Genomic DNA, 88750 nt, shown 5'->3' on the forward strand with positions numbered 1-88750 from the left:
TGTTGTCGCGAGGGGAGAACACGTTGCGGACCTGATGTTGGGCTGCGGTGGCCGGCATGAGCTGCATGAGGCCGAGCGCGCCCGCACGGGACACCGCGTGCCGGTTGAAGCCCGACTCGGCCTTGATGATCGCCTTCACGAGCGCATACTCGACGTCGTAGGCGTCGGCAATCGTACGGATCAGGCCGTCGTAGGTCGTCGGACCCTGCGGCGCGCGTGCGGCGGCGCCGAGAAGCGGCAACGGGCGAATGGGCCGGGCCTTCGGCGCTTCCTTCAGGAGCACTTCCGACGTCCCGGTGGCTGGGGCGTTCGTGATGTGCAGCACGCCGCGGTCGTCGCGGAACGAGTAGATGTCCGCGCTCGCCGCCCCGACGAGCCCTCCCAGAAGCACCCCCGTGGTCGCCGCGACGGCGATCCCCACCACCAACCGCATCCGGCGCCGAGAATAGGAGCGTACCCCGCAAAGGTCAAACCGTACCTCCTCCCCTTGACCCGCCCGGGAGGGCGCGGGAATGGTGGCCGACCAAGGCATGGACGCGGACTATCTCGTCGTCGGCAGCGGGATCGCCGGCCTCACGTGCGCGCTGGCGTGCGCCCGGCATGGGCGGGTGCTGCTGGTGACGAAGGATCGTCTGCCCGAGAGCTCCAGCCAGTACGCCCAGGGCGGCATCGCTTCCGTCTGGAGCCCCGAGGATAGCTTCGAGTCCCACATCGCCGACACGATCGGCGCCGGAGCCGACGTCGGGCACCGGGACGTGATCGAAACCGTGGTCCGCGAGGGACCGGATCGGGTCCGGGAGCTCATCGCGCGCGGCGTCAACTTCGACGTGCGCGGCGACCCCGACGACCGCGAGTACGACCTCGGTCAGGAAGGGGGTCACTCGAAGCGGCGCATCCTCCACGCCACCGACGCCACCGGCCACGAGATCATCCGCGCCCTCGGCGAAGCCGTCCGCGCGACGCCGGCCATCGACGTGCGCGAGAACCTCCTCGCCGTCGACCTCTGCCTGGACCGGAGCCAGGACCCGCCCGTGTGCTGGGGCGCCTACGTGCTCGACCGCGAGACCCGCGCGGTGCACCGCCTGCTCGCGCGCGCGACGTTCCTCTGCACGGGCGGCCTCGGGAAGGTCTACCTCTACACCTCGAATCCCGACGTCGCGACCGGCGACGGCGTCGCGATGGCGTTCCGCGCCGGCGCCGCCGTCGCGAACATGGAGTTCGTCCAGTTCCACCCGACCTGCCTCTTCCACCCGCAGGCGAAGTCGTTCCTCCTGACGGAGGCGCTACGCGGCGAAGGCGCGCTGCTGCGACGCCCCGACGGCGAACGTTTCATGCCGCGCTACGATCCGCGTGCGGAGCTGGCGCCGCGCGACATCGTCGCGCGCGCCATCGACAACGAGATGAAGGTGCACGGCTACGAGTGCGTGTACCTCGACATCAGCCATCGCGAGCGCGAGTGGATCAGGACGCGCTTCCCCACGGTCTACGCCGGCTGCGCGCGCTTCGGCATCGATCTCGCGGGCGGGCCGGTACCGGTCGTGCCGGCGGCGCACTACGCTTGCGGCGGCGTCCTCACCGACCTCGACGCCCGCACCGATCTGCCGCGCCTCTACGCCTGCGGCGAGGTCGCGTGCACCGGCCTCCATGGTGCCAACCGCCTCGCGTCCAATTCCCTGCTCGAGGCCCTCGTCTTCGCCGACCGCGCCGCGCGCCACGCCGTCGCCCTCGTGACCGCCGACCAGACGCCGGTGCCCGCGATCCCCGCCTGGGATCCGGGGCGCGCGACGGACAGCGACGAGTCGGTGGTCGTCACCCAGAACTGGGACGAGATCCGGCGCTTCATGTGGAACTACGTCGGCATCGTCCGCAGCGATCGGCGACTCCAGCGGGCACTGACCCGCATCGAGCTCCTGCAGGAGGAGATCCGCGCCTACTACTGGGACTTCCTCCTCACCAGCGACCTCGTCGAGCTGCGCAACATCGCGACGGTGGCCGAGCTCATCATCGCCTGCGCCCTCGCCCGTCCGGAGAGCCGCGGGTTGCACTACACGATCGACCACCCGCACGCGGACCCGAACTGGCTGCACGACACGGTGGTGCGCCGCGGACCCCATGGGCGTCCGGTCGCAGTCCCGCCCCGCCGCCAGCGCAACGCCGGCTGACGCGTGTCCCGCGTCCGATCCCGCCCGATCCGGAACGAGCTTCGGACTCGGGACACTAGCGTGCGTGCGCGCGCTCGCGCGCCTCGAACAGGTGCAGCTGGCGTGCGCGCAGCTCGCCGGAGAGCGGCACGGGATAGCGCCCGGTGAAGCAGGCATCGCAGAACCGCTCGCCGTTGCCGCCGTTGAAGGCGAAGAGGCCGGGGAGGCTCAGGTACGCCAGCGAGTCGGCGCCGAGAAACGCGCGCGTGTCCTCGAGGCTGTGCGACGACGCGATCAGCTCCTGCCGGGTCGGCGTGTCGATGCCGTAGTAGCAGGGATTCGTCGTCGGCGGGGAGCTGATGCGCATGTGCACCTCGCGCGCGCCCGCGGCACGCACCATGTGCACGAGCTTGCGGCTCGTGGTGCCGCGCACGATCGAGTCGTCGACCACGACGACTCGCTTGCCTTCGAGCACCTCGCGCAGGGCGTTCAGCTTCACCTTGACGCCGAAGTGGCGGATCGAGCTGGTGGGCTCGATGAACGTGCGCCCGACGTAGTGGTTGCGGATGAGGCCCATTTCGAACGGGATACCCGCCTCTTCGGAGTAGCCGATGGCGGCGGGCACGCCGGAGTCCGGCACGGGGATCACGATGTCGGCCGGGACGGCGCTCTCGCGCGCCAGCTGGCGGCCGAGCTCCTTGCGTACCTCGTAGACGTTGCGCCCGTACACGTTGCTGTCGGGGCGTGCGAAGTAGACGTACTCGAACACGCAGTGGTGCGGCGGCGCCGGTGGAAACGGCTGGTACGAGGTGACGCCGCGCTCGTCGAGCACGACGACCTCCCCCGGGCGCACCTCGCGTACGTACGTCGCATCGACGAGGTCGAGCGCGCAGGTCTCGGACGTGACCACCCATGCGTCGCCGATGCGGCCGAGCACGAGCGGGCGAAAGCCGCCGGGATCGCGCGCTGCGATCACCTGCCGCTCGGTGAGGAACACCAGGGAATAGGCGCCGCGCACCTGCGTGAGCGCGTCGACGATGCGCGCCAGGACGCCGTCGGCCCCCGACTGCGCGATCAGGTGGATGATGACCTCGGTGTCCGACGTGGACTGGAAGATCGACCCGCGCGCCTCGAGCTCGCCGCGCAGGCGGTCGGCGTTCACGAGGTTGCCGTTGTGCGCGATGGCGAGTGCGCCGTGCGCCCACTCGACGACGAACGGCTGACAGTTCTTGAGCAGCGTCGAGCCGGTCGTCGAGTAGCGGTTGTGGCCGATCGCGAGACGTCCTTCGAGCGTCGCGAGGATGTCCTCGGTGAAGATGTCGGCCACGAGGCCCATGCCGCGGTGGCTGATGAGCGCGTCACCGTCGGAGGCGACGATGCCCGCGGACTCCTGGCCGCGATGCTGGAGAGCATAGAGCCCGAGATAGGCGAGTGTCGCGGCCTCCGGATGGCCGTACACGCCCACGACGCCGCATTCCTCGTGGAATTTGTCCGTCATGTCTCCCAACCCGGGCAGTGTAGCCCGTGCGTCGCGGGGAGTACACGGCGCCGTCATGCGCCGAGTCGCTTCTCCAGCGTGCGGCGCCAGCGCTCGCGCGCGGCTTCCACGGACACGTTGAGCACGTCGCCGATGACGAGATTGTGTCCCCGCACCTCGCCCAGCACCTCCAGCGGTACGTCCTCGCGGCGCGCCAGCTCGCGCAGGCGGTTCAGATGCCGCCGCCGCAGCGAGACGAGCATGCGGGACTGGCTCTCGCCGAAGAGGACGGCGTCGGTCCGCATGCCGCCCTCGAGCGTGACGCGGACGCCGAGACGACCCCCGCCGAACGAGCACTCGGCGAGCGCCACCGCGAGGCCGCCCTCGGCGAGGTCGTGTGCCGAACGCAGCAGCCGCTCCTGCGCGGCGGCGAGCACCAGCGCGTGCAGGCGTTTCTCGGCGTCGAGATCGATCCACGGCGGCGTGCCGCGCGTCATGCCGTGGATCACCGCGAGATACTCGGAACCGCCCAGCTCCTCGCGCGTCCGGCCGAACAGCACCACGACGTCGCCCTCGGCCTTCCACCATGGGGTCAACACGTCGTCGACGTCGTCGACGAGGCCGACCATCGCGATGATCGGCGTCGGCGCGATGCTGCGGCCGTCGGTCTCGTTGTAGAAGCTGACGTTGCCGCTCACGACGGGCGTACCGAGCGCGACGCAGGCGTCGCGGATGCCGGCGATCCCCTGCTGGAACTCCCACATGACGTCGGGCCGCTCGGGGTTGCCGTAGTTGAGGCAGTCGCTCAGCGCGAGCGGGCGCGCGCCCACGGCGACGCAGTTGCGCGCCGACTCGACCACCGCGAGCATCGCCCCGAGGTAAGGGTCGAGGCGACCGTAGCGGCTGTTGCAATCGGTCGTCAGGGCCAGCGCGCGGCGGGTGCCTTCGATGCGCACCACGGCAGCGTCGCCGCCCGGGCGGACGAGGGTGTTGCCGCCGACGTACTGGTCGTACTGGCGGTAGACCCATTCGCGCGAGCACAGGTTCGGGCTCTCGAGCAGGGTCAGCAGCGCCGCGCCGAAGTCCTTCGGCTCGCCGATCGTCCCGAGGTCGAGCCGCTGCATCTCCTCGAGCCGCGCCGGCTCCTCGGCCGGGCGGCGATAGAAGGGCGCCCGCTCGGTGAGCGGCGCGACCGGCAAGGTCACGACCTCCTCGCCGTGCCAGCGCGCGCGGTAGATGCCGTCGTCGGTGATGTGGCCGACGACCACCGCCTCGAGATCCCACTTCTCGAAGATCGCCTTGACGGCGTCCTCGCTGCCCTGATGCGCGACGAGCAGCATGCGCTCCTGCGATTCCGAGAGCAGGATCTCGTAGGGCGACATCCCGGCCTCGCGCAGCGGCACGCGGTCGAGGTCGAGGACGATGCCCGCGCCACCCCGCCCCGCCATCTCGAACGAGCTGGACGTCAGCCCGGCGGCCCCCATGTCCTGGATGGCGACGATGTGGTCGGTCCGCATCAGCTCGAGGCACGCCTCGAGGAGGAGCTTCTCCGCGAACGGATCGCCGACCTGCACGGCCGGGCGCTTCTCGGACGCGAGCGCGTCGAGGGCCGCCGACGCGAGCAGGCTCGCGCCGTGGATGCCGTCGCGCCCGGTACGCGAGCCCACGTAGATGACGGGATTGCCCGGCCCGGCCGCGCTGGCACGGAAGAGCCGGTCGGCGGGCGCGATGCCGATCGTGAACGCGTTCACGAGGATGTTGTGGTCGTAGCCGGCGTCGAAGTAGACCTCGCCGCCCACCGTCGGCACGCCGAAGCAGTTGCCGTAGTGCCCCACGCCCCCCACCACGCCGCGCACGAGGAACGGCGTGCGCGGATGGTCGAGCGAGCCGAAGCGCAGCGAGTCGAGAATCGCGATCGGCCGCGCGCCCATGGTGAAGACGTCGCGCAGGATCCCGCCGACCCCGGTCGTCGCACCCTGGAACGGCTCCACGAACGACGGGTGGTTGTGGCTCTCGATCTTGAAGACGGCGGCCAGCCCGTCGCCGATGTCGACCGCGCCGGCGTTCTCGCCGGGCCCCTGGAGAACCTGCGGTCCCGTCGTCGGCAGCTGGCGCAACCACGCCCGCGAGCTCTTGTAGGAGCAATGCTCCGACCACATGACGCCGAACACCGCGATCTCCTCGAACCGCGGCTCGCGGCCGAGGATGTCGAGGATGCGCTGGTACTCGTCGGGGGTGAGCCCCTGCTCGGCCGCGACCTCGGCGGCGGTGGGTGCACCCATGCCTCAGGGTCCCGGAACGACGGTGGGCTCGCGCCGTCCTGCGGCCCCGCCGCGGCCGAGCCAGGCCTGGGCGGAGCGGAACAGCGTGAGGCCATCCTCCCCGCCGGTGAGGCGGTCGGTGGCGTGCTCGGGGTGCGGCATGAGGCCGACGACGTTGCGGGCCGCGTTGGTGACGCCGGCGACGTTGCCGATCGAGCCGTTCGGGTTCGCCTCTGCCACCGTGCGTCCGGCGCGATCGACGTAGCGGAAGACGATGCGTCCCTCCGCCTCGAGCGCCGCACAGGTCGCCTCGTCGGCGACCCAGCAGCCCTCGCCGTGCTTCACGGGCAGCGCGAGCAGGTCGCCGGGACGGCACCCGTACGTGAACGGCGTGTCCGCCGTCTCGACGCGCACCGTGACGACGTCGCAGACGAAGCGCAGCGAGCGGTTGCGCACGAGCGCGCCCGGCAGCAACCCGGCCTCGCACAGGATCTGGAAGCCGTTGCAGATGCCGAGCACGAGGCCGCCCGCCCGTGCGTGCTCGCCGACGGCGTCCATCACCGGCGAGAACCGCGCCATCGCGCCGCATCGCAGGTAGTCGCCGTACGAGAACCCGCCGGGCAGCACCACGCAGTCGACGCCGCGCACGGTGCGATCCTTGTGCCACAGCGGGATCGCCTCGTCGCCGAGGATGCGCTCCGCCACCCGCAGCGTGTCGCGGTCGTCGTTGGAGCCCGGGAAGGTGACGACGCCCCAGCGCACGTCTACGCGGTCCCCTCGTCGATCTCGAAGCGGAAATCCTCGATCACGCCGTTGGCGAGCAGCTGCTCGCACATGCCGCGCACCCGCACCGCCGCCGCCTCGCGCGTGAGGTCGCGCAGGCGCAGCTCGACGTACCGTCCGACGTGAACCTCGCCCACCTCCGGAAAGCCGAGCGCGTGCAACGAGTGCTGGACGGCCTTCCCCTGCGGATCGAGGATGCCGCGCTTCGGCGTCACGACCACACGTGCGACGAGCGCCGGCATCAGGCGGCCGTCCCGCAGATGCGGCGCGCCGCTTCCTGGTACGCGTCCTCGATGTTGCCGAGGTCTCGGCGGAAGCGATCCTTGTCGAGCTTCTGGCCGGTGTGCTTGTCCCAGAAGCGGCAGGTGTCGGGACAGATCTCGTCGGCGACGAGCATCCGCCCCTGGTGGCGGCCGAACTCGAGCTTCATGTCCACCAGCACCAGGTCGCGGGCATCGAGGTACGGACGCAGCACGGCGTTCACCTCGAGCGCGGTGGCGTTGATCGTGGCGAGCTCCGCCGACGTGGCGAGCTTCAGCACGCGGATGTGCCAGTCGTTGAGGAGCGGATCGCCCAGGGCGTCGTCCTTGAAGTAGTGCTCGAGGATGGGCTCGGGCAGCAGCTCGCCTTCCGGGCGGCCGAGGCGCTGCGCCAGGCTGCCCGCGACCACGTTGCGGACGACCACCTCGATCTTCACGATCTCGCAGGCGCGAATCAGCATCTCGCGCTCGGACAGCCGGCGTACGAAGTGGGTCGCGATGCCGTTGTCCTCGAGGAGGCGGAACAGCACCTCGGAGATGCGGTTGTTGACGACGCCCTTCGCGGCGATCGTGCCGCGCTTCTGCGCATTGAATGCGGTCGCGTCGTCCTTGAAGTACTGGACGAGGGTGTCCGGGTCGGCGGTCCGGTAGACCTGCTTGGCCTTGCCTTCGTAGAGAAGCTCACGCCGCTCCATCACCGTCCTCGAGCGCCCGCAGAAGGAGTGCGTCCACATGCCGCAGGTGGTGGGTGATGTCAAAGAGACCATCCAGCTCTGCGGGCGGCAGATGGCGCGTGATCTCCGGGTCGGCGGCGAGGGCCGCCCGCAGGTCGCCGCCGGCGAGCGCATGGCGCTGCACCAGGCGATAGGCGTCGTCGCGACGCAGCCCACGCCGGACGAGGGTCAGCAGCACCTGCTCGGAGAACGGTGCGCCGCCGAGGCGCGCGAGGTTCGCGGCCATCGCGTCCGGGCGCACGTCGAGGCCGTCGACGACGCGGGTCAGGCGCGCCAGCATGAAGTCGAGGGCGATCGTCGCGTCGGGACCGATGACGCGCTCGACCGACGAGTGGCTGATGTCCCGCTCGTGCCACAGGGCCATGTTCTCGAGCGAGGACATGGCGTAGCCGCGCAGCAGGCGCGCGATGCCGCAGAGATTCTCCGTGAGGATGGGGTTGCGCTTGTGCGGCATCGCCGAGCTGCCCTTCTGCTTGGCGCCGAAGGGCTCCAGCGCTTCGCTCACCTCGGTGCGCTGGAGGTGGCGGATCTCGGTCGCGATGCGCTCGCAGGTGCCGCCGACGATCGCGCACACGGCGAAGAAGCGCGCGTGCCGGTCGCGCGGGATGATCTGCGTCGCGATCGGCTCCGGGCGCAGGCCGAGCCGTGCCATGACCGACGCCTCGACCTCGGGCGGGTTGTTCGCGAACGTGCCGACGGCGCCGGAGAGCTTGCCGTGAGCGATCGCCGTGCGGGCCGCGGCCAGCTGCGCCCGCCCGCGCGACAGCTCGGCGTACCAGCTCGCGCACTTGAGCCCGAAGGTGATCGGCTCGGCGTGGATGCCGTGCGTGCGGCCGATCATCGGCGTGTATCGATGCCGCTCGGCCTGCCGGCGAACGGCGGCGCGGAGCGCATCGACGCCGACCAGCAGGAGATCGGCGGCGTCGCGAAGCTGGAGCGCGAAGGCGGTGTCGACGACGTCGCTCGAGGTGAGACCGAGGTGGAGCCAGCGGCTCTCGTCGCCGAGCTTCTCGGTGACGGAGGAGACGAAGGCGATCACGTCGTGGTGTACCTCGGCCTCGATCTCCTGCATGCGTGCGACGTCGATGCGGGCGTCGCGCCGCAGCACGCGCGCCGCCTCGGCCGGCACCTCGCCGCGCTCGGCCAATGCGTCGACGAGCGCGAGCTCGACGTCGAGCCAGCGCTGGAGCCGCGACTCCTCCGACCAGAGGCGCCCCATCTCCGGGCGGGTGTAGCGTGGGATCATGCGCGTTCTCCGCTTCCGGTGCTGCCGAAGCCCCCGCTGCCGCGCGCGCTGTCGTCGAGGCGCGCGACCTCGTTCCAGGTGATGCGAGTGACCGGCGCGACGACGAGCTGCGCGATGCGCTCGCCCCGGGCGAGCGTGACCGGCGCCGTGCCGAAGTTCACCAGGATGACCTGGATCTCGCCCCGGTAGTCCGCATCGATCGTGCCTGGGGCGTTCAGCACGGTGACGCCATGGCGCAGCGCCAGCCCGCTGCGCGGCCGCACCTGCGCCTCGTAGCCCGCCGGCAGCGCGATGGCGATGCCGGTCGGGACGAGCGCGCGCCCGCCGGGCGGAAGCTCGACGGGCTCGATGCAATCGGCGTGCAGGTCGAGCCCGGCCGCAGCCGGCGTCATGTAGCGGGGCAGCGGCAGCGCCTCCGGACCGCCCCGGAGCCGCGTCACCGCGACGGCGATCGGAGCGGCCGTCACCCCGGGGTCACCGCGCCGTCGAGCGTGGCTCCCCGCAGGTCGCCGAGCACCGTGATCCCGACGTCCCCGGTTCCGAACAGGCGGCCGGCGACACGTACGACGGCGTCGTTGTCGACGGCGTCGATCGCGTGTGCCACCTCGTCGAGCGGCACGTCGCGCCCGTAGTAGAGCGCGTTGCGGGCGATGCGGCTCATGCGGCTGTCGCTCGTCTCGAGCGCCAGCAGCATGTTGCCCTTCATCTGCGTGCGCGCGCGGTCGAGCTCCTCGGCGCGCAGCCCCTCGCGCGGGAGGGCGCCGAACTCCCGGCGCACGAGGTCGATCACCTCCTGCGTCGCATCGGGGCTCGTGCCGACGTAGACGCCGGTGTAGCCGGCGTCGGCGTAGCTCGAGAGGAAGGAGTACACCGTGTACGCCTTACCGCGCCGCTCCCGGATCTCCTGGAACAGGCGCGAGCTCATGCCGCCCCCGAGCGCGACGTTGAGGACGTGGGCGGCGTAGCGATCCGGGTCGCTCTGCGGGATGCCCGGCGTCCCGAGGCAGACGTGGACCTGCTCGAGCGGCTTCGCATGGACTCGCACCGCGGCGCGCGCGGCAGGAGACGGCTGCGGCACGGGCGGCGTCGTGCCCCCGAGGGAGCCGAAGTGGCGCGCGACGACGTCGACGAGCGCCGCGTGCGTCAGGTTGCCGGCCGCCGCGACGAGGATACGGTCGGGCCGGTACCGCGCCTCGAGGAAGCCGAGGAAGTCGTCGCGCCGAAGTGCACCGACCGTCGTCGCCGTGCCGGCGATGGGACGCGCGAGGGGATGCTCGCCCCACCAGCTCTGCGCGAACAGATCGTGGACCCAGTCGTCGGGTGTGTCCTCGACCTGCGATATCTCCTGGACGATGACGGTGCGCTCGCGGTCGATCTCCTCCGCGGCGAAGCGGGAGTGGAGGAAGATGTCGGCGAGGAGGTCGAGCGCCATCGGCAGGTGCTCGGCCAGCACCTTCGCGTAGTAGCAGGTGTGTTCCTTGCCCGTGAACGCGTTGAGCACGCCGCCGACGGCGTCGATCGTCTCCGCGATCTGCGCCGCCGTGCGGGTGTCCGTGCCCTTGAAGAACAGGTGCTCGAGGAAGTGCGAGATCCCCGCCTGCTCGGAGCGCTCCCAGCGCGAGCCGTTCTCGACCCAGATGCCGATCGTGACCGACCCGAGCTGGGGCAGCTCCTCGGACAGGACGCGGATCCCGTTCGGGAGGCGCGAGGCCTGCATCCGCTAGCGGGCCGCCTCTCCGCGCCCCTCGGACTCCTTGAGCGCTTCCTTGCGGGACAGGCGGATCTTGCCGGACTTGTCGATCTCGAGAACCTTCACGTCGATGACGTCGCCTTCCTTGAGGACGTCCGAGACCGCGCGCACGCGCTCGTTGGCGAGCTGCGAGATGTGCACGAGGCCGTCGGTGCCGGGCATGATTTCGACGAAGGCGCCGAAGTCGACGATGCGACGCACGGTGCCGCGGTATATCTTCCCGATCTCGGCCTCGGCCGTGAGCGAGCGGATCCATTCGAGGGCGCGCTGCATCGCCTCGCCGTCGGCCGACGCCACGAGCACGGTGCCGTCGTCCTGGACGTCGATCTTGCAGCCGGTCTCCTCGACGATGCTGCGGATGACCTTCCCGCCCGGACCGATGAGGTCGCGGATGCGATCCTGCTTGATCTTGATCGTGACGATGCGCGGGGCGTGGATCGACAGCTCGGGCGCGTGCGTCTTCAGCGACGCATCCATGATGTCGAGGATGTGCAGGCGCGAGGCGCGAGCCTGCTCGAGCGCCTGCTGCATGACGGCACGGGTGACGCCGCCGATCTTGTTGTCCATCTGCAGCGCGGTGACGCCGTCCCGCGTGCCGGCGACCTTGAAGTCCATGTCGCCGAGATGGTCCTCGTCGCCGAGGATGTCCGACAGGACGGCGACGTCGTCGCCCTCCTTGATGAGGCCCATCGCGACGCCGGCGACGGCGGCCTTGATGGGCACGCCGGCCTGCATCAGCGACAGCGAGCCGCCGCACACGCTCGCCATGGACGAGGAGCCGTTCGATTCGAGAACCTCGGACACGATGCGGATCGTGTATGGGAAGTCGCCCTCGGCGGGCACCACCGGCGCGAGCGCGCGCTCGGCGAGCGCGCCGTGGCCGATCTCGCGCCGTCCTGGCCCGCGCAGGAACTTCACCTCGCCGGTGCTGTACGGCGGGAAGTTGTAGTGCAGCATGAAGCGCTTGTAGTACTCGCCGGTCAGCGCATCGATCTTCTGCTCGTCCGACGACGTGCCGAGCGTGGTGACCGCGAGCGCCTGCGTCTCGCCGCGCGTGAAGACCGCCGAGCCGTGCGTGCGCGGCAGGACGCCGACCTCGCATGTGATCGGCCGCACGTCGGCGAGACCGCGCCCGTCGATGCGCTTGTGCGTCTTCAGGATCGCCTGGCGGACGAACTCCTTCTTCACCTTGTCGACGAGGAAGCCCACCGCCTTGCGACGATCCGCCTGGTCGCCGCCCAGAGCCTGCACGACCTCGGCATGCACGGCGTCGGTCGCGGCGTAGCGCTCCTGCTTCACCGTCTTCGCGAGCGCCTCGCGCAGCTTCACGGCCGCCATCTCGCGGACGCTCGCCTCGAGCGCCGGGTCGCTGGCCGCCGCGGCCAGGATGCGCTTCGGCCTACCTGCCACCTTGCGCAGCTCCTCCTGCAACGCGATGAGCGGCTGGAGCGCCTCGTGGGCGGTGAACAGCGCCTCGAGCATGAGCGCGTCGGGCAGCACCTGCGCCCCGCCCTCGACCATGAGGATGGCGTCGCGCGAGCCGGCGACGACGAGGTTGAGCGTCGTCTCCGGGAGCTGCTCTTGTGTGAGGTTGACGACGAACTCGTCGCCGATGCGCCCGAGCCGGACGGCCGCGATCGGCTCCTTGAACGGGATGTCGGAGAGCGTGAGCGCCGCGGACGCCCCGAGGATCGAGATCATGTCGGGGTCGTTCTCGCGGTCGTGCGAGAGGACGGTGGCGATGACCTGCGTCTCGCACACGAAGCCCTTCGGGAAGAGGGGCCGGATGGGACGGTCGATCAGGCGTGAGGTGAGGATCTCCTTCTCCGCCTGGCGTCCCTCGCGCTTGAAGAAGCCGCCCGGGATCTTGCCGGCGGCGAAGGTCTTCTCGACGTAGTCACAGGTGAGCGGAAAGAAGTCGATGCCTTCCCGCGCACTCTGGCTGGCGGTGGCCGTCACCAGGACGACGGTCTCACCGTACTGAACAAGCGCCGATCCACCGGCCTGCTTGGCCAGACGGCCGGTCTCGATCGACAGGCGCCGACCGTGGAAGTCGGCTTCTACCTTGTGCATGAATTCTCCCCTGCGGCGCGGAGCGCCGCGCTGGCGTGTTGCGAGCGTCGACGGGGAGAAGAAGGGGGGTGCAGCGGTGGCGGCTACTTCCGGATGCCGAGCCGCTCGATGAGGCCCTTGTACCGGCCGAAGTCGCGCCGCTTCAGGTAGTCGAGAAGCCGTCGGCGCTGGCCGACGAGCTTGAGAAGCCCGCGACGGGAATGGTGATCCTTCCGATGCACTTTGAAGTGCTCGGTCAGATACGTGATCCGTTGAGTCAGGAGCGCGACCTGCACTTCGGGCGACCCGGTGTCGGTATCGTGCCGACGATGGGTCGTCACCAGCTCTTGCGTGCGCTCCTTGAGCACTGCCATCCCGCCCTCTCCGTTTCCGTTCTTTCTCGCTTGTGTTTAACTGCCGGCACCTAACACGCGGTCCGGACGTTGTCCAGCTGCGTAGAGGCCTTCGCGCTTCATGCACCCACCAGACGGGCCAACCGCCAGCCGTCCGTCCCGATCGTTTCGACGACGGCGACGACCATGCCGGTCCCGTCCACCACGAGCGCGGTCTCATCCGCGGCGTGCGGCGCCGGCAGCGACGCGAGCACGCCCTGCTGACCGTGCCGCAGGCGAACCACTTCTGTGTCCGAGAGCGGCAGCGGACGCAAGCCCGCGAGCGCTTCCCGGATGGGAATCAGCGGCAGCGGTCCCGCATGCGCGGCCAGCGCCTCCGGCGTCTGCGCATCCGCGATGCGGAACGCACCCACCTCGGTCCGACGCAGACGGCTCAGATGCGCGAGCGTGCCGATCGCCGCCCCCAGATCGGCCGCCAGCACTCGGACGTAGGTTCCCTTGGAGCAGGCGACGTCGAACTCGAGGGTGCCGCCCTCGCCCGCCTCCAGGCGCAGCGCGTGTATCTCGATCGGACGCGGCGCTCGGTCCACCTCGATGCCCTGACGGGCGAGTCGATAGAGCGGGACACCGTCGCGCTTCAGCGCCGAGTACATCGGCGGCGTCTGCGTGGTCGGTCCGACGAAGCGGCGGGAGAGCTCGTGGAGCTGCGTGGCCGTCACCGGCGGCACGGGCGCAGTCGCCGTCACGGTCCCGGTGCGATCGAGCGTGTCCGTACTCGTCCCGAGCTGGATGGTGCCCTCGTAGCGCTTGCGCTCGAGCAGGAGCCAGCGCGCGACTTTGGTCGCCTCCCCGATGCACAGCGGCAGGAGCCCGCTCGCGAATGGGTCGAGCGTCCCGAGATGCCCCACCTTGGCCGCGCCCAGCCGGCCCTTGAGCGCCCGGATCACTCCCGCCGAGCTCACGCCTTCCGGCTTGTCGACGAGGAGGATGCCGTTCACGGCTTGCCGCCCCCTCCCGGCGACCTGGTCGCAGCGAGGAGCGCGTCCATGCGGCGGGCGGTGTCGGGAAGGGTATCGTACTCGAAGCGCAGCGTCGGCGTGGTGCGCATGGCGAGGGCTTCGCCGAGGCGGCGCCGCAAGAAGGTCGTCGCGCGCACGAGTCCCTGCGCCGTTGCGGCGCGCTCGGTCTCGTCGTCGCCGAGGGTGCGCCAGAAGACGCGGGCCTGCTTCAGATCGGCCGTCAGGCGGACGGCGGTGATGGTGACGGCGCGCAGGCGCGGGTCGGCAACCTCACGCACCAGCAGCTCGGCGAGCTCCACCTGGAGCCGGTGGGCGACGCGTTCCCGGCGATGTTCCGGCATGCCTTCGGAGTCAGTAGTGGAGGAACTCGACGCGTTCCTCTCCGAGCTGCGCCAGCGCGAGCTCGTCGATGAAGTTCACCACCTGGCGGAGGCACGCATCGACGTGGGGCTGCTCGCTCCCGACCTGGCTCACGCCGAGGACGGCGCGTTGCCAATGATCGTGCTCGTCGCACTCGGCGATCGACACGTTGAACTTGTTCTGCACCCGCTGCTTGATCGCGCGCAGCACGCTGCGTTTGCCCTTCAGGGATCGATTGTCGGGCAGCAGGATCTCGAGCCGCAGGACCCCGACCACCATCGGCCGGCTCCGGTGCTCAGGCGGGACGCTCGGCCGCCTGCGCACCCTTCCCGGCGCCCGGCGTGAGACGCCGCGCCACCTCTTCGACGTCGTAGGTCTCGACGATGTCGCCGACCTTCACGTCGTTGAAGTTCTCGATCCCGATGCCGCACTCGTAGCCGGCGAGCACCTCGCGGGCGTCTTCCTTGAAGCGCTTGAGGCTGCCGATCCGGCCGTCGTGGACGACGATGTTGTCGCGCAGGAGCCGTGCGCGGCTGTTGCGCGTGATCTTGCCGTCCTGCACCGACGAGCCGGCGATCGTGCCAATGCCGGAGACCACGAACGTCTGGCGCACCTCGGCGCGGCCGGTGACCTTCTCCTGGTAGGTCGGCTCGAGGAGACCCTCGAGCGCGTCGCGGATGTCGTTCAGCGCCTCGTAGATGACGCTGTAGAGCCGGATGTCGACGCCCTCGCGCTCGGCGAGCGCGGCCGCCTTGGGCTCCGGCCGAACGTTGAACCCGATGATGATGGCGTTCGACGCCGAGGCGAGCAGCACGTCCGACTCCGTCACGCCGCCGACCGAGCCGTGGATGACGTTGAGGCGCACGTCGTCCGTCGACAGCCGCCGCAACGCCTCGCTGACGGCCTCCAGCGAGCCCTGGACGTCGGTCTTGGCGACGACCTTCAGCTCGCGGACCTCGCCGCTCTGAACCTGGGCGTAGAGCTCGTCGAGCGAAACCTTGGCGGTCTTCGCCATCTCCGCCTCGCGCTGCTTCGCGCGGCGATGCTCGGCGACCTGTCGGGCCTTGGCGTCGTCCTGGACGGCGACGAAGACGTCGCCAGCCTCGGGCACCCCGCCGAGACCGAGGATCTCGACCGGCATCGACGGCCCGGCGGATTCGACCCGATGCCCCTTGTCGTCGACCATGGCGCGGATGCGGCCGTGCTCGGTGCCGCAGACGAAGGCGTCGCCGACCTTGAGCGTGCCCTGCTGCACCAGCACGGTGGCCACGGGCCCGCGGCCGCGGTCGAGCCGGGCCTCGACGATGGTGCCCTTCGCCAGACGATTCGGATTGGCGCGCAGCTCGAGGATGTCCGCCTGGAGGAGCAGCATCTCGAGGAGCTGCGGGATGCCCTCCCGCGTCTTCGCGGACACCGGAACGACGATCGTGTCGCCGCCCCAGTCCTCCGGGGCGAGACCGTAGTTGCCGAGCTCCTGCTTCACCCGTTCGGGATTCGCGTCGGGCTTGTCGATCTTGTTGAGCGCGACGATGATCGGCACCTCGGCGGCGCGGGCATGGTTAATTGCCTCCACCGTCTGCGGCATGATGCCGTCGTCGGCGGCGACGACCAGGACGACCATGTCGGTCACCTTGGCGCCGCGGGCGCGCATGGCGGTGAACGCCTCGTGGCCCGGCGTATCGAGGAACGTGACCTGCCGCGCGTGGACGTCGACCGTGTAGGCGCCGATGTGCTGCGTGATGCCGCCCGCCTCACCGGCGGCGACGTCGGCCGCACGGATGGCGTCGAGCAGCGAAGTCTTACCGTGGTCGACGTGGCCCATCATCGTGACCACGGGCGCGCGGGGGACGAGGTCGGCCGCCGAGACCTCCTGCTCCGACTCGAGCGCCTGCTCGGCGTCGAAGGCCACGTTCTCGACCTGATAGTCGAACTCGCCCGCCAGGAGCACGGCGGTGTCGTGATCGAGCATCTGGTTGATGGTGGCCATCATCCCCATGTCGATCAGCTTCTTCAGGACCTCGCCGGCCTTAACGCCCATGGCGCGGGCGAGGTCGCCGACGGTGATCATCTCCGAGATGCGCACGATACGCTTCGAGGCGCGCGGCACGGTGATCTCGGTCTTGCGGATCTCCTTGCCGGGCAGCGCCTTTCGCTTCTGCGGGCGCTTGCCGCCGCGATAGAAGTCGCGCTCCATCACCGCGCCCATGTCGGGCTTGGAGATGACCTTCTTGCCCTTCTTCTTCTTGGGCGCTTCGCCGGTGCCCGACGGCGCGCCGCCCTCGGGCGACGGTCCCCGTGCACCCGGGCCGGGCGGCGGCGCGGTGGCCTTGCGGAGATCGATCTTCCCGAGGACCTTGACGCCGCGCATCTCCTCGAACCCCGGAGGCGGCGGCGTACCCGGCGCCGCCGCCGTGCGGACCGCGGTGACGGGTCCCGCGGCCGGCCGGCCCGTAGACGCGGCGCTGGCCGAGGCCGGCGCGGGCGCGCCCTGGGCCGGGGTGGTCCGCAGCGCGGGAGCCGGGGGCGGAGGAGGCGGCGGGGTCGGCTGGGGCTGCACCTGCGGCTCCTCGGCCGGTGCGACTTCGACGACGGGCGGCGTCTCGACGACCGGCTCGGGCTGCACCTCGGCTTCCGTCGGCAGAGGGGGGGCTTCTTCCAGCGACACCGACGGCTCGGCCGCCATCGGCGGGGGCTCGGGGATGTCGACGACCGGCGGCGGGATGTCGCTGCTCGGCGGCGGCAACACGTCCGATTCTTCGAAGTCGAGCGACGGCGGCACGTCGGCCGGCGCCATGTCGGCCGGCAACTGCGGCGGCGCCTCCTCGCGCTTCACCACCTCGCGGGCAGTGCGGCGACGAATGACGTTGGAGCGCAGGCGCGTCTCGGTCGTCTGCTCGATCGCCGTGACGATCTGATCGCCGCCCGTCTCGCGCTGCGTGACGACGCGCTCGGACACGACGCGCTCGTGGCCGAGAGCCACCTGCGGGCGCGGACCGAGGCCGAGCCCATCCTTCAGACGCGCTTCCTCCTCCTCGGTGATCGAGCTCTGCGAACGCTTGCCCCGCACCCCAAGCCGCTCGGCGGCCGCGATGAGATCCTTCGGGGTCGTTCCCCACTCCTTGGCGAGCTCGTGAATGCGCTTCGACATGAACTCCTCAGGCCTCGGCCTCGGTCGGGGCGGTGAGCGCTCCGACGAGGGCCTCGCGGGCGGCCCGCGCCGGATTGCATCGTAGCGAACGCACGGGCCCACGCCGGGCGATGAACGACTGGGCACAGCTGGCATCGCGATGCAGATACGCACCACGGCCCGGGCGACGCCGACGCGGATCGAGCACCAGCGCCCCGGCGACGGCGACGAAGCGGACGAGCGCCTGCTGCGGGGCACGCGCTCCGCAGCCCGCGCACGAGCGAACCGGTCCAGCGATGTCGGGTCGGCGCGTCACTCGGCCTCTGACCTCTCTCCCGACTCCGGGTCGACGGCGACGTCCGACGGAGGCGGCACGTCGAGGTCGGCGGGCGGCGGCGGGACCTCGTTCTCGATCGCTTCGGCTGCCGCGGCTTCGAGCGCCGCGACGTGCTCGCGGGCGCTCTCCAGAAGACGGGCCGCCCGCTCGGGCGTGATGCCGTCGAGGTCGGCGAGATCGGACTCCTCGGCGACCGCGACCTCCTCGGCCGACTTGTAGCCACCCTGGTACAGCAGCTCCGCCTCGACGCCCATCATGCCGGGAATCGCCCCCAGCGACGCGCGCGCCCGGCGCGCCTCGTCCTCGGCTTCGGACTCGCTGCGGACGTCGAGCTTCCAGCCGGTCAGCCGCGAGGCGAGCCGCACGTTCTGGCCCTTCTTGCCGATCGCCAGGGAGAGCTGATCGTCGGGGACGATCACCTCCATCGCGTGCTCGTCCTCGTCGAGGATGATCTTCGAGACCTTCGCCGGCGCGAGCGCGCGGCAGACGTACTCCGCCTGGTCCGGCACCCACTCGACGATGTCGATCTTCTCGTTGCGCAGCTCCTGCACGACGGCCTGCACGCGCGTGCCGCGCATGCCGACGCAGGCGCCGACCGGATCGACGTCGGAGTCGTGGGAGGTGACCGCGAACTTCGCACGGCCGCCGGGCTCGCGCGCGGCGCCCTTCACCTCGACGATGCCTTCGTAGATCTCCGGCACCTCCTGCTCGAACAGCTTGATCAGCAGGCCCGGGTGCGTGCGCGACAGCACGATCTGCGGGCCGCGGCTCGACAGCTCGACGTCGACGATGAAGGCGCGGATGCGGTCGCCCTGGCGATAGCGCTCGCGCGGGATCTGCTCCTTCTCCGGCAGGATCGCGTCGGTGCGGCCGAGGTTGACGATGATGTTCTTCTTCTCGAACCGCTGCACGATGCCGGTGGCGAGCTCGCCCTTGCGGCCCTTGAACTCGTTGAAGATGGAGTCGCGCTCGGCGTCGCGAACCTTCTGGATGATGTTCTGCTTCGCCGCCTGGGCGGCGATCCGGCCGAACTTCTCCGACGGGAGCTTGCGCAGGAGCTCGTCGCCGACCTCGCACTCGGGGTCGAGCGTGCGGCGCGCCTCGTCGAGCGTGATCTCGTTCTCGACGTCCTGCACGACGTCGACGACCGTCAGGATCTCGAAGAGCTCGACCTCGCCGAGGGTCGGGTCGTACTGGGCCTCGATCTTCTTCTCGGGGCCATACGTCCGCCGGGCGGCGGACAGCATCGCCTCCTTCAAGGCGTCGACGATGATGTCACGATCGATGCCCTTCTCCTTGCTGACTTGCTCGATGACGCGATTCAGATCCGGCAACATCGGAACCTCCTCCCCTCACGCATGCGCGTGCGGTGGGCCCGCAGGCCGGGCGAAGTCGTACTCCACGTTGGCCTTGTCGATGCCGGCGAGTGCGAGGCGCACGTCGCCGACCTGGGTGTCTCGGACGGTGACGGTCTCGCCGTCGACGTCGACCAGCTCGCCGCGGAACTGCCGGCGGTCTCCGACCATGTCACGCATGCGGATCGCCACCTTCTTGCCGCGCGCACGCTCGAAGTGGGCCGGACGCACCAACGGGCGGTTCAGCCCCGGCGACGAGCACTCGAGCGTGTACTTGCCGCGCACGGCGTCGTGCGCGTCGATGACGTCGCCCAGCTCGCGCGAGACCCGGCTGAGCTCGTCGATGGTGACGCCGCCCTCGGGTCGGTCGAGCAGGACCCGCAGCACGAGGCGCCCCCGCTCCGGGACGTACTGGACGTCCACGAGCTCGAGCCCGGCGGCGAGCGCCAGGGGCTCAGCGAGCTCCGACACGCAGCGGATGACCGCGGCACGGTCCATCGAACGTCTGTCCTCCAAAAAGAAAAAAGTGGGCGGGAGGCCCACTTGGGATGGGTCTTCAGGCCGGGGAACCCTGGCGGTATAACATGGCGTATTCAGGCCCGCAATGTTGGCATTCGGTCAACGCACGCCGTCCGGGGCCAGGCGCGTGCCCGTACTGGCGCAGGGCACGGGGAGTCGCTAAGACGCGGGCCGCCCGCCCGTTGGCGGACGACGAGGTGTGCCGTGGCAGAGCTCCGCCGAGACCCGATCCTGCGCCGCTGGGTGATCATGGCCCCGGAACGCCCGGGAGACCTGGGACCCGCTCGTATCCCGAGCGCCGATCCGGCTCCCGCCGGCCCCTGCCCGTTCTGTCCCGGGAGCGAGCACCTGAATCCGGTCGAGATCGCGCGCCGGGACGGTCCCGGCGGCTGGAGCGTCCGCGTCACCCCGGACCGCCAGCCGCTGCTGCGCATCGAAGGCGAGCCGGGTGCGCGCGGGGTCGGGATGTTCGACCGCATGAACGCGGTGGGGGCCCACGAGCTGGTCACCGACACGCCCGATCACGTCGCCGGCTGGGCCGACTTCACGCCCATCGAGATGCAGCGGCTCCTGTCGGTCTATCGCGAGCGGGCCCGCGATCTCGCACGTGACCCTCGCTTCCGGCACGTCCTCGTCCTGAAGAACCGCGGCACGCCGCGGAGCCGCTACCGCCACGCACACTCGCACGTGCTCGCCACGCCCTTCGTGCCGCGGCGCCTCGAGGACGAGCAGTCGGGCGCCCGCGCCTACTTCGCACGCAAGGAGCGCTGCGTGTTCTGCGACCTGCTCGCCGAGGTCGAGGGGCGGGGCAACCTGCTGGTGGCCCAGGAGGGCGACTTCGTGGCGTTCACGCCCTTCGCGTCGGCGTACCCGTTCGAGGTGTGGGTCATGCCGCGGACCCACCTCGCCCAGTACGGCGAACAGGCCGACGACGACCTCTACGCACTCGCGGCGCTGCTCGTCGACGTCCTCGCGCGCATCCGCCGGGTGTGCGACGACCCGGCCTACAGCATCGCCCTCCACACCGGGGCGCTGGATGGCAGCGACGCCGACGTCTTCCACTGGCACATCGAAATCGTGCCCCAGCTCGGACACGAGCGCGGGATGGAGTGGGCGACGGGGATACTCTCGAATCCCGTCCCGCCCGAGACGGCCGCCGCCGCGTTGCGCGACGAGGTCTAGCTCGACTCGCGCGCGGCCTGGAGCTGGTGGTACGTCACCAGGGCCAGGATCTGGTACGTGCGCCGCCCGCTCGGCGTGTGGACGGTGACCTCGTCACCCTCCGCCTTGCGCATGAGCGCCTGGCCGATCGGCGACGAGAGCGAGATGAAGCCCTTCGCCGCGTCGACCTCCTCCGGGAACACGATCTGGTAGATGATCGGTGCGGGGTCGTCGGCGTCGACGTCGGCGACGGTGACGCGGCTGCCGTAGCCGACCACGCCCTCGGGGATCGAGCCGACCGTGTACATCGACAGCTCGCGGATGCGGGCCTCGATCTGACGTATCCGCGAGCGCACGAACTCCTGGCGGTTCTTCGCGGCGTCGTACTCGGCGTTCTCGGAGAGATCGCCGTGCGCGGCCGCGGTCGCGAGATCCTTCGGGATGTCGAAGGTGAGCTCGTGCTTGAGGTCGGCGTGCTCCTTCTTCAGCTTGGCGAGGATCGGCAGGTCCATGGCGTGTCGACTCAGGTCGTGGGACCGCCGCTCAGCCGGCGACGGACGATCTCGCTCGCAAGCTTGCCGTCGTATTGCCCGGCATGCCGCTCGCGCAGCGCGGCCATCACCGCGCCGAGGTTGGTCGCCCCGGCCGCGATCACTTCGGCGACGACCATCTCGAGGCGCTCGGCGTCGAGCATCGCGGGCACGTAGCGCTCCAGGATGGCACGCTCTTCGCGGTTCTGGTCGACGAGGTCGGCGCGGCCCGCCTTGGCGGCGAACGATTCCGCCTCGTCACGCTTCTTCAGCTCGCGGCGCACGAGCTGGACGAGGTCGCTCTCGGCGAGCTCGGCACCGCGCCGCTCCACCTTCAGGTTCTTCGCGGCCGCGACCACGCCGCGCAGGACGGAAACGCGCTGCGCCTCGCGCGCCTTCATCGCCTGAGCGAGGTCGTCGGCGAGCTGCTGCTCGGTCAGCGGCACGGCGACGCAGCGTAGGCGGATGGTCCGGAGATGTAAAGGGTCGCGTCGTCAGCGGTCCCGCGATTCGGCGGGAGGCCGCGAGGCGTTCGTCCACACGTCGCGCACGGCGTCGACGAACGGGGTCACGCCCTGGAGGTAGAGGTACATGGTGATGGCGCCGACGAGGGCGCCCCAGAAGAAGTTGCTCATCCGCGTGTTCCTCCCGCAGCGATGGCGCGTGGCGGACGTCCGAGGCAGCGTCCCCTGGTGTGGCGGCCGTTCGCCTGGCTCCTCGACGTCGCGCTGCCGCGTGCGTGCGCCGGCTGCGAGTCACCCTTCGCGGCAGCCCAGCACGGCGTCCTCTGCGCGCGCTGTCTCGCCTCGTTCGCGCCGGACGGGACGCCACGCTGCGGGCGCTGCGCGGCGCCGGTCCCGCGTCCGATGCCTGCGTGCTCGACCTGCATCCGTCGTCCCCCGGCCTTCGCCTCCGCCGCTTCGCTCGGATTGTACCGGCCGACCGCGGCCGGGCTCAATCCGCTCGCCACCATGGTCGTGGCGCTCAAGTATCGCGGGCGGCGTCTGCTGGCGCGCGAGCTGGGGCGCATGCTGGTGGGAGCGCTCGACGCACGCGGCGCGGAGCTGGTCGTTCCCGTGCCCCTGCACGTCCGCCGCCTGCGGGCGCGCGGCTACAACCAATCGGCGTTGCTCGCCCGGTGCGTTGCACGCCGCCTCCGTCGCCCGCTCCTCTGCGATGCGCTCCGTCAGCTGCGCCCGACACCGGACCTCGTCGGCCTCGGCGCCGCCGCCCGCCGCGCGGCACTCGCGGACGTCTTCCGCGTGGCCGCGCGCCGACGCCCCGCCGTGAACGGCCGCATCGTCCTCCTCGTCGACGACGTGCTCACGACCGGGACGACGGCGGATGCGGCGGCGCGCGCCCTGCGTGCCGCCGGGGCGCGCGCAGTGCACGTGTGGACGGTCGGACGGACGCCGCCTGCCGGCATCCTTGAGCCCGACCCGCCACGAGAGTAAGCCAGCGCCGTGGTCACGGCCGGCGTGCTCGTCTCGGGCTCGGGGACGAACCTCCAGGCGATTCTCGAGCGCATCGCCGCCGGCCGGCTCGCGTGTCGGATCGCGGTGGTGATCTCGAATCGGCCGGGCGCGAAGGCCCTCGAGCGCGCCGCCGCGGCCGGCGTCCCCACCGAGGTCGTCGACCATCGCGCCTTCATGGGGCGCGAGCCGTTCGAGCGGCGCGTGATCGAGGTGCTGCGCGCCCGCGGCGTCGAGCTGGTCGTGCTCGCCGGGTTCGATCGCCTGGTCACGCCCGTGCTGCTCGGCGCCTTTCCCGGACGGGTGATGAACATCCACCCCGCGCTGCTGCCGGCCTTCAAGGGGCTGCACGCCCAGCGGCAGGCGGCAGAGTACGGCGTGCGCATCGCCGGCGCGACGGTGCACTTCGTCGACGAGGAGGTCGATCACGGACCGATCATCCTCCAGGGCGCGGTCGCGATCGGCCCGGACGACGACGCCGCGACGGTCGCCCGGCGCATCCTCGCGGTCGAGCACGAGCTCTATCCGCAGGCGATCCAGCTCTACGCGGAGGGTCGCCTCGTGCTCGACGGCCGCCGCGTCCGTATCCGCGACGCCCGCACGCCACCCCCGTCGCTCGTACCGGAGTGGTGATGCCCGCGAAAAGGCGGCGTTTCCGTTGAAAGCTTCGGAACTCGCTGTTACACGGAGGCCGGGTACGGCGTAGCACCAGGGGAGGTCGGGTCGGCATCGTCGGGGAGGGCGACGCCGGGGTACCGACGAACGCATGAGGCTGGGGGCGGACGTGGAGGGGACCCGAGATGCGTGACATGGACGCGATCCTGTCGGAGGTCAGATCGTTGGCCCTCCGGGGAGAACATCACCTCATCGTCGCTCGCTACGGCGCCGTCGACGATACCCCGGAGGAAGAGACCTGGAACTCGACCGAGCTCCTCTACGAGATCGGCCGGGCGTTCGGCATGCTCGGCAACGAGGACAAGGTCGAGCGCTATCTCCTGCGCTGCGCCGAGCTCGCCCCGCGGCGGGCGGCCGTCTTCCACTGCGCGATCGGCTGGTACTTCCAGCGCAAGAAGAAGTGGACCAAGGCGCTGCGCTGGTACGACCGCGCGTTGCAGTCGTTCCCCACCTATCATCTCTGTCTGTTCCGCCGCGGCTACTGCCTCGAGAAGCTCCATCGGCCGCGCGAGGCCGTCGAGGCGCTCGCCCGGGCACGCACCGTCTGGGAGCAGGCCGGGGCCGAGCAGCGCCAGCGTGGACGCGGCGTCCAGGTCCAGGTGCTGTTCCATCTCTCGCGCGTGCTGCGCGACCTCGGCGAATTCGATCACGCCGAGGACGCCCTCACCGGCTGTCGCGACCTCGACGCCGAGACGGATCCGCCGGCCATCCGACCGGAGCACCTCCTTGCCTGCCAGGGCGAGCTGGAGCTGCGCCGCGGCGATCTCCCCGGCGCCCTCACGCTGTTCCGCGAGGCCCGCGACCTCGATCCCACCTCGAGCTACGTCTGGGAGCGCATCGGGCGTGTGCTCGAGCTCCAGAACGACGTGCCCGGCGCCGAAGCCGCCTATCAGCACGCCGTCGAGCTGCCGCGTGGCGCGTTCGCGCACCTCGCGCTCGGGCGACTGTACGCACAGACGGTGCGCGACCTGCCGCGGGCGGCGCGCGCCCTCGCCGAGGCCCTGCGCCAGCTCCCCAGCGCCGAGCCGCTCGTCCGCCTCGAGCTCGCCCGCCTGCACCTCGCGTGTGGGCGGCCGCGCGCCGCGGCCCTCCAGGTGGAGCAGGCGCTCGCCTGTCGGCGCGAGGGCGGCTTCGCCGACGGGCTGCGGCTCGCGGCCGAGCTGGCGGAGCAGCTCGGACGCCCGGTCGAAGCCGCGAGCTATCTCCGTCAGCTCGCCCGCCTCGTGGTCGAGGACGACGCGCTCATCAAGCGCGCCGCGGCGCTCGAGCTGCGCGCGGCCGACGCGCTCCCGGCCGTGCCCGACGACGCCACCCTGCCCGACGAGCTCGCCATTCTCGCCGATGCCGCGCTTGAGACCACGGGACGGACACGCGTCTCGGGCATCGTCGATCGCTTCTTCGCCGACAAGGGATTCGGCTTCGTACGCTACGGCGAAGGGCAGACGCTCTTCTTCCACGTCACCCAGTGTCAGGACGGCGGCACCGGCATCGAGCCGGGCGCGGCCGTGTCCTTCATCGTCGGCCACAACCCGAAGAAGGGAAAGCCCCAGGCCGAGGCGGTGCGCCGCCACGATCTCGTCGACGACGAGCGGGCCCTGCCCTAGCCTAGTCGAAGCCTAGTCGGCCGGCAGCGTCGCCAACGCCGCCGCCGTGGCCGGGAGGGCCACGGCGCCCGCGGCGAGGAGCGCGCGCAGGCCACGCAGCCCTGCCGCGTCGTCGACGTCGAACGTGCGCGGCAGCCGAGCGACGCGGAGCCCAGCGCGCGCCGCGTTGGCCTCCGTGGTGGCGAGCACCGCCCCGGTGCCCCAGGCCACGCCCGTGAAGAGCTCCCGCGGTGGCACCGTGGTGCCGACGCACCAGTAACCGCCGTCGTCGGCCGGGCCGAGAACGACGTCGCAATCCCGTCCGAGCGCCGCCGCGGCAGCGCGCAGGGTCATCGGGTCGAGGTGTGGGCTGTCCGTCCCCACCGTGACGACGGGCCCGCCGTGGACGGCATGTACCGCGGCCATCGCGTGCGCCATGCGTGTTCCGAGATCGTCGCCTTCTTGCACGAGACGCCGATCCGCCGCCACCGCGATCCCGAGGTCGCCGTCCGGCGGCGTGACGGCCCAGTGGATCGGGAGTCCGGCCGCCGGCAGGCGGCTGGCGAGGTCGGCGATGAAGGCGCGCTGGAGGCGGCAGGCCGCTTCGGGGCCGATGTGGGCGGCAAGCCGCGTCTTCACCGTACCGGGGCGCGGCGCCTTCGCCATCACGAGGATGGCGGCGGTCAGGCCTTGCCCACCATCGACGCCAGCTCGCCGCGCCCGTCGAGCGCCGCGAGCTCGTCGTAGCCCCCGATGCTGGCCCCGTCGATGAAGATCTGCGGGACGGTGCGACGCCCGGAGCGGCGCATGACGTCGGCGCGCAGAGCGTCGTCGCCGCTGAGGTCGATCTCCTCGTACGCGATGCCGCGCTCGCTGAGCAGGCGCTTCGCGCGGACGCAGTAGGGGCAGCTCGGCGTGGTGAACACCTCGACGCGGGCCATGCATCCTCGGTAACGCGCGTCCTGCGCGGAGGCAAGGTCGCGTCACGCGTTGACTCGCGCCCGGACCGCCGCTAGCCGAGCCCACCATGGCCGATCCCGCTGCCGTCGCCGCCCTCGCCCGCCTCGTCGACATCATGCACCGGCTGCGCGCGCCGGGCGGGTGTCCGTGGGATCGCGAGCAGACGCCCGAGACGTTGCGTCCCTACCTCGTCGAGGAGACCTACGAGGTCCTCGACGCGCTCGATGCGGGTGATCCGGGCGCCGTCCGCGACGAGCTCGGGGACCTGCTCCTCCAGGTCGTCTTCCACGCGGAGATCGCGGCCGAGCACGGGGAGTTCACGATCGCAGACGTCGCCGCCGCGATCGCCGACAAGCTGGTGCGCCGCCATCCCCACGTCTTCGCCGACGTGCAGGCCGAGGACGCGGAGGCGGTGATCGCGAACTGGCGACGGATCAAGGCCGCAGAGCGGGCCGCGAAGGGCGAGGTGGGCGTCCTCGCCGGCGTCGCCCGCGCGCTGCCGGCGCTGGCACGTGCGCAGCAGGTCGGGGACAAGCTCGCCCAGGTCGGATTCGACTGGCCGGATGCGGCCGCCGTGCTCGCGAAGGTCGACGAGGAGCGCACCGAGCTGGGCGCCGCCCTCGCCGCCGGCGACGCCGCCCAGGCAGGGCGCGAGCTCGGCGACCTGCTCCTGACGCTCGCATCCCTCGCCCGTCACCTCGGCGTCCAGGCGGAGATGGCCCTGCGCGATGCGACCGCTCGGCTGATGGCCCGCGTGGGCCACGTCGAGCAGGCGGCGAACGGGTCGCTGGCGGATCTCGACGCTGCCCAGCGCGATCGGCTCTGGAGCGCCGCGAAGGCCGCGGAATGAGACCGAGCCCGGGGCACAACGTGGTTTGACCCGCTGGGAGGCGCGTGGTACCTGCGCCAGCCGTGGCGAATCACAAGTCGGCGCTGAAGCGCCACCGTCAGTCGGTCACCCGTCAGGCCCGCAATCAGGCGATCCGTACCCGCCTCCGTCACCTCGTGCGCGCCGTCCGCGCCGCGGTCGCACAGAGCGACGCGAACGCGGCCTCCGAGTCGCTCGCGCAGGCCAGCCGGGCGCTCGACAAGGCGGTGACCAAGGGCGTCGTGCACCGCAACAGCGCGTCGCGCCGCATCGCGCGCCTGTCGCACGCCGTCTACGCGCTCAAGACGTCCGCGCAGTAGCCGCGCCCGGGTCGCCCTTCCCGGCCAGCGCGAAGAGCGCGGCCTCGAAGACCGCCGGCGCCGGGCGCGAGGTCTTCAGCTCCAGATCGAGCCGCCGCAGGGCGTGCAGTGCCCGGTCGAGGTGCGCTGCCGAGCCGCGTCCCTGGCTCCGCCGCACCAGCCAGGGCGGGACGCCGAGCCGCTGGGCGATGGCCTCCTGTCCGAGACCCTGCTCCGCCAGCTCGGCCACGTGCAGCGCGCGGCGGACGCTCGCCGCCAGGAACGCCGCCACCTTGATCGGCGGCTCGCCGGCGCCGAGCAGCCCGCGAAGCGCCCGCACGGCGCCGCCGAGATCGCGGCGCGCCAGCCGGTCGGTGAGCTCCTCGATGGCCTGGGCCCGATCCCCGGCGACGGTCGCCGCGACGTGCGCCGCCTCCACCCGCTGTCCCGCACCGGCGAAGAGCGACGCCTTCTCGATCTCACTCGCCAGCACGCCGAGGTCGAAGCCGGTCCGCTGCACCAGCAGGTCGGCGGCGTCGGCGGCGAGATCGCGACCGAGGTCGCGCGCCAGGCAGGCGACCCAGCGGCGGGCGGTGGCGTCGTCGGTCACCGGCGCCAGGGCCACCGAAGCGCCGGCGCGCGCGACCGCACCCGGGAGCTTGCGCCGGGCGTCCAGGGTCCGCGCGACGAGGATCAGGCGGGCCTGGCCCTGGAGGTGCGGGAGCACCGACAGGACGGCCTCCTCGCGGACCCCGTCGAGGGCCTCCGCACGCCGTATGACCAGCGCGGCGACGCCACCGAACAGCATCGGCGCCCCGAGATCGTCGATCGCGCCGACCAGCGCCGCCGCATCCTCGTCCGCCCAGAGCGTGCGCCATGTGCTCGGACCGGCCTCGGCGTCGGAGCGTCGTCGCAGCAGGTGGAGCGCCCGGTCGGTGAGGAACGGATCCTCGCCGTGGAGGAGGTAGCATGGCCGCAGCGGAGCGCGGGTGAGGGTCGCGAGCGTCGCCTCGGCGTCCGGCGCCGGCGGCCCGCCGCGCCGTGCGGCGCTCAGAAGCCCTCCATCGCCTGCAGGTAGACGTCGCGGGCGACGATGTCGAGGAGCTCGACGAGCGCCTCGCGGCGGCGCGTCTCGCCGATCTGCACGTTGGTGAAGTTGATGAGGTCGCGCGCGTCGATGGTGCCGCGCTGGAATCGGGGCGAGGTCGTGATCACGACTCCCGACACCGCGCCGAAGTCGAGGGACTCCTGCACCAGTGCGTTCTGGTAGAGGACCCGGCCCGTGCTGCGCTCGGTCACCTTCATGCTGAGCTGGAGCAGCCCGCGGAACTGCACCGCCTCGTCGGTCGCACCGAACGCGACGGGGGTGCTCGAGAAGCGGCGGATCGTGCCGCTCAGCACGACGTCGCCGTCGTCGCGCACGACCTCGAGCGGCCCGCGGCGCCGGAACTCCTCTTCGAGCGCGCGCTGGAGCGACACCTCGAGGCCGCGCTCGCGCGTGCGGTTGCGGAACGCCTTGATGGTGATGCTGCGCGCCGAGGGCGGGACGATGTCCCCGGCTGCGCCGGTGAGATGATAGCCGCAGCCAGACGCGAAGAGCCCCGCGGCGAACACGGCCGTGAGGAGCGCGGCGACCGACCTCATACGACGAGGCTCACCATACGCCCGGGCACCACCACCTGTTTGCGCAGCGCCCGCCCGCCGACCTGCTGCTGGACACGCGGATCGGCGAGCGCCGCCGCGAGCACGTCGGCCTCGGCCGCGTCGGACGGCACCACCACCCGCGCCCGCACCTTCCCGTTCACCTGGACCGGCATCTCGACGGTGGCACGCTCGAGCGCCGCGGGATCGGCGACCGGCCAGCGGGCCGCGTCGATCGCCCCCCCATGCCCGGTGCGCTCCCACAGCTCGCTCGCGAGGTGTGGGACGAAGGGCTCGAGGCAGACGAGCACGACGTCGACCGCCTCGCGCAGCACGGCAGGATCGGCGGTGTCTGCCGCCGCACCGAGATCGCGCACCAGCTCCATGATCGCCGCGATCGCGGTGTTGAACTGGAGGCGCTGGACGACGTCCTGCGTGACCCGCTCGACGGTGCGGTGCACGGCCCGGCGCAGCGTCCGGTCGGCCTCGTCCAGCTCCGCGGGTACCGGCGTCCCGGGGGCGGCCAGGCGCGGCGCGATCGCGAGCGTCAGCCGCCAGAGCCGATGCAGGAAGCGCGACATCCCTTCGATGCCCTGATCGGACCAGTCGAGGTCGCGCTCGGGCGGCGAGGCGAAGAGGCAGAACAGGCGCGCGCTGTCGGCCCCGTAGCGCTCGATGAGATAGTCGGGGTCGACCACGTTGCCTTTCGACTTGCTCATCTTGGCGCCGTCCTTGATCACCATCCCCTGCGTGAGGAGGTTGCGGAACGGCTCGTCGAGCTGGAGCCAGCCGAGATCGCGCAGCACCTTGGTGAAGAAGCGGGCGTAGAGCAGGTGCAGGACCGCATGCTCGATGCCGCCGATGTACTGATCCACGCCCCGGGTCCCGAGCCAGTACGCCAGCTCGGTCGGGTCGAAGGCCGCGGTGTCGGTGTGCGGCGAGGTGTAGCGCGCGAAGTACCACGACGACTCGACGAACGTGTCCATCGTGTCGGTCTCGCGGCGCGCGGGGCCCTGGCATCGGGGGCACGAGGTGTGGACGAAGGCCGCGTGCTCCGCCAGCGGCGACCCCGTGCCGGTGAGCGCGACGTCCTCCGGCAGCGTCACCGGCAGCTCCGACTCCGGCACCGGCACCATCCCGCAGCCGTCGCAGTAGACGACCGGGATCGGCGCGCCCCAGTAGCGCTGGCGCGAGATGCCCCAGTCGCGCAAGCGGTAGCTGACGGTCGCCCGTCCGCGCCCGGCGGCGTCGAGCGCCGCGGTGATCCGCGCCTTCGCCTCCTCCGAGGCGAGGCCGGTGAACGCCTCCGACGCGACCAGCGTGCCCGCCCCGTCCCACGCCTCCGTCATCGCCGCCGGGTCGAGCGCCTCGCCCTCCGGCTGGACGACGACGCGGACCGGCAGGTCGTGGGCGCGCGCGAACTCGAAGTCGCGCTGGTCGTGCGCCGGCACCGCCATCACCGCGCCCGTGCCGTAGTCCATGAGGACGAAGTTCGCGACCCAGATCGGAATGCGCACGCCGGTCAGCGGATGACGGCACCACGCGCCGGTGAAGACGCCTTCTTTCCCCGCCGAGCGCTCGATGCGCGCCGTCGCCCGCGTGCGCTGCACGAACGCCTCGACCGCCGCTTCCTGCGACGTGCCCGCCGCGAGCCGGGCCACGAGCGGATGCTCCGCCGCGAGGCTCACGAACGTGACCCCGAAGAGCGTATCCGGCCGCGTGGTGAAGACGACGACCTCGCCGTCACCCCCGTCGAGCGGAAAGCGCACCTCGGCACCCGCGCTGCGGCCGATCCAGTTGCGCTGCATGGTGACGACGCGCTCGGGCCAACCGCCGAGGCGATCGAGATCGCGCAGCAGCTCGTCGGCGTAGGCGGTGATGCGCAAGCACCACTGCTCCAGCTCGCGGTCGGTGACCGGGCCGTCGCAGCGCCAGCAGCGCCCGTCGATGACCTGCTCGTTGGCGAGCACGGTCGAGCACGTCACGCACCAGTTGACGATGCCGCGCCGTTTGTACGCGAGGTCGCGCTCGAGCATGCGCAGGAAGGCGAGCTGCTCCCAGCGGTAGTACGACGGATCGCAGGTGGCGAGCTCGCGGTCCCAGTCGAACGAGAAGCCCAGCCGCTTCAGCTGCGCGCGCATGTGCGCGATGTTCGAGTACGTCCACTCCGCCGGGTGCGCGCCGTGCTGGATCGCGGCGTTCTCGGCCGGCAGACCGAACGCGTCCCAGCCGATCGGATGCAGCACGCGATTGCCGGCGAGCCGGCGCTGGCGCGCGATGACGTCGCCGATGGAGTAGTTGCGCGCGTGCCCCATGTGGATGCGTCCCGATGGGTACGGGAACATCTCGAGCACGTAGTAGGGCGCGGCGCCGGGATCGACGCGGGCCGCATGCGTGCGCTCGGCCTCCCAGCGTGCCTGCCACTTCGCCTCGACGACGGCCGGCTCGTAGGCGTCAGCGACGGGCGTGCTCATTCCGCTCCACCACCACCCGGCCCCTCGCTGCTGGCCGCGCGCCGCGCCGCGAGCTGCTGCGCCACCTGGTCGAGGACGCCGTTCACGAACGCCGGCGACTCCTCGCTGCCGAAGCGGCGCGCGATCTCCACCGCCTCGTTGATCGTCACCGGCGTCGGGATCTCCGGCCGGCCGATCATCTCCCAGGTGGCGAGCCGCAGGAGGTTGAGATCGACCTTCGAGAGCCGCGGCAGCTTCCAGTGCTCGCTGCTCGCGGCGACCAGCGCGTCGACCTCGGCCAGGTGCTCGCGCACGCCTTCGACCAGCTCGCGCGCGAAACGCTGGACCTCCGCGTTCTCGTGCTCGAAGTGCCGCCAGAAGAGCGACAGGGCTCGCCCCGACTGAGCGTCGTCGCCCAGCATGTCCTCCTGGTAGAGGGCCTGGAGGGCGAGCTCGCGGGCGGCGCGGCGCGAGCCCACGTCAGAACCTCTGGACCATGCGCAGGAGGTGCACCATCTCGAGCGCGGTGATCGCGGCCTCGTAGCCCTTGTTGCTGTGGTCGCCGCCGGCCCGGGCGAGCGCCTGCTCCATCGTGTCGGTGGTGAGCACGCCGAAGGCGATGGGAAGGTCGTAGCGCCGTGACACCTCGCCGATGCCGGTCGCGGCCGCGCCGGCGACGTAGTCGAAGTGCGGCGTCTCGCCGCGCACGACCGCGCCGAGCGCGACGATGGCGTCGTAGCGGCCGGTGAGCGCGAGCCGCTGGGCGCAGAGCGGCAGCTCGAAGCAGCCGGGGACCGTCGCGACGTCGATGGCGTCTTCGGCGACCTTGAGCTCGACCAGCGCTTCGAGGGCGCCGGCGAGCAGCTTGTCGGTGACCGCGCGGTTGAACCGCGCGAGGGCGATGCCCACGCGCAGGCCCTCTCCAGCGGGCTCGGCATTCCAGTGACGGGGCACGACGGGCTCTCAGCGCGGACCGGGCAGGCCGGAGAGGAGGTGCCCCAGCTTGGCCTGCTTGGTCCGCAGATACTGGAGGTTGCCGGGGCGGGGCTCGATCTCGAGCGCCTGGCGCGACGTGACCGTCACGCCGTAGGCCTCGAGGCCGGCGATCTTGCGGGGATTGTTGGTGAGCAGCCGGGCGCGACGCACGCCGAGGTCGCGCAGGATCTGCGCCCCGATGCCGTAGTCGCGCAGGTCCTCGTGGAAGCCGAGCTCGAGGTTGGCCTCGACCGTGTCGCGTCCCTGGTCCTGGAGGGCGTAGGCGCGGATCTTGTTGGCGAGGCCGATGCCGCGTCCCTCCTGATGGAGGTAGACGAGGACGCCCTGCCCCGCTTCCGCGATGAGCGCGATGGCGCGGTCGAGCTGCTCGCCGCAGTCGCAGCGCTCGGAGGCGAAGACGTCGCCGGTCAGGCACTCGGAGTGGAGGCGGACGAGCACCTCGGCGTCGCCGCGGACGTCGCCCATGACCAGCGCCACGTGCTGCTGCTGGTCGACGCTGTTGTCGTAGACGATGGCGCGGAAGGTCGCACCGCTCGCGAGCGGCACGACCGCTTCGGTACGACGCCGCACGAGCGTGTCCGAGCGCAGGCGCATCTGGATCACGTCGGTGACGGTGAGCGTCGGCAGGGCGTGGTCACGCGCGAGCGCGGCCAGCTCGTCGGCGTTGGCGAGGTTGCCGTCGCGGCCGAGCACGTCGCAGAAGACGGCCTCGAACCCCAGCCCGGCGAGCCGCACGAGGTCGCTCGCCGCCTCCGGCAGCGCGGCCCGGATGAGGCTGCCCCCCTGGGCGAGCTGCACCGGCGTGACGTGGCCGGGCATGACGACGTCGGCCGCCGTGGCGTCGGGTGCGACCGCGGCGAGGATGGTGGTGGCTCGGTCGCCGGCGCTGATCCCGGTGGAGACGCCGTGCCGGGCCTCGATGCTCGCGGCATAGGCGCGCTGCCCCGGGGGCGGCTGCATGGCGAGCAGCGGGATGCCGAGGCGGCGCATGCGGTCGCGCGTGAGGCCGAGACAGACGAGCCCGCGGGCGTGCGTCGCCATGCAGTTGATCGCCGCCGGCGTGGTGCGGGACGCGGCGCAGGCGAGCACCGCCTCGGGTGGGTCCGTCGCGCTGTCGACCAGCAGCACGAGGTCGCCCCGTCGCAGGCGCTCGGCGACGTCGCGCTCACTCCCAGCCATTGCGGGAACCTACCGTGCGCGATCCGGGGAGGCAACGAGACGGCGGCGGGCACGCGCGCGCGGCGCCACGGCGGTGTCGATGACGAGATCGTCGCCGGCGCGCGCCACCGTCAGCGCCCCGGTGCGGAGCCCATCGCGCACGCGCCGGACGCCGAGCGGCCCGACCGCCGGCACGCCGTCGCCGCCGAGGAGCAGCGGCGCGACGAAGAGCACGAGGCGATCGACGACCCCGGCCCGCAGGGCGGCGGCCGCCACCCCCGCACCGCCCTCGACGAGGACCGAGGTGAGCCCGCGTGCCGCGAGGACACGCAGGGCGGCCGGTATGGACACCCGCCCTCCCCGCCCGGGGACGAGGAGCACCTCCGCGCCCCGGCGCTGCCAGGTCGCCGCCCGCGCCGCCGCGGTGCCGCGCGGGGCCACGATCCAGGTGGGTGGGCCGCTGCGGGCGAAGATCGCCGCCCGCGGCGGCAGCGCCGAGGTCGTACCGGCAAGGACGACGCGAATCGGATCCCGACCGCCGGGGATGCGGCAGCTGAGCCGCGGGTCGTCCGTGCGCACGGTGCCCGCGCCGACGAGCACCGCGTCGCACGTGTCGCGCAGCCCGTGCGCGATGCGCCGCGCGGCCTCACCGGTGATCCAGCGCGCATCGCCGCCGGCGGCCGCGATGCGGCCGTCCAGGCTGGTCGCGAGCTTCAGGACGACGAGCGGGCGCCGGAGCAGCATGCGGGTGCGGAAGGGCGCGATCAGCGTCCGCGCCTCGTCCTCACCCACCCCGACCACGACGGGGATGCCGGCGCGGCGGAGCTTGGCGATGCCGCGTCCCTGGACGCGCGGGTTCGGATCGCAGGTGGCCACGACCACACGCGCGAGACCGAGCGCCAGCAGCGCGTCGGCGCACGGCGGCGTCCGCCCGTGCACCGTGCACGGCTCGAGCGTCACGTACAGCGTTGCCCCCCCCGCGCGCCCCCCTGCTGCGCGCAGCGCCTCGATCTCCGCATGCGGCCCGCCCGCGCGGGCGTGGAAACCTTCGCCGAGGACGCGGCCGCCCCGCACCAGCACGGCGCCGACCGGCGGATTCGGGAACGTGCGGCCGACGCCGCGGGCGGCCAGCTCGAGCGCGCGCGCCATGAAGCGCCGGTCGCGCCCGTCGGCGCCGCCCGCGTCGGGCCGCCGGCGCGCGCCGCTGCTCACCGCCGCGACCGCTCGCGACGAGCCCCGGTGCGCGGCGGCTTGCGTGCCGTGCCGGCGCGGTCGGCGTCACGGCGCTGCGCGATCAGCTCCTCGAGCTCGTGCATGAACTCGTGCACGTCGCGGAACGAGCGGTAGACCGAGGCGAAGCGCACGTAGGCGACCCCGTCGAGCGCGTGCAGCTCGCGCATGAGCGCCTCGCCGATCTCGCTGCTGCGCACCTCGCGCTCGCCGCGCTCCTGCAGCCAGCGCTCGATGCGGTCGGCGACGGCGAGGATGGCGTCGACCGACACGGGCCGCTTCTCCACCGCGCGCTGCAGCCCGCTGACGATCTTGCTGCGGTCGAAGGGCTCGCGGCGGTCGTCCTTCTTCACGACCATCGGCAGCAGCACCTCGACCCGCTCGTAGGTCGTGAACCGGCGCCCGCACGCGTCGCAATGCCGCCGGCGGCGGATGACGTCGCCGTCCTTCGCGAGCCGGGAGTCCACGACCCGACTCTCCGGCGCACGGCAGTACGGGCACTGCATGGCCCGGGCGCCTAGACGCGCTGCGACCCGGGGAGCGGGAAGCGGGCGCAGAGGTCGTGCACCTCGCCGCCGACGCGGCGCAGGGCGGCCTCGTCGCCGACGTGCTGCAGCGCCCGGTGGATGAGGTCGGCGACGACCTCCATCTCCGGCTCCCGCATCCCGCGCGTGGTGACGGCCGGGGTGCCGATGCGGACGCCGCTGGTCACGAAGGGCGGGCGCGGGTCGAACGGGACGCCGTTCTTGTTGACCGTGATGCGGGCGGCGTCGAGCGTCTCCTGCGCGACCTTGCCCGACAGCTCGGTGCCGCGGAGGTCGACCAGCATGAGGTGGTTGTCGGTCCCGCCCGACGAGAGCCGCAGGCCGCGCCGCATGAGGCCGTCGGCGAGCGCGCGGGCGTTGGCGACGATCTGACGTGCGTACGCCTTGAACGCCGGCTGCATCGCCTCCTTCAGGGCCACCGCCTTGCCGGCGATGACGTGCATGAGCGGGCCGCCCTGGTTGCCGGGGAAGACGGAGGAGTTGATCGCCTTCTCGTGCGCCGTACGGGTGAGGATCATGCCCCCGCGGGGGCCGCGCAACGTCTTGTGCGTGGTGGTGGTGACGAAGTCGCAGTGGGGGATCGGCGACGGGTGCTCGCCGGCCGCGACCAGGCCCGCGAAGTGCGCCATGTCGGCCATGAGCAGCGCGCCCGTCTCGTCGGCAATGGCGCGGAACGCCGCGAAGTCGAGCTGGCGCGGATAGGCGGAATGCCCGGCGACGATCATCTTCGGGCGCTCGCGACGGGCCAGGTCGCGGACCTGATCCATGTCGAGGCGGCCGTCCGACTCGCGCACGCCATAGGGAACGATCTCGAAGAACTTGCCGGAGAAATTGACCGGGCTGCCGTGGGTCAGATGTCCGCCGTGCGACAGGTTCATGGCGAGGATCGTGTCGCCGGGCTCGAGCGTCGAGAAGTAGACGCACATGTTCGCCTGCGAGCCCGAGTGCGGCTGGACGTTCGCGACCTCGGCGCCGAAGAGCGCCTTCGCGCGATCGATGGCCAGCTGCTCGACGACGTCGACCCACTCGCAGCCGCCGTAGTAGCGCTTGCCCGGGTAGCCCTCGGCGTACTTGTTCGTGAGGATGGAGCCCTGGGCCTCGAGCACGGCGGGACTGACGTAGTTCTCCGACGCGATCAGCTCGAGGTTGAACTCCTGCCGCTCGGCTTCGCGCCGGATGGCTTCGAGCACCTCCGGGTCGGTGCTGGCGAGCGGCGTGGTCATCGGCTCCTCGTCACTTGTGGCTTTCGATGTACTGGACGACGTCCTGGACGGTGCGGATCTTCTCCGCCTCCTCGTCCGAGATCTCCATGTCGTATTCTTCCTCGAGCGCCATCACGAGCTCGACGATGTCGAGCGAGTCGGCCCCGAGATCCTCGATGAACGAGGCCTGCGGCGTCACCTGATCCTCGCTCACTCCGAGCTGCTCACAGATGATCTCTCTCACGCGCTGTTCGACGCTGGCTGCCATCTCCCCTCCTTGCCGTTCACATCCAGAGCCCGCCGTTCACGTGCAGGACGTGGCCGGTGACGTAGCCTGCCGCGGGGCTGGCGAGAAAGGCCACGGCGGCAGCGACGTCGTCGGGTGTCCCCATGCGTCCGACGGGAATCAGGCCCGTGTACGCGGCGCGCTGGCCCGCGTCCAGTGCGGCGGTCATCTCGGTATCGACGAAGCCCGGCGCCACCGCATTGACGGTGATCCCCCGACTCGCGACCTCGCGCGCCAGCGAGCGCGTGAAGCCCTCGACGCCGGCCTTCGCCGCCGCGTAGGCCGTCTGGCCCGCGTTGCCCATGCCGGCCACGACGGAGGTGACGCTGACGATCCGCCCGTAGCGATTGCGGACCATGGTGCGCAACGCCGCGCGGGCACAATGGAACACCCCTGTCAGGTTGGTCTGCAGGACCCTGTTCCAGTCGTCGTCGGAGAAGCGCAGCACGAGGCCGTCGATCGAGACCCCGGCGTTGGCGACGAAGATATCGATTCTGCCCTGCCGGTCAACGATATCCTTCAGGGCGTCGCGGGTTGCGGTCGGGTCGCCGACGTCGAAGCCGGCGGCGTGGGCGGAGCCGCCGGCGGCGGTGATCGCGTCGACCACGGCAGCCGCCGAGTCCGCGTTGCTGACGTAGTTGACCACCACGTGCGCCCCGCGCGCCGCGAGCATGGCCGCGATGCCGCGACCGATGCCGCGCGAGGCCCCGGTGACGACCGCCGTCTGTCCCGCCAGCTCAGCGCTCATGCCAGCACCTCCCGGGCCCGCGCGACGCCGGCGGGATCGCCGGTCGGCTGCGTCGGCAACCCCGGCACGATCCGCCGCATGAGGCCGGCGAGAACCCGGCCCGGCCCGACCTCGAGCGCGACGGCCGCGCCCATGGCACCCACCGCCCGGGCGGTGTCCTCCCAGCGGACCGGCGCCGTCACCTGACGGACGAGCAGCGCGCGCACGTCGTCGGCGCCACCTACCGGGCGCGCCTCGACGCTGGTGACGACCGGCAGCGCAGGGGCCGCGAGCGGCACGTCCGCGAGCCAGGCGGCGAGGCCCTCGGCTGCGGGTGCCATCAGCGCGCAATGGAAGGGGGCGCTCACCGCGAGCCGCGTGGCGCGCGCACGCCGGGCCCCCGCCAGCGCGATCAGGCGCTCGACCGCGGCGGCGTGCCCCGCCACGACCACCTGTCCGCCCCCGTTCAGGTTGGCCGGCGTGCAGACGCCGTCGCCCGCGGCCTCGCGGCAGAGCGTCTCGACCTCGCCCGGGTCGAGCCCGAGCACCGCTGCCATCGCGCCTTCACCCACCGGCACCGCCGCCTGCATGAGCCGTCCGCGCTCGCGCACGCCGCGCACGGCATCGCCGAACGCGATCGCGCCGGCGACCACGAGCGCACTCCACTCGCCGAGGCTGTGGCCGGCGAGCGCGAGCGGGCGAACGCCGGTCTCGTCGGCGAGGACGCGCCAGGCCGCCACGCTGACGGCGAGGATCGCCGGCTGCGCGTGCGCGGTGAGCGCCAGCTCCTCCGCCGGCCCCGCGAAGCACAGGCGCGAGAGCGCGAAGCCGAGCGCCGCGTCGGCCTCGGCCAGCGTGGCGCGCGCGCGCGGGAAATCGCTCGCGAGCTCCCGGCCCATGCCGGGATGCTGCGAGCCCTGCCCCGGGAAGACGCAGACCGCGGCGACGGGCAGGTCAGGCGTCCTTCGCTTCCTTCACCTGGCGCCCGCGGTAGGTGCCGCAATGCGGGCAGGCCCGATGCAGCAACGTGCGCTCGCCGCACTGCGGGCAGGCGATCGCGTGCGGCGCCGCGAGAGCGTCGTGGGCGCGACGCTTGTCGCGCTTGGTGGACGACGTGCGTCGCTTCGGCAGTCCCATGGTGGAATCCTCCTCGAACTCGAATTGATCGGGCGGTCCGTCAGCTGCGGCGGACCAGCGTGCGGAGCGCCCCGAGCGGCCCGTCGCCGGGCTCGGTGTCGCAGGTGCAGACCGTGGTGTTGCGGTTGACGCCGCAGCGCGGACAGAGCCCGCGGCAGCTCTCGCTGCACAGCGCCCGGCTCGGCAGCGCGAGCAGGGTCTGCTCGCGCACCAGCGCCGTGACGTCGATCTCCTCGCCCTCGTAGAACGAGAGCCCGAGGTCGCCGTCGCCGAGCTCGCCGCCCTCGAGGTCGGCCGCGTTGCGCGGCGTCAGGACCACCGAGACCGGCACGTCGAGCGGCACCGCGAACTCGTCGAGGCAGCGGGCGCAGTGGCCGCGGGCGGCGCCGTGGACACGGCCGCCGAAGTACACGTCGAGGCCGGCACGGTAGTAGTCGAGATCGACGGCGAGGGCCTGCGGGACGTCGTAGTCGCCGGCCCCCTTGCGCAGCTCGGCGTTCAAGGGGTCCGCGTCCTCGAGGTAGTGGAGCGCCTTCGGGGTCTCCACGATCTGGTCGATCGCGATCTTCATGCTCGGCGATACGGCCGGGGCCGATCGCGCACTATAGCGGGCCGGCCGCGGCTGGCGAAAGGGGCCGGCCTAGTCGGTCTCGGTTCCGGGTCCGTCGGCACCCAGCGCGCGCTCGAGTCGGCGGACCCGGCGGAGCAGCTCGGGCAGGCGCATGACGGCGCTCGTCACCCGCCGCCACAGACGCACGTCCATCGCCGGGTAGCCGCCCCAGACCGTGCCCGCCGGGATGTCCGAGTGGATGCCGCTCTGGGCCGCGACCTGGGCGCCGTCGCCGATGGTGAGATGCCCGCTCGCCCCCACCTGGCCGCCGAGCATCACCCCGGCCCCCAGGCGCGTACCGCCCGCGAGCCCGGTCTGCGCGGCGAGGAGGCAGCTCGGGCCGATCCGGCAACCGTGCGCGATCATGACCAGATTGTCGATCTTGGTGCCGCGGCCGACGTGAGTCGTGCCGAGGGCCGCGCGGTCGATCGTGCTGTTGGCGCCGATCTCGACGTCGTCCTCGATCGTGACCGTACCGACCTGGGGTATCTTCCGCGCCCCGGTGGGCGTGGGCAGATAGCCGAAGCCGTCGCTGCCGACGACGGCGCCGGCGTGCAGCGTGACGCGATCCCCGATCACCACGGCCTCGCGCACGATCGCACCGGCGTGGGCGGTGAAGTCGTCGCCGATGCTGGCCCCGGGGTAGATCGTCACGCGCGCGTGCAGCACGGCGTCGCGGCCGAGGCGTGCGCCGGCGCCCACGACGACGTGGGGCCCGATCGCGGCGCCCGGACCGATCTCCGCCGCCGGGTCGACGACCGCCGTCGGGTGCACGCCCGCCGGGGGGCGCACGGCCGGGTGGAACAGCTCGATCACCCGCACGAAGGCGAGATACGGCTGCGGGACGCGGATCACCGGCACGGAGACCGCGGGCGCCTGCGGCGCCAGGACCAGTGCCGATGCCCGCGTACCCGCGAGGTGTCCCTCGAGCCGGCGGTCGGCGAGGAACGAGATGGTGCCCGGGGTGGCGTCCTCGAGGGCGGCGACGCCGCGGATATCGACCTCGCCATCCCCCTCGACCTCGGCGTCCAGCGCGCGGGCGATGTCGGCGAGCCGCATCGCGCTCCCTTAGCCGACGCGCCGTGCGACCGCCACGGCTGCGGGTCGCTTTGCCCGGGGTCGCGTGGTAGGGGGCGCCGGATCATGAACGTCCTTCAGCTGGGCATCCCGAAGGGCAGCCTCGAAGCCGCGACCGTGGAGCTCTTCCGGCGCTCCGGCTGGAAGATCGGCATCGACTCGCGCAGCTACTTCCCGACCGTCGACGATCCGGGCCTGCGCTGCCTCCTCGTGCGCGCCCAGGAGATGGCCCGCTACGTCGAGAGCGGCACGCTCGACGCCGGCATCACCGGCCGCGACTGGGTCCTCGAGTACGACGCCAAGGTCGTCAGCGCCAAGGAGCTCGTGTACTCGAAGACGAGCCTCCGCCCCACGCGCTGGGTGCTGGTCGTGAGCCGCGACTCGCCGGTCCAGAAGCCCGAGGACCTCCGCGGCGCGCGCATCGCGACCGAGCTGGTCGGCTACACGAAGCGCTGGTTCACGGAGCGCAAGATCGACGTCCAGATCGAGTTCTCGTGGGGCGCGACGGAGGCCAAGGTGGCCGAGGGTCTGGTCGACGCGATCGTCGAGGTGACCGAGACCGGCTCGACGATCCGCGCCCACGGCCTGCGCATCGTCTGCGAGCTGTTCGAGTCGGTGCCGCAGCTGATCGTCAACCCGACCGCCTGGGACACGCCGTGGAAGCGCGAGAAGATCGAGCAGATCTCGATGCTCCTCCAGGGCGCGCTGCGGGCCGAGGCGCAGGTCGGGCTCAAGATGAACGTGCCGGCGGCGCAGCTCCCGGAGGTGGTCGCCCTGCTGCCGTCGATCACGGCGCCGACGGTCTCGAATCTCTATGGGACGGACTGGCTCGCGGTCGAGAGCGTCATCGCCGAGGCCACGGTGCGCGACCTCATCCCCCGGCTGATGCGCGCCGGCGCGGTGGGCATCATCGAGTACCCGCTCAACAAGATCTGCGGCTGATGCGGCTTGCGGCGGGCGCGGCGTTCGGGATACGGGATCGCGACTCCGCGCCGCAGAAGGCGTCCTGATGCGAGGGCCCAGGGTTTTTCATTGGTGCGAGCCCCCCGAGGCGACGATACGGGTGCGATGGATCGCGCTCCGCTCCCCGACGTGCCGGACGCGGCGCCTGCGGGGACGGCCGCAGTGACTCCCGCGACCCTGCCCCTCGGTGCCACCGCCGCGTGGCGGCGCGTCGCCGACTACGTCGAGCTGACGAAGCCGCGCGTGGTGATGATGGTGCTGGTCACCACGGTCGTCGGCTACTACCTCGGCTCCGCCGGCACCTCCGACCTCGTGCGCCTGGTCCACACGCTCGTCGGGACGGCGCTCGCCGCCGGAGGCACGCTGGCGCTGAACCAGTGGATGGAGCGCGACGTCGACGCGCGCATGGAGCGCACCCGGCGCCGGCCGCTGCCCGAAGGACGCGTCCTGCCGATCGAGGCGTTCGTACTCGGCAGCGCCCTCGTCGTCGCCGGACTCGCCTGGCTCCTCGTCACGGTCAACGTGCTCTGCGCGGCGGTGACGGCGGTCGTGGTGGTGACGTATCTCGGCCTCTACACCCCGCTCAAGCAGGTGACGTCGGCCTGCTCGCTGGTCGGGGCGGTGCCGGGCGCCCTGCCGCCGGTCGCCGGCTTCGCGGCCGCGTGCGATCGTCTCGACCCGCTCGCGTGGGTGCTCTTCGCGATCCTGTTCTTCTGGCAGATTCCACACACGCTCGCGATCGGGCAGCTCTACCGCGACGACTACGCGCGCGGCGGCATCCGCGTCCTCCCGGTCGTCGACCGCGACGGGCCCAGCACCGCCACGCATGCGGTGACGAACTGCCTCGCGTTGCTGCCCGTCGCGCTGCTGCCGACGTTCCTCGGCGTCGTAGGCACGGCCTACTTCTTCGTCGCGCTCGTCGCCGGACTCGGATTCCTCTGGGCGGCGATCGGCCTCGCGCGCCGCGGCGGCGCGGCCGACGCCCGGCGGCTCCTCGTGGCCTCGCTCGTCTACCTGCCCGTGCTGCTGGCGGCGATGGCCTTCGACAAGCTGCCCCTGATGCCGTGAGCGCGGCGCGCGTGCGCCGCGCGGCCACCGCGCTCGCCCTGCTCGTTCTCGTCGCGGGCTGCGGGCGCGAGGAGCTGCCGGTCCTCGGCACGTTGCCGCCCTTCACGCTCACCGAGCGCACCGGCAGCCCGGTCGGCTCCGACGCGCTCGCCGGACACGTGTGGATCGCCGACTTCGTCTTCACCCGCTGCCCCGGCGTCTGTCCGGTCCTGAGCCAGCGCATGGCCGACCTGCGGCCCAAGCTGCCGAAGGGCGACGACGGCGTGCGGCTGGTGTCGATCACCGTCGATCCGGTGCACGACACGCCCGAGGTGCTGCAACCGTATGCGGAGCGCTTCGGCGCCGGCCGCGAGTGGCTCTTCCTCACCGGCTCGCGCGACGGCGTCGGCCGGCTCCTGCGCGACGGCTTCAAGGTCGGCTTCGCGGACGACGGCCCCGCGGAAGCGCCGATCACGCACAGCGAGCGGTTCGTGCTCGTCGACCGCGCTCTCCAGATCCGCGGCTATTACGTGGGCACCGATCCCGCGGACCTGGCGCGCCTGGTCGCCGACGCCATCGCGCTCACCCGTCGGCCCGGCTGAGCGCGCGCGCCTACAGCGTCGCGCTGCGACGCGCGACGGCGACGGCCGCGGCCAGGGTCGCGAGCCCGAACACGGTGCTGACGACGAGCCCCGTCGCCGGCGACGGCAGCGCGCCGGTCGGCACCGTCTGGCCGAGCCACATCGCCTGCCGCAGCAGCGCGACGCCGTAGGTGAGCGGGTCGAGCCGCATGATCCACACCAGGGCGTCCGGCAGCCCCTCGGGCGGGAAGAAGGCGCCCGACAGGAACCAGATCGGCAGCAGGATCAGGTTCATCACCGCATGGAACCCCTGGGTCGAGTCCATGCGCCACGCGATCACCAGCCCGAGGTTCGTGAGGCCGAAGCCGACCAGCGCCATTGCACCGAGCGTCGCGAGCACGCGCTCGGGCGTGAGCACGACGCCCGCGAACGGGGCCAGCACGAGGAAGAGCGCACCCTGGAGCACGGCGAGGCTCGTCGCGCCGAGGGATTGCCCGAGCACGATCGCGGCCCGCGGTACGGGCGCCACCAGCACGCCCTGGAGGAAACCCGCGCGGCGGTCCTCGACCACGGCGATGGTCGAGAAGATCGCCGTGAACAGGAGCACGAGCGCGAGCACACCGGGATAGAAGTACTGGAGGTAGTCGCTGCCCGCGGCGGCGCCTGCCGGGCGGAACGACGCCGACAGACCGCCGCCGAGGAGCAGCCAGAACACGATCGGCTGTGCGAGCGCCCCGACGATGCGGCTACGCTGGCGCAGGAAGCGCACGACCTCGCGTTGCCACAGCGTCGCGATCGCGAGCGTCATCGTGCGCCCTCCGGCGCCTCGGCTCCGGCGTCGAAGAACGTCCGCCCGGTGAGGCGCACGAAGACGTCCTCGAGCGTCGGCCGCCCGACGCTGACGCTGTGGACGTCGTCGCCCAGCGCCTCGACGACCTCGCGCACCAGCTCATGGCCGCGCGGATGCTCGAGACGCAAGGTGCCGTCGACGAGACGCGTCTCCAGCCGCAGCCGCTCGCGCAGCCGGGCCTGGAGGCGTGCGGGGTCGCGCCCCTGGATGACGACGACGTCGCCGCCGACGGCGGCCTTCAGCGTGCCGGGTGCGTCGAGCGCGACCAGGCGGCCGCGATCGAGGACGGCGACCCGGTCGCAGCGCTCGGCCTCGTCCATGTGGTGCGTCGTGAGGAGCACCGTCGTGCCTTCCTGCGCGCGCACCTCGGCGAGGTGGCCGAGCAGATCGCGGCGCGCACCCGGATCGAGCCCGGTGCTCGGCTCGTCGAGCAGGAGGACGGACGGCTGCGGCAGCAGGCCCTTCGCCAGCTCCACACGGCGCGCGAGTCCGCCCGAGAGCTTCTCGACCAGATCGCGACGCCGGTCGCCGAGCCCGAAGCGGCCCAGCTGCCGCTCGATACGCTCCCGCAGATCGGCGCCGCGCAGGCCGTGGAGGCGGCCGTGGTGGCGGAGGTTCTCCTCCACGGTGAGCTTGCCGTCGACGCTCGGGTGCTGGAACACGATGCCGATGCGGCGGCGCACGCCGGCGGGATCGGCCACCACGTCGTGCCCCTCGATACGCGCCGCGCCCCCGGTCGGCCGCTGGAGCGTGGCGAGGATGCGGAAGAGCGTGCTCTTGCCGCCGCCGTTCGGCCCGAGCAGGCCGAAGAGCTCCCCGGGGGCGACGGCGAACGAGATGCCGCCCAGCGCCGTGCGATCGCCGTAGCGCTGCACGAGGGCGTCGACGGCGATGGCGGGCGTGGCGGTCACGGAAGTGGGCGCCGCGTCGGTCGCGGCGAGGCGGGCGGTGGACACGCGGCCCGCCCATAGCGGATGCGCCCCGGCGGGACCAGCGCGCGCCCCGCACCGCTCATCGCGACGACGCCGCCGGCCGCGTCGCGCCGGCGGCGGGGGCGTCCGCGCTGCCGTCGGACACGAGCAGGGCGACGACGCGGCGGGCGTTGCGCCGCTGGTCGTGCTGCCGCTCGACGAGCGCCCGCCCCTGCCGCCCGAGGAAGGCCCGCCGCTCGGGCGCAGTCGCCAGGTCGGCGATGGCGTCGGCGAGCGCGAGGGTGTCGTTCGGCGGCACGATGACGCCGGTCTCGCCGTCGCGCACCAGCTCCGGGATGCCGGACACGGCGCAGCTGACGACCGGGCGTCCCGTCGCCATCGCCTCCATGAAGACGGTCGGGATGCCGTCCATGTCGCCGTTGTGGTCGCGGCGGCACGGCATGACGAAGAGGTGGCAGGCACGCATCTCGCGTGCGACCTCCTCCTGCGGGATCGGCTGGCCGATCAGCACGTGGTCGCCGAGCGCGTGGCGCGCGACCTGCGCCTCGAGCGCCGGGCGCAGCGGGCCGTCGCCGAACACGCGCAGGCTGAACGCGCACCCGCGCTCCCGCAGCACCGCGCAGGCGTCGATCAGCGTGTCGATGCCCTTCTTCTCCTGGAAGCGCGCGACGCACAGCAGGCGCAGCCTGCCGTCGTCGGGCGCGGGCGGCTCGGCGTGGAACAGCTCGGTCGGGATACCGACGTACACCGTCTGCACGCGCGCGCGCTCCGCCGCCGGCAGCATCGCGCGCAGGAGATCGCGCGCATAGTCGTTCACCGTGAACGCGCGCGCGGCGCGGCGCAGCTTCCAGCCGAGCGTCGCGTTCCGCCAGCGCGGATGCGTGGAGTAGATGTCGTAGGCGTGCGCCGTGAACGAGAACGGGACGCCCGCGACGGCGCCCGCGATGGCGGCCGTATCGGCCGTCTGCATGGCGAAGTGGGCGTGGAGGTGCTCGACGCCGAGCGCGCGCAATCGGTGCGCCGCGGCGAGCGCTTTCGGCGTCACCGCCAGCAGGCGCACGTGCGCCCAGGGGCTGGCGCCGGCGGCACGATGCGCGCCCGCGAGCGTGCGCAGCACGCGCCACGGCCGCGTGACGAGCACGCGCAGGGCGAGCCCGAGCGTGGCGCCGTCGACGAGCGGCGCCGGCAGGACGCTCGCCGGCCGCAGGCGCGCGAACGTCCCGTGCCGCACGCCGCCGGCCTCGCCCGGGTACAGGGGCAGCACGACGAGGGCGTGGCCCGCGTCCTGCACCTCGACCATCTCGTTGACGACGAACGGCTGCGAGCCGAGCGGCGGCCAGGCCGGGATGACGTAGGCGATGCGCATCGAGCGTCAGGCGGCCGCAGCGCCCGGCTCGAAGCCGCGCGCCCGCAGATGGTCCAGGTAGACGGCGGTCGTGCGTCGCACCATGGCCTCGAGGGAGAACTCGTCCTCGATGCGCCGGCGCGCCGCGAGCCGCAGGCGCTCGGTGCGCCCGGGGTCGCGCAGCAGCGCGGTGATCGCGTCGGCCACCGCCTCGGGCTGTCGCGCAGGGACCAGCACCCCCGTCTCTCCGTCGACGACCAGCTCGCGGCAGCCGCCGACGTCGGTCGCGACGGCCACGGCGCCGGTCGCCATCGCCTCGATGACGACGTTCGGCAGGCCCTCGTAGAGCGACGTCAGGGCGAGGACGTCCACGCCGGCGAGCACCGCGGGGACGTCGTGGCGCAGGCCGGTGAAGTGCACGCGCTCGGCGATCCCGAGCGACGTCGCGAGCGCGACCAGCTCCTCGCGCAGCCCGCCCTCGCCGACGACGAGGAAGTCGACGTCGGCACACGCCGGCGCCAGGCGGGCCGCTGCGCGCAGGTAGGTGGGATAGTCCTTCTGCTCGGCGAGGCGTCCGACCTGCGCCACGAGACGCCGCTGCGGGGCGAAGCCCGCGGCGGCGCGGGCCGCGGCGCGCGCGGGCTCGAAGCGCGGCAGGCGCGCGAGGTCGATGCCGTTCGGGATGACGCACATCTTGTCGGCCGCGAGGCCCTGGCGCTCGACGAGGCCGTCGGCGATCGCCCGGCAGTTGAGGAGGTACGTATCGGTGAGGCGATCGAGCACGCGCTCGACGGCGATCTGCCAGCCCGGGCGCGCGATCACGTTGCGCTCCGCGGTGAGCACGATCGGGATGCCGAGCCCGGTCGCGGCGAGACGCCCGTAGGAGTTCCCCGACCAGAGCACGGTGTGCAGCAGGCGCGGCGCGAAGGCGCGCAGCGCCCGGCGCAGCCGCAGGAGCCGGCCGGCGTCGGCCGAGCCGCGGGCCGCGAGCTCGTGGACCGGCACACCGAGCTCGCGCAGCGGTCCCGCCCAGTAGCCGCCCGCGGCGAGCGCGAACACCGCGGGCTCGAAGCGGGCACGGTCGAGCCCGCGCAGCAGCTCGTAGAGCTGGTACTCGGCGCCGCCCTTCCCGAGCTCGCCGATGACGTACGCGATGCGATGGCGCGAGGATCCGGGCATGCGGGGCCGCACGGTCAGGTATGCCGGGCCGTCCCGCGAAGGTCGAGCGCGCTACGCCGGCGGCGGCCCCAGCCGGGCCATCAGGTCCTTCAGGCTGCGCAGGGCCTGGAGGTTCGAGTCCATGCGGACCAGCTGGTCGATGAGACGCTGGGTCTGCTCGACGGCCCAGGCGATCTCCTGGGGGCTGACCGCGTCGAGGGCCCGGCGGAGCTGGTCGTGGAGCGCCAGGAGGTCGGGGACGTCGCGGACGCCGTTCTGGGCGAGCCGGCGCCCGAGCTCGCCGTAGTAGCGCGCGAGCTCGTCCGCCTCGCGATGGATGTCGACCCCCATGTGAAAATCCCTCTGCGCAGCCGGCCCGGCGGGGCGCACGGCGTGGTCCTACCTCCGGCCGCCGCACACGCGCAACGAAAAAGCGCGCGGGGTTGGCCGCTTGCGCCACGCGCCCGGACGCACAGCCTGTGTCGCCCGCGCATTGCCGCCCGCCCGGACCGGTGTTAGCAGGGACGCGGTGCCGGGCCAGCTTCGCGTCGCATTCCTCGCGGTGCTCCTCGGCCTGCCCGCCTCCGTTCGCGCCGCGACGCTCGACGTGGCGCTGCCGCTGGTCGAGACCGCCGGCGTCGCGCGCCGCGACGCACCCGCCGCCGTCAGCGTGCCGCTCCCGCCCGGCGCCGTGCGCGACGCCGCCGCGCTGCGCGTGCGTCGCCGGGGATCGCCCGGTCCCGACGCAACCCCACAGTGCTCGAACGCTGGCCCGACGGCTCGGTGCGCTGGCGCTCCTCCTCGACGTGCTCGCGAGCGTCTGCGCCGCCGAAGGCCGCACGACCCTGGCGCTGCCGGGCACGCCAGCGCGCGCCGCCAGCCCCGGCGACCCGCCGCGCCGACGGCGCCGCCCAGCAGCTCGACACCGGCCCCCTGACGCTCACCGTGCCCGGCGACGGCGCCGCGCTCGCCACCACGCTGCGCACGGGCGGCACGACGTTGCTGGCGCGCCTTCCCCTGCCCGCGCTGACGCTCGCCGACGGCGCCGCCGTGCCACCCGTGCCGGCCGGGCCGCCGAGCGTGGAGACCGACGGTCCCGTACGCACCGAGCTGCTGCTGCGCGGGCGCTACGGCACCGAGCTCGCCTACGAGGCGCGCATCGCCGTCTTCGCGGGCCAGCCGGTCGTGCGCCTCCAGCTGACCCTGACCCACCTGGGGGCGTCCCACGACGTGGCGATCCGCAGCCTCGCGCTCGACGTCGCCGGCTCGTTCGACGAGGGCGCCATGGGCGTCGACGGCGCGGTGAAGCGCTTCCGCACCCTGGTCGACCCGCACGCGCTGCGCCAGCTCGACGGCGAGCGCATGCGGCTCGACGACGCCGAGTCGGAGGGCAGCGGCGACGGCTGGGTGCGCGCGCGCGGCGACACCGCCGCGGTCACGCTGGTCGCGCGCTGGTTCCGCGAGGAGTGGCCGAAGGCGCTCGTCCTCTCCGACGAGCACGTGCAGCTCGACCTGCTCGGCGGCGGCGAGGCGCCCGTCGCGCTCGGCCGCGGCGCGGCGAAGACGTTCGAGGCCTGGGTGGTGGTCGAGCCGGCGACCAGGGCGACGCCCGCGCCGGAGCGGGCCGCCGCGCTGCTGGCCCCGCTCGTGGGCATGCCGCCCGCGCCCTGGATCGTGGCGTCCGGGGCGTTGCCGCAGTCGCTCGCGCCCGCCGCGGCGGGCGCTCCGCCGTTCCTCGCGCGTCTCGCGACCGCCTACCGCCGCTACCGCGCGCGCGGCAACGCCGAGCGTTGGGATGACGGGCCGCCGGTCCCGTGCGAGCAGCGGACCGAGGCCCATCAGCGCACCGGCTTCACCGGCGCGCTCAACTGGGGCGACTGGAACTTTCCCGGCTTCCGCGATCGCAGCAAGGGCTGCGACGCCTGGGGCAACCTCGAGTACGATCTGCCGCAGGTCCTCGGCCTCGGCTGGGCGGCCACCGCCGAGCGCCCCTGGTACGACGGCTTCGTCGCGGCGGCGCGCCACTACCGCGACGTCGACGTGATCCACCATGATCCGGACAACCCGGATCGCGTCGGCCTGAATCACCCGCACAAGATGGGTCACTTCGCCCCCGAGGCGACGCAGAACGTCGACCTCGGGCACACGTGGGTGGAGGGTCTCATCACGCACTGGCGGGTCACCGGCGAGGTGCGCTCGCGCGAGGCGGCGCTGGCCATGGGCGACGCCCTCGCCCGCCGCGTCTCGAAGGCGTCGAATCCGCGCCAGTTCGGCTGGCCGATGGTCGCGCTCGGCGCGCTCGCCGCGGCGACGAACGAGGCGCGCTATCGCGACGCAGCCGCCGCGTTCGCGACCCAGGCGCTCGGCGCCTTCCCGCCGACACCGGCGGCCGCCGACTGGAAGATCGGCATCCTGGCCGACGGGCTGGCGTACGTCGAGGCCGTCGCGCCCGACGCGAAGCGGGCCGAATGGCTGCAGCGCTATGCCGACGCCTACGTCGCCGAGCCGGACCGCTGGACCGACGCGCGCTACGCCCTGCCGCTCGGCTGGCTCGGCGTGCAGCGCGACGACGCGCGCTACCGCGGCGCCGCGCTCGCCGTCGCGGACACGCTCGAGGTGGGCGACTGGGGCAAGACGCTGGCGCTGAACGGCCGCACCGGCTTCCGCCTGCTCGGTCCGCTCGCGGCGGCCGGCGTGAAGGCGCGGCCGAAGGCGGTCACGTCCGGCCGCGACGCTCCTCGTCCGGCGTCGGCGGGCGCACCGCGATCACCGTCACCGTCGCCTTCAGCCCCTGCCCGGCCCCCGGCGGATTGAAGTCCGCGCGCACGCTCGCGCCGCCGATCTCGAGCAGGCGGAAGCGCAGCGTCTTCCCGTCCGGGCTCTTCAGCGAGTACTCGTCGCCGACGGTGAGATCGAGATCCGGCGGCAGCCGGTCGCGCGGCATCTCGCGCACGAGGTCCTCGCGCCACGGCCCGTATGCCTCCTCGGCCGGGATGTGCAGCTCGCGCGTCTCGCCCGCCTGCATGCCGACGATGCGATCCTCGAGCGCGGGGAAGAGCTGCCCCGAGCCCTGCATCACGGCGATGGGCCCGCAGTGTCCCGTCGAGTCGAGGAGGCGTCCGTTGGCGAAGTGGACCGTGTACTCGAGCACGACGACGCGTCCGTCGGCGACCTCCATCTCCTACCCTCCTTTGCCGCGCCCGAGCTGGCGCACCAGCGTGGCGAGCAGGTCCGGCGGCCCCGAGGAGCCGCCCTTGGTGACCAGCGCCAGGCCCGCGAACGGACCGGCGCCGATGCGCGCGCGCACCACCAGCGGCGCGAGCCGCGCCTCGAGCCACAGCGCCGGGTGGCCGAGGCCGTCGAGCACGTGGAACGCGGTCTCGCCGCCGACGAGCACCAGCCCGCGCGGTCGCCCGCGTCCGAGCGCGGCCAGGGCCGCGGTCCGCATCATAGCGAGGACGCCGTCGCTCGTCGGCGCGCGCACCACGGGCGGGACCAGTGCGACCGCATGCCCGTCGCGCACCAGCCGCGCGGCGCCGTCGCCGGCCTGCTCGGCCGCGCCGGCGGACACCGCGAGCGTGCGCAGGACGCCGCGCTCGACCGCCAGGCCACCTGAGCGTGCGCGGTCGGATGCGCGCTGCCCATGACGCAGAGCACGCCGGCGCCGGCGGGGGCGGGGCCGGTCGCACGCGGCTGGCCGACGGGCTCCTGGCCGAGCACCCGGCGCAGCGCCCGGGCGAGCCCGATGGAGCCGGCCAGCAGCAGCGGGCGCGGCCGCCCGAGCAGGACGCGCACCGTACGCTCGAGGTCGCCCTCGGTCTGGGCGTCGCAGACGATCACTACCGCGCCGTCCGCACGCAGCCCTGCGATCGCCGCCGCCGGGCCTTCGGGCGCACGCACCGCCGCGAGGTCCAGGACCGCCGCTGCTCGCCGGCTGGTCGCGGCGAGGACCGCGCAGACGCTCGCGTCGTGGATCGGGTTCTGTGGGTCGCGCGCAAAGGGCGTCTCGTGCACGGGCACGCCCGCGATCATCTGTCGGCCGCCCTCGGTGGTGCGACCGACCTCCGGGATGGCCGGCAGCACGAACGCCTCCCCCGCACCGAGCGCGTCCATCGCCGCGTCCAGCTCGGCACCGAGCACGCCGCGCAGGCCGGTGTCGATCTTCTTGAGGACGATGCCGCCGAAGCCGCCGGCGGGCGCCAGCGCGGCGTGCACGCGTGCCGCCGCGAGCGCGGGGGCGAGCGTGCGGCTCTGCGTGTTGCGCACCGCGAGCGCCTGCGGCGGCGGGGTCCCGCCGCCCTCCCCGGCCCAGACGACGGCCACGCCACCGCGCCAGGGCAGCAGCTCGGCGCCGACGTCGCAGGCGCCGGTCAGGTCGTCGGCGAGGACGCGGAGCGCGTCCATCGCAGGCCCTCCGTCACTCGTCCAGCAGGATGGCGCGTGCCGGCGCCCCATCCAGCTCGGGAAACTTGAGCGGCAGACAGACGAGCGTGTAGCGCCGCCCCGGCGCCACCTGGCGCAGATCGAGGCCCTCGATCACGAAGACGCCGGCGCCGAGCAGCGTCTGATGGACGACGAACTCCGACGTCCCGAACGCCTCGATCGACAGGTAGTCCATGCCGACCGCCTTCACCCCGCGCTGGACCAGGACGTCGGCCGCGTCGCGCATGAGATAGGTGAAGTCGGTCTGGAACGACGGCGCCGCCCACTTCGCCGAGTTGTCGGTGAGGCAGAGCAGGATGTCGCCGTCGCGCAGGGACACGTCGCGCAGCGCCGCGGCGTCGATCGCGGCGCGGCCGCGCAGGTCGGCGACGAGACATTCGCCGACCATGCGGTCCAGCGGCACCTCGCCGAGGCGCGGGCCGTCGGCGAGGAAGTGGAACGGCGCGTCGACGTGCGTACCGGTGTGGCTGCCCATCGTGAGCAGCGACAGGTTGCAGACGTCGCCGCTGGCGAGCCGCCGCACGGCGTCGATGCGCGGCTCCGGATCGCCGGGATAGACGTGCTGGCCCGGGCCGTTCGGCACCGAGATGTCGAGGACCCGCCGCATCGCCTACGCCGCCCGGCCGAACGCCGCGGCGAGCCCGCGGTCCGTGTGCCCCTGCTTGCCGCGCGCGACCTCGGCGGCGACGCGGATCGCCTCCAGCAGGTTCACGTGGTCCGCGATGTTCCGGCCCGCGATGTCGAACGCCGTGCCGTGCCCCGTCGAGGTACGGATCAGCGGCAGCCCGATCAGCAGCGTGACCACGCGGCCGAAGCCGACCAGCTTCACCGCCATGAGCCCCTGGTCGTGATAGAGCGCGATCGTCATGTCGTAGACGCCGTCGCGCGCCTTCAGGAACACGGTGTCGGCCGGGAACGGGCCCTGCGCGTCGATGCCCTCGGCGCGCGCGGCCTCGATCGCGGGGATGATCTGGTCGAGCTCCTCGCGGCCGAAGAGGCCGTTCTCGCCGGCATGCGGGTTCAGCCCCGCGACCGCGATCTTCGGCTTCGCGATGCCCATGTCGCGCAGCGCCGCGTCGGCGAGACGGATGCGCGCCAGCATGCGGTCCCTGGTCACGTAGTCGCACACGGCACGCAGCGCCATGTGGTTCGTGAAGAGCATGAGCCGCATCTTGTCGATGACCATGACCATCGCCGGCTTGCTCTGCGTGAGCTCGCCGAGGATCTCGGTCTGGCCCTCGTAGTTGTGGCCGGCGACGTGCATCGCCTCCTTGTTGAGCGGGGCGGAGACGAGGCCGTCGATCTCGCCCGAGGCGGCCATGTGCCCGGCGGCCTTCGTCCACGCCACGGCGGCGTCGCCGTAGGCCGACACGATCCTGCCCCACGCGTGCGTCGCCATGTCGATGCAGGCCGAGTCGATGATCTCCACCGTGCCGGGTGTGCCCACGGCCTCGGCGGGCGTCTGGATGCGACGGATCGGCAGACGCACGCCGACGGCGTCCATCGCCTTCTCCATCACGGCGGCGTCGCCGAGGACGAGGGGGATGCACCACTCGGTCGCGCGCGGGTCGGCGAGCGACTTCACGGTGATCTCGGGGCCGATGCCGGCGGCGTCGCCCATGGTGATCGCGATGCGGGGTCGATACGTCATGTCGTCACTCCGTGGCCGTCACCGGTACGAGCGCGGGCCCGGCGCCCGCCACGACGGTGCGGTAGATCGATTCGATGCGGTCGAGCACGTGCTCCCACGCCTCGGGGCCCTCGACCGCGTGCCGGGCGGCCGTGCCGAGCCGGGCGCGGCCGGCGGGATCGCGCAGCAGCTCGACGACGACGGCGGCGAACGCCGCGGAGTCGCCGTCGGGCACGACACGCCCGGAGACGCCGTCGGCGAGACCCTTGGCGGAGCCGGCGCAGGCGACGATGGCCTTGCCGGCCGCCATGTAGTTCAGCAGCTTCATGGGAAAGCCGGAGCGTTCGGCGCGCGGCAGGACGGCGACGTCCGCCCCCGCCAGGAGGCTCCGGACCTCATCGTAGGACCTCGCCTGCTCGATCTCCACCCCCGGCCCCAGGAGGTCACCCTCGCGCAGGCGACGGGCTTCGGCGCGGGCGTCGTGGTGGGTCAGGAGGAGCAGGCGGGCCCGGGGCTCGGCCGCCCGGATCGCGCGGAAGGTCTCCAGCAGGAACGCGAGGTTCTGGTAACCGTCGAGGTTGCCCGCGTAGCACACGAGCCCGCGCCCGGACTCCGGGCGCGGGACGGGCACCGTCTTGCGGACCTCGGCCGGCACCGAGGTCGGCTCGATGCAGGCGAGCGCCCGCTGCGCCACCCCGCCGCGGCGAAGATGCTCGCCCAGCTCGGGCGTCACCGCGATACAGTAGTCGGCCCGGCGCGGCACCTGGGTGTCGAGGAGATGGCCGAGCCGCCCGAGGAGCCGGCGCGTGCGGCGGCCGGAGACGTACGTCGGCAGCTCCTCCGCCATGGCGCTGTGGCCGTGGTAGACGACCGGCGTCCCCGTGAGCCGTCCGACGATGAGCCCGGCGATCGCCGCCTCGTAGTTGTGCGCGTGGATCACGTCGATCGCGCGCCGGCGGACGTGACGCCACAGGCGCGCCACCAGGATCGCGTCGAGGACGACACGTCCCGGGCGCAGGCCGGGGCGGCGTCCGCGCCGCGCGCCGTAGGTGACCAGCGACACCTCGTGCCCGCGCTCCCGCAGGCCGAGCGCGAGATGCCCCACCAGCACCTGCGAGCCGCGCAGCGCGGGGTACGGCCCCGCCACGACGAGCGCGACCCGCATCAGGAGCCGGGCTCCAGATAGCCGAGCGCGGCGAGCCGCTCGGTGAGGATGCGTGTCTCCTCGGGCCCGAAGACGAGCGGCGTCGACGCCGGCGCCGGCACGCGATCGGCCTCCTCACGCGCGGCCACGGCGAGGGCGGCGCGGATGGGCCGACCGTCGAGTCCCCCCGGCACGGGCAGCCCGACGAGGGGCAGGAGCGTCGGCAGGACGTCCACGACGTCGGCGGCGGCGAGGCGCCCCCGCCCGTTCACACCGGGTCCGGCGAGCGCGAAGAGACCCTCGCGGCGATGCGTCCCGCTCGTCCCCGCGTCCTTGCCGGCGCCGTATTCGGCCGGGCTCAGCCGGCGCAGCGCGGGGCCCGGTCCCGCGCTGCGCAGGCAGGACGGGCGATAGCCGCGGTGCCAGGCCGGCTCGAGCAGGAGGTCGGGCGCACGCTCGGTCGCCGGCCCGTCGTAGATCTCCTCGCGGCGCCACACGCGCGCGACCACCGGGGCGCCGGCGGCGTCGCGCCAGTCGAGCAGCGCGGCGACGACCTGCGCGCGGACGCGCTCGTAGTCGGCCGGAGCGACGACGCCCTCGGGGTCGCGGTCGGCGCGGTTGATCCACACGCTCGGATGATAGTCGAGCTCCTCGGAGTACGCCTGCGTCCCGGGCCAGGCGATCTGGCCGAGCCGTGCCATGCCCTCGAGACGTCCGGCGGTCTCCGGAGCCCGCCGCAGGATCGCGCCCTGGAGGCCGGTCGGTATCGCCCGCAGCGCGAGTCGCCGGGCGAGGCGCGCCGCGCCGCCGCCTGCCGTCCGGAACGCCAGCAACCCGCATTCGGCGAGGCGCCGGTTGAGGTGCAGGACGCGGTCGCTGGCGCCGCCGCTGCCGTGGTCGGAGACGACGGCGACGACCGCGTCGGGTCCGGCGGCGGCGACCAGGCGGCCGACGGCGGCGTCGAGCGCCGCGTACACGCGGCGGATCGCGTCGCCGTGCGGGCTCGCGGCGTGGCGCGGCGAGGCGGCGTCGTGGAAGCGCCAGAAATGGTGCGAGACGGTGTCGGACTCGCCGTAGACGACGACCAGCGCATCGAGGTCGCCGCGGGCGAGCAGCGCCTCGGCCAGGCGCGTCCGCCGATCCACGCCGTCGAGCAGGCTCGCGAGCGCGCGCGCGTGCCACCCTGCCCCGGTGCGCACTTCCTGGAAGTCGGCGAACGGGAGCGTGCCGACGAGCCGGCGCACCTCGTCGTGGAACGCCGGCGGGTGCACGAAGGAGGCGTCGATGCGGGTCGTGAGCGGCGTGTCCCAGCCGCTCACCATGATCCCGTCGATCGGCTCCGGCGGATAGGTCGCGGGGACGGTGAGGACGGCGCAACGCCGCCCGGCGGCCGAGAGCCGGTTCCACAGGGCGGGCACGCGCCGGTGGCTCCCGTTCACGAAGCGCATGCGGTACGTGCCCGGGACGCGCTCCAGGAAGTCGAGCACGCCGTGGCGGCCCGGGTTGACCCCGGTCAGCAGCGACGTCCAGGCCGGGAAGGTCGCGGCCGGGATCGTCGAGCGCAGCGGGCCGAACGCACCGCGGGCGAGCAGCGCCCGCAGCGCCGGCAGGCGCCCCTCCGCCGCCCACGGCTCGACGAGGTCGAGGCCGGCCCCGTCGAGGCCGATGACGAGCAGAGGGGCCGCCACGCGATCAGTCGAGGTAGCCGAGCGCGCGCAGCCGCTCCTTGGTGGCGGCGTCGACGTCGACCTGCCCGCCCGCGCCCTTGTGCTCGGACGCGACGAGATAGGCCTTGCCCAGGGCGGCGCGCATCTTCTCGACCTCGACCGGCTCGGCCTCCGCGAGGTCCTTCTGCTCGCCGGGGTCGGTGGCGACGTCGTACAGCTCCGTCTCTCTGAGTCCGCGCGGGTTGCCCTTGTTGGCGGTGATGAGCTTCGTCGTCTTCGAGCGAATCGCCTGCAGCGAGTTGCCCTCGAGGTCCTCCTCGGAGAAGACGTTCTCGCGCGCCGGCGCCGCGGCGCCGTTGAGCGGCAGCGCATGGCCCTGCATCACGGGCGGGATCGGCAGGCCGGCGCTCGCGAGCATGGTCGGCGCGATGTCGAGGCTGGTCGCGAGCTCGTCGATGACGCTGCCGCGCGCGCCGCCGGCAGCGGGCTTCATGACGAGCGGCACGTGCGTCTGCTCGTCGTAGAGCGTGGTGCCGTGCCACCAGCCGCCGTGCTCGTGGAACTCCTCGCCGTGGTCGGCGGTGAGCACGATGAGCGTGTCGTCGTAGAGGCCGCGCTGCTTGAGGTCGTCGATGAGGCGGCCGACCTGGCCGTCGAGATAGGCGATCTCGCCGTCGTAGAGGTCGCTGTACTTCTGGGCGACGTCCGCCGGCGGGTTCGGGTTGGCTACGCGCGCATAGCCCTCGCCGTCGTACGGGTGCACGAAGTACGGATCGTGCGGATCCATGAAGTGCAGATAGAGGAAGAACGGGCCCTTCTTCGCGTTCGGGCCGCCGAGCCACTCGATGGCGCGATCCACCACCACCTGCGCGGGTTGGTAGTAGTTGTAGACGATGACCTGGCGCGCGAAGAAACGCTCGCGAACGAGACGCAGGCCGTTGTAGATCGTCAGCTTCGCCGCCGGCTCGTCGGCCCAGAAGAAGAGGTCGGGCGCCAGGTAGTGGAACTCGTCGAAGCCCTGCTGGAAGTTGAAGGCGGCGGTGACGTTGATGTTGTTCGGGAAGCCCGCGGCCCAGTAGCCGCCCTTGGTGAGCGCCTCGGCGATCGTCTCGACGCGGTCGGGCAGGATGTCGGCCTTGTGGATGGCGCCGTGCGACGACGGGTAGAGCCCGGTGAAGATGGTCGCGACCGAGGGCCGCGTCCACGACGCCTGTGCGAAGCTGCGTGCGGCGCGCACGCCGTCCGTCGCGAGGCTGTCGAGGTGCGGCGTCCTCGCCTTGGCGTAGCCGTAGGAGCCGAGACGGTCGGCGCGCAGCGTGTCGACCATCAGCAGGATCACGTTCGGCGCGTTGGCCGGGGCGGCCGCACGCTGCGCGGGCTCGGGCTGCGGTGGGCCCGGCATGGCGCGGGTCGCGAGCGACCAGCCGAGGGCGATCACGGCGACGAGGATCGCCGCCGGCACGGGGCGCGTCAGCAACCCGCGTCGCGCGTCGGCGCCGCGCAACGCGCGCCACACGAGAACGCCGACGACGAAGGTCGCGAGCAGCGCCGCGAGCTGCACGACGAGCGTCATGGGCCCGCCCGGAAGCTGCTCGAGGAAGACGTCGCGGATGACGCGGAAGCGACCCACGACGAATCCCAGCCCCGCCCCGATCCCGGCCAGCGCGAGGCCGAAGCCGTCCGTGCGCAGGATCGCGGCGAGAATGCCGAGCCCGAGGCCGCCCGCGGCCCCGAGCAACCCGTAGGCAATCATTGCCCAGGCGATGGGCGGGAGCTCACCGGCTCCGTGCGTCGCCCACCACGATGCTACCGCCTCGCCGCCCCCCACGAGGGCGCCGGCCAGCAGTCCCCCTGCCAGTCCGGCTCCCAAAGCGCGCATACTCATGCAGTCTGCCTCCCGAGGGCTCCAAAGAGCCTGCTAGGGCAGCAGATCGCAAGCGCCGCCCGACTGTGCTCCGACGCAGGACTACTCGGGGAATTCGAGGTCGAGCTCGGCCGCGTCGCCGGTGACACGTATGCCGCGCGGCGAGAGCTTGTAGAGATCCTGGGCCTTCCAATGCAGGAAGCGGTTCTGCTCGAGATCTTTCACGTCGGCCGCGATGGTCTCCCAGGCGACCCCCATGCGCTCGGGGAGCTGGTCGCGGGCATGGAGGAACGGCGACTCCGGGGAGGCGTCGTAGACCTTGCGGTACTCGAGCAGGATGCGGCGCTTCTGGTTCACTGAGGGTTCTCCCGCGGGGCCGGCCGCGATCCACGGCCGACCCCGCCGATGTCGGGCCCGCGTTTCAGGACACGGACAGGATCATGTTGCCGGTGAAGGTTCCGGGGACGCTGTCGACCTCGATCTTGCACGACCCCGACGCGCCGGCGGGAACCGTGACCGTGAGGGTGTTCGAGCTCTTCGAGGTGATCGGCGCAGCGATACCACAGATCCGGACGTGGGTGGTGGAATCGAGGCTACAGTGGCTGCTGAGGGTGATGGTGTCGCCGACGCGCGCGACCTTCGGGCTGAAGTCGTCGAAGCAGACACAGCGTCCGCAGCAGCGTCCCTCGTTGCCCACGTCGGCCGTGATCGTATCGCCGACGAACTGACCGACGAGGCGGTTGCTGTGGCCGAGCGAGATCGTCGCCTCGGGAGCACAGATGCGCGCCGTCACGCGCGATTGCTTGCCGAGGTTCACCGCACCGGGGCCCTTCAGCAGCACCGTGACGTCGCCGCACTCGACGCCCACCGTGCTGGCGTTGTTCACCCGGAAGGCGGCGTCACGCCCCGGGGGGATCAGGATCGTGGCCGCGGAGGCCAGCACCGTGGCGCTCTTGCCGATCTTCACCTGGCAGAAGGTGAAGGTGCCGCTGCCCAGGATCGCCCGCGCGTCGTTGCGCACGTCGAGCACGCCGTAGCTCCCCGGCGGCAGGTCGCAGCGCTTGTTGCCCGGCGCCGTGTCGCCGATGCAGTCGGCATTGGGCTGCACCACCACGTCCTTCCCGGGCGTGCACGGCGGGAACGGCGTCGGGAAGCTGCACAGGGTCTCGATCACCGCCGGCTTCGGGGAGCAGCCGGGATCGCACGATCCCGGGATGAGCGGCGTCGCGAAGCCCTGGATGGGCGGCTGGCGCACCGTCACGTTGTCGAGCGGGCTCGAGTTGTTGCGGAACACCTGGAAGACGTCGGCACTCGGCTTGGTGAACTTGACCACGTCGCCGACGATCTGCGAGCCGTCGCCGAAGAACGCGCGGTCGAGCGTCATGGTGCCGCAGCTCGAGTTCGTGCTGGGCGACGCGCAGCTGGTGCCGACGTTGCAGCCGTCGGGCAGCATCATGTCCTTCAGGCTGGCCGAGCGCAGCGCCACCAGGAAGTAGCTGCCGAGGTCACGCTGGAGCGCTTGTCCCCCGGCCGGATCCGCCGAACCGAGCGTCGCCAGTGCGACGCCCCCCATTCCACACCATCTCGCGATCGCACCAAAACGCATCTGGCACCTCCCTGTGCGCCGTCCGTTTCGGGCCGAACGCCCCGCGTCCCGCTGCCGCGCGGGGCTTCCTGCCGCCGCCCTACCGCACTCCCCTGCCGGCGAACTCCTCGCCGGCACCTCTCGACGCGAGCCCCGGAACGCGCGCGGGCGGAACCACCATCTCGGCGGCTCCGCCCGCGGTTGCTCCGTCAGATCGGAATCTGCTGGAACCGGATGTGCTGCGTGATGCTCGTCAGGTCGCTTCTCAGTTGACGGTCAGCTTGCTGAAGCCGAGGAAGCTGCCCGCCGGGCTCTCGAAGACGACGTTGCAGGCACCGGCGGCACCCGCCGGGACCGTGAACTTCAGCTCGAGCGGCGTCTTCACGGTGATCGGGGCGTCGAAGCCGCAGACGGTGACCTTGGTCGTCGCCATCATGTCGCAGGTGCCGGTGGCCGTGATGGTGGCACCCACCGACGCCGTGGTCGGCGCGAACGAGTCGTAGCAGGAGCACCGTCCGCCGCAGCACTGGCCGCGGTCGTTCAGGTCCGCGTTGACGACGTCACCGACGAACTGCCCGATGAGGGTGTTGTTGTGGCCGAGCTTCACGTTCGACTCGGGCGCACAGAGCTTGGCGGCGATCAGCGAGTTGCGGCCGAACGACACCTGGCCGCTGCCCGTCACGTGGACCGTGAAATCGCCGCAGCCGCTACCCAGGTCGTTGTTGTTGTTCAGCTTGAAGAAGCCGTTGTTGACGTTGATTTGGACCCCGGTGCCGCTGATGATGACGCTCTTGCCGCTCTTGAAGTTGCACACGTTGTACGTGCCGGGGCTCATGTTCAGGCGGGCGCCGTTGAGGACGTTGATCAGGCCGTAGGTACCCGGCGGCAGGTCACAGGCCCCGTTGCCCGGGTTCGTGTCCATGATGTCGCAGTCGCCGTTCGGCGGCACCTTGACGTTCTTGGTCGGGTCGCAGGCCGGGAACGGATTCGCAAATCCGCAGGCGGCCCGCAGCGCGGCGACGTCCGGGACGCAGCCGCTGCAGGTGCCGGGGATGATCGGCGTGTCGAACGGGGTCGGCGGCGGAAGCCCGATCGCCACGTTCGCGAGCGAGCTGTCGTTGTTGCGGAACAGCTGCCAGATCTTGGCCGGGGCCTTGCGGAAGAAGGTCGCGTGGCCGACCGTCTGGCTGCCGTTGGCCTGGGTCGTCGCGCCGAAGCTCAGCTGGCCACACTGCGAGAAGTTGCCGCTGACGCCGCAGTTCACTCCGATGTTGCAGGCGGAGTCGAGCTGCATGTCCTTCAGCGTCGCCTTGCGCTGGGCCAGGATGAAGTAGGACGCCAGGTCGCGGCGCAGGGGCTGCGCGTAGGCCGACGGCGTCAGCATGGGGCCGGCGACGGCAATGGTGAGTGCTGCCGCCAGCCCGATCTTGATGGTGTTCAGGGTGCGCATGTCGGTGGTCTCCTTCGCCTTCGCCACGTCAGTTCACCGTGAGGGTGGTGGAGCCGGTGAAGACGCCGGAGAGGCTCTCCACCTTGACCGTGCAGGCGCCGGAAGCGCCGGCCGGTACGGTGAAGACCAGCTCCGTGCTCGACTGCGTCACGATGGGGGCCGCGAACGAGTTGAGGCCGCACTGCAGGACCACACCGGTGGCCGCCCCGAGACCGCAGTTGCCGGTCATGGTGACGTTCTGGCCGACGCTCGCCGTCACCGGCGACAGCGAGTCGAAGCAGGCACAGTTCCCGGTTTCCTCGCAGCAGAAGCCGCGATCGTTCGAGTCGGCGTTGACCACGTCGCCGAAGTAGCGACCGGTCAGGTTGTTGTTGTGGCCGAGGCGGATGAGACGCTCGGGGGCGCAGAAGAAGCCGTTGATGTCGGAGTCGCGGCCGAAGCCGATGACGCCCCCACCGTTGCCGAAGACCTCGATCTTGCCGCAGTCCTGAGCCGGCGCCGGGCCGAAATCGGTGCCGTTCTTCAGGTCCATGTCGCCGTTCAGATAGATCGTCGTCTTCCCCGATGCGGTGATGTCGGCGTTCTGCCCGGCGAGCAGGTTACAGACGGTGTAGGTCCCGCCGATGAAGTTCAGCTTGGCGGCATTCTGGATCGAGATGTTACCCCAGACGCCCGGCGCGAGGTCGCAGATGCCGTTGCCAGGAATCGGATCGTTGATGATGACCGGGCAGTCCGAGTTCGGCAGCACGACGATCGACTTGGTCAGATCGCAGGCGGGGAACTGGGCGGGGAAGCCGCAAGCGGCATACAGGTCGCCGTAGTCCGGCACGCACTGCTGGTTCTGCGTCCGGCAGCTCGGCACGCCGTCGCCGTCGACGTCGCCGAGGATCGGCGGCACCCAGGACTGCACCGGCGGCGCACCGATGGTGACGTTCGGCAGACCGGACGGCCGGTTGGAGAACAGCTGCCAGATCGACGCCCCGGGCCGGTTGAACCGGGTCATGTCGCCGACGATCTGCGAGCCCCGGTCGTAGGTGGCGTTTTCGTGCGTGACCACGCCGCACGACGAGTTCGTCGCCGGCTGGGCGCAGTTCGCGCCCGTGTTGCACGCACCGTTCAGTTTGAAGTTCTTCAGGCTGACGTTGGTCATCCCGAAGATGAAGTACGACCCGAGGTCGCGCTTCAGCGGCTGCGCCGACGCGACCTGCGCGCCGACCGCGAGCGTTGCTGCGACCACGATCGCAGCCCGGCCGAGCCGGCTCGTACGAGCTCCCATTGATTGCCCTCCTTCGCAACGAGGCGACCGCGGTTCGTACGGCGCCCGGGGCGCATAGGTAGCACGAACCGTACCTCGACTGTCAAGAAAAATGGGAGGGCAGAAGCGCGGAATCCCGTCGGAATCTACAATCGGATTACGTTGTCACCCGTGCATCCCTGCAAGGCGTTGCGGGTATCCACGACCAGCGGCGCGGCCTTCTGGATAGCAGCATAGTCGATCCCCGGGTGCGCCGTGAGGATCACCACGCAATCGATCGCCCCCATGAACCCGTTCTTGGCCTCGACCGAGCTCAGCTCGAAGCCCTCGTCGTGCATGTGGGGAATATAGGGATCCGTGTAGGAGAGGATCGCGCCCTTCTCCTGGAGGAGCTTCATCACGGTCAGGGCGGGCGACTCCCGGATGTCATTGACGCCGGCCTTATAGGCGACGCCCATCACGTGGATGCGCGACCCGCGCACGCTCTTCTGGTGCCGATTGAGCGCGTCGGTGACCTTCTCCACCACGAAGCGCGGCATGCTCTCGTTGATGGCGCCGGCGAGCTCGATGAAGCGGGCGTCGAAGCCATTCATCTTCGCCTTCCACGAGAGGTAGAACGGATCGATCGGGATGCAGTGCCCGCCGAGGCCCGGGCCGGGGTAGAACGGCATGAACCCGAACGGCTTGGTCTTGGCGGCGTCGATCACCTCCCAGACGTCGACGTTGAGGGCACCGCACATCTGCGCGAGCTCGTTCACGAGGCCGATGTTGACGCTGCGGAAGGTGTTCTCGAGCAGCTTCACCATCTCCGCGACCTGGGTCGACGACACCGGGATCACCGTGTCGACCGACGCCTCGTAGAGGCTCTTCGCGACCTGGGCGCAGGAGGGCGTCGTGCCGCCCACCACCTTCGGGATGTTCTTGGTGTTGAAGCGCTCGTTGCCCGGGTCGATGCGCTCGGGCGAGAACGCGAGCGCGAAGTCGGTGCCGACCTCGAGCCCCGACGACTCGAGCGCGGGGCGCACGACCTCGTCGGTCGTGCCCGGGTAGGTGGTGCTCTCGAGAATCACCAGCATGCCCTTGTGCAGGTACTGCTTGATCTCGTTCACCGCCGAGACGACGTAGGTGAGGTCCGGATCCTTCGTCTTCCGCAGCGGCGTCGGCACGCAGATGTTCACCGTGTCGAGCTCGCGGATGACGGAGAAGTCGTTCGTCGCGCGGAACTTGCCGGCCTTCACCGGCTCCGCGATCTCTTCGTCCTTGGTGTCGACGATGTACGACTTGCCGGCGTTGATCGCCTTGATCTTGCTCTCGTCGAGATCGATGCCGGTCACCTTGAACCCGGCGCGCGCCAGCTCGAGGGCGAGCGGCAGCCCGACGTAGCCGAGTCCGATCACGCCGCAATGCGCCTCGCGGCGCTCGATCTTCTTGATGAGGTCCTGCATGGTGCTGGTCTCCTAGGCTCCGACGTGGTCGGCACGCGGCGCCGGCTCACGCTCGCAATTCGCGAGCGCGGCCCGCAGCGCGGGCTCGTGGTTCGCGAGGTCACGGCCGATGAACACGGCCTGGTTCTCCGGGATGGTGGGTAGCTTCACCCAGTTGAGCTCCCATCGCCCGCAGGTGAAGTTGAAGAGACATTGCCAATCGCGCCCGGCGATCTGCACGAGGCCCTTGGCGCGTACGACCTCGCGCGGCAGATGCGCGAGGAAGTGCTCGAAGGCGTCCTGGTCGAGCGGCCGCGCGGATCGGTAGGCGAAGCTGCCGAAACGGTCGGCGTGCAGATGCCCGCTGTGACTCCGCGCGCGCTCGCGGTACGTGGCGACGCCCGTCGCGAAAAGGACGTCGCTGTCGATCGCGCCGCGCACGGTCTGGAAGCGCGTGGCGCGATCGTTGCGCGCGCCGAGCGTCGCCTCCACGCGCGCGAGCGCGTCCGCCGAGACGAGGTCGAGCTTGTTCACGACGAGGAAGTCGGCGGCCTCGATCTGTGCGTGGGCGACTTCGGTCTCGCGCAGATGCTGCTCGACGTTGGCGGCGTCGACGACCGTGACGATCGCGTCGAGCCCGAGCCCTGCCCCCTTCACGCGTTGCGCGAGCGGCTCGGGATCGGCGAGGCCCGTGGACTCGATGACGATCAGGTGGGGGCGCGTGGTCTCGACGATCTGCTGCACGGCGAGGTCGAAGCGGTAGTCGTCGATCGTGCAGCAGATGCAGCCACTCGAGAGCTCGACCATCTTCTCCACCGCGGAAAGCCCCGTCACGACGCGTCCGTCGATGCCGATGTCGCCGATCTCGTTCATGATCACGGCGACCGGCTTCCCCTGGAGGCCGTGGTCGAGCACGTGCCGCAGGAGAGTCGTCTTCCCGCTTCCGAGGAAGCCGGTGAGGATGTCGACGGCAACCGTAGGCATGCAGCGGCGATCCGGGGGGTACCGTCTGAGTTAGCGGGATTCCATCTGGGTATCAAACCATGCGCAGCGCGTCATGACGCTCCGCCATCGCGCCCGGGCGGCGGCGGGAGCGCATACAGAGCGAAGCCGCCGGCCTCGACGATGGGGACCCCGCTCCGGGCGACGAGGTCGCGCCAGATTCCCGTCACACGCGCCTCGTACGGGTCCTCGCGCGCCTGCAATCCCTCCACGTCGACGGCGACGTAGCCCGCCCCGAGACGACGGATATCTGACACCAGGACGTCCGCGGACGGGAGCGTGCGATAGTCGACGAGCCCCTGCTCGAGATAGCTGAGGAGCACGAACGGCCGCTCGATGTAGTACGGGTGCGGTATCTTCTCGAGGACCACGACGCGGCCGTCGGACGGAATGGCGGCGTTGGCCTCGCTCCAGAAGACCCAGCGCGGCGAGTACCGGCGCAGGAACGTCGTGTCGTCCATACGGCCGACGGCGACGCGCACCTGATCCGGCCACATGGGCCGCGCGACGCGCAGGCCGATCAGCGCCAGATTGCCGGCGATGGTGACGCCGACGAGGGCGGCGAACACGCGCCGGCCGCACACCGCCTGCCCCGCCGGGACGCAGGCGGCCAGCGCGAGCATCACGCCGGGCAGGACGTAGCGCGGGTGGGCCCAGGCGCCGCCGGCGATGATGGCGACGAAGGCGACGCCGACCGCCGCGGTGCCGAGCACTGCGGCCCGTCGCCGCCGCACGAGCAGCACCCCGGGCAGGAACGCGAGCAGCAGGGGGCTGATGTCGAACGCCGAGCGCGACGTGTTTTCGAAGGCCTCGGGATGCATCGTGAGGTCCCACGGAAAGCGGAGCACGTCGAGCCCGCCGTACGCACTGCCGGCACGGCGGGCGGCGTACGTCCTCTGGTACCACTGGTAGTACTCGTCGAGATACGCGCCGGCCTCGGCGCTCCAGTATCGGCCCGGGAAGAGCCCGTGGCCGAACGGATAGATCGGGTTGCCGGTCTCGACGGCGTTGCGCACGTACCAGGGAAGCGCCACCGCGAGCACGAGGAGCCCGAACCCGAGCGCGGCGGCGAACGCGCGCCCGGGAGCCCAGCGTCGCCGCGCCATGACGGCGAGCACCCCGAGTCCGACGAGCGTCGGCAGCAGGAGGCCCATCACCTTCGTCGCCCCGGCCAGGCCGGCGAACAGCGCGGCGCGGCGGAGGTCGCTCGCCGCCGCACCCCAGGCCCAGTCGAGGAACGCGCGCACGGACAGCGCGGCGAAGGCGACTACGGGGAGATCCGCGCCGGCCCGGCTCATGAGCGACCAGCTCATCGGCAGGGTCCACACGACGAGCCCCGCGAACGGCGCGATCCGGCGGTCGAAGTGGCGGCGCACCAGGCCGGCGAGCGCGAGCGCGGCGATCACGCCCGAGACGCCGCTCAGCAGCCGCGCGAGAACGTCGCCGCGCAGCACGAACGCGCCCGCGAAGAGGAAGTTCTCGAGGAACTGCTGCTGACCCCAGAACGTCCAGGGCGTCGCCACGAGGCCGCCCGCCTGCGCCCAGAGTCGGGGATAGGCGAGCTGGTACTTCGTCTGGTCGCCGCCGACCGCCGGCGCCAGCATCATCGGGATCTCGGCGAGCCCGACGCCGAGGCCCACCGCGACCGCGCCCCATACGAGCGCGCCGTGCGGCGGCCGCAGCGCGCGCACCGCACCCACCAGATCGCGGGCACCGACGACCAGCATGACGCCCAACGCGACCGCGACCGGCGTCGCGCGCAGGTGCCCCGTGGCCGCACATACGAGACTCACCGCGGCCAGGATCGCGAGCCCGACCGTGAGGCCCTCGAGCAGATGGTCGGCTGCGTCGCGCGACCGGGCCCGCAACAGCCGCTGGGCGAGCAACCCGCTGCCGGCACACGCCGGCAGCAGCACGAGGAGCAGCGCGAGATCCGTCACGGCGCTCCCGGAAGCCGCAGGGCCCAGTAGGCGACGAACACGAGGAGCGCCCAGGCCGCGAGGACGACCCGGGCGATCCGCCGCCCGCGTCCGTCAGAAGACGAAGGGAAGGAGGCGTTTGGCCTGTGCGGCATAGCGCGAGTACTCCGGGTAGATGCGAGCGAGCGCACGTTCCTCGAGCACGATGCGGCGCGCGAGGACGACGACGGCAGGGACGGCGAGCCAGACCACCCAGCGACTGCCGAGGGTGAGCGGTGCGCCGATCGCGATCAGCCCCTGCCCGACGTACATCGGATGTCGGAGCCAGCGATATGGACCGCCGGTCACGAGCGGCACACCGGGACGTGGCTCGGTGAGGGGCGACAGCGCCTCGCCGAGCGCGCGGCCGCCGAGCCGATACAACGCGACGCCGGCCGTGAACGCGGCCAGCCCGACGAGACGACCGCGCGCCGGTCCCGTGTGGATCAGCGCTTCCACGGGTGCTCCGGCGAGAATCACGGCGAAGAGGCGGTGGTGCAGCCGGATCAACCCCAGCGGGTCGTCGGCTGCGGGCAGGATCGGCGTGCGCGGCACGGCAGCGGGCGACGTCTGCACGCGCACGAAGAGCACCACGAGGAGCACGGCGTAGGCGACGCCCCAGATCACCGTAGCTCCGTTCGCTTGCAGCATGACGCCGCGGGGCGCGCGCGCGTCGCCCCCCTCCCGGCGCATGCCACGCGTCGCCGGCACGGATCGGCGCCCGCCGCGGCTCGGCGGGACCCGGATGCGAACGACGCCGCTCTCGCAGACATGAGGAAGAGCGTACGCGAGAACGACCGGCCGAGACGCGGCTGCTCCAGCGGTACGGGCTCCACCGTGCACGCGTCTCGCGCGAGATGCGAGCCTCGGCCGAGCCCGGCAAAAGCTGCCCAGCTCAGCCGCTCGACGGCATCCGGACCCGGCCCGCTACGACGACGAGACCGCCGACGGCTCGTCCGGCTGCCACGGCTTGCCGTCGACGCGCAGGCGCAGCTCTTTGCCGACCTTGAAGAACGGCACGCGCTTCGCCTGGACGGGCACGACCTCGCCCGTCTTGGGGTTGCGGCCCTCGCGGGCCTGGCGCTGCTTCACGACGAAGCTGCCGAAGCCGCGGATCTCGATGCGCTCGCCGCGCACCAGCGCCTGGGTCATGGTGTCGAAGACCTCGTTCACCATGACCTCGGCGTCGCGACGGGAGAAGCGAGGGAAGAGCTTCACCACCTCGTCGATGAGATCGCGCTTCGTCATCGCCCCGCTCCCTGTCGGCTGTCGCTAACGATCGTCCCGTTCCGGGTGCCGGGCGGCTGCTCAGCCCTTCTGCTTGTCCCGCTGCTCGAGCTCGCCGGGCATGATGTCGGCGAACGAGAACTTCGCCGCTTCCTGCTCCCGCTTCAAGTGCGCCTGGAACTCCTCGCGCTCCTCGCTGCGGCGCAGCGCCTTGATCGACAGGGCGATGCGCTTTTCGCGTGGATCGACCTGCGTGACCTCGGCCTCGACCTCGTCGCCGATCTTGTAGAGCGACGCCGGGCGGTCCACCCGCTCGGTCGAGAGCTGCGAGACGTGGATCAGGCCCTCGACGCCCTCTTCGATCTCGACGAAGACGCCGAAGTCGGTGACGCTCGAGACCTTGCCGCGGATGCGCGTGCCGTTCGGATAGCGCTTCGGCACCGCCGACCACGGGTCCTCGCTCAGCTGCTTGATGCCGAGCGAGATGCGCTCGTTGTCGACGTCGATGCCGAGCACGACCGCCTCGACGTCGTCGCCCTTCTTGAAGAACTCCGACGGGTGCTTGACCTTCTTCGTCCAGTGGAGGTCGGAGACGTGCACGAGGCCGTCGATCCCCTCCTCGAGCTCGACGAAGACGCCGAAATCGGTGATGCTCTTCACCTTGCCGGTGATCCGGCTGTTCACCGGGTGGTTGATGCGGACCATCTCCCACGGGTTCGGCTCGGTCTGCTTGAGGCCCAGCGAGATGCGCCGGTTGTGCGGGTCGATGTCGAGGATCTGGACCTCGACCTCCTGCCCAGGCTCGAGCACCTTCGACGGGTGCGTCACGCGCTTCGTCCACGACATCTCGGAGACGTGGATGAGGCCCTCGAGCCCCGCCTCGATCTCGACGAACGCGCCGTAGTCGGTGAGGCTGACGACCTTGCCCTTCACGCGCGCGCCGGGGGGGTAGCGCTCGCTCACCGTCGACCACGGGTCGGGCATGATCTGCTTCATGCCGAGCGACACGCGCTCGCGCTCCGCGTCGTACTTGAGGACGACGACCTTCACGTGATCGCCGACGTTCACGAGCTCGGACGGATGGCCGACGCGAGCCCACGACATGTCGGTCACGTGGAGCAGGCCGTCGATGCCGCCCAGATCGACGAAGGCGCCGTAGTCGGTGATGTTCTTCACCGTGCCCTCGAGGATGACGCCTTCCTCGAGCACCTTCAGCGTCTCTTCCTTCAGCGCCGTGCGCTCCTTCTCGAGCACCATGCGCCGGGAGACGACGACGTTCCCCCGCGAGCGGTTGAACTTCAGGATGGCGAAGCGGCCGCGCTGGCCGATGTAGCGATCCAGGTTGCGGGCCGGCCGGATGTCGGCGTGCGAGCCGGGCAGGAAGGCGGGCACGCCGATGTCGACCTTGAGGCCGCCCTTCACCTTGCCGACGATCGCGCCCTCGATGGGCTGCTCTTCCTGGAAGGCGCGCTCGATGTCGCGCCACACGACGAACTGCAGCGCCTTCTGACGGGAGAGGTGAATGCCACCGCTCTCGGAGTCGCTGCCTTCGAAGTAGACGTCGACCTGCTCGCCTTCCTCGACGGTCATCTCGCCGTCGCGGGTCTGGAACTCATGGATCGGAACGGAGCCCTCGCACTTGTAGCCAATGTCGACGGTGACGCTGTCGCGTCCGATATGGACGACTCGGCCCGACACGATCTCACCCGGCTTGGGGCTCTTGAGACTCTGCTCGAAGAGGGAGGCGAAATCCTCTTCGGCTCCGGTCTCGAAACCGGGCTTCTCCGACGACACGGACATCAAGCGGGTACCCCCTGTGCGCGGGAATGAACGCGGCAATGACGCGGGCGCAACCGGGGTTCCATAGTCCTGTTCCACCACGGATTCAAGGGCATCCGCCGCCACGCGGTTCCACGCCACCTCATTCGAGCCCTCGCGCGCGGGCCATGCCTACCATCTGCTCCACCACTGCACCCAGGTCCAGTCGGGTGGTGTCGAGCACGAGAGCGTCGGCCGCGGGGACGAGCGGGGACGCGGACCGGGTCGCGTCCCGCTGGTCCCGCTCGGTGATCTCGCGGGCGAGGAGCGCCTCGTCGACAACGTCGCCGCGGGCCCGCAGGTCGATCGCACGGCGCCGGGCCCGCTCGGTGGGGTCGGCAGTGAGATAGACCTTGAGCGGCGCGTCCGGGAACACGACCGTGCCGATATCGCGACCCTCCATCACCACCCGGCCACCCTTGCCCAGACGACGCTGCAGCGCCACCAGGCGCGTGCGCACCGCGGGGCGCGTCGACACCTTCGAGGCCAGCTCGCCGGCGTCGGGCCGCCGGATGGCCTGCGAGACGTCACGCCCGTCGACGACGAGCCGCGTACCGCCGTCCTCGAGCGCGAAGGTGAGGCCGTCGATCAGCGCCGCCAGCGCCGGCTCGTCGTCGAATGCGATGCCGGCCTCGTGCGCCAGCACACCCACGGCCCGATACATCGCCCCCGTGTCGACGTAGCCGAAGCCCAGGCGGGTGGCGAGGCCACGGCTCGCGGTGCTCTTGCCCGCCCCCGCCGGGCCGTCCACGGCGACCACGCGGGGTGCGCTCATGCCGGCTCCACGACCGCGCCGAGCGCATGCAGGAGGTCGAAGAAGCCGGGGAACGAGACGTCCGCGCAGGCGGGATCGTCGATGACGAGGCCGCCCTCGGCACGCAGGGCCGCCACCGCGAAGGCCATGGCGATGCGGTGGTCGCCGCCGGTGACGATGCGCCCGCTGCGCAGTCGGCGGGCAGGATCGCCGTGCACCACGAGGCCGTCGGGCAGCGCTGTCACCGCCACGCCGAGCGGGCGCAGCTGCTCCAGGGCCGCGAGGCGATCGCTCTCCTTCACGCGCAGCTCGGCCGCACCCGTGAAGCGCGTCTCGCCGGTCGCGAAGGCGGCGGCCACGGCCAGGATCGGCAGCTCGTCGATGGCATCCGGAACCTCCTCGGGTGTCACCGCCGTCCCGCGCAGCGGGGCGTGGCGCACGACGAGGTCACCGATCGGTTCGCCTGCGACGTCGCGCCCTCCTTCGACGGCGATCGACGCCCCCATGCGCCCGAGGATGCGAAACGCCCCGATGCGGGTCGGATTGACGTCCACCGCCTCCACCCGCATCGCCGAGCCCGGCAGCAGCAGCGCCGCCACGGCCAGGAACGCCGCCGACGAGGGATCGCCCGGCAACGTCAGCGCGAGCGGCCGCAGCGTCTGCCCGCCCTCGACCGAGACGCCGTCGTCGTGCCGCGCGAGCCGTACGCCCTGGTGCGCCAGCATGCGCTCGGTGTGGTCGCGGCTCCGCAGCGGCTCGCGCACCCGCGTCGTGCCCCGGGCCCGCAGGCCGGCCAGCAGGACGGCCGACTTCACCTGCGCGCTCGCCACCGGCAGCGTGTAGTCGATGCCGGCGAGCGCACCGCCGCGCACCCGCAGCGGCGCGCGTCCCTCGGTGGTCTCGACGATGGCGCCCATCTGTCGCAGGGGCGCGGCGATGCGCTCCATCGGCCGGCGGCGCAGCGAGGCGTCGCCGTCGAGCACGACGAGGCCCGGCCCGCCGGCGACCAGCCCGGCGCCGAGACGCATCGTCGTGCCGGAGTTGCCGCAGTCGAGCGCGACCTCGCCCGTCGGTCCGAGCCCCAGGCCCGCCCCGACGAGGCGCACCGTGTCGCCGGTCCGCGTCGCCTGCGCGCCCAGACGCCGCACGGCGTCCAGCGTGGCGCAGACGTCGGCCCCGCCCGGGAATCCCTCGATCACGCTCTCGCCCTCGGCGAGCGCGCCCAGTAGCAGCGAGCGATGGCAGATCGACTTGTCGCCGGGCACCCGGCACGAGCCGTCGAGCCGCCCGGCCGGCGGTCCCACCCGCAGCGGCCTCATGCGCCACCTCCCCCGAGCCCGCGGCGGGCGCGCGCGGCGACGGCCAGTGCCGCCTCGAGCCCCGCCGCGTCGCCCTGCGCCACGCAGCGCTCGATGCGCGCCAACGCGGCGCGGAACTCGGCCAGGCCTGCACACACGGCCGCGGCGTTCGCCAGCGCGATGTCGCGCCAGAGCTCGGCCGGGCTCGCCGCGATGCGGGTCGTGTCGCGGAAGCCCGCGCCCGCCCAGGCGAGCAGCTCGTCCGCCGGCACGGCTCCCTCGGTGGCTGCGAGCACGAGGGCGTAGGCGACGAGATGCGGCACGTGCGACACGCGCGCGAGGATGGCGTCGTGGCGGCCGGCGTCCATCTCGGTGACGCGGGCGCCGACGCCCTCCCACAGCGCGCGCACGCGCGCCAGCGCCCCGGGGTCGGTCGCCGCCGTCGGCGTCAGGATGCACGGCCGGCCCCGGTAGAGATCCGCCCGCGCTGCGCCGGCACCCGAGGTCTCGCTGCCGGCGATGGGATGCGCGCCGACGACGAGCGCCGGCGACGTCCACGCCGCCTCCAGGGCCGCGACGAGGCCGGCCTTCGTGCTCCCCGCGTCGGTGAGGATCGCGTCGGGCCGCGCATGCGGCCGCAGCTCGGCGGCGAGCGCCGCGCACGCGCCGACCGGCGCCGCGAGCAGGAAGACGTCGGCGTCGCGCGCCGCGTCCGCGGCGTCGATCGCGATGCGGTCGATGATCCCCCGCCGCAGCGCCTCCTCGAGGTTGCGCCGCGTACGCCCGATCCCGACGATCTCGCCCACGAGGTCCGCCGCCCGCGCCGCGAGCGCGAACGAGCCGCCGATGAGCCCCACGCCCGCGACCACGAGCCGCGGGAGGCGCGCGCTGCCGCCCGCCGTCATCGCCCGCCGCGGAGGACCGCTTCCAGCGCCTCGACGAAGCGCTGGTTCTCCTCCGGCAGCCCGATCGTGACGCGCAGGTGCTCGGGAAAGCCGTAGCCGTCCATGGGTCGGGTGATCACCCCGCGGCGGAGGAGCGCGTCGTACACGCCCATGCCCTGCCCCACGCGGACGAGGATGAAGTTGGCGACGCTCGGCACCCACTGGACGTCGAGGCGGCGGAACGCCTCGGTGAGGAACGCCATGCCCTCGCGGTTCACCTGCAGCGTACGCTCGACGTGCGCGACGTCGGCGAGCGCCGCCTCCGCGGCGACCAGTGCGAGGGCGTTCACGTTGAACGGCTGGCGCACGCGCTGGATCGCCTCGATGACGGCCCCCGGCGCCACCGCATAGCCGATCCGCAGCCCCGCGAGCCCATACAGCTTCGAGAACGTGCGCAGCGTGATGACCGGCACCTCGCCGCCGCGCGAGCCGATCGTGTCCGGGTAGTCCGGATCCTCGACGTAGTCGGCGTAGGCGTCGTCGGCCACGACCAGCAGCTGGCGCGCCGGGAGCGCGCGCAGGAACGCCTGCCACTGCGCCCGCGTCACCATGGTGCCGGTCGGGTTGTTCGGGTTGGCCACGAAGACGAGGCGCGTGCGCGGCGTCACGGCCTCGGCCATGGCCTCGAGGTCGTGGGTGAAGCGTCGCAGCGGCACCATGCGCGGCACGCCCGCCGCCGACTGCACGATCATGCGGTAGATGACGAAGGCGCCGTCGGCGATGACGGCCTCGTCGCGCGGCCGCAGGAAGGTGCGGATCACGAGCTCGATGATCTCGTTCGAGCCGTTGCCGACGAGAATGTCGTCGGGCGACACGCCGTGCCGCTCCGCCAGCCTGCGGCTCAGGTAGAACGCCGAGCCGTCCGGATACAGGTGCAGGCGCGGCAGCGCGTCCGCCACCGCGGCGATCGCCTTCGGCGACGGCCCGAGCGGATTCTCGTTCGACGCGAGCTTGATCGAATCGCGGATGCCGAGCTCGCGCTCGACCTCCTCGATCGGCTTGCCGGGCGGATACGGCGTGAGGGTCCGAATCCACTCGGGCACCAGATGACGTACGTCCATCAGGGCTCCGGATCCGGGGCGGCTGGATACGAGCCGAGCACCTTCTGGCGCAGCGCCCGTCCCTCGACCGCGGCCAGCGCGCGAGCGACGCGCGCGTCCTGACGATGCCCCTTCAGGTCGAGGAAGAAGTAGTACTCCCACGGCCGCTCCCGCAGCGGCCTGGATTCGATCTTGAGGAGATCGACGCGATGGGTGGCGAACGGGCGCAGCAGCTTCGCCAGCACGCCGATCTCGTCGCGCACGCTGACGACGATCGACGTGCGGTCGTCGCCGCTCGGCGCGTCGGCGTCGCCGCGCCCGAGGACCACGAAGCGGGTGACGTTGCCGGCCTCGTCCTGGATGCGCTCCGCGAGCACCGAGAGCTTGTAGGCGTCCGCCGCCACCGCCGCCGCGATCGCCGCGGTGCCGGGCTCGGCTGCGGCGCGTGCGGCCGCACGCGCGTTGCTGGCTTCCTCGCCCAGCGCGACGTTCGGCAGATGCGTCGCGAGCCAGCGGCGGCACTGCGCGAGCGCCTGCGGATGCGCGCCGACGCGCTGCACGTCGGCGAGCGTCGTGCCCGGGCGCGCGAGCAGGCAGTGCTGGATCGACAGCTTCACCTCGGCGCAGATCTGGAGCGGCGACTCGGCGAGCAGGTCGAGCGTGTGCGCCACCATGCCCTCGGTCGAGTTCTCGACCGGCACCACGCCGAGGTGGGCGCGGCCGTGCTCGACGTCGGCGAAGACCTCGGCGATCGTCGGCGCGGCGACATACTCCGCGGAGGCACCGAAGTGGCGCTGTGCCGCGAGGTGCGCCCAGGTGGCCGCAGGCCCGAGGTAGCCGATGCGCAGCCGCTGCTCCATGCCGCGCGACGCCGAGATGATCTCCCCGAAGATCGCGCGCACCGCGGCGGGCGGCAGCGGCCCGCCGTTCACACGGCCGAGTCGAGCCAGGACCCGCGCCTCACGCGACGGCACGTACACCGGCGCCTGCGTGCGGGCCTTGTGCTCCGCGACGGCCAGCGCCGCGCGCGCACGACGGTTCAGCAGCGCGAGGATCTGGTCGTCGATGCGGTCGATCTGCCGCCGGAGCGCTGCAATCGAAGCGGGGCGGGCCATGGCGGCTGGCCTGGGCTCTAGCGCGGGCCCTGTACGTTTGCAACGCGCGGGCGGCGCCCCGTCGCGAGGAAGGCCGCCGCCTCGTCGAGCAGCTGCGCGGCCTGGGTGTCCGGATCGCGCCACACGACGTCGGGCTCGGCGCGGAACCACGTCCGCTGCCGGCGCGCGAAGCGGGTCGTCGCCCGCACGATCGCCGCGGCGACCTCGGCCCGCGACAGCGTCCCGTCGACGTGCGCCCGCACCTCGCGATAGCCGACCGCGTTCCACGCCGGCGCCGCATCCGGCACGCCGCGCGCCCGTAGCGCCGCCACCTCTTCGACGAACCCCGTCGCCAGCATCGCCTGCGTCCGGGCGGCGACGCGCGCGGCGAGGACCGGCGGTGCGACCGCGAGCCCGAGGACGAGCATGTCGTACGGCGCCTCGGCGAAGCGGTGGGCGTCCTGCCAGGCCGAGAGCCGCCGGCCGCTCGCGAACGCGACCTCGAGCCCACGCTCGCAGCGCACCGGGTCGTGCGGGTGCACGCGCGCGGCCAGCGGCGGATCGACCACGGCCAGCATGCGGTGCAGCGCCGGTACCCCCGCGCGCGCCGCGATGGCGCGCAGCGCGGCGCGGACGTGCGGCGCCCGCGGCGGTGCGGGGCAGAGCCCCCGGCAGACCACGCGCACCCACAGTCCCGTGCCGCCGGCGACCACGGGCGCCCGCCCGCGCGCGACGACGTCCGCGATCGCGGCGTCGGCGAGCGCGCGGAAGCGCGCCACGTCGAAGGTCTCCGTCGGCTCGACCAGGTCGAGCCCGTGGTGCGGCACGCGGGCGCGCTCGGCGGGCGTCGGCTTCGCCGTGCCCACGTCGAGCCCGCGGTACACCTGGCGCGAGTCCGCCGACACCACCTCGAGCGGAATCGCGGCGCCGAGCGCGAGCGCCAGCCCCGTCTTGCCGCTCGCGGTCGGGCCGACGATGCAGACGACCCGCGGACGGCTCATCGTCCGAAGAGGCTCTCGACCTGGACCCGCGTCAGCTCGACTGCGACCGGGCGGCCGTGCGGACAATGTGCGTTGACGTCGACGGTGTCCATCGCCTCGAGCAGCGCGCGCACCTGACCCGGCGCCAGCCCCTGCCCGACGCGCACGGCGCTGTGGCAGGCGAGCGTCGCGAGCACGCCGTCGAGCGCGCGCGCTGCCGCGCCGCTCGCACCCTCCGACGCCAGCTCGTCCGCGATCGCGCGCACCAGCGTACCCACGTCCTTGCCGCGCAGCAGCCGCGGAATGGTGCGCAGGAGGAAGGTGTCGGCGCCGAAGGGCTCGCCCTCCATGCCCGCGGCGGCGAGCACCGCCTGGTGCTCGCCCAGGAGCGCCACCTGGAGGCGCGGCAAGGTCACCGTCTCCGGGACGAGCAGCGGGTCGCGCTCGACGTTGCCCGCGGCGTGCTGCCGGCGCAGGCGCTCGAAGCGGACGCGCTCGTGCGCGGCGTGCTGGTCGATCAGCACGACCCGCCCGCGGCCTTCGCACAGCAGGTAGCCCTCGAACACCTGGCCGACGAAGCGCAGCGCGGCGAAGCCCTCGGGGGCGGCCTGCCACAGCGTGCCCTGCCCGCCTGCCGTCGACAGGGCGGCGGGCGCGGGCCGCGTCCACGGCGACGCCGTGGCGCTCGGCGCCGCGGGCGCGGCGACGCCGACGTCGGCGGGCTCGACGGTGACCGGCGGCGGCGCGGGCACGTATGCCGGCGCGACCTCGCGCGCCGTCGCCGCGGCGACGACATCGACCGTCGCGCCCTCCTTCAGCGCGGTCGTGAGCGCGCTGCGCAGGGACGACACCACGAGCTGGTGCACGAGCGCGGGGCGGCGGAAGCGCACCTCGAGCTTCGCCGGGTGTACGTTGACGTCGCACTCGCCCGGCGGCGTCGCCACGAACACCATGGCGACCGGGTAGCGGCCCCGCATGAGCAACGACTCGTAGCCGTCGAGCACGGCGCGCAGGAGCAGGCGGTCGCGCACCCAGCGGCGCGCGACGCCGCGCTCCGTCCCGCCCGCCAGCGCGACGAAGGTCCACACGAGACGCGCCGTCGCCAGCGACTCGCGCGGCGACGCGAGGAACGCGCGCACGGCGACGCCCTCGCGGATCCCCTCCGCCTCGACCATCCCGGCGGCGCGCTCCGCGCCCAGCACCTGCGCCAGGCGCTGGCGCAGCGTCTGCACGGGCGGGTAGGCGACCACCTCACGGCCGTCGTGCTCCAGCCGGAAGCCCGTCGTCGGGCATGCGACCGCGAGCCGCGTCAGCAGATCGACGACGTGCCCGACCTCGGTCGCCGCCGTGCGCAGGAACTTGCGGCGGGCGGGCGTCGCCGCGAAGAGGTCGTGGACCTCGACCGTCGTCCCCGGCGCCGCGCCCGTGGGGCCGGCGAGGCGCGCGCCGTGGCCGTCCGCCTCGACGACGATCGCCGCCGCCTCGCTCGCGGGCCGCGTGACGAGCCGCACGCGCCCCGCCGAGGCGATGCTCGGCAGCGCCTCGCCGCGGAAGCCCAGGGTCGGCACGCCGGGGAGATCCTCGGCGCGCGTCAGCTTGCTGGTGGCGTGACGCGAGAAGGCGAGCACCGCGTCGTCGGGCAGCATGCCCTCGCCGTCGTCGCGCACGACGATGCGATCGACGCCGCCCTGGCGCAGCGACACGTCGACGCGGGTCGCGCCGGCGTCGAGCGCGTTCTCGACCAGCTCCTTCACGACCGACGCGGGCCGCTCGACGACCTCGCCCGCGGCGATCTGCCCCTGCACGACCGGGGGCAGGACGGCGATCTTTCCCACGCTACCGCCTCAGAGTATCCAGCGGGGATCGCGCACGGCCGCCCAGCGCTCGACCTCGGCGCGCCGGTCCTCGAACCCTGGGCGTCCCATGAGCCCGAACGTGTATTGCTTGCCTTCTTCGATGGCGGGCGCCCCGAAGGGATCGATGCCCGCGAGCAACGCGGTCGCGACCGTCGTCCATTCGAGGAGCCCGAGCAGCTGTCCGACCGTGAATGCGCTCACCTCGGGCAGCACGAGCGCGGCGCTCGGCCGCCCGCGGCGTGCGAGCGCCGCCTCGGTGGCGCGCTGCTCGCCGTTCAGCATCGTGCCGAGGGCGTTGCCGCCGAGGCACCCGACCTCCTCGATGTCCTGGTACGCGGCGGGGATGTCGAGCGTCTCGCCGTGGTCTTCGACGCGCAGGAAGAGGACGACCTTGTCGCGCGGCCCCTCGACGTAGAGCTGCATCTGCGAATGCTGGTCGGCGCTGCCGCGTGCCCGCAGCGGCGTCGAGGCGAAGGTCGCGTCGCGACCGTCGGCGCCCTGCGCTTTGCCGAGGCTCTCGCCCCAGAGCTGGCAGAACCAGTCGCCGGCGACGGCGAGACGCTCGGCGTAGCTCATCAGCACCACGATGCGCTTCTCGTGGCGCGTGGCCAGCAGCCACAGCGCGCCGGCCAGCGCCAGCGCCGGCACCGTCAGCGGATCCTCGACCGCCTGCTGCCGCTCGTCGACCCACGCGGCGCCGGCGAGCAGCTCGTCGACGTCGATGCCCGCGAGCGCGGCCGGCAGCAGGCCGGCGGCCGTCAGGACGGAGAAGCGGCCGTCGACGTCGGGCACCGCCGGCAGCGCCGCGAAGCCCTCGTCGTTGACGATCTGGCGCAGCGAGCCGTGCGCCGGATGCGTCACCACGAGCAGGTGGCGCTTGTAGTCGACGGCGCCCATCTCGCGCAGCAGCCGATCGCGCACGATGAGGAACCGCGCCATCGTCTCGGCGGTGTCGCCGGACTTGCTGACCACGACGAACAGCGTGCGTGCGAGATCGAGCGGCTCGAGCAGGCGCGCGAAGGCCCACGGATCGATCGTGTCGGAAACGAGGCAGCGCAGCCCGTCGCGGCGCCCGCGGCCGAGCGCGTGCAGCAGCGCGTGCGTGCCGAGCGCGGAGCCGCCGATGCCGAGCACGACGCAGGTGTCGAACTCCGTGCGCGCCGCGTCCGCGGCGGCACGGACCGCCGCGAGATCGGCGCTGCGCGACGGCAGATCCGCGAACGGCAGCGCGCCCGCGGCACGCCGCTCGGCGAGCGTCCGGCGGACGCGCGCCAGCTCCGGCGCGAGCGCCGTCAGCTCCTCCGCCGTCACCCCATCCGCCCCGGTCGTCGCGGCGAGCAGGCCATTCAGGTCGATGCGAACCGTCATGGCCTCGCGCCAGCGACGGCGCCGCTGATTCGGCATCGGGGCAGCCTGTATGCCCCCGGGGGGGAGGGGTCAAGGCAAACCCCGCCCCGCATGCGGTGGCGGGGCGCGCGCGACGCACGCTATGGTCGGCGGCGCGGTGACGATTCCGAAGCTCGCGTCCGATGCCGCGGCGCTGCGCGCCGCCCTCGCCCCGCGGCGCGCCGCCGGCGCGCGTGTCGTCTTCACGAACGGCTGCTTCGACCTGCTCCACCCGGGGCACGTGCGCTATCTCGCCGCGGCGCGCGCGCTCGGCGACGTCCTCGTCGTCGGCCTGAACGACGACGCCTCGGTACGACGGCTGAAGGGCAGCGGCCGCCCCATCCTCTCGGCCGCCGAGCGTGCCGAGGTGCTGGCCGGCCTCGCCGCCGTCGACCACGTGATCGTCTTCGCCGCGGACACCCCGCTCGCCCTGATCGCCGCCCTCGCGCCGGACGTGCTCGTGAAGGGCGCCGACTGGGCTCTCGAAGACATCGTCGGCCGCGCCGAGGTCGAGGCCGCCGGAGGCCGGGTCGAGCGGGTCACGGTCGTACCGGGGGTCTCGACCAGCGAGCTGCTCCGCCGCATCCGCGCGGGGGCCTGAGCGCCGGCGCGGCCGGGCGGATTTGCCAGCCCGGGAGGCCCGTGCTACCTCCCGACCCCCTATGGCACGGGTCTGCGAAGTGTGCGGCAAGCACCGCTCGGTCGGCAACAACGTGAGCCACGCGAACAACAAGACCAAGCGGACGTGGCAGCCGAACCTCCAGCGCGTCCACGCGCGCGTCGGCACCGCAGGCCGCTACCTGCTCGTCTGCACCCGCTGCATCCGCAGCGGCAAGGTCCAGAAGGCCGCCTCGGCCTGACGTCCGTCTCCCGGGGCACGGGATTCCGCGCAGGCCGCCCGCGTCGCGGGCCGAGCCGCCGGAACGCGCCCCGCCCGCGTCAGGCCGTCGGCCGGAGCGCGATCGCCTCGATCTCGACGCGCGCCCCGAGCGGCAACCCCGCCACGACGACGGTCGAGCGCGCCGGGTACGGCGCCCGGAAGTGGCGGCCGTAGAGCTCGTTGACGAGCTTCCCGTCGGCGGCGTCGACCAGGAACACCGTCGTCTTCACCACGTCGTCCCGCCCGCAGCCCGCCGCCGCCAGCACGGCGTCGAGGTTCTGCAGCGCCTGCGCCGCCTGCGCCGCGGTGCCGCCCGCGACGAGCGTCGTCGTCGCCGGGTCGAGGCCGATCTGGCCGGCGCAGAAGACGAGGTCGCCGGCGACGACCGCGGGCGAGTACGGCCCCACCGCCTGCGGCGCGCCGGGGGCACTCTCGAGCGCGCGCCGGCTCACGTGCGCACCCGGGTGACGCGCATCACGCCGCGGACGCGGCCGAGGTTGCGCATCACGGTGTTGAGGTCGTCGATGCTGCCGACCATGAGCTCGAAGACGTTCTGCGCCTTGTGGTCGCCGATCACGTGCACCTGCGCCTTGGCGATGTTGATGCCGGTCGAGCTGATGGCCTTCGACATGGCCGCCAGCAGTCCCTGTCGATCCACCCCGATCACCTCGACCCGCACCGGGCGCGGCGTGCCCTTGCCGTTCTCCCACTGGACGTCGATGCGCCGCTGCGGATCGGTCTCCAGCACCTTCGGACAGTCCTGCGCATGCACCGTGACGCCGCGCCCGCGCGTGATGAAGCCGGCGATGCGCTCGCCCGGCAACGGCTGGCAGCACTTCCCGAAGCGCACCAGCATGTCCTCGACGCCGGACACCCGCACGCCGCTCTTCGACTGGCGGCTGACGAGCCGCATGAGCCGCTGGAGCGCACCCTCGGCGCGCTCGCGGCGCCGCTCCAGCTCCTGCTCCGGGAGTATCCGCGCCAGCACCTGCTGCGCCGTCAGCTTGCCGTAGCCGAGGTCGGCGAGGAGCGTGTCCTCGTCGGGCAGCTCGAGCTCCTTCAGCACGCGCGCCAGCGTGCCGTCCTTGCGCAGGGCGGCGAGCTCCAGGTGCGCGCGCCCGAGGTCGCGCTCGAGGATCTCGCGGCCGACGGCCACCGAGCGCGCGCTCTGCTGGCCCTTGATCCAGGCGCGGATGCGGGCCTTGGCGCGCTGGGTCTTGGCGATCTTGAGCCAGTCCTTCGACGGCGTCTGGTTCGCGGTGGTGATGATCTCGACGGTGTCGCCGCTCTGCAGCGAGTAGCGCAGCGGCACGATCTTGCCGTTGACGCGCGCGCCGGCGCAGTGACGGCCGATCTCCGAGTGGATGCGGTAGGCGAAGTCGATGATGGTGGCGCCGACCGGGAAGTTCAGCAGGTCGCCCTTCGGCGTGAAGACGAAGACCTCCTCGCTGAAGAGATCCTCCTTCACCGAGCGCAGGAACTCCTGCGGATCGGAGACCTGCTGCTGGAACTCGAGCAGCTGGCGCAGCCAGGCGAAGCGCTGGTCGATGTCCGGCCCGGGATCGCCCGGCGCCTTGTAGCGCCAGTGCGCCGCGATGCCGTACTCGGCCACGCGATGCATCTCGCGCGTACGGATCTGGATCTCGATGCGCTCGCCGTACGGCCCGATCACCGTCGTGTGCAGCGACTGGTAGCCGTTCGGCTTCGGCAGGGCGACGTAGTCCTTGAAGCGCCCCGGCACCGGCTTCCAGCTGGCGTGCACGACGCCGAGCGCCTCGTAGCACTCGCCGACCGAGTCGACGACGACGCGGAACGCGATGAGGTCGTAGATCTGATCGTAGAGCAGGTTCTGCGCCTGCATCTTCTGGTAGATCGAGTAGAAGTGCTTCGGGCGACCGCTGATCTCGGCCTCGATGCCGGCCTCGGCCAGCTTCTTGCCGATGATGCTGATCACCTCTTTCGTGTGCTTCTCGCGCTCGGCCTTCTTCTTCGCGACGTTGCGCTTCAGCTGGTAGTAGACCTCGGGGTGCAGGAAGCGCAGCGCGTTGTCCTCGAGCTCGCTCTTGATCCAGTAGATGCCGAGCCGGTGCGCGAGGGGCGCGTAGATCTCGAGCGTCTCCTGCGCGATGTCGACCTGACGCTCGGGCTTCAGATGCGCGAGCGTCCGCATGTTGTGCGTGCGGTCGGCGAGCTTCACCAGGATCACGCGGATGTCGCGCGCCATCGCGAGCAGCATCTTGCGGAAGTTCTCGGCCTGCTTCTCCTCGCGCGAGGTGAAGTTGATCTGGCCGATCTTGGTGACCCCGTCGACGAGCACCGCGATCTCGTCGCCGAACAGCTCCTGGAGCTGCGGCAGGGTGGCGAGCGTGTCCTCGACCGTGTCGTGCAGCAGCCCGGTGGCGACGCTCGGCACGTCGAGCCGCAGGTCGGCGATGATGCCGGCGACCTGGAGGGGATGGGTGAGATAGGGCTCGCCCGAACGCCGGCGCTGCCCATGATGGACTTCGGCGGAGAAGTCGTAGGCTTTCTGGATGACGTCGACGTTCGCCGTGGGGCTGTAGCCGCGGACGCGATCGATCAGGTCGCCGATGGTCATGGACGGTGCGCGGCACCTCCCCGGGCGCGCGCTTTCGAGACGATCTCCCCTGCGAGGTCGGCCGGCGTGCGATGGTCGGTGTCGATGACGAGATCGTACCGGGCCTTGTCGTGGTAATCGACCCCATACAGGTCGAGGTAGCGTTTGCGATCGGACGCCTCGCGCGCCTGGGTCTCGCGCAGCCGCTCCCTGGCGTGGCCGCCCTCGCGCCCCGTGATGCGCTCGGCGCGCACCGCCTCGGAGGCGTCGAGGAAGACGCGCAGCGCCGGCACCCGCGCCTGCTCGGCCATGAACGCGGCCAGCCGGCCCTCGAGCACGGCCGCGCCGCGCGCCGCCCGCTCCCGCATGCGGCGGTCGAGATCGCGGTCGATCGACGGATCGGTTTCGGCCCGGCGCAGGTACTCCTCGAGGCTGAGCCCGTGCTCGGCCGCCTGCTGGCGGAAGATGTTGCCGGCGTAGACGTGCTCCAGCCCGAGCTCGGCCGCGACCAGCTTCGCCACCGTCGTCTTGCCGCTGCCCGGCAGGCCCGAGATCGTGATCAGCACCGCGCCCTCATATAGCGCGGTCACTCGACGTTCTGCACCTGCTCGCGCAGCTTCTCGACCTCGCCCTTGGCCTCGAGGACGAGGGCGCTGGTGGCGAGATCGCCCGCCTTGGCGCCGGTCGTGTTGCACTCGCGCAGGATCTCCTGGAGCAGGAACTCGACCCGCTTGCCGATCGGCGCCGTGCCCTTCAACGCCGCGTCGAGCGCGGCCAGGTGGCCGTCCAGGCGGACCAGCTCCTCGGTGACGTCGCTGCGGTCGGCCAGCGTCGCCAGCTCCTGCGCGACGCGCGTGGGGTCGATCTGCGCGCCTTCGGCGAGGCGTCCGAGCCGCTCCTCGACGCGCCTACGGAGCGCCCGCTGGATGTGCGGCAGGCGCTTGCGGATCTTCGCCACGAAGCCCCGCAGCGCCGCCGCCCGCCGCTGCATGTCGCGCTGCACGTGCCGCCCCTCGCGCCGCCGCTCACGGTCGAACGCACGCAGAGCCGCGCCGAGCGTCCGCCGCACGATGGGCAGCTCCGCGGCCAGGTCCGGCGCCTGCTCGGCGACCTCGAACAGATCGGGGAGGCGCAGCACGTCGGCGAGCGTGACCTCGCCCGGCAGCCCGAGGCGCCTCCCGAGGCCGCGCGCCGCGGTCACGTACGAGCGCGCCAGCTCCTCGCGCATCGCCACGCGGTAGCGCCGGCGCCCGGCGGCGGCGACGCGCACGACGCTGACGTCGACGCGCCCGCGCTCCGCATGCGCCCGCACCCGGTCGCGCAGCTCCCCCTCCCACGCCGCGTACTCGCGCGGCGCCGTCACCCGGACGTCGAGGTGGCGCTGGTTCACGCCGCGCACCTCGACGGTGATCTGTGCCCAGCGTCCCGCCGTCGTGGCGGTGCCGTAGCCCGTCATGCTTCGCATCGCGTCTCCCGACGGCCCCGGCTCACCGTGACGCGATCGCCGCGCGCAGCTCGGCTGCGCTCACGGTGGCCGTACCGAATTTGCCGACCACCACGCCGGCCGCGTGATTGGCCAGCACGGTCGCCTCCTCCAGCGTGCCCCCTGCCCCCAACGCCAGCGCGCAGGTCGCGATCACCGTGTCGCCCGCGCCGGTGACGTCGAAGACCTCGCGCGCGACCGTCGGCACCGTGTGCGTGCGCCGCCGCGGGCGGAAGAGCGCCATGCCCTCGTCGCCGCGCGAGATCAGCACCGACTCGGCCTCCCAGCGCTCGAGCAGCCGCGTCCCGGCCGCCGCGAGCGTGACGTCGTCGACGATGTCGATCCCCGCCGCCGCCCCCGCCTCCTCGCGGTTCGGCTTGATGAGCGACATGCGGCGGTAGTGCGGGAAGTTCACCCGCTTCGGATCGACGAGCCAGGTGAACGGCGCGCGGGCATGGGCCGTCGCCAGCGCGCCCAGCAGCTCGGGCCCGACGACGCCCTTGCCGTAGTCGGACACGACCAGCACGTCCCAGCGCCGCCGCTGCGCCAGCACCCAGTCGCGCAGCCGCCGCCCGGCCGCGGCGTCGGGCGCCGCCGCTTCGCGATCGAGCCGCACCACCTGCTGCTGGTGCGCGACGATGCGCGTCTTCTGCGTCGTCGCGCCGTGGCGCGAGGCGACGATCCCGGTGGTCGCGGCGCCCAGCCCGGCAAGCACGTCGCCCAGCCGGCGGCCGGCGGGGTCGTCGCCGACGATGCCGGCGACGGCGGCGCGCCCGCCCAGCTCGACGAGGTTGCGCACGACGTTGCCCGCTCCGCCCGGCTGCTCGTCCTCGCTCTGCACGTGCACGACCGGCACCGGCGCCTCCGGCGAGATGCGCTGCACCCGCCCGCGCACGAACTGGTCGAGCATGAGATCGCCGACCACGAGCACGCGCACGCCGGCCATGCGCTGCACCAGCGTTCGCAGTCGCGCCCGCGTCACCCCCCGCATGGCGCCCTCCCGTAGCAGGCGAGCGTGCCCTCCGCCATGGTTTCGGCCCCGTAGTGCGCACGCACGCGCGCGCGGCCGGCGGCGCCGAAGCGGCTGCGCAGCTCGGCGTCGCGCGCGAGCCGGCCGAGCGCTGCGGCCAGCGCCGCGACGTCCTCGGGCGGCACCACGAGCCCGGTCTCGCCGTCGACGACGACCTCGGCGAGCCCGCCGGTGCGGCTCGCGATCACCGGCCGCCCCACCGCCATCGCCTCCAGCGCCGCCACGCCGAGGCCCTCGTGACGCGACGGCAGCACGGCGACGTCCGCCGCCGCGAGGCACGCGGCCACGTCGTCGCGGAAGCCCGCGAAGACGACGCGATCACCGAGCGGCGTCGCCGCTGCCCGCAGCGCGGCCTCGGCGCTGCCCGTCCCGCAGAACGCGTAGCGCAGCCGCGGGTCGGCGCGCGCCGCCGCCGCGAGCAGGACGTCGTGCCCCTTGCTCGAGCGCGCCACCAGCACGACGAGGACGGCGTCGTTTTTGACCCCCAGGCGGCCCGCACGGCCGCGCGCGTCGGCGGCCAGGCGTCGACGTCGACGCCGCTCGGCGCGATGCGGATGCGCTCCGCCGGCACGCCGGCGCGGACGAGCGCGTCGCGCACGCCGGCCGAGATGGCGATCACCGCGTCGACCGCCCCGGTGTAGAGCCATCGCGCCCAGGCGCCGCCCCGCGGCACGTAGTCCATGCGCCGCGTGACCACGAGCCGGCGGCCGGCGCGCGGTACGAGCGGCGCCAGCGCGTGCGCCCGCGCGGTATGGAAGTGGACGACGTCGGCGTCGCGCGCGAGCCGGCGCAGGCGCAGGCCGGCGACCACGTCGGCGTCGTTGCGGATGCGCAGCGGCACGACGGGGAGCCCCGCCGCGGCGGCCGCGCGTGCCAGCGGTCCGTCCGGATGCACCGCCAGCGTCTGCGCGACGCCGCGCGCGGCCAGCGCCCGGCAGAGCAGCAGCACCTGCACCTCGCCCCCGCCCCACGCCCGCTCCGGATCGACGTGGAGCACCCGCACGGCGGTCACGCGTCCCGGCAGCGCAGCAGCACGGCGGTGGTCGCCCACATCGCGATCGCCACCTCGTTGTCGCCGAAGTTGTACTGCGTGAGCCCGCCGAGGAGGAAGGCGACGATGCCGAGCCACGCACCCGCGGCCGTGGGGCCGATCGGTCCGCCGCGGGTGGCGCGCACGGCCTCCCAGCCGAGCCGCAGGATCGCCGCGTAGAGCAGCGCGAACGCCGTCAGACCGAGCAGGCCCGCTTCCGCTGCCATGTGGAGGAAGTTGTTGTGCGCGTGCGATTTCCGATCGGCCGCGGGGTACGGCTCGTAGTAGGGCTTGGCGTGCGGACGGTAGCGCCCGAAGCCGAAGCCGAGCCACGGGTGGTCGTGCACGATGTCGAGGTTGGCGCGGTAGATCGCCACCCGGCCGGCGTTGGGCCCCTCGAGCGTGAACATGGGCTCGATCTGCGCCCGCAGGTGCGGCGACGCACCGACGGTCAGCGCCGCCACGACGAGCGCCGCCGGCACGAGCCGTACCGCCCACCGCCGGCCGCCGACCAGCGCCAGCACGACGACGCCGCCCAGCAGCGCGATCCACGCTCCGCGCGCCGTCGACAGCACGATCGACGCGAGCATCAGCACCGACGCGCCGCCGGCGCGCACGCTGCCGGCGAGCGCGCGCGTGGTCGCCGCCGCGAGCGGGAACACCATGAGATGCGCGAAGGTGAGGTAGCTCGAGAAGAACCCGATGACGGCGTAACCGCCCGCACCCTCGACGCGCGCCCGCACCTCGAGCTCGCGCCCCATGAGCGTGCGGTACCAATCCGCGCCGGTCCAGTGCTGCACCACGCCGTACACCGCGGCGACCGTCCCGCCGGCGACGAGCCACCCCGTGAAGCGCACCGCGCGCGCGGGATCGAGCCACCAGTAGATGCCGAAGAAGCCGATCAGCACCCACATGCGCGACCACCCGCCCGCCTCGTGCGGGCGCAGGCTCGCGAGCGTGCTCAGCACGAGCACCCCGAGGAAGAGCGCCAGCCAGCCGTCGAGCGGCGTGCGCCGCACGACGCGCGCACCGACCAGCGGCGCCAGGACGGCGAGGCCGAACAGCGTGCCGATGCCGATCTGCATGCCGCTGATCGACAGCGGGATCGTGACCGCGGTGAACGCCAGCACGACGTCGGCGAGCCGCCGTAGCCACGGAGGGACGGAGCGCGGCGCCACGCGTCAGACGCCCCGCCGCGTGAGCATGACTTTCATGGTCTCGGACAGGATGCGCACGTCGAGCCAGAGCGAGCGGTTGTGGATGTACGCGAGGTCGTACTTCAGCTTCGTCGCCGCCGAGGTGCGGTACTCGCCGTTCACCTGCGCATACCCCGTGAGGCCGGGCCGCACGCGGAAGCGCTCCACGTATCCGGTGATGTCGCGTTCGAACTCGGCCACGAACTCGGGCCGCTCGGGCCGCGGACCGACGAAGCTCATGTCGCCGCGGAGCACGTTCCACAGCTGCGGCAGCTCGTCCAGCCGCGTCGCGCGCAACACGCGCCCGAGCGGCGTCACGCGCGGGTCGTTCTCGGCCGCGAGCACCGGGCCGGTCGCGCGCTCCGCCTCCCGCTGCATGGTGCGGAACTTGTAGATCGTGAACACGCGGCCGTCCTTGCCGACGCGCGCCTGGCGGAAGATCACGCCGCCCGGCGACGTGGCCGCGATGGCGAGCGCCACGAGCGCCGCCACCGGCGCCGTCAGGACGACGAGGACGCCGGCCGCCGCGACGTCGAAGAGCCGCTTCAACGCGCCGCCGGCGCCGTCCTCGGGGTCGCCGATCACCTCGATGAGCGGGATGTCGTGGAGGCGCAGCGTCTCGCGCCGGCCGATCAGGATCTCGAACGGCGACGGCACCACCGAGATGCGCGCGCGCATCCCCGCGTGCCGCCCGAGCGCGTCGAGCAGCTGGTCCTGCCAGCCGCCGTCCGAGGCGATGATGACCTCGTCGACGGCGTGGCGCTCGCAGAGCCCCGGCAGATCGTCGCGGTTGCCGAGGACGGGAACGCCCTCCAGCGCCGTCGCGCGCGTGCCGTTGCCGCCGCTCACGACCGTCCCCACGACGTCGAGCCCGAGCCACCGCTGCCCGCGCAGGGTCTCGATCACCTCCGCCGCCGCCGCGTTCGTGCCGACCACCAGCACCCGCTTGCGCGGATACCGCCCCATGAGGGGACGGCATCCGAGCCGCCACGCCGCCAGCAGGCCCGCGTTGACGAGCGCCAGCACGACGAAGATCGAGCGCGGGAAGACGAGGTCCTGGCGAAAGAAGTAGACGGCGATGAGGAACAGCGCCTGCACCGCCGCCGCCGTCGCCAGGGCGCCGAGATACTGGCGCGGGTACAGCACCGCGCGCGTCTCGTAGAGGCCGAGGAAGTAGAGGCTGGCCGCCTGCGCGACCAGCATCTCGCCCCAGTGGTGGTGCACCTCGGCGAAGCGCAGCGCCGGCAGATAGCCCTGCGTCAGGGGCAGCGGGACGACCACGCGCAGCAGGAATGCGAGCAGGTAGGCGAGCAGGCACGCCAGCATGTCGCCGGCTCCCAGCAGCGCCCAGCGCAGCCGCCACCCCGTGTCACGCCGGTGCACGGTGCGTCGAATTATCAGATGACGCCGGGCCCGCAACGCCGCGCGCGGCGTCCCACGCCGCCTCGACGCCGGCGGCCGACGCCTCCCAGGTGTA

General features: G+C 72.5%; 90 protein-coding genes (1 of these 90 only partly in view). 13 read left to right on the forward strand and 77 right to left on the reverse strand.

Translation table 11 applies throughout. From position 1 onward, the window contains the following. Positions 1-433, reverse strand: the 5' portion of a protein-coding gene (locus KIT14_15240; protein ID MCW5891876.1) for a lytic transglycosylase domain-containing protein. The gene continues 212 nt to the left of window position 1, outside the view; the window shows 433 of its 645 coding nt (coding positions 1-433); the start codon lies at positions 431-433; the stop codon falls past the left edge of the window. Between the two features lie 97 nt (positions 434-530). Between KIT14_15240 and nadB the strand changes: the two genes are divergently transcribed. Continuing rightward, on the forward strand, positions 531-2162 hold the full coding sequence (nadB, locus tag KIT14_15245; GenBank protein ID MCW5891877.1) for an L-aspartate oxidase: 1632 nt from the start codon (positions 531-533) through the stop codon (positions 2160-2162). 55 nt (positions 2163-2217) lie between these two features. Here the strand turns inward: nadB and KIT14_15250 are convergent, their stop codons facing one another. The 17 genes from KIT14_15250 to KIT14_15330 all read right to left on the reverse strand — a co-directional run bounded on the left by KIT14_15250 (position 2218) and on the right by KIT14_15330 (position 19753). Then, complete coding sequence (locus KIT14_15250) at positions 2218-3639, reverse strand: amidophosphoribosyltransferase (GenBank protein MCW5891878.1); 1422 nt, start codon at positions 3637-3639, stop codon at positions 2218-2220. A gap of 53 nt (positions 3640-3692) precedes the next feature. Beyond that, a complete protein-coding gene (gene purL / locus KIT14_15255; GenBank protein ID MCW5891879.1) occupies positions 3693-5900 on the reverse strand; it encodes a phosphoribosylformylglycinamidine synthase subunit PurL in 2208 nt (735 codons plus the stop codon). A gap of 3 nt (positions 5901-5903) precedes the next feature. After that, complete coding sequence (purQ, locus tag KIT14_15260; protein MCW5891880.1) at positions 5904-6641, reverse strand: phosphoribosylformylglycinamidine synthase subunit PurQ; 738 nt, start codon at positions 6639-6641, stop codon at positions 5904-5906. A gap of 2 nt (positions 6642-6643) precedes the next feature. After that, positions 6644-6904, reverse strand: coding sequence for a phosphoribosylformylglycinamidine synthase subunit PurS (gene purS, locus KIT14_15265; protein ID MCW5891881.1), 261 nt, complete (start codon positions 6902-6904; stop codon positions 6644-6646). Next, positions 6904-7617, reverse strand: a complete 714-nt coding sequence (locus tag KIT14_15270) for a phosphoribosylaminoimidazolesuccinocarboxamide synthase (GenBank protein MCW5891882.1) — start codon at positions 7615-7617, stop codon at positions 6904-6906. Before KIT14_15270 ends, purS begins: the two co-directional genes overlap by 1 nt. Further along, positions 7604-8902 (reverse strand): adenylosuccinate lyase, encoded by a 1299-nt coding sequence (locus KIT14_15275; GenBank protein ID MCW5891883.1) that lies wholly within the window; start codon positions 8900-8902, stop codon positions 7604-7606. The genes KIT14_15270 and KIT14_15275 overlap by 14 nt, the downstream gene beginning before the upstream one ends. Next, positions 8899-9369: a dUTP diphosphatase gene (dut, locus tag KIT14_15280; GenBank protein MCW5891884.1), complete on the reverse strand. Its 471-nt coding sequence runs from the start codon at positions 9367-9369 to the stop codon at positions 8899-8901. Before dut ends, KIT14_15275 begins: the two co-directional genes overlap by 4 nt. After that, positions 9366-10619, reverse strand: a complete 1254-nt coding sequence (locus KIT14_15285) for an insulinase family protein (GenBank protein MCW5891885.1) — start codon at positions 10617-10619, stop codon at positions 9366-9368. The genes dut and KIT14_15285 overlap by 4 nt, the downstream gene beginning before the upstream one ends. Positions 10620-10622: 3 nt before the next feature. Continuing rightward, the gene (gene pnp, locus KIT14_15290; GenBank protein ID MCW5891886.1) at positions 10623-12725 is read right to left on the reverse strand and encodes a polyribonucleotide nucleotidyltransferase; all 2103 of its coding nucleotides are present in this window, start codon (positions 12723-12725) and stop codon (positions 10623-10625) included. A gap of 83 nt (positions 12726-12808) precedes the next feature. Then, complete coding sequence (rpsO, locus tag KIT14_15295; protein MCW5891887.1) at positions 12809-13078, reverse strand: 30S ribosomal protein S15; 270 nt, start codon at positions 13076-13078, stop codon at positions 12809-12811. A 98-nt stretch (positions 13079-13176) separates the two neighbouring features. Continuing rightward, on the reverse strand, positions 13177-14055 hold the full coding sequence (gene truB, locus KIT14_15300) for a tRNA pseudouridine(55) synthase TruB (GenBank protein MCW5891888.1): 879 nt from the start codon (positions 14053-14055) through the stop codon (positions 13177-13179). Then, positions 14052-14417, reverse strand: coding sequence for a 30S ribosome-binding factor RbfA (gene rbfA, locus KIT14_15305; GenBank protein ID MCW5891889.1), 366 nt, complete (start codon positions 14415-14417; stop codon positions 14052-14054). The genes truB and rbfA overlap by 4 nt, the downstream gene beginning before the upstream one ends. Before the next feature lie 10 nt (positions 14418-14427). Beyond that, the gene (locus KIT14_15310) at positions 14428-14715 is read right to left on the reverse strand and encodes a DUF503 domain-containing protein (protein MCW5891890.1); all 288 of its coding nucleotides are present in this window, start codon (positions 14713-14715) and stop codon (positions 14428-14430) included. Positions 14716-14731: 16 nt separating this feature from the next. Then, a complete protein-coding gene (infB, locus tag KIT14_15315) occupies positions 14732-17584 on the reverse strand; it encodes a translation initiation factor IF-2 (GenBank protein MCW5891891.1) in 2853 nt (950 codons plus the stop codon). 7 nt (positions 17585-17591) lie between these two features. Then, positions 17592-17879: a YlxR family protein gene (locus KIT14_15320; GenBank protein ID MCW5891892.1), complete on the reverse strand. Its 288-nt coding sequence runs from the start codon at positions 17877-17879 to the stop codon at positions 17592-17594. After that, positions 17876-19237 (reverse strand): transcription termination/antitermination protein NusA, encoded by a 1362-nt coding sequence (gene nusA / locus KIT14_15325; protein MCW5891893.1) that lies wholly within the window; start codon positions 19235-19237, stop codon positions 17876-17878. The genes KIT14_15320 and nusA overlap by 4 nt, the downstream gene beginning before the upstream one ends. A 15-nt stretch (positions 19238-19252) precedes the next feature. Beyond that, positions 19253-19753, reverse strand: coding sequence for a ribosome maturation factor RimP (locus KIT14_15330; GenBank protein ID MCW5891894.1), 501 nt, complete (start codon positions 19751-19753; stop codon positions 19253-19255). A gap of 225 nt (positions 19754-19978) precedes the next feature. On the opposite strand from KIT14_15330, the gene KIT14_15335 reads away from it, so the two are divergent. After that, positions 19979-20956 (forward strand): galactose-1-phosphate uridylyltransferase, encoded by a 978-nt coding sequence (locus KIT14_15335; protein ID MCW5891895.1) that lies wholly within the window; start codon positions 19979-19981, stop codon positions 20954-20956. On the opposite strand, the gene KIT14_15340 is transcribed toward KIT14_15335, so the two are convergent. From KIT14_15340 to KIT14_15350, 3 genes are read right to left on the reverse strand one after another with little or no spacing between them, the layout of a single operon-like run. Continuing rightward, positions 20953-21447 (reverse strand): transcription elongation factor GreA, encoded by a 495-nt coding sequence (locus KIT14_15340; protein MCW5891896.1) that lies wholly within the window; start codon positions 21445-21447, stop codon positions 20953-20955. The two genes, KIT14_15335 and KIT14_15340, sit on opposite strands and share 4 nt — an antisense overlap. Before the next feature lie 11 nt (positions 21448-21458). Then, positions 21459-21911: a GatB/YqeY domain-containing protein gene (locus tag KIT14_15345; protein MCW5891897.1), complete on the reverse strand. Its 453-nt coding sequence runs from the start codon at positions 21909-21911 to the stop codon at positions 21459-21461. Between the two features lie 48 nt (positions 21912-21959). Then, positions 21960-22100 (reverse strand): hypothetical protein, encoded by a 141-nt coding sequence (locus tag KIT14_15350; GenBank protein ID MCW5891898.1) that lies wholly within the window; start codon positions 22098-22100, stop codon positions 21960-21962. A 294-nt stretch (positions 22101-22394) separates the two neighbouring features. Between KIT14_15350 and KIT14_15355 the strand changes: the two genes are divergently transcribed. From KIT14_15355 to KIT14_15365, 3 genes are all read left to right on the forward strand, one after another. Beyond that, positions 22395-22919 (forward strand): ComF family protein, encoded by a 525-nt coding sequence (locus KIT14_15355; protein ID MCW5891899.1) that lies wholly within the window; start codon positions 22395-22397, stop codon positions 22917-22919. A gap of 9 nt (positions 22920-22928) precedes the next feature. Then, a complete protein-coding gene (locus KIT14_15360; GenBank protein ID MCW5891900.1) occupies positions 22929-23570 on the forward strand; it encodes a phosphoribosylglycinamide formyltransferase in 642 nt (213 codons plus the stop codon). A 167-nt stretch (positions 23571-23737) separates the two neighbouring features. Beyond that, positions 23738-25216, forward strand: a complete 1479-nt coding sequence (locus KIT14_15365; GenBank protein ID MCW5891901.1) for a tetratricopeptide repeat protein — start codon at positions 23738-23740, stop codon at positions 25214-25216. A gap of 12 nt (positions 25217-25228) precedes the next feature. Here KIT14_15365 and KIT14_15370 read toward each other — a convergent pair whose 3' ends face one another. Both KIT14_15370 and grxC read right to left on the reverse strand, forming a co-directional pair. After that, a complete protein-coding gene (locus tag KIT14_15370; GenBank protein ID MCW5891902.1) occupies positions 25229-25861 on the reverse strand; it encodes a TIGR04282 family arsenosugar biosynthesis glycosyltransferase in 633 nt (210 codons plus the stop codon). 17 nt (positions 25862-25878) lie between these two features. Beyond that, positions 25879-26136, reverse strand: a complete 258-nt coding sequence (gene grxC / locus KIT14_15375; GenBank protein ID MCW5891903.1) for a glutaredoxin 3 — start codon at positions 26134-26136, stop codon at positions 25879-25881. 86 nt (positions 26137-26222) lie between these two features. Between grxC and mazG the strand changes: the two genes are divergently transcribed. After that, on the forward strand, positions 26223-27005 hold the full coding sequence (gene mazG / locus KIT14_15380; protein MCW5891904.1) for a nucleoside triphosphate pyrophosphohydrolase: 783 nt from the start codon (positions 26223-26225) through the stop codon (positions 27003-27005). Between the two features lie 62 nt (positions 27006-27067). Further along, complete coding sequence (rpsT, locus tag KIT14_15385; GenBank protein ID MCW5891905.1) at positions 27068-27343, forward strand: 30S ribosomal protein S20; 276 nt, start codon at positions 27068-27070, stop codon at positions 27341-27343. On the opposite strand, the gene holA is transcribed toward rpsT, so the two are convergent. The 15 genes from holA to lpxD all read right to left on the reverse strand — a co-directional run bounded on the left by holA (position 27324) and on the right by lpxD (position 40366). Continuing rightward, positions 27324-28376, reverse strand: coding sequence for a DNA polymerase III subunit delta (gene holA, locus KIT14_15390; GenBank protein MCW5891906.1), 1053 nt, complete (start codon positions 28374-28376; stop codon positions 27324-27326). The genes rpsT and holA overlap by 20 nt on opposite strands. Then, positions 28373-28966: an LptE family protein gene (locus tag KIT14_15395; GenBank protein ID MCW5891907.1), complete on the reverse strand. Its 594-nt coding sequence runs from the start codon at positions 28964-28966 to the stop codon at positions 28373-28375. Before KIT14_15395 ends, holA begins: the two co-directional genes overlap by 4 nt. After that, positions 28963-31437, reverse strand: a complete 2475-nt coding sequence (gene leuS / locus KIT14_15400; GenBank protein MCW5891908.1) for a leucine--tRNA ligase — start codon at positions 31435-31437, stop codon at positions 28963-28965. The genes KIT14_15395 and leuS overlap by 4 nt, the downstream gene beginning before the upstream one ends. Further along, positions 31434-31895, reverse strand: a complete 462-nt coding sequence (gene nusB / locus KIT14_15405) for a transcription antitermination factor NusB (GenBank protein ID MCW5891909.1) — start codon at positions 31893-31895, stop codon at positions 31434-31436. The genes leuS and nusB overlap by 4 nt, the downstream gene beginning before the upstream one ends. Position 31896: 1 nt before the next feature. Further along, positions 31897-32370: a 6,7-dimethyl-8-ribityllumazine synthase gene (locus KIT14_15410; GenBank protein ID MCW5891910.1), complete on the reverse strand. Its 474-nt coding sequence runs from the start codon at positions 32368-32370 to the stop codon at positions 31897-31899. Between the two features lie 9 nt (positions 32371-32379). Further along, the gene (gene ribA, locus KIT14_15415) at positions 32380-33591 is read right to left on the reverse strand and encodes a GTP cyclohydrolase II (protein MCW5891911.1); all 1212 of its coding nucleotides are present in this window, start codon (positions 33589-33591) and stop codon (positions 32380-32382) included. Positions 33592-33600: 9 nt separating this feature from the next. Continuing rightward, a complete protein-coding gene (gene ribD, locus KIT14_15420; protein MCW5891912.1) occupies positions 33601-34719 on the reverse strand; it encodes a bifunctional diaminohydroxyphosphoribosylaminopyrimidine deaminase/5-amino-6-(5-phosphoribosylamino)uracil reductase RibD in 1119 nt (372 codons plus the stop codon). Positions 34720-34778: 59 nt separating this feature from the next. Beyond that, positions 34779-35306 (reverse strand): transcriptional regulator NrdR, encoded by a 528-nt coding sequence (nrdR, locus tag KIT14_15425; GenBank protein ID MCW5891913.1) that lies wholly within the window; start codon positions 35304-35306, stop codon positions 34779-34781. Between the two features lie 11 nt (positions 35307-35317). Then, a complete protein-coding gene (locus KIT14_15430; GenBank protein MCW5891914.1) occupies positions 35318-36568 on the reverse strand; it encodes a serine hydroxymethyltransferase in 1251 nt (416 codons plus the stop codon). A 10-nt stretch (positions 36569-36578) separates the two neighbouring features. Next, entirely contained in the window at positions 36579-36815 is a 237-nt protein-coding gene (gene acpP, locus KIT14_15435) for an acyl carrier protein (GenBank protein ID MCW5891915.1), read from the reverse strand. Between the two features lie 16 nt (positions 36816-36831). After that, the gene (gene fabG, locus KIT14_15440) at positions 36832-37581 is read right to left on the reverse strand and encodes a 3-oxoacyl-[acyl-carrier-protein] reductase (GenBank protein MCW5891916.1); all 750 of its coding nucleotides are present in this window, start codon (positions 37579-37581) and stop codon (positions 36832-36834) included. After that, positions 37578-38459 carry an ACP S-malonyltransferase gene (fabD, locus tag KIT14_15445; GenBank protein MCW5891917.1) on the reverse strand — a complete coding sequence of 294 codons (882 nt, stop codon included), beginning with the start codon at positions 38457-38459 and terminating at the stop codon, positions 37578-37580. Before fabD ends, fabG begins: the two co-directional genes overlap by 4 nt. 55 nt (positions 38460-38514) lie before the next feature. Continuing rightward, complete coding sequence (gene rpmF / locus KIT14_15450; protein ID MCW5891918.1) at positions 38515-38697, reverse strand: 50S ribosomal protein L32; 183 nt, start codon at positions 38695-38697, stop codon at positions 38515-38517. Positions 38698-38737: 40 nt separating this feature from the next. Continuing rightward, positions 38738-39268, reverse strand: coding sequence for a DUF177 domain-containing protein (locus KIT14_15455; protein ID MCW5891919.1), 531 nt, complete (start codon positions 39266-39268; stop codon positions 38738-38740). A 69-nt stretch (positions 39269-39337) separates the two neighbouring features. Next, positions 39338-40366: a UDP-3-O-(3-hydroxymyristoyl)glucosamine N-acyltransferase gene (gene lpxD / locus KIT14_15460; protein ID MCW5891920.1), complete on the reverse strand. Its 1029-nt coding sequence runs from the start codon at positions 40364-40366 to the stop codon at positions 39338-39340. Positions 40367-40450: 84 nt separating this feature from the next. Here lpxD and KIT14_15465 point away from each other — a divergent pair, with 84 nt between their 5' ends. The 3 genes from KIT14_15465 (at position 40451) to KIT14_15475 (ending at position 42996) form a co-directional block, all read left to right on the forward strand. Continuing rightward, positions 40451-41326: an ATP phosphoribosyltransferase gene (locus KIT14_15465; GenBank protein MCW5891921.1), complete on the forward strand. Its 876-nt coding sequence runs from the start codon at positions 40451-40453 to the stop codon at positions 41324-41326. 126 nt (positions 41327-41452) lie between these two features. Continuing rightward, positions 41453-42415 (forward strand): heme o synthase, encoded by a 963-nt coding sequence (gene cyoE / locus KIT14_15470; GenBank protein ID MCW5891922.1) that lies wholly within the window; start codon positions 41453-41455, stop codon positions 42413-42415. Positions 42416-42426: 11 nt separating this feature from the next. Next, entirely contained in the window at positions 42427-42996 is a 570-nt protein-coding gene (locus tag KIT14_15475; protein MCW5891923.1) for an SCO family protein, read from the forward strand. Between the two features lie 10 nt (positions 42997-43006). Here KIT14_15475 and KIT14_15480 read toward each other — a convergent pair whose 3' ends face one another. From KIT14_15480 to KIT14_15500, 5 genes are all read right to left on the reverse strand, one after another. Then, positions 43007-43783 carry an ABC transporter permease gene (locus KIT14_15480; protein ID MCW5891924.1) on the reverse strand — a complete coding sequence of 259 codons (777 nt, stop codon included), beginning with the start codon at positions 43781-43783 and terminating at the stop codon, positions 43007-43009. Beyond that, positions 43780-44736 carry an ATP-binding cassette domain-containing protein gene (locus KIT14_15485; protein ID MCW5891925.1) on the reverse strand — a complete coding sequence of 319 codons (957 nt, stop codon included), beginning with the start codon at positions 44734-44736 and terminating at the stop codon, positions 43780-43782. Before KIT14_15485 ends, KIT14_15480 begins: the two co-directional genes overlap by 4 nt. A gap of 100 nt (positions 44737-44836) precedes the next feature. Next, on the reverse strand, positions 44837-46123 hold the full coding sequence (locus KIT14_15490) for a glycosyltransferase (protein ID MCW5891926.1): 1287 nt from the start codon (positions 46121-46123) through the stop codon (positions 44837-44839). A gap of 6 nt (positions 46124-46129) precedes the next feature. Further along, positions 46130-47281 (reverse strand): glycosyltransferase, encoded by a 1152-nt coding sequence (locus tag KIT14_15495; protein MCW5891927.1) that lies wholly within the window; start codon positions 47279-47281, stop codon positions 46130-46132. 51 nt (positions 47282-47332) lie between these two features. Next, entirely contained in the window at positions 47333-47611 is a 279-nt protein-coding gene (locus KIT14_15500) for a hypothetical protein (protein ID MCW5891928.1), read from the reverse strand. A gap of 405 nt (positions 47612-48016) precedes the next feature. Here KIT14_15500 and KIT14_15505 point away from each other — a divergent pair, with 405 nt between their 5' ends. Then, positions 48017-50074, forward strand: coding sequence for a hypothetical protein (locus KIT14_15505; GenBank protein MCW5891929.1), 2058 nt, complete (start codon positions 48017-48019; stop codon positions 50072-50074). Here the strand turns inward: KIT14_15505 and KIT14_15510 are convergent. The 26 genes from KIT14_15510 to KIT14_15635 all read right to left on the reverse strand — a co-directional run bounded on the left by KIT14_15510 (position 49977) and on the right by KIT14_15635 (position 79097). Then, positions 49977-50438 carry a peptidylprolyl isomerase gene (locus tag KIT14_15510; GenBank protein ID MCW5891930.1) on the reverse strand — a complete coding sequence of 154 codons (462 nt, stop codon included), beginning with the start codon at positions 50436-50438 and terminating at the stop codon, positions 49977-49979. The two genes, KIT14_15505 and KIT14_15510, sit on opposite strands and share 98 nt — an antisense overlap. Positions 50439-50441: 3 nt before the next feature. Beyond that, positions 50442-50711 (reverse strand): hypothetical protein, encoded by a 270-nt coding sequence (locus KIT14_15515; GenBank protein MCW5891931.1) that lies wholly within the window; start codon positions 50709-50711, stop codon positions 50442-50444. After that, a complete protein-coding gene (locus KIT14_15520; protein ID MCW5891932.1) occupies positions 50708-51664 on the reverse strand; it encodes a four-carbon acid sugar kinase family protein in 957 nt (318 codons plus the stop codon). The genes KIT14_15515 and KIT14_15520 overlap by 4 nt, the downstream gene beginning before the upstream one ends. 13 nt (positions 51665-51677) lie before the next feature. Beyond that, entirely contained in the window at positions 51678-52310 is a 633-nt protein-coding gene (locus KIT14_15525; protein MCW5891933.1) for a cyclase family protein, read from the reverse strand. A 3-nt stretch (positions 52311-52313) separates the two neighbouring features. After that, positions 52314-53354: a 4-hydroxythreonine-4-phosphate dehydrogenase PdxA gene (pdxA, locus tag KIT14_15530; protein MCW5891934.1), complete on the reverse strand. Its 1041-nt coding sequence runs from the start codon at positions 53352-53354 to the stop codon at positions 52314-52316. A 4-nt stretch (positions 53355-53358) separates the two neighbouring features. Next, positions 53359-54498: a glycosyltransferase family 4 protein gene (locus KIT14_15535; GenBank protein MCW5891935.1), complete on the reverse strand. Its 1140-nt coding sequence runs from the start codon at positions 54496-54498 to the stop codon at positions 53359-53361. Then, positions 54498-56165, reverse strand: coding sequence for an alkaline phosphatase family protein (locus tag KIT14_15540; GenBank protein MCW5891936.1), 1668 nt, complete (start codon positions 56163-56165; stop codon positions 54498-54500). Before KIT14_15540 ends, KIT14_15535 begins: the two co-directional genes overlap by 1 nt. Before the next feature lie 4 nt (positions 56166-56169). Further along, on the reverse strand, positions 56170-57882 hold the full coding sequence (locus KIT14_15545; protein ID MCW5891937.1) for a sulfatase: 1713 nt from the start codon (positions 57880-57882) through the stop codon (positions 56170-56172). Between the two features lie 228 nt (positions 57883-58110). Further along, on the reverse strand, positions 58111-58365 hold the full coding sequence (locus KIT14_15550; protein ID MCW5891938.1) for a hypothetical protein: 255 nt from the start codon (positions 58363-58365) through the stop codon (positions 58111-58113). A 64-nt stretch (positions 58366-58429) separates the two neighbouring features. Next, positions 58430-59581: an IPT/TIG domain-containing protein gene (locus KIT14_15555; protein MCW5891939.1), complete on the reverse strand. Its 1152-nt coding sequence runs from the start codon at positions 59579-59581 to the stop codon at positions 58430-58432. A 277-nt stretch (positions 59582-59858) separates the two neighbouring features. Beyond that, positions 59859-61070, reverse strand: coding sequence for a hypothetical protein (locus KIT14_15560; protein MCW5891940.1), 1212 nt, complete (start codon positions 61068-61070; stop codon positions 59859-59861). 1 nt (position 61071) lies between these two features. Next, positions 61072-62319, reverse strand: coding sequence for an IPT/TIG domain-containing protein (locus KIT14_15565; protein MCW5891941.1), 1248 nt, complete (start codon positions 62317-62319; stop codon positions 61072-61074). A 125-nt stretch (positions 62320-62444) separates the two neighbouring features. Further along, positions 62445-63743 carry a nucleotide sugar dehydrogenase gene (locus tag KIT14_15570; protein ID MCW5891942.1) on the reverse strand — a complete coding sequence of 433 codons (1299 nt, stop codon included), beginning with the start codon at positions 63741-63743 and terminating at the stop codon, positions 62445-62447. Between the two features lie 12 nt (positions 63744-63755). Next, the gene (locus KIT14_15575) at positions 63756-64706 is read right to left on the reverse strand and encodes a GTP-binding protein (GenBank protein MCW5891943.1); all 951 of its coding nucleotides are present in this window, start codon (positions 64704-64706) and stop codon (positions 63756-63758) included. A gap of 71 nt (positions 64707-64777) precedes the next feature. Beyond that, positions 64778-66664, reverse strand: coding sequence for a glycosyltransferase family 39 protein (locus KIT14_15580; GenBank protein ID MCW5891944.1), 1887 nt, complete (start codon positions 66662-66664; stop codon positions 64778-64780). Between the two features lie 93 nt (positions 66665-66757). Further along, positions 66758-67309, reverse strand: coding sequence for an isoprenylcysteine carboxylmethyltransferase family protein (locus KIT14_15585; protein ID MCW5891945.1), 552 nt, complete (start codon positions 67307-67309; stop codon positions 66758-66760). 300 nt (positions 67310-67609) lie between these two features. After that, a complete protein-coding gene (locus KIT14_15590; protein MCW5891946.1) occupies positions 67610-67930 on the reverse strand; it encodes an integration host factor subunit beta in 321 nt (106 codons plus the stop codon). Positions 67931-67990: 60 nt separating this feature from the next. Then, a complete protein-coding gene (locus KIT14_15595; protein ID MCW5891947.1) occupies positions 67991-69709 on the reverse strand; it encodes a 30S ribosomal protein S1 in 1719 nt (572 codons plus the stop codon). A gap of 121 nt (positions 69710-69830) precedes the next feature. Next, positions 69831-70502 (reverse strand): (d)CMP kinase, encoded by a 672-nt coding sequence (gene cmk / locus KIT14_15600; GenBank protein ID MCW5891948.1) that lies wholly within the window; start codon positions 70500-70502, stop codon positions 69831-69833. After that, on the reverse strand, positions 70499-71800 hold the full coding sequence (gene aroA, locus KIT14_15605) for a 3-phosphoshikimate 1-carboxyvinyltransferase (GenBank protein ID MCW5891949.1): 1302 nt from the start codon (positions 71798-71800) through the stop codon (positions 70499-70501). The genes cmk and aroA overlap by 4 nt, the downstream gene beginning before the upstream one ends. Further along, positions 71797-72684: a prephenate dehydrogenase/arogenate dehydrogenase family protein gene (locus tag KIT14_15610; protein ID MCW5891950.1), complete on the reverse strand. Its 888-nt coding sequence runs from the start codon at positions 72682-72684 to the stop codon at positions 71797-71799. Before KIT14_15610 ends, aroA begins: the two co-directional genes overlap by 4 nt. Beyond that, positions 72681-73784 (reverse strand): histidinol-phosphate transaminase, encoded by a 1104-nt coding sequence (locus KIT14_15615; protein ID MCW5891951.1) that lies wholly within the window; start codon positions 73782-73784, stop codon positions 72681-72683. The genes KIT14_15610 and KIT14_15615 overlap by 4 nt, the downstream gene beginning before the upstream one ends. Further along, positions 73784-74878, reverse strand: a complete 1095-nt coding sequence (pheA, locus tag KIT14_15620; GenBank protein ID MCW5891952.1) for a prephenate dehydratase — start codon at positions 74876-74878, stop codon at positions 73784-73786. The genes KIT14_15615 and pheA overlap by 1 nt, the downstream gene beginning before the upstream one ends. 17 nt (positions 74879-74895) lie before the next feature. Next, on the reverse strand, positions 74896-75858 hold the full coding sequence (miaA, locus tag KIT14_15625; GenBank protein ID MCW5891953.1) for a tRNA (adenosine(37)-N6)-dimethylallyltransferase MiaA: 963 nt from the start codon (positions 75856-75858) through the stop codon (positions 74896-74898). Then, positions 75855-77672: a DNA mismatch repair endonuclease MutL gene (mutL, locus tag KIT14_15630; GenBank protein MCW5891954.1), complete on the reverse strand. Its 1818-nt coding sequence runs from the start codon at positions 77670-77672 to the stop codon at positions 75855-75857. The genes miaA and mutL overlap by 4 nt, the downstream gene beginning before the upstream one ends. A gap of 9 nt (positions 77673-77681) precedes the next feature. Continuing rightward, the gene (locus KIT14_15635) at positions 77682-79097 is read right to left on the reverse strand and encodes a glucose-6-phosphate isomerase (GenBank protein ID MCW5891955.1); all 1416 of its coding nucleotides are present in this window, start codon (positions 79095-79097) and stop codon (positions 77682-77684) included. Between the two features lie 85 nt (positions 79098-79182). On the opposite strand from KIT14_15635, the gene rfaE2 reads away from it, so the two are divergent. Beyond that, on the forward strand, positions 79183-79680 hold the full coding sequence (gene rfaE2, locus KIT14_15640) for a D-glycero-beta-D-manno-heptose 1-phosphate adenylyltransferase (protein ID MCW5891956.1): 498 nt from the start codon (positions 79183-79185) through the stop codon (positions 79678-79680). A gap of 61 nt (positions 79681-79741) precedes the next feature. Beyond that, the gene (gene rpmB / locus KIT14_15645; protein MCW5891957.1) at positions 79742-79939 is read left to right on the forward strand and encodes a 50S ribosomal protein L28; all 198 of its coding nucleotides are present in this window, start codon (positions 79742-79744) and stop codon (positions 79937-79939) included. A gap of 79 nt (positions 79940-80018) precedes the next feature. Here rpmB and KIT14_15650 read toward each other — a convergent pair whose 3' ends face one another. From KIT14_15650 to KIT14_15685, 8 genes are all read right to left on the reverse strand, one after another. Further along, complete coding sequence (locus tag KIT14_15650; GenBank protein ID MCW5891958.1) at positions 80019-80411, reverse strand: Rid family detoxifying hydrolase; 393 nt, start codon at positions 80409-80411, stop codon at positions 80019-80021. Next, positions 80408-82555 carry a bifunctional (p)ppGpp synthetase/guanosine-3',5'-bis(diphosphate) 3'-pyrophosphohydrolase gene (locus KIT14_15655; protein ID MCW5891959.1) on the reverse strand — a complete coding sequence of 716 codons (2148 nt, stop codon included), beginning with the start codon at positions 82553-82555 and terminating at the stop codon, positions 80408-80410. The genes KIT14_15650 and KIT14_15655 overlap by 4 nt, the downstream gene beginning before the upstream one ends. Further along, positions 82552-83100: an AAA family ATPase gene (locus tag KIT14_15660; GenBank protein MCW5891960.1), complete on the reverse strand. Its 549-nt coding sequence runs from the start codon at positions 83098-83100 to the stop codon at positions 82552-82554. Before KIT14_15660 ends, KIT14_15655 begins: the two co-directional genes overlap by 4 nt. Before the next feature lie 20 nt (positions 83101-83120). Further along, positions 83121-83999, reverse strand: coding sequence for a YicC family protein (locus KIT14_15665; GenBank protein ID MCW5891961.1), 879 nt, complete (start codon positions 83997-83999; stop codon positions 83121-83123). 22 nt (positions 84000-84021) lie between these two features. Next, positions 84022-85008 (reverse strand): D-glycero-beta-D-manno-heptose-7-phosphate kinase, encoded by a 987-nt coding sequence (rfaE1, locus tag KIT14_15670; GenBank protein ID MCW5891962.1) that lies wholly within the window; start codon positions 85006-85008, stop codon positions 84022-84024. A 223-nt stretch (positions 85009-85231) separates the two neighbouring features. Next, positions 85232-86059, reverse strand: coding sequence for a glycosyltransferase (locus KIT14_15675; GenBank protein MCW5891963.1), 828 nt, complete (start codon positions 86057-86059; stop codon positions 85232-85234). Next, positions 86056-87255 (reverse strand): O-antigen ligase family protein, encoded by a 1200-nt coding sequence (locus KIT14_15680; protein ID MCW5891964.1) that lies wholly within the window; start codon positions 87253-87255, stop codon positions 86056-86058. Before KIT14_15680 ends, KIT14_15675 begins: the two co-directional genes overlap by 4 nt. Positions 87256-87258: 3 nt before the next feature. Next, positions 87259-88656, reverse strand: a complete 1398-nt coding sequence (locus KIT14_15685; protein ID MCW5891965.1) for a sugar transferase — start codon at positions 88654-88656, stop codon at positions 87259-87261. Positions 88657-88750: the final 94 nt, after the last annotated feature.

Source organism: bacterium, assembly GCA_026129405.1.
Lineage (GTDB): Bacteria > Desulfobacterota > Binatia > DP-6 > DP-6 > JAHCID01.

Bases quoted from the DNA above. Each gene is read 5' to 3' on its own strand.
- KIT14_15510 (MCW5891930.1), bottom strand. From the start codon at position 50,438: ATGGAGGTCGCCGACGGACGCGTCGTCGTGCTCGAGTACACGGTCCAC.
- KIT14_15250 (MCW5891878.1), bottom strand. From the start codon at position 3,639: ATGACGGACAAATTCCACGAGGAATGCGGCGTCGTGGGCGTGTACGGC.
- nusA (MCW5891893.1), bottom strand. From the start codon at position 19,237: ATGTTGCCGGATCTGAATCGCGTCATCGAGCAAGTCAGCAAGGAGAAG.
- KIT14_15500 (MCW5891928.1), bottom strand. From the start codon at position 47,611: ATGGGGGTCGACATCCATCGCGAGGCGGACGAGCTCGCGCGCTACTAC.
- rpmF (MCW5891918.1), bottom strand. From the start codon at position 38,697: ATGGGACTGCCGAAGCGACGCACGTCGTCCACCAAGCGCGACAAGCGT.
- KIT14_15520 (MCW5891932.1), bottom strand. From the start codon at position 51,664: ATGGACGCGCTCCGCGTCCTCGCCGACGACCTGACCGGCGCCTGCGAC.
- rfaE1 (MCW5891962.1), bottom strand. From the start codon at position 85,008: ATGCGGGGGGTGACGCGGGCGCGACTGCGAACGCTGGTGCAGCGCATG.
- infB (MCW5891891.1), bottom strand. From the start codon at position 17,584: ATGTCGAAGCGCATTCACGAGCTCGCCAAGGAGTGGGGAACGACCCCG.
- miaA (MCW5891953.1), bottom strand. From the start codon at position 75,858: ATGAGCCGTCCGCGGGTCGTCTGCATCGTCGGCCCGACCGCGAGCGGC.
- pheA (MCW5891952.1), bottom strand. From the start codon at position 74,878: ATGGCCCGCCCCGCTTCGATTGCAGCGCTCCGGCGGCAGATCGACCGC.
- pdxA (MCW5891934.1), bottom strand. From the start codon at position 53,354: ATGACGTATCGACCCCGCATCGCGATCACCATGGGCGACGCCGCCGGC.
- KIT14_15465 (MCW5891921.1), top strand. From the start codon at position 40,451: ATGAACGTCCTTCAGCTGGGCATCCCGAAGGGCAGCCTCGAAGCCGCG.
- KIT14_15590 (MCW5891946.1), bottom strand. From the start codon at position 67,930: ATGACGAAGCGCGATCTCATCGACGAGGTGGTGAAGCTCTTCCCTCGC.
- KIT14_15340 (MCW5891896.1), bottom strand. From the start codon at position 21,447: ATGGACCTGCCGATCCTCGCCAAGCTGAAGAAGGAGCACGCCGACCTC.
- KIT14_15565 (MCW5891941.1), bottom strand. From the start codon at position 62,319: ATGGGAGCTCGTACGAGCCGGCTCGGCCGGGCTGCGATCGTGGTCGCA.
- KIT14_15365 (MCW5891901.1), top strand. From the start codon at position 23,738: ATGCGTGACATGGACGCGATCCTGTCGGAGGTCAGATCGTTGGCCCTC.
- KIT14_15665 (MCW5891961.1), bottom strand. From the start codon at position 83,999: ATGCGAAGCATGACGGGCTACGGCACCGCCACGACGGCGGGACGCTGG.
- fabD (MCW5891917.1), bottom strand. From the start codon at position 38,459: ATGGGCCGGGAGCTCGCGAGCGATTTCCCGCGCGCGCGCGCCACGCTG.
- KIT14_15310 (MCW5891890.1), bottom strand. From the start codon at position 14,715: ATGGTGGTCGGGGTCCTGCGGCTCGAGATCCTGCTGCCCGACAATCGA.
- KIT14_15430 (MCW5891914.1), bottom strand. From the start codon at position 36,568: ATGACCACGCCGCTCGCCAGCACCGACCCGGAGGTGCTCGAAGCCATC.
- fabG (MCW5891916.1), bottom strand. From the start codon at position 37,581: ATGAGCGCTGAGCTGGCGGGACAGACGGCGGTCGTCACCGGGGCCTCG.
- grxC (MCW5891903.1), bottom strand. From the start codon at position 26,136: ATGGCCCGCGTCGAGGTGTTCACCACGCCGAGCTGCCCCTACTGCGTC.
- pnp (MCW5891886.1), bottom strand. From the start codon at position 12,725: ATGCACAAGGTAGAAGCCGACTTCCACGGTCGGCGCCTGTCGATCGAG.
- nadB (MCW5891877.1), top strand. From the start codon at position 531: ATGGACGCGGACTATCTCGTCGTCGGCAGCGGGATCGCCGGCCTCACG.
- rfaE2 (MCW5891956.1), top strand. From the start codon at position 79,183: ATGGTCGGCGGCGCGGTGACGATTCCGAAGCTCGCGTCCGATGCCGCG.
- KIT14_15490 (MCW5891926.1), bottom strand. From the start codon at position 46,123: ATGCGCATCGCCTACGTCATCCCGGCCTGGCCGCCGCTCGGCTCGCAG.
- rpmB (MCW5891957.1), top strand. From the start codon at position 79,742: ATGGCACGGGTCTGCGAAGTGTGCGGCAAGCACCGCTCGGTCGGCAAC.
- KIT14_15575 (MCW5891943.1), bottom strand. From the start codon at position 64,706: ATGCCTACGGTTGCCGTCGACATCCTCACCGGCTTCCTCGGAAGCGGG.
- KIT14_15330 (MCW5891894.1), bottom strand. From the start codon at position 19,753: ATGGACCGTGCCGCGGTCATCCGCTGCGTGTCGGAGCTCGCTGAGCCC.
- KIT14_15270 (MCW5891882.1), bottom strand. From the start codon at position 7,617: ATGGAGCGGCGTGAGCTTCTCTACGAAGGCAAGGCCAAGCAGGTCTAC.
- ribA (MCW5891911.1), bottom strand. From the start codon at position 33,591: ATGGCTGGGAGTGAGCGCGACGTCGCCGAGCGCCTGCGACGGGGCGAC.
- leuS (MCW5891908.1), bottom strand. From the start codon at position 31,437: ATGAGCACGCCCGTCGCTGACGCCTACGAGCCGGCCGTCGTCGAGGCG.
- KIT14_15285 (MCW5891885.1), bottom strand. From the start codon at position 10,619: ATGCAGGCCTCGCGCCTCCCGAACGGGATCCGCGTCCTGTCCGAGGAG.
- rpsO (MCW5891887.1), bottom strand. From the start codon at position 13,078: ATGGCAGTGCTCAAGGAGCGCACGCAAGAGCTGGTGACGACCCATCGT.
- KIT14_15535 (MCW5891935.1), bottom strand. From the start codon at position 54,498: ATGCGGGTCGCGCTCGTCGTGGCGGGGCCGTACCCCGCGCTGCGCGGC.
- KIT14_15495 (MCW5891927.1), bottom strand. From the start codon at position 47,281: ATGCCCGGATCCTCGCGCCATCGCATCGCGTACGTCATCGGCGAGCTC.
- cyoE (MCW5891922.1), top strand. From the start codon at position 41,453: ATGGATCGCGCTCCGCTCCCCGACGTGCCGGACGCGGCGCCTGCGGGG.
- KIT14_15370 (MCW5891902.1), bottom strand. From the start codon at position 25,861: ATGGCGAAGGCGCCGCGCCCCGGTACGGTGAAGACGCGGCTTGCCGCC.
- acpP (MCW5891915.1), bottom strand. From the start codon at position 36,815: ATGGCAGCCAGCGTCGAACAGCGCGTGAGAGAGATCATCTGTGAGCAG.
- purS (MCW5891881.1), bottom strand. From the start codon at position 6,904: ATGCCGGCGCTCGTCGCACGTGTGGTCGTGACGCCGAAGCGCGGCATC.
- aroA (MCW5891949.1), bottom strand. From the start codon at position 71,800: ATGAGGCCGCTGCGGGTGGGACCGCCGGCCGGGCGGCTCGACGGCTCG.
- rbfA (MCW5891889.1), bottom strand. From the start codon at position 14,417: ATGCCGGAACATCGCCGGGAACGCGTCGCCCACCGGCTCCAGGTGGAG.
- KIT14_15615 (MCW5891951.1), bottom strand. From the start codon at position 73,784: ATGGACGTACGTCATCTGGTGCCCGAGTGGATTCGGACCCTCACGCCG.
- KIT14_15655 (MCW5891959.1), bottom strand. From the start codon at position 82,555: ATGACCATCGGCGACCTGATCGATCGCGTCCGCGGCTACAGCCCCACG.
- KIT14_15480 (MCW5891924.1), bottom strand. From the start codon at position 43,783: ATGACGCTCGCGATCGCGACGCTGTGGCAACGCGAGGTCGTGCGCTTC.
- cmk (MCW5891948.1), bottom strand. From the start codon at position 70,502: ATGAGCGCACCCCGCGTGGTCGCCGTGGACGGCCCGGCGGGGGCGGGC.
- KIT14_15275 (MCW5891883.1), bottom strand. From the start codon at position 8,902: ATGATCCCACGCTACACCCGCCCGGAGATGGGGCGCCTCTGGTCGGAG.
- lpxD (MCW5891920.1), bottom strand. From the start codon at position 40,366: ATGCGGCTCGCCGACATCGCCCGCGCGCTGGACGCCGAGGTCGAGGGG.
- KIT14_15555 (MCW5891939.1), bottom strand. From the start codon at position 59,581: ATGGGGGGCGTCGCACTGGCGACGCTCGGTTCGGCGGATCCGGCCGGG.
- KIT14_15635 (MCW5891955.1), bottom strand. From the start codon at position 79,097: ATGCCGAATCAGCGGCGCCGTCGCTGGCGCGAGGCCATGACGGTTCGC.
- mazG (MCW5891904.1), top strand. From the start codon at position 26,223: ATGGCCGATCCCGCTGCCGTCGCCGCCCTCGCCCGCCTCGTCGACATC.
- ribD (MCW5891912.1), bottom strand. From the start codon at position 34,719: ATGGCGCGCGCGCTCGAGCTGGCCGCCCGCGGCGTCGGCCGCACGTTC.
- KIT14_15515 (MCW5891931.1), bottom strand. From the start codon at position 50,711: ATGATGCGGACCGCGGCCCTGGCCGCGCTCGGACGCGGGCGACCGCGC.
- KIT14_15595 (MCW5891947.1), bottom strand. From the start codon at position 69,709: ATGTCCGTGTCGTCGGAGAAGCCCGGTTTCGAGACCGGAGCCGAAGAG.
- purL (MCW5891879.1), bottom strand. From the start codon at position 5,900: ATGGGTGCACCCACCGCCGCCGAGGTCGCGGCCGAGCAGGGGCTCACC.
- nrdR (MCW5891913.1), bottom strand. From the start codon at position 35,306: ATGCAGTGCCCGTACTGCCGTGCGCCGGAGAGTCGGGTCGTGGACTCC.
- KIT14_15350 (MCW5891898.1), bottom strand. From the start codon at position 22,100: ATGAGCAACTTCTTCTGGGGCGCCCTCGTCGGCGCCATCACCATGTAC.
- KIT14_15455 (MCW5891919.1), bottom strand. From the start codon at position 39,268: ATGAAGATCGCGATCGACCAGATCGTGGAGACCCCGAAGGCGCTCCAC.
- KIT14_15610 (MCW5891950.1), bottom strand. From the start codon at position 72,684: ATGACGGCGGGCGGCAGCGCGCGCCTCCCGCGGCTCGTGGTCGCGGGC.
- KIT14_15570 (MCW5891942.1), bottom strand. From the start codon at position 63,743: ATGCAGGACCTCATCAAGAAGATCGAGCGCCGCGAGGCGCATTGCGGC.
- KIT14_15395 (MCW5891907.1), bottom strand. From the start codon at position 28,966: ATGAGGTCGGTCGCCGCGCTCCTCACGGCCGTGTTCGCCGCGGGGCTC.
- KIT14_15525 (MCW5891933.1), bottom strand. From the start codon at position 52,310: ATGCGGCGGGTCCTCGACATCTCGGTGCCGAACGGCCCGGGCCAGCAC.